This window comes from Clostridium lamae (assembly GCF_033043255.1).
In the GTDB taxonomy this organism is placed as follows: Bacteria; Bacillota; Clostridia; order Clostridiales; family Clostridiaceae; genus Clostridium; species Clostridium lamae.
The window spans coordinates 1-115,343 of record NZ_JASCQJ010000004.1; the positions used below are offsets into that span (position 1 = coordinate 1).

Genomic DNA, 115,343 nt, shown 5'->3' on the forward strand with positions numbered 1-115,343 from the left:
TCCATTATATCCACTTCCTACCAATTATTATTTCTATATAATATTAAAACCATATTTCGTTCACAATATATTACAATCGCGCCTTAATATATATTCATATTACCTATTATATATTTTACCATAATATGTTATTATCTAAAAACAATTCAAAATAATATAACTTAAATATAATTTAATTTTAATAAATAAACTTATATGAAAAAAGATACTATCTCACAAACTAAATCATGAAATACTATCTTTTAAATTTCATTTTTTCATTCCTTAATTCTTTCATTAATTATGCACTTTGCATCATTTATAAACTCCGGAGGAGTTTTTTCCCTAATTATGCATTATCCATTACGCATTATGCATTATCTACAGTTTTTCTATTTCCCTTCTCTCACCCTTGAGATTATTAACCTTACTTCTTCTTTTATTTAATTCCTCTTCTACATCTTCTAAGGATATTCCCATTTCAACCATAGCAACTAAAAGATGATAAATTAAATCCCCAATTTCTCCTACTTGTTCTTCTTTGTTATCATTTTTTGCACTAATGATAACTTCCGTACATTCTTCTCCAAGCTTTTTAAGTATCTTATCTATTCCTTTATTAAATAAATAGCTTGTATAAGATTTCTCATCTCCATTTTCCTTTCTTCCCTTTATTACCTGATAAAGTTCTGCTATAACCTTCTCCATTTTATCGCCCCTTATAATAACTTTTTATGAAAGCAGCTTCTTTCCCCAGTATGGCAAGCTACTCCCTTTTGTTCAACTAAAACTAAAATAGTATCTAAATCACAGTCTAAATATAGTTCTTTAACAATTTGAAAATTCCCAGAAGTAGCTCCCTTATTCCAAAGTTCTTGTCTACTTCTACTATAAAACCAAGTAGTTTTATCTTCTAAAGTCTTCTTTAAGCTTTCCTTTGACATATAGGCAAGCATTAAGACTTCTTTAGTTTTATAATCTTGTACTATAGCTGGAAGTAGTCCATTTCCCTTTTCAAAATCTATTAAATCAATATTAAAATCCATATCTATAACCTTACCTCTATATTATTTTCCCTAAGATATTTCTTAACTTCATTCACTTTAAGATTTCCATAGTGAAATAGTGAAGCTGCTAAAGCTGCATCAGCATTTCCATCTATAAACACCTCTTTAAAGTCTTCTATTTTACCACATCCGCCTGAAGCAATTACTGGAATATCTACTATATTACTAACTCTCTTTGTAATTTCAATATCAAAACCCTTTTTCGTTCCATCAGCATCCATTGAAGTTAATAATATTTCTCCTGCACCTAAACTATGAGCCTCTTCTATCCATTTAAATAAATCAATTCCTGTATCTACTCTTCCACCATTTATATAAACAGTCCAGTTATCTTTATATTTTTTCTTTGCATCAACAGCTAAAACCATACATTGATTTCCAAAGTAATAAGCACCTTCTTGAATTAACTTTGGATTTCTAATAGCAGCAGAATTTAAACTTATTTTATCTGCACCTGCTCTTAATATTCCTCTAATTTCTTCAATAGTAGTTATTCCTCCCCCTACAGTAAAAGGAATAAATATTTTTTCAGCTACTCTTTCAACTACATCTATTATAGTTTTTCTTTTTTCATGTGATGCAGTTATATCTAAAAATACTAATTCATCTGCTCCTTGCTTATAGTATTCTTCTGCTAAATCTACAGGGTCTCCAACTTCCTTTAATCCTACAAAATTAATTCCCTTAACTACTTTTCCATCTTTAACATCAAGACAAGGGATAATTCTTTTAGTATGCATAATATCACCTACTTACATAGATTTATAGCTTCTTTAATATCTATAGTTTTAGAATAAATAGCTTTACCAACTATACATCCATAAACATCTAGAGCTTTTAAAGCAATAATATCATTAATATCTTTTACTCCACCAGAAGCTGTTACATCAATTTTAGTAGCTTCACTTACATCCTTTATTATTCCTACATTACTTCCTGCTAAAGTTCCATCCTTACTTATATCTGTAACAATAATATTACTTACGCCTATTGCTTCCATATCCTTTATTAAGTCCATATAATGAACATCACTTTTGTCTATCCAACCTTTTGTGCAAATATAGCCATCCTTAAAGTCTACAGCAACAGCAATTTTATCTCCAAAATCTTTTACTACTTTTACTAATAAATCTCTATTTTCTATAGCAACAGTACCTAATATAACCCTTGCTACTCCCCCATCTATTAAAGCTTTAATGTCATCATAACTTCTTATGCCTCCACCAACTTCAATATCTATCTTTAAAGTTTTTACAACTTCCAATATAGTATCTTTATTAACTAATTTTCCTGCTTTAGCTCCATCTAAATCAACTAAGTGAATTAAATCCGCACCACTATCTACAAAAGACTTTGCTAACTCTATAACACCCTGTCCAATAAAATCCGTTTTATTATAATCACCTTGAAATAATCTAACTGCTTTACCACCAATAATATCAATAGCTGGAATTACCTTCACCTTATCATCTCCCCAAATTTTTTTAATAAATTAAGACCTGTTTCTCCACTCTTTTCTGGATGGAACTGCATTCCTATTACATTATCTTTTCTAACTATTCCAGGAACTTTTAATCCACCATAATTAGAATAAGCAATAAGATTTTCATCCATATATTCACAAGCCATAAAACTATGCACATAATATAGGAAATTATCCCCAGATAATCCACTTATAATATCATCATTATTGTTAATAAGTATTTTATTCCATCCCATATGTGGAATTTTAACCTTTTCCTTTGGTTCAATTTTTCTTATATTACCTTTAATTAAACCTAGCCCCTTACATCTATCTCCTTCAAAGCCTTCTTCAAATAATATCTGCATACCTAAACATATTCCAAGAAGTAATTTTCCTTCATTAGCTAAGTCTTTTATAAATATATCTAAATTATCATCCTTTAGATTATCCATAGCCTGTTTAAAGGCACCTACTCCAGGTAATATAACAGCACTTGAATTTTTAATTACCTCTTTATCCTTTGTAACAACTGATGGAATACCTAAAAAGTCTAAAGCATTTTTAACACTTTTTAAGTTTCCCATTCCATAATCAATAATAGCAATCATACTACCCCACCTTGCTAAATATTTAATGATCCCTTTGTAGAAAGTACCATTTCTCTATCTTCATTATAAGAAATTGCTTCCTTTAAACATCTTCCATAAGCTTTAAACATAGCTTCTATCTTATGATGATCATTTGAACCGTATAGAATTCTAAGATGTAATGTAGCTTTAGAATTCATAGCAACAGCTCTAAAGAATTCCTTAGTCATCTCTGTTGAAAAGTTTCCTATTTGTTCTCTTTTAAAATCTCCTTCAAAATGTAAGAAACTACGTCCACTTAAATCTATGATAGCTTGACATAAGGTTTCATCCATAGGTAAAAATGAATTTCCATATCTCTTTATTCCTTTTTTATCTCCTAAAGCCTTATTTAATGCCTTACCTAAAGAAATTCCTATATCTTCAACTAAATGATGATCACAAACATCAATATCTCCTTCTGCAAATAAATCAATATCTATATAACTATGAAATGAAAATAAAGTAAGCATATGATTTAAAAATCCAACTGGAGTTTTTATATTACTTGTCCCATTGCCATCTAAATTGATTTTCAAGGAAATACTTGTTTCTTTCGTAGTTCTATTTATACTAGCTATTCTATCCATATAGCCCTCCTTATAAGAAAATTTTTTTTATAGCTTCTGAAACTTTTGAGTTTTCTTCTTCTAAGCCAATAGTAATTCTAAATCTTTCATCTTCAAAAACTCTTATTTTTATATCTTCTTTTTCTAAAGCTTCAATTAATTTTTCTTTAAATTCAGTTTTTCCATATATAAAGTTTGCTTTAGAAGGATAAAATTTAATTTTAACTTCTTTATATTTATTTAAAGCTTCTCCTTCAATTTCTTTTAACTCCTTATAGAATCTTTCTCTTTCAGAAATAATGTAATTTACATTATTTAATAAATCTTTACTATCCTTTAAATAGTTTATTCCTATTTCTTGAGATACTGAATTCACATTATAAGGTGTCTTATACTTTAGTAATTCTTCAATACTTTCTTCATTTCCTATTAAAAATCCAACTCTTAAAGCAGCTAGTCCCCATGCTTTTGATAAAGTTCTTGTTACAAGTAAATTCTTATATTCATTTATAAGTGGAATAACTGATACTCCATAAAACTCGTAATAAGCTTCATCTACTAAAACAACCTTATCTTTAAATGCATCAAGAATCTTTCTTATATCTTCAAGAGTAAATCCATATCCTGTTGGATTATTAGGATTGGAAAATAATATCAATTTAACATCATTACTTTCTCCTAACTTAATAAAATCATCTACATTAAAGCCCTTATCTAAATCAATATTATACTTAACAGTTCCACCTTCATTTATATTTGTATAAAAATCATACATTACAAAATCAGTACTTAGTGTTAACATCTTATCTCCCTTAGAAATAATTTTACTAATAACTAAATTAAGCATTTCATCTGATCCATTACCAGCAATAACATTTTCCTTTTTTACTTCTGCATATTTACTATATGCTTCCCTTAGTGCATCACTATCACTATCTGGATATCTATTTAATTCAACATTTTTTAAAGCTTCTACTACTCTAGAAAGCTTATTTTCATTTATTTCAATGGGACTTTCATTTCCATTTAATCTTATTTTTGTACTATTATTATTTGAATAAACCCCTATATCATTAATCATTTTCTAACCTCACCTTTATAGAATTTCCATGAGCTGTTAACCCTTCTTTTTCTGCTAAAAGTATTATCTTATCTCCTACACTATTTAAAGCTTCCTTTGAATAGTGTAAATATGAGCTTCTCTTAATAAAGCTATCTACACCTAATGGTGATGAAAATCTAGCTGTTCCATTAGTAGGTAAAACATGGTTTGGACCAGCAAAATAATCTCCTAACGGTTCTGGTGAATAATACCCTAAAAATATTGAGCCTGCATTTTTAACTTGTCCAAGATAAGCAGCAGCATCCTGAACCATTAACTCTAAATGCTCTGGTGCAATTTTATTTGATATTTCTATACACTCATTAATATCCTTACATATAACGCACATACCATAGTTATTTAATGAAGATTCTATTATTTCTCTTCTTTTTAATGAAATAATTTGTTTATTTAGTTCCTCTACTACCTCTTTATATTTTTCATAAGAAGTTGTTAATAATATAGATGATGCTAACCTATCGTGCTCAGCTTGTGACATTAAATCTGCTGCAATATACTTGGCATTAGCATTTTCATCTGCTACTATTAATATTTCACTAGGTCCTGCAACCATATCTATATCAACATCACCAAAAACTAACTTCTTAGCTGTAGCTACATATATATTTCCTGGACCTACTATCTTATCTACCTTTTTTATACTTTCCGTTCCATATGCTAAAGCGGCTATACCTTGAGCACCACCAGCCTTGTATATTTCACTAACACCTGCTAATTTTGCTGTTACTAAAATATATGGATTAATTCCTCCATCTGCTGAAGGTGGTGTAATCATTACAATTTCTTCAACTCCAGCTACCTTTGCTGGTATTACATTCATGGCAACTGAAGATGGGTATGATGCAGTTCCCCCTGGTACATATACCCCTATTCTTTGTAATGGTAATATTATTTGCCCCATAAATATTCCATTTTCTTTTTCTATTAAATATCCACTTTTAACTTGCTTTTTGTGATATTCTTCAATATTATTAATTGCTAATTTCATAGCATTAATGAAATCTTCTTCTACCTTATCAAATGCTTTTTCTATTTCTTCATTAGAAACTCTTAATTTATCTATATCAACCTTATCAAATAGCTTTGTATAATAATTTAATGACTTGTCCCCATTTTTTCTTACATCCTTTAAAATATTTTTAACTACATTTAAAACATCCGTACCTTCTTCTTCTCTATTTTGTATGATTTTTAAAATATCACTTTCTCCATCCTTAGATAAATCAAATATCTTCAACATAGCCCCACCTCTTTATTTATTGCTTATTGATTGTCTTACACTTTCTAAAATAAAGTCAATTTCCTTTTTCTTAAGCTTAAAGCTTGCTTTATTGACTATTAATCTAGCACTTATATCTTTTATTTCTCTTGATACTACTAATCCATTTTCCTTTAACGTAGTTCCAGTCTCCATAATATCTACAATTCCATCACATAAACCAAGAATTGGAGCTAACTCTACTGAACCTTCTATTTTTATAATTTCTACATCTATATTATTTGCTTTAAAATAATCCTTAGCCACCTTAGGATACTTTGTTCCAATTTTTATATGACCTTTCATTTTAAACAAGTCTTTATCTGGCATAGATGCTACTATAAACTTACATTTACCTACCCCTAAATCTATAAGTTCATAACAATTATTACTTTTTTCTAAAAGTGAATCTAATCCTACTATACCTACATCTGCTACCCCATGTTCTACGTAAGTTATACAGTCATTAGATTTTACTAGAAAATAATCTATGTCATATCTAGTATCATTAAAAACTAATTTACGTCCTTTATCTTTTAAATTATCTACCCCAAAACCAGCTCTTTCGAATATCTTAATAGCTTCTTCTTCTAATCTACCTTTTGTTAAAGCAATACTAACCCCCATAATATTCCTCCCTAACTATTCTTATTTCCTTTTCTTCAGTTGAAGGTATTACCTCAACTACATAGCCTTCACTTCTAAGCTTAATACTTTCTTTAATAGCTTCTATTTCTTTTTCTTTATTAAATATAATCTTAAACTTAGTTTTAAGCTCTAAATTCATTGGTAATATACTTACTAATTCATCTACGTTTATAGAAAAGCCTATAGCTTTAAAATCTTTTTTACCAGACTTTATTAAATTGTCATATCTTCCACCACTTAAAACTACATTACCTGATCCTTCAACGAAACCTCTGAAAATTATTCCAGTATAGTAATTAACATTTGGTGTCATTCCTAAATCAAAAGTTATATAATCTTTATAGCCTAAGCTTTCTAATCTATTAGCCAAACTTTCTAAAGTCTTTATGCTTTCTAACATTTTTTCATTAAAGGATATTTCCTTATAACTATTAAGAACTTCTACTCCATCACCAAATATAAAAGGTAATTTATAAAAAGTATTCTTTATATTTTCATCTAGATCTAACTTTTCTAAAAGTAAATTTAATTCTTGTATTTTCTTATTTTCAATTAACTCAGATAATAATACCTTTTCTTCCTTTGATATATTTAAGTCCTCTATTGAAGATTTAAAAAAGTTAACTTCTCCTATCTCAATCTTAAAATTCTTTGCCCCAGTTGATTTTAATGCTTCGATAGCAATTATTAAAACTTCTAAATCTGAAAAATCTTTTTCCTTTGTAATTAACTCAATTCCACAATCGGTGTACTCATTTCTTTTTCCACTAAAATCTTCGAAAACTCTAAATATATTTGATGTATATCTTAACTTTATACTTTCATTTACATTCTTAAATCTTGTAGAAACAAGCCTTACTATAGGAATTGTCATATCTGGTCTTAGAGCTAATATTCTTCCTTTAGAGTCAAAAAACTTATAAATATTCTCTTCTCTTAATCCTGAATACTCATACCTGAAGCCATCATAAAACTCTATACTAGGTGTAATTACCTCCTTATATCCCCATAAATCAAAGGTATTATTAATTAAATTTATAACTTTTTCTCTTTTTATACACTCTTCATTAGTTAAATCTCTTGTCCCATCAGGAATAATATTCTTATACATAAGCCCCCCTTTATTACTTTATCACTTTAAAGTGTTATAAAAATAATACACCCATATTTTTCCACTGTCAATTATTTATTAGAAAATTTACAAATTTAGAAAATAATATTTAGAAACTCATTATAGAAAAAGAAATTGATTTTACTAAAATGCAGGGAACACTTGATTGTGGAATGAATATAATTTATGTACTAGAAAAAAATAATTAAAGCCATATTTCATAATCTTCATATTAACGTAACTAAGGAGCCGTCCACTAATTTTTAGTGTGAAGGCCCCTTAAAATTGTTTTTTCTATTTACATTTCACTTAATTTATTTATTTCTTTTTCAGTTAACCTATATACAGTCCACTCATCCATAGGAACAGCTCCTAAGGATTTATAAAATTTAATTGATGGCTCATTCCAATCTAGACATGACCATTCCATCCTCTTGCAACCTTCTTCTTTCGCTTTTTTACCAAGGAACTTAAAAACTTCTTTTCCTATTCCTCTACCTCTAAATTCTTTTTTAATAAAAAGATCTTCTAAGTATAACCCACTTCTCCCATTAAAAGTTGAGAAGTTATAAAAATATAAAGCATATCCTATAGCTTTTCCATCTAATTCTACAATTACTACTTCAGCTCTGTTATTTCTAAAAATAGATTCTTTTAAAATCTCTTCAGTAGCAACTACTTGATCTGATAGATTTTCATACTCCGCTATTTCCTTTATAAAAGATAATATAAGACTGCAATCTTCATCAGATGTTTCTCTAATCTTTAAATTTTCTATACTTGTCCCATAATATTTCATAAATATCCCTCTCTTTAGCAATAAATATTCAGCGTTTTAACCAATATCTCTAAACATTGCTAAATTACACCTTTCGCACACTTTTTCTTTTAGCTCTTCAAACCCATATTTTTCATAAAGTTTTAGAGCCTTATATAAAACAGAATTTGTTTGCAGAGTAACTCTTTTATACCCTAGAGCTTTTGCAAGTTTAAGTGAGTTTTCCATCATTATATTTCCAAGTCCTAGACTTTGAAAATTTTTATTTAGATACATTTTTCTTAGTTCGCATGTATCTACATCAATCTTATAAACTCCATAACTACCAATTATATTACCTTTAAATTCTATAACTTCAAAATCCCCATTATTATCCATATAGTATTTTTTTATATTGGTAATATCTAAATCCTCTACTTCAGGATTTAACTCTAATCCATAATCACTTAAAACGTCTTTAACAAGCTCTAAGACTTTTTCTTCATCTCCAGGCCTAGCCTTTCTTATAATTATATTTTTCATATATAGCCCCCTTATTTTAACAATGTAAAATGAAGAATGTAAAATGTAAAATTAAAGAAGAAACTCCTAACGGAGTTTCTAAAATAGATACATTTTATTAGTTGTAATTATATCAACAATTATATTTTAATTTTAATCTTTTTACATAAACCCCTCATCGTAATTATTATATTAACATTATTATAAAGGTTTTTCTATACAATTTCATCAATTTCATCGACTTTTTTTATTAATTTTTTAAAAGCTATAAATGCTAATCCAATTGCAAGTAGGAAAATTACTAATTCTATTATATAAATATTAGTTATAACTCCTAATTGATATAGTGCTGCTGGGAAGTTTATCACTGCATGACATATTATAGCTATAAAATAGTAAATATATTTTCTTTCTTTTACTGCATAAAAAACTATAATAGACAACGAAATATGAATTAACATTGCTGTGATTCTTTCAACCCCTGCCATTAACCAAAAGAATGAACTACTATTCACAAATTGATTGTAGGTTGCGCTTATCACTTCTTCTGAAGCTAAAGCTCCTTCCATTACTGACTGAAAAGTTCCATTGTTAATAAATATTGAGTAAACAATAGCATTTAAACTACTTATTCCACCAATCAGTATAGCTTCTATTCCACCATGACCAACTCCATAGGTTATAGCTGTTATATCATTTCTATCTTTTATTAAATATTTAAATGATATTAACCTAGCTGTTTCTTCAAAAATACCTGCCATTAATCCACCATAAAGCATATATGCTACTGGATTACCTAATAAGAATTCTGCTGTACCCTTATTAATATTCAAAATGTAATTATGAATAGGTGCTTCTAAAATTTGAACTGCAATAAAAAAAGCCAACATTCCTATAAAGAAAGTTTTTAAACTAACCTTATATTTAACCTTTAAGTAGATAATTCCACCAATAGGGAAAGCTAAACATATAATTAAACTAATACTCATAAAAAATATTGATAAGTTACTGACCATTTTATTATCCCCCTTATAAATTATAAAAATATTAAATTGATGACATTAAAGTAATAAACAAAATAATAAATATAGATAATGCTAATGATTTTTTATTTGCAAAATTTATTGTATATCCAAGCCCAACTCTTTTTTCAATCATAAAAGCTGGATCATTTTTATTATAATAAAACATTCCTAATATCCATTTACTATCATCATCTTTATAAGCCTCTTCTTCATCTATCTTTTCTTCTGCATCTCTTTCTTTCATCCCTATTTTTATAAATACTAATATAAAAATAATCATAATTATAGTCACTAATATATTTATATATAGAATAAGTCTAGATGAATAGAAGTTATAAATAATACCCAACTGAATTATTGAATAAAGTATAATAACCCCAACCTCACTAGCTAATAAAAATAAAGAAATTAATCTTTTAATTTTTTTCTTATATTTTATTGTACTTTCAATATTAGTGCTATTTAAATCAACTCTTGCTCTTAAACTTATTTTTGCTAATAAATATATAAACAAACACATTATTATACCTATAATAGGAAATTTATATATCTCAAAGGTTTCATAATTAATTAAATCTTCTCTTCTTATATAAGTTAATACTAAAAGAATTATAGGTAAAATCATAGGTATTAAGAATATCCAATCATTTAAAGCCTTATATTTCTCATCCTTCTTTGGCTTTCTTAAAGTCGTATCTACAATTACAACATTATTCCCTTCGTAATTCCAATTATTTTTTTCTTTTAATTTTTTTAGTCTTATATTGTATATAAAATAAATTATACTATAAAGAACAACAGATATAATTGTAGTAACTCCTATAATTAAAGCTATAACCTCTTCACTGCTGCTTATAAATATAAATAAAACTATATTTAGTACAACTACTAATATTGAAAATGCTAATAAAACAACTCTTTTATATTCTCTCTCTAAATCTTTAAGTTCTTTTTTATCTTTAAATATTTTAGGAATACGAATTCCAAAGTATATTCCACTATTAGAAAAGCTATTTATATAATATGATAATATTCCTAGAGATATAATTGTAATATTAAATACTATAATAGATTCTATATTATTCAAGAGAACACCTCCTATAATTTATACTCCTATTAATACTAAATATATAACTAATACTATTATTAAAATAAAAGGAAGGACCATTATTATTAATCCTATTGGATTTCCTAAATTAACATCCCAACCAATTCCCACTCTTTTCTCTATAAATATACTTGGATCTTTTTTATTATAATAAAAATTGCCAAATATCCAATTTTTATCATCATCCCTATATATTTCTTTATCTTCAACATTAATTTTGATATTTTTCCCACCTTGTCCTATTTTATAACTAATAACAGAAAAAATTATTGTAGTTATTAATATAATAGGTAAGAAAACTACATTTATAGCCTTTACATTCCATGAAAAAATAGTACAGATTTGTATAAAAGCCATCATCAATGTAATTTCTATAGTAATTATAAATAATAATATAGAATTTATTCTTTTAAATACTTTTCTTTGCTTCTTAATTTCTTCTAATGTTCCACTATTAATTTCAACTTTACCATTTATAGCAAACTTATTTATTATAGCTAAGAATATTATCATTCCAGCTTGATATAATACTGGAAATAAAGCTAAATAGAAAAAACCTTTAAAGCCTTCTTTATTTACAAAACTATCTGCAATTCCTTCTGCATTGTAATGAATAGGAAAAGTATTCGGAACATCCTTATATGCTATAAGAGTTAAAATAAATGTAACTAAAGGAATTACTAATAATAACATAAAATTTCTAGTTTTTATTACTACATTATCTTCTCTTATCTTCGGCTTTCTAATTGAAGTATCCACAAGAACTACATTTTTCCCAAGGCTCTTCCATCCTTTGTCTTCTTTTAACTTCATCATTTTATTCCAATATATAAATATAGGTATATTCGTAACAATAATTAAAGCAAATGTTAATAATAAAAATATAGATATTTTTGAAATGAAAACACAAAGCAAATTGATTATGAAAATTATTGGTAATACAAAAATTAAGTAATTTCTCTTATACTCTTTTTCTAGCTTTAGTATATCTTCATCTTTTTCATATTCCTTTGGAACTCTAACTCCGAATATTATTCCATTATTTGAAAACTTATTTACACAAAATGTAGAAATAAATAAAAATATACTGACAAAAATAGTTGATCCTACTAAAAATACTTTCTCCACTATTTTTCACCTTCTCCTTTATGAAAGTCTAGGAAAACCTTATCTATATACTTTTTAATTTCATCCTTATCTATACTTCTATTAAAACATTGGGCCATATAATAATATAGATTATCATTTAATTCCTCCTTAAATCTCTCCTTAGATTGATCTAAGTTTAAAGATACTATTGCCCCTTTTCTTCTATCTATTTTTATATAACCTTCTTCTTTAAGAATAGTATATGCTTTATTTACTGTATGCATGTTGACACCAATATCTTCTGCTAAGGCTCTAACGGAAGGTAACTCTTCATCTTTTTCAATATCTCCTTTAGCTATCCCCTCAATCACCTGATTTTTTATCTGTATATATATAGGAACTTCTGAATCAAAGTCTATTCTTAAAATCATTAAAACACCTCTCTTCTGAATGTAAAATGTAAAATGTAAAATGTAAAATTAATGTGAAAACTCATTCTGAGTTTTTTAATGAAAAAATGAAAAGCTTCTTTGCTGAAGCAAATCAGCATGAAAAAATGAAATAATTTATGCATTTTTAATTTTGTAGCTATTTAACTAGTTCTTTTATTTTTTAGGAATTTATAAAAATATTACCCTGTGATTAATTTTTTATCTGTATATATAGGAGCTTCTGAATCAAAGTCTATTCTTAAAATCATTAAAACATCCCTCTTCTTAATGTAAAATGTAGAATGTAAAATGTAAAATTGATGATGAAACTCCATACGGAGTTTCTACAAATAAATTTTTGTAATTTGGAACAAATTACTTCAATAATTCTTCATTCTACATTTTTCATTTTTCATTTGGGCTGTTTACAGCCCACTATAGTTTGTTGAATAGTTTCACAGCAGTTGTATTTAAAATTACTGTTACAACTCCTAGTACTATTAACTCATAAATTACTGTGCCTAATAAAAATAGGTTTATATTTTGTATTTTTACATAAATAAATATTAAAACTGGGATTGCTACTATAGCTGCAGAAATTAGCATTTGTATAATTACGCTTGCTCCTTGTTTTACTACAGCTGTTTCTGAAACCCAATTAAACTTAGGGAAATATAAGTTGACTATTACTCCTACTATTGGTACTACTATAGAAAATATAATTGATATAATCATAAGCCAAGCTATTTGAGCTAATGATAGCTTTAATGAAACTGCAAAAATTATATCTGAAACTACTACAGCTGGTACAACTAAAATCAAATTTAATGCTATCTTTGCTTTAAATATTACTGTTGGATTTATTGGACTACATTTTAATATCCATAAATTCCTTCCTTCTAATGATATAGATGAATTAGTTGTGCAAGATAAAACTAAAGTTCCACATACAACCACTATAACAAATATAGGAATAATTTCTTTTACAAGTTCTACTTCAAGGATGCTAGCAAGTACACTTTCTCCCATAAATAAAGTAGCTATTGACATACCAAGTAATAATATTGGTCCAATAATTGTATTTATTACATATATAGGTGATGCAAAGTATCTCTTTATTTCTTTTTTTAGTAATGCCATTAGCTGTGTAGAACTTTTCATTTCTTTTATTTTATAATTAGCTTTTTTATAGCTTTCTTGAAGCTTTGAAGTTATACTCTTAAAGCTATTATTAAATATAACCACAAATAATGCGAAAACTAATACTGATAGTACTAAAAATAATAAAGTATCTATAATATTATTATTTGCTAGACCTCTTACAGCTAAAATTGCTGGAGGATAAATTTTTAAAACTCCCTCTGTAATAGATGCACTATTAGCAACAAAATAACTTATAAGATCATTTGCTTTAAAAGATGCTATAAAAATTAAAAATACAATGCCTAAAGTTCCTAATGTAATTATTAAATTTTTATGCTTAAATCTTGATGATACATAGCTTATTCCAAAGGCAATTATTGAAGAAAAAACTATTGGAATAAGTGGTAATGATAAATATACTAATATTAAATTTAAAAAGAATAATGGTGATATATTGCTATATCTAAAATAAATTATTGCTGCTGGTATCAAAACAAATAATTGAAAAAAATAATTAGTGACTAGTAATTGTGTCATTTTTGATATTAATATATCACTTTTCTTTATTGGTAAGCTCATAAGTAAATCATGATCTTTAAATGAAAATAAAGTGCCTTGAGCTTTATATATTGAAGTAAAAAATATCATTCCTGAGCTTAATATAAAACCTGTTACTAAAAGAATATCTAACATACCTATTTGTTGTAAGCCTTTAGCTAAAAGCTCAAAGTATAATATTGCCATAACGAAAAATATAATAGCACTAAATACAATTGTTCCTGCTAAAAAAATAGCTTTATTTTTTTCAACCTTTGATTTTTCTTTAGTAAGTTTATTAATACCGATAGAGGTACTTAAGTTTACTTTTAAAAGACTTCCTAGCTTACTCATTATCTATCAACTCCATAAATATATCTTCTAAGGAACTATTTCCTTTTACATCTTCCATTTTTCCTTGAGAAACTATAACTCCATCCTTAATTATAGCTACCTTATCACAAAGCTTTTCTGCTACCTCTAAAACATGTGTTGAAAAGAAAATTGCTGCTCCTTCTTTGCATAAAGCCTTCATTTCTTCCTTTAATAAATGTGAAGCCTTTGGATCTAAGCCAACAAATGGTTCATCTAAAATTAATAACTTTGGTTTATGAAGTAAAGAAGAAATAATAACTAATTTTTGTTTCATTCCATGAGAATATGATGATATTAAATCACCTAAAAAGCTTGTCATTTCAAACTTATCACTATAGTGTTTAATTAAATATTCTCTATCACTTTTTGATACATTAAAAATATCTGCAATAAAATTTAAATATTGAATTCCAGTTAATGATTCATAAATATCTGGATTATCTGGTATATAGGCAATATTACTTTTACACTTCATTGGATCTTCTTTAATAGATACGCCATCAATTAATATATCTCCATCTTCAAAGTCTAGAATTCCAACTATAGATTTTATAGTAGTAGTTTTACCTGCCCCATTATGACCAATAAAAGCAAATATTTCACCTGCATTTACTTTAAGAGAAATATTATTTACAGCTTTTTTACCATTTTTATATGCTTTTGAATAATTTATTACTTCTAACATTTTAACACCTCTTTTTATTATACCTGTTATATTAATACTATAACAGCTATAATAAAAAATCAATATTTTTTTAAAATTTTATACTTTACACCTCATTCATATATGGTAAAATTATATAAGTCGGTATTCTATGAAACCGAACTTTGCAAAAATTATTTTTTGCCGAATTATATCCTTTATAAGGAATAAGAACGGAGGAGTTAAAATGTTAAATACTAGAGGGATGGGGAAATCCCATGAAAATGTTAGGAAGATGGTAATAATAGCCATGCTATCTGGGATATGTTTATTCTTAGGATTAACAGGTCTTGGATTCATACCTTTACCACTTTTTAAACTAACAATTTTACATTTACCAGTAATAATAGGAGCTATAATTGAAGGACCAGTTGTAGGTGGTTCGATAGGCTTAATTTTTGGCTTATTCTCAATTTATCAAAACATAACAGCTCCAACACCAATGTCACCATTTTTTTATAATCCATTAGTTTCTGTTGTTCCTAGAGTTCTAATCGGTGTTATATCTTATTACATTTATAAGTTTATAAGAACTAAACTTAAAAAGGTTAAATTGTCTATTACTGTTGCTGCTATTTTTGGCTCTTTGGTAAATACAATTGGTGTTCTTGGTACTATTTATCTAATTTATTTTAAAGATTATGCTGCTATACTTATGGAAAAAGGAACAATTGCCTCAAATTCAGTAAGAGCAGTTTCTACAGCACTATTAGCTGTAATTGGTACAAATGGAATTGCAGAAGCTGTACTATCTGCTTTGATAGTAACTCCAATAGTAATTGCAATCTTTAAAATGCAAAAGAAGAGTTTTTAAAAAATATTAATAAATTGATTTTTTAAGGTTATTTGAATTTATTTCAGATAACCTTTTACAGTTTGTACTATTTTTATACTTAAAAAGAATATCATTCCTATAATGTAATAAACTTTATAGTTTATTCAAATTATTTTTACACAATATAATATTACAAAGTTATTAAAAAGCTTTGTATTAACTTTTAAGGAGGTATTTATTATGGCAAGTAGTACAAAATTAGTACCAGAAGCAAAACAAGGTTTATCAAAATTTAAAAATGAAGTAGCTAATGAAATGGGTGTTCCATTCACAGACTACAATGGAGATCTTTCTTCAAAACAATGCGGTAGCGTTGGTGGAGAAATGGTTAAGAGAATGGTAGAACAATACGAATCAAAACTTAAATAAAACTAAATAATAAAAAAGCAGTAGTTATGAGATTTTTCTCAAAACTACTGCCTTTTATTTATCATCACTTTAAGTATTCTCCTCACTTTTTTTACGAGCAGATATTACTAGAAATAATATTCCTATAGCTCCTATAGAGCTTAAAATAACCCAAAAGATTACACTAGATTCATCTCCAGTTTTAACAGGTTCAGTTTCAATTATATCAGTTATAGAGTCAACCTCTTCTTCTATCTGTATAATTGTTTTATATACATTATGAAAATTTGCTTCGTCTAGTTTTTCAGTTTCATTATTTTTATAAAGAATTGAAGCCGCCTCTAAACCATCTCCATTTTCTTTGTTAGTTACATAAACTGTAAGATTATATATATTATTATCATAAGTGCAATCTACATTATTACCTTCTTCTTGCCATATTTTATAGTTATAGATTCCTACACTTGAAAAAGTCATTTCTGGAAAAGACTTAGTATCTTCTTCACCTGATATAGTGATACTATAAATTCCATCTATAGAACCATCAGGCATTGGATTATAAATATCATCAGCTTTTAGAGAAATTGTAAATCCCTCTGCTTCCTTAGGTAATGTACCTTCTAGAGAAACTGAAGCCTTGATTTTTGTTATTGGCAATTCATCTGCCAGCACAGGTGAATTTATCATCGTAAGATACATGATCAATATGAGCAAAGTTATTGTGATATTATTTATATTTTTCCTCATCCTCAATATCCCTCCTATTCTGCTGGCATATGTGGTTCCATCACAGCCAGAATAATCGTCCTTGCATCAGTAAATTCACTTGAGCAAGTAGTTAATGCCAGAATCTGTGTATTCGCCTTTTTAGCCTCTTCAAAGGTATCTTTATGAAGATAAATCGCATTTTTCTCTACATAATTATGTAAACTATTTATATCTTCATTTCTCTGCGCTGTTTCAAATATCATATCTTCTGAGGCTCCTACCAATAAGTAAGCGTAAACTTTCAAGTCATATCCTCTATCAGGCAGAATCAAAGTTCCTGTTTTATTTTTATTAAAAAATTCTTTTTCTTTGTAAAGATCAAGATCTCCAAACATTTTATGATTAGCCATATGGTGGCCATATAACAAATTATATTTATCATGAAAATCTGCATCACAACGAGAATCTTCGTATATACTTCCAGCTAAAGAAAAATCACCATAAACATCAGTATTAATGTACGTTAGATTAGTTTCACCATGCACCACCGGATAATCTATATTAGTATTATCCATAGTGAGCCATGCACAAACATCTGGATTTATTGCTAATAACTTTTTAAATGAATCCATTCTATCAACTGAATCATCCATCTCTGGTTTGAATTCTAGCATATCATCTTGTACATTTTCTGCTTCTTCATAAATATGTTGATTATCCCAAAGGGCATAGACTGAATATGCACCTGCAGTGCAAAGTAATGATATTACTATTAAAGTTACAAGGGCATTTGACACCCTGAGAAAGATTTTCGAAAACCTCACGTGTCACACTCCTTAAGATTTATTAATAAAATTAGGTATTGAAGGGCCAAAATCCCTTCAATCCTATATTATTAAACTAATTTACTAACTTAGTTATTATTAGCAGTACGTTTCTTTGTAAAGAAAACTCCCATACCAACTACAACACCAGCTAAGATTATAATATAAGGTAGGTTGTCCACTATGATTCCTGTATCAACATCTCTTTGCTTGTTATTTGTAATTGTAACTGTATCTTGAGCTGAGTCTACTTTTTTATTGTTATCAGACCAATTATAAGTAGCAGCATCATAGTCGTAGTCATCACCAGTATAATCATCTTCAACTACTGTATAAGTAACTCCATAAGGAACATTACCTAAAGTAATTGTTTCACCATCTTTTAAATAGAAAGTAGTTGGAGTTCCAACAGTAATGCTAGTAGGATTAGTTTCTATAGTACCGTCTTCTGCAATATTTTTATAAGAGGTCGGACTAATTGAAATTGTGCTCTTAACGTCCTTATTTGTTGGAGCGTTTAAAGTAACATTTACTGCGAAATAACGATCTGTTTCACCCATATTACCAGTAACTTTTTTGCTAATTGCTAAGCTACCAGCAGAATAAGTATTATTAATACCATCTACCTTATTGTCCTTGTTATTTGTGTCTCCATGGTGTAGAGCTGTAGTTCTAATTAAACCTTCATCTCCTTTACTAACAGTAACAACTAAATAATATGATGTTTCATTATAATCAACACCTGCAGTATTTCCAACAGCTTCAGTTATCTCGTAAGTATATTTACCAACCTTATAATAAGTAGGTAAATCTATAGAGAATTCGTTAGTTACTACTCCTTCTACAGTAGTAAATGAATACTCACCCTTCTCAAAGCTAGGCATTATAGTTTCAGTCGTATCAGTCATTCCATGGTTTTTAATTTTAAAAGTAATTGTTTCAGAAGGACTACTAGTTCCACTATTAACCAAATCATATATCTTATTAAACGTTATAGTTTTTTCACCACCGTTAGTGATTGTTCCAGTTTCTCCTTCTGCAAAAACAATGGTACTCATGCTTAATACCATAACTAATGATAAAATAAATGTAAAAATTTTCCTCATAACTTCTTCCTCCCCAAAAATTGATTTTATTATTTATGTTACTCCCATTTTAATGAGAGAGAGAAACATACAATTTAATTTTTTAACTTACAATCCCCTTCTTCGTAGAATCGTAATAATTTTACTCTCAATATCATTTATAGATATTGATCCAAAATCACGACTATCTTCAGTTTGAGTACGATAGTCCCCTAACACGAAAACAGAATCATTAGGTACCCTATAAGGGTATTCTAAATTTGTCTCTTCCTTAATATATGTAGGATACATAATTCCTCCATCTTGAATTGTGCCATTTACAATTAGCTTTCCACTATCATCTATTGTTACTACATCATTTTCACAGGCTGCAATACGTCCAAGATAAGTAGAGTCATTGTATTTGTAAGTTATAACATCATTTTTTGAATATTTCTGTTGTACTCTAAACCCAATTATTAAGTCACCATCTTTTATTGCAGGAAACATTCCATTTCCAGTAACTTGCGTAATTAAAAAGAATTGTGAAAATAATATATAACCTACAATTATCAATAAAATAACTCTAGTAACTAAACTTCTATATTCAAGTTTTATATATAAATCATTTCTTCTTTTTTTAATAACTTCGTCTATGTTTGTCTCTTTATTGATTGCATTAACCATTTCTAGGCTTCCTCCACAGAGGTATATATTTCATTAGAAAAAATACTTTCTCTATGCAAAATACCATGTTCTTCAAGGAGAGCATCATACCTTTCTCTTTCTGCAACAAGAGCCATAGTGTACATATTATTTAATTCTGTAATCTTCTTCCATACATCTTCTTCACTTACTCCACCTAAGAATTTCTTTTTAAACTGTACTTTTTTAATCCATTCAATAATAATTTCTTGTTCGAAGTTAAGTGGTGTTATTGTAGAATTATTAGAAGTTTTATCTATTACTTTTTCCATCTATAAGCCTCCTAAATGTCATTTTCCTTCTTTCTCTTGTTAATAAAGAATATTCCACCACCAATAATCACAACTACTAAAATTGCTATATAAGGTAAGGAATCTAATATAACTCCAGTATCGATTTCAACATTTTTCGTATTAGTTACAGTAATATTAACGATTCCCGTATCATATTCCCCAAGTTCAATAGTGCATACCCCATTTTCCATTGTGAATTCTTCATCATTTATAGAGACAGTAACATCATAATCATAATCATCTTCGCCTTCATTTTTAATTGCATCTAATTCTGACAATATAATAATAGCATCAGCTGGAATTTCTATAAGCTCATCAAATATTCCCTTATGCCCTAATTTAAATGAAACATTCTTATATTCCTTATTGTTTTTCTTAACAATAGCATTAAAGTTAAATTCTTTTGTAGTATCACCCATATTCCCTGCTACTACCTTCTTAATAATTACATCCTTAGTTACTGTTACATCAGCTGTATCTGATTTTGGATAAAATGAATTGCTTGTCATAGTAGCTTTATTAGTAATTGTTCCCGGGATATTTTCCCCTTCTACAGTAGCAACAATTATATATGATTTTGATTTATCTTTAGATAAAGATAGTCCTTCTTCTAAAATCAATATATTATTTTCAATCTTAGGTGCTTCTATACTATCTCCTATTCTTACACTTTCTATTTTTATTCCATTTGGAATATTATCTATAACTTTAATATCATAAAGAGTTATATCACTTTCATTTAAAACCGTTACGGTATATGTGATTTTATCTCCTATTTTTGCTGATGTTACATTGGCATTTTTTATTATTTTATAGTTAATATTAACGCTTACTTCCAAACCATCTATGTCCCAGCCACCAGCTCCTGTTTTAACAGTCAAAGTAAATTTTCCATTTTCATTAATAATACCATTAAAGCTTCCTATATCAATTAATATGAAACCATTTTTGCTGTAAACTTCTTTTTTATTACCGCTTGGAAGATTAATTGTGATAGTACTTTCACCACTAATTATTTCTATAGGGGAATATTCATCTGTAACCTCTACCTTTGTATTATTAATCTTCACATAATTTATCTCTTTGATAGTGCTATTTTTTTGTACTTTAAGCACTAGAGTAGCATTTCCATTAGAATCTACAAAAATACCTTTTGCCTCATAATGCCCATTGGTACTAGGCATTGATGCTTCAAAGAAGTTTTCTGCTGTGTAAGATTCGTTAGCATAAGCCTCAATTTCATCTTCACTTAATGTAGATATAGGTGAATTTACTGTTGATTCTTCATTATAATTTGAACTATAATTATTTTTTTTATTGTCTAAATTTTCATCAGTAATAGTGCTAATATTCTGATTATTATTAATAGTATTTAAATCTAAACTTTTATTATCAGTAATATTACTATTTATATTTTTATTATCAACTGTTCTAGTCTTCTGTTTTTCATTATTTAAAGTTTTACTATTTATATTTTCATCATCAGTAATCTTAGAATCCAAATTTGCATTGTCAGCTGTGTTCCCATTCAGATCCTCTTTATCATCAGTATCAGAAGTTAGATTTTCTACTGAAGTAGTTTGTATATCTAGGTTTTCTGCTTTTGCAGAAACTCCACTTCCAGGTAACAATATGCTACTTATGGTTAAAGCTACTATAAGCAAGCCTGCTAGCCATCTTGTAGTATTTTTCTTTCTTTTCATACCACATCTTGTATTCATAAATTATACCCTCCTGACCTACTGTATTACCTCTTCATTATTAAGCATCATTAAAAAATGCCAAATTATCTGCGCGGAAAAAAATCATATTAAACGCCATTTCTTATGTCAGCAATTTTATTAGTAGTTATATGGAGATAATATGTTCATTTCCAACAGATTTACAGAGATTATTCTGATTATATAGTGATTTAATCTCAATTTTAAAAACTCAATTGACAATTATTTTCATTAAATTATATCACTGTCTTTATTGAATTATACCACCATTTTTACTAAATTATACCGCTATTATATATTGTAGTCAACGATTTGACATTATATTTTGAATATTATTTATATTATTGTTGACTATAATTTATACATTTTTTACTGTTTCTCCATGATTTTTCTACATCTTATCTAGCTTTTTCTAATAACAAAAAAGCTAGATATAGGTTATTCCTATATCTAGCTTTCACTTTTAAAATAAGTTAATTCATACTTTTTACAGATTATTAATAGCTGCTTTTACTGCTTCTACATCTTCATCTGTTCCTTGTCCATCAATTTTACGAAGACAAGTAATTCCATATTCAGCTTCAATTTTGTCAGCTGCAAAACAATATGATTCAGCATGTTTATCCATGCTACCATTTACAACAACTCCACGAACTAACTCTTTATTTTTATCTAAAAATTCTCTTGTGATCTTTGTAATTTGACCAAATCCTTCATTACGTGTAACAAGAACACATTCTTCATTTAATGCCTCACTAACACTTTGGGTTGGCATTCCTAATTTTTCGGCAAATGCTTTTCCATTGCCGAATCTGCTATCATATACTACTAGCATATCCTCATCTCCTTTTTATGTATTAATTTAACTTATTATACCATAAAAAAATGAAATTGTAAGAACTTTTAAATTATTTTGCAAAATTTAATCTTCTTAAATTCAATTTCATTCAATCATATATTAATTGTTCATTCTTATCTTATAAATTACTACTATAACTATAATACACATATTATAAATAATACTGAAAACACTAGAATTTCCTCATTTCACTTAACCTTTTTAATACATTGATATATAATTTTTTAAAATCTTCTATAAATTTTTATACACAAAAAAAATCCGTACAAATCACATTTGCACGGATATATTGGAGCGAAAGACGGGACTCGAACCCGCAACATTCACCTTGGCAAGGTGACGCTCTACCATTGAGCCACTTCCGCATACTACTTACCATTCCATGATATAATATCATAGTTATTTGGTCAATACTATTTTTTAAAAGTATTTCTCTCAAAATTCCAAAAGAATGTGGTGGCTTACCCGGGAATCGAACCCGGTACACCTTGATTAAAAGTCAAGTGCTCTACCGAATGAGCTAGTAAACCACGATGGTGCGTGTTAAGAGATTCGAACTCCTGGCCCACGCCTTAGAAGGGCGTTGCTCTATCCAGCTGAGCTAAACACGCATCTTTTCCACGAGAAATATAATAACCAATTTGTCGTATCTTGTCAACAGCTTTTTTTATTTAAATTAAAATTTCTCTAAGAAAATATTAACTATTACCAATTGTAAAGTTATGTTATTATAAACCTAAAAGATAAATAGAAATTTATGGAGGATATATAATGATAAGACACATATGTATGTTTACATTAAAAGATGATAACAAAGAAAAAAATATTAATGATTTCTTTAAAGAAATAGAAAAGCTAAGAGATTTATCTACAATAAAAAAATTCAACGTAGTTAGAAATGTTGAAAATACACCAGCTTCTAATTACGATGTAGCTTTAATTTTTGATTTTGAAAGTGTAGAAACATTAGATGAATATCAAACATGTGAAGAGCACTTAGAATTCGCAAGATTTTTAGCTACTATTAAAGTAGATAGAGCCTGTATTGATTTTGAAATCTAATTATATATTTTTAGGGAGGCGTTAAGAAATGACAAACCCACTTTTGATGGGAATGGAAGGAGTTTTTATTCCAGTAAAAGACCCTAAACTATCAGCAAATTGGTATGAAGAAATACTTGGTTTTAAACTGCTGTACATTGAAGAAGAAGCAGCTGTATTAAAAATTTCAGAACAATCTCAAACAGTAGTCTGTCTTGTAAAAACTTTAAATCATCAACCAATGAAATTCCCAAATAATAATTTTGGTGTAGGAAAATATTATAATTTTATTCCTCATAATATAGAAGAGGCTCACAAGTTCTTACTTGAAAAGAATGTTAAGGTAAATCCAATAGATGAAGAAGGAGATTCTAAATTCTTTACTTTCTATGATCCAGATGATAATCCACTAGGTGTTTGTCAGTAGAAAAATTAATTTATTCCTTTAATTAATATTATTAACCCAATACGAAGAATAAAGGTCAAGCATCAGCTAGACCTTTATTCTTTATTTCTTCATTCTTTAATTTTTTCATTCTTTCATTTTTTCATTCCTAAGCTATTAACTTTCCACTAATACTCTTACTTCTTCTCTATTAATTATTACTTATTACTTATTCCCTATTCACTCTTAATTACAATTTGCTCTTCTTCTCCATCAACTACAACATTTGAACCATATCCAATTTCACCTTTTATAATTTTTCTAGCTAAAGTATTTTCTAAGGTATTTTGAATATATCTCTTTAAAGGTCTTGCTCCATATACTGGATCATATCCTTCTCTAGCCATAATTGTTTCAGCTTCATCAGTAACTTTAAGATTTATATTTTTATCTTTTAATCTATCTGACATCTCTCTTAAGAAAATATCTATTATCTTCTTAATTCCATTTTCAGTTAATGGTTTGAACATAATTATATCATCTACTCTATTTAAGAATTCAGGTTTAAATCTTAACTTCATTTCATTCATAACTTGATTTCTAATACTTTCATCTACAGTATCTTCACTCTTATTTTCTAGAAGATAACTGCTACCAATGTTAGAAGTCATAATGATAATAGTATTTTTAAAGTCTACTGTTTTTCCTTTATTATCAGTTAATCTACCATCATCTAAGATTTGCAAGAACATATTAAATACATCTTCATGAGCTTTTTCAATCTCATCAAATAATACTACACTATATGGATTTCTTCTTACTGCTTCAGTAAGTTGACCACCTTCATCATATCCAACATATCCTGGAGGCGCTCCAACTAATCTAGAAACTGAATGTTTCTCCATATATTCTGACATATCTATTCTTATAATACTTTCTTCAGAATCAAATAAGTTTCTAGCTAATGTCTTAGCAAGTTCTGTCTTACCAACTCCTGTTGGACCTAAGAATATAAATGAACCAATTGGCTTATTAGCATCTTTTAATCCTGCTCTTGCTCTAAGAATAGCATTTGAAACAGCAGTTATAGCTTCTTCTTGGCCAATAACTCTCTTGCTCATTTCACTTTCTAGTCTTAAAAGTTTTTCTCTTTCCCCTTCTAAAAGGTTAGTAACTGGAATTCCAGTCCACTTAGAAAGAACTTTAGATACTTCCTCTTCTGTTACTTCTTCCTTTAAAAGAGCACCTTCGTAATTTTCTTTTACTTCAATTTCTTTTTGCTTTATTTCTTCTTCTAAAGCAGGAATTACGCTATATTGAATTTCAGCTGCCTTATTATAATTGTAATTTCTTTGAGCAGCTTCTAAATCTCCTCTTGCTTCATCTAGCTTAGTTTTTAAGTCTTTTAAATTAACTATTGCATCTCTTTCTTTTTCAAATTTAGCTGTCATAGCATCATTTTCAGATTTAAGTTCTGCAATATCCTTTTCCAAAGCTTCTAATTTCTTTTTAGAACCTTCATCCTTTTCCTTAGATAGAGCTTCCTTCTCAATTTCTAATTGGAATAACCTTCTTCTAATATTATCAAGCTCTGTTGGAAGAGAATCTATTTCTGTTCTTATCATTGCTCCAGCTTCATCAATTAAATCAATTGCCTTATCTGGTAAAAATCTATCTTGTATATATCTATGCGATAACTTTGCTGCTGCAACTAAAGCTGAGTCATGAATTCTCACACCATGATGTATTTCAAATCTTTCTTTTAATCCTCTAAGAATTGATATAGCATCTTCTACAGTTGGCTCTTCTACTATTACAGGTTGGAATCTTCTTTCCAAAGCCTTATCCTTTTCAATGTATTGCCTATATTCATCAAAAGTTGTAGCACCAATACAGTGTAATTCTCCTCTTGCAAGTAAAGGCTTAATTAAGTTACCTGCATCCATAGCTCCATCAGTTTTACCTGCTCCAACTATTGTGTGAATTTCATCTATAAATAATATTATTCTTCCTTCGCTACCTTGCACTTCCTTTAAGACAGCCTTTAATCTTTCTTCAAATTCTCCTCTATATTTTGCACCAGCAATTAATGCACCCATATCTAAAGAGAATATAACCTTATTTTTTAATCCTTCTGGTACATCCCCTCTAATGATTCTTTCAGCTAAACCTTCAACTATAGCAGTTTTACCAACTCCAGGTTCTCCAATTAATACAGGATTATTTTTAGTTCTTCTTGATAGAATTCTAATAGTTCTTCTTATTTCTTCATCTCTACCAATCACAGGATCTAATTTATGCTTTTTAGCAAGATCTGTTAAGTTAGTACCATACTTACCTAAAGCATCATAAGTTCCTTCTGGATCTTGAGTTTCTACTCTTTGATTTCCTCTTACTTCTTTTAATACATTCATAAATGTTTTTTTATTAATATTATATTTATCTAGTAATTTCTTTACTTCACCATTTTTATCAACTTCCATTATAGCTAGCATTACATGCTCAACACTAATATATGAATCTTCAAATTTCTTAGCTAAATCTTCAGCTTTTACTAATACTTCTTCTATTTGTCTAGTAGCATACACTCCAGATGAGTTTGCACCTTCACCTAAAACCTTTGGCATATTTCCTAAAATTCTATTTAAATCATCATTTATCGATTTAACACTAACGCCCATTTTAGTAAATATGTTTGGTATAAGTCCATCCTCTTGCTCTACTAATGATGTAAATAAGTGTATTAGTTCTACTTGTTGGTGATTAAACTTTACTGCAATCATGCTAGCATCATTTAATGCTTGTTGAACTCTTAATGTCATTTTATCAATATTCATGTGCTTCACTCCTTCATATACCACTTTATATCTTTATTTTATCTACAATATAAATAATAATACAAAAGTCAAAGAAAGTCAAAGTATATTTTAAAAATTTATAAAACTTTTCTATTTTCTAATAAATAGGATATAATTAAATTATTAATTATTACTAAGGGAGGTGATTTTTATAAGAAGGGAATATATAGTTTATCCACCAGACTCTCCTATAAAAATAACATATGCTAATATAAAGGAATATCCAATACATTGGCATAATTCTATTGAAATACTTTATGTTTTAAGAGGAAGTATAAATGTTAATGTAGATGCAGATTCCTTTGAAGTATTAGAAAGGGAAATGGAGATTATAAATGTTGATGAAGCACATAGAATTTATAGCGATGAAGATAACAGAGTATTAATCTTCAATATAGATCCTTACTTCTTTGAAAAGTATTATAAGGATATAAATAATATTTTCTTTTATACAAGTTCAACAGATGATGGTGCTCAAGATGGTGAAGAATATGATTTGCTGAGAAATTTCTTAGCTAAACTTTTATGTGAAGCTGTACAAAAACTTGATGATTATGATAAGGAAATCGAATCCATTTTAATAGACTTATTATATCATCTTATAAATAACTTCCATTACTTAACTTATGAAAAAGAAGAGTTAAAAGAAAAAACTGAACAATTAGCTAGATATCATAGAATTTCTAAATATATATTTAATAATTATGATAGTAATATTACTTTACAAGAAATTGCTAAGAAAGAATTCTTAAGTCCACATTATCTATCTCATGAGATTAAATATGCAACTGGAAATAGTTTTACTGATTTAGTTAATCAAACTAGAGTTGAAGAATCTGTTAAGCTTTTATTAGATAGTGACTTAAGTATTTCAGATATATCTGATGAAGTTGGTTTTTCTCATGTAAGATATTTAAATAAGAATTTTAAGAATTACTACGGTTGTACTCCTCTTCAATATAGGAAAAAGAATAAATTAACAGAAGAAGAATTTGAACAAATCAAAAAAGTTGAAATTTTAAAAATTGAGGATGCTTTAGAATATCTTTCATCAGAACTAGATGATTATGAAAGATTCAATTATGAAAATAAGCTATGGAAGATTCATGTGAATATGGATGAAAGTCAAGGTGAACTTAATAAAGACTTTAGAGAGATAATCAATCTTGACGATGCATTTGATTTACTATTGGAAGACAATAAGGATATATTAGAAGAAATTCAGGATGAACTTCATTTTAAATATGTTAGATTCGAAAATATGTTTAATAATGATATGGGGGTTTTCCCTAAAGCTGATTTCTATAACTGGAATAAAGCTAAAAGTGTTATTGAATTTTTAGACTATATAGATTTAAAGCCACTTATTTTAATAGATAATCCTAATTTCTCTCTTGAAAAATACAAACATATATTAACTAGTTTCTTCGAATATTTTTCTGAAATAGATTATATTGATATAACTGAATTTAAATTTCAGTTTACTCCTATAATAGATAAAGAATTAAAGAGTGCTCTATTAAAATTTTTAATTGATGAATATGACATAGATGTTATAGAAGAAGATTTTATTTGCGATAAGAGTTTAAATAAAATCTATGACACAGCATATATGTTGCCATTCATTATCCATAATACAATATTTAATAAAAAATCTTTAAATTTTTTAAGAGCCTTTGATGTCCTAGAAAAAGAAATAAGATTAACAAATGAAGTTTTCATAGGTGCTCCTGGTTTAGTAAATGATATGGGAATTAGAAAACCTTCTTATTATGCTTACTACTTACTTAGTAAATTGGGCGATGAAATTGTTACTATAGATAACGGATTAATAGTAACTAAAAAGGATGATGAGTATTGTATATTGCTTTACTCATATACTGATGAACTAGAAGAATTACAAAACTTTGAAGGTATCTTTACTAAACGTGGTAAAAGAAAGATCTATAAAAAGAAAATATCATTAAATATTGAAAACATAAAAAAATCTTCTAGAATAATAACTTATGAAATAAGCGAAAGAGTTGGGTCTTCTTATAACTATTGGTTGTCTATGGGCTCACCAGATAGATTAAATAAAGAAGAAAAGGAAATTTTACACAAAGCTTCTTTTCCTAAGATAGAATTTAGTTATTCTAAGAAAAATACAATTCTAAATATAATTACAGAACTTAAAGGTTATGATGCTAAACTTATTGTAATCAAAAACATAAAGTAGATAAATGTTATTCCTTGCGACCTCGCAAGCTCCAAGTCGCAGTCATATAACATTTATCCACTTCTACTCTGAAGGTAATAATTCCTCATTTCATTCGGAATTATAGAAAATAAAAGTTCCATAAAAATTAATAAATGTACTAAAACCTTAAATAAATATCAATAGAAGTACAAAGAAACCAAATATTTTGGTTTCTTTGTACTTTTTCAATATATCGGAAATTTTGTTAATAACTTAAATGTACCTAAAACTAAACATTTAAGTCAATGCAATCTAATTAAATTTTAAGTATACTTTAACTATAAGTTAAGCGGTTATTATTATTAGAAAGGATTGATTTTAATGAGAGGACTATTTTTTGTACCTAGCGTATTTTCAAAATATTCATTATTAAATATATTATCTTCATTTTTCCACCCTTTGAAAAAATAAAATTTATTTGTTATTATAAGGTTCCATAACGCTGTTTAAATATACTACTTATTAATATAAATAATGAAAGCTCATGAAGTTATTAATTAAAGAATTAATCTCTTCATAAGCTTTCATTTTTTTATATACGATTTACTATTTTTTTAAATTCATTGCTAATGTAAAATATTTCAGTGAGTCTTTAACATCTCCTAATTTATAATACATTTCACCCATATCTAAATATCTTTCATGCCTTTTATCTTTATTTGCAAATTTAAACAAAGAATCTAGTGAAAGGTTCATATACATCTCAGCTTGTATGTATTGTTCTTTCTTTTGAAGTATCATTCCTTTAAAATAATATGCTTCTTCAATTAACGCTATATCCGTACTATTAATTGCAGAATTTAAAGCTTTATCTGTAATTTCATATGCAATATCGTATTCTTTATTTTCATAAAGAGTTTTAATACATTTATTTAAAAATCTAACATATTTCTTTTCATCGATTGTAGGGAATAAATCTATGCCCTCCATAATTTCTTGAATTGCTTTTTCTCTATTATTAACGTAGAAATAACTTTCTCCACTCTTCCCCTTTGCAATTGCTAATACTGTTGCCTTCTCTTTTTTATAATCATAAGCTAGACTAATATACTTTTCAGCTCCATCTTTATTAAGTCTAATACCAACAGTTGCAAAACTATGATATACATCACCTTTATCTAAATCTTTCTCAATACTATCTATATATTTCAAAGCTTCTTTTAAAGAATTATATGCTTCTTCTAATCTATCTAACTTTTCAAAAGATTTACCTTCTCTATAAGAAATATATGCATAATCTGATTTATTAAAGTTCTTCTCATCTTTAATAAGGCTTCTTGCCCTATTATAGTAATCTATTGCTTCATTATAATCCTTAATACTATAGAAGAATGTGGCCATATCAACATAATAAGTTATAGTATTCTCGCGAGTATTATTCTTTTGATATAAATCATAATATTGAGATATGATTAATTGTATATTTTCAACTTTATTTTTCTTAACATAATAGTTAAACAACTTATGAATAAGTTCAAAGGCCAAATCATTATAGGAATATTCTAAGGCGTAACTCAAATTATGATTAATAACATTATCCATTTCTTCATCGGGAACTAAGTCTCTATTTATTAATTTTAGATTGCTTATTATTTGCTCTTCTACATCTCTTACTAAATACTCGTAATCAAGTCCAAGCTGCCCTGATACATATTCTAAGATATCTTTATCAGCCTTGATCTTTCCATTTTCTATGCAACTCATTTTAGATATAGAAACCTTATCTCCACACAATTCTTTTAAAGTTATCCCTTGATATACTCTTGCCCTTTTAATTTTTTCGCCAGTTGATAATATTTCCATTTTAATCCCCCGCTTGAATTAATTTTTAAGTATGCCTATCTTCCTAAAGATATTTACTCCTTCATCTAAATATTTAGCCGCTTCTAATTCTTTTTTATTATCTATATAATACTTACCTATCATTATAGCTAACTGTCCAGCCTGTTTTTGTAAATTATTATTTTTAGCTAAATCATATGTATCAAGCAATACATATTCAGCTTCCTTTAATAATTCTTTTAAAATATAAATTCTATACCATAGTAAATTTATATCAATTAAGCTTTCTACATCGCCTTCTTCTAAGTATGAATTCATTTCTACCAATATGCTTTCACATTTTGAAATATCCTTTAACTTAATGTAATTTTCACAAATATTCATTAATGTACTAACTAACTTAGAATCTTTTCTTCTAATTCTAATATCCCTTGATATTTCATAATGCTTGAAGGATTCTTCGATATTCTCAAACTCATAGAATAATTTTCCTAAATTATTTTCAATTTCAGATATATTATTTAATTCATCTAACTCTTTATATACCTCTAATGCATTTTCGGAATATTTAATAGCATTTGATAAATCACCCTTCATATTATATTCTTCTGAAATTAATAATAGTGTCTTTGCATATTCTTCCCTATTTCTTACTTGCTCAAACTTACTCTTAGCTAAAAATGAATAATCCATAGCCTTAGTTAGATCTTCTATATTAAAATAGGCTTGTGCCATATAGTAATAAATTTCTCCAAGTAAAAAATCATTCCCTATATTATTATCTAGATATACCTTTTCTGCTTGTCTTAGGTAACTACTTGAAGAATGAAATGCTTTTTGTTTTAATGTTATCTTCCCTAAGTTAAGAAATGTATTAATTATTTCTTCGTAGTTATTATTCTTAATAAAAATTACATTTGAAGATAAGAAAAATTGTTGAGCTAAAGTATATTCTCCTTTAGCGTTATATATTTTTGCTCTTAAATATATAATCTTTGCCTTTCTATACTCTAAATTATATTTTTCAACATAATATAAAGCGTTTTCAATATATTTTTCTCCAGTAATATAATCACCTGATAAAATATAAGATTCGGCAATTTGCTCATAATATATACTTATCTTTTCTGCTTGTGTCTCTTCTGACTCCATTAAATATTCAACTGAAGTTTGTAATGCTCCTGCTAGATATTCTAGTAAATCCATAGAAGGGTTAGACCTTCCAGATTCGACTAAACTAATTTGACCTGGAGTAATTCTATCACCAGCTAAATCCTTAAGAGTCATATCTAATTCTTTTCGTCTTCTTTTTATTTTTTCCCCTAATGCAAGAATTTCCATCATTACTCTTCCTTTTCATACCCAAAAATTAATATTGTTAATCTTTTCTATTATTAAAAATTGTATCATATTTTATCTAAATTTCATAGTTATTCTATATAGAATAAACTATTAATTCTCTTTTTTCGTCAAATTATCAAATAAATGAAAATATTTTTTATATTTTCTTTTTAATTATTATAACATTAAACTAAATAAAATCACTATAAATTTCAAATTTTTCCTTAACAATTTATAATTTTATAGTATAGTTTTACTATTATTAATAACTTTATATGACATTAGTCACTGTAAAAAAAGATTCTATATCAAAATGATTAATCATTTTGATATAGAATCTTTATCTCATATATCCCATCATTATGTCGCAAGCACCTTCAGCCATATTTAATGCTCTCTTGCCAGCTCTTTTTAAATTTCTTTTAGTTCTTCTATCTAATTGTGGAAAAACTACGGCACCTATAGCTACTCCTATTACAGCACCTGCTGCCATTCCTTTAATTGTATTTAACATTTATTATCACCTCATAAATATTTTCATAAGCTTATTATTTGCAAATTTTGATCTTATATTCATGAAATGAGCATTTTAATAAAATATCTAGTTATTATTATTTTTATTTTCTTTATTTAAGAGATATTCTGCATAACTTAATACATCTTTTTGTTTCTCTTTAGAAAGATTTTTAAATATATCATTTAACTTATTAATTATTTCGTTATTTTCATCATTATTAGTATTTAAAGCTTCTTCGTTATCTATAGATTGTAAAACTACATTACTTTCTTCATTAATGCTTATAATATTATCTTCTCTATCTCTTGCAATATTCTTTAACTGTTCTTTTACTAAATTATTAGAAACATAAATTTTATTATCTCTAAGATATTTATAAAATTCATAGTTAGAATCAATATTTAAAGCTTCCTTACACTTTTCATCTGCAATCTCATTATATAAGTCTCCAGTGTGGCTATCTACTTTAACGAAAATAACTTCTATACCATTATCAATTAAACTCTTCATCTTATTATGATAATCTATAGATGATTGCTCTTTTCTTTCCCAAAAACCAGTAGCATGGTGAGCTATTCCAGCATAATCATGAAAAATCACTACTTTTTTTTCATTTTGTCTTAATGCATATTCAACACCTTTAACTGTCGCCTCTAATTCTCCAGCAATTTGTCTTATGCTTTTACTAGAACTATCTTCGCTCTTTCCATTTTCCACATACTCAATTACATTATCTTTGACTGCTACTAAAGCATAGGCATATCTTTCAGTAGTAACATTATAACTACCATCTACATAAATATGTAAGCAATCCATTGGATATCTATCTACACCTTTCTTTAACATACCATCTCCTTGAGATAAAAATGCTTTGGCATCATTTATATCCTCGAAGCTTTTATACTTAGCACCTTTAACTCCTTTTATATACCTTTGACATTCTGCCCATGTATCTACTATTAAATTTTCTACCTTTTCATTAGTAGCAAAATTGAAACCTTCTTTAATCGCATAAACTTTCTTTGCCATGCATTCTACTCCTTTGATTTATTTTATAATGATACAACTTCCTCAATAAAGTTATAAATCTTTTCTACATTTTTAGCACCGGTAAAGTTTACTACATATTCTATAATGTTTCTTATTACAAAAACAATATCACTTTTACCTTCCCAATTCTCTAATATTATTTTAATTGGTACATCAGCTATTATTCTTTCTAATGCAAAAAATGCTACAGCAATTTCATCTACTCTTCCTATAAAAGGAATATTATCTGGTATTATATCCGTTGGAACGGCAATATATGCTATAGCCCCTGAAATAATAAGTTTTGTTTTTAAAGAAACTCTTTTATCTTTTAGCAACCTATATAATAAAGCTGCCATATCTGGAATTATAAAAAGATAATCACTATAAGTTTTTACCTTTTGTGGTAGTTTTTCATTAACAAAGTCTCTCCCCACACTATAGTGATCCTTTACTTTTTCTATATCATCAAAAACTTCTTCAAACTCTTCTTCTACATAAGGTTCTTCTTCAGGAACTTCTTTAATTAATGTTCCCTTTAGTGAAATATTAATATTTGCTACATCAACATTTAATAGATCTTGAGTAAAGTATATATCTGATATATTTAAATCAATATATGGAACATCCTTTAATAAATATTTAAGATCTATTTCTACTTTTCCATTATTATAACTTATGCCTTTTTCTTCTAAAGACTTTAAGGCAAACTTTAATGCTACTTTTCTTAATACAGAGAATATACTTAATTTAGCTATTTTAAAAGATGATACTTCAGCATGTATAATCCCATCTTCTATCCTACTAAACTTAACACCAGCTACAAAATTTATGGTTATTCCTTTTGTAAAACTTCCAAATAATATTATTTCCTCATCAATTAATATCTTTTCTAAGCATAACCCTTCTACGCTTACAAATTCATTTAAAATACTTAGTAAATCTTCGCCTGTTAATGCGACTTTAACACTTGAAATATTCATACTTACCTCCCATTATAAATTAACTATGCATTCTTATACATTTCTAAGTTTGATCCTATTATATAAAGAAGCTTGTCCTTTATATAGACCTCCTTAATATCTGCTTCATACTTATCTAAATCAACTATAATATCCTTACCCTTTATACTTAGATTTTCTTCTCCCATAATCTTAATTATTGATTTAAATAATACGTTAGTTATGCCCTTTAGCATTCCTAATTTCTCTATATTTATATCCTTTGTTCCAATAATAATCTTATTTCCATAAAAACTTTTAATATAAAGGCTACCACTAAATCTACTATTTATTTTATTAAAAATATTTCCTGAAAAATTTATTCCATTATCTATTTCTATATGGGTTACCTCTATACCTTTATCTTTGCCTTTTAAGTTAACTAATTCAGTAATATCCCTTGATGATAACACAGTTGAATAAAGCACTTTTATTATCTCTCCTTATTATATTACTTGTTAAATAATTAATGTAATTAGTCAGCTATTTTATTTAAAGTATACTCTATTTACATAACTTTTAAAAGATATCTTTTCATTTTAACATATCTACCAACACTTACATTGGAATAATCTAGGTTCTTAAGTGGACTAAAAATTTAAAAATGTTAATATATTAATGACAGTTAATCTTCTATTTAGGAGGTAATAATGAATAAACTAAAGAAAAATATAATTTTGATTCCAATAGCTACTGCTATTATTTCTACATTTTGTTTAATGTATTTAAGTTTCGGTAAAACTGCTAACTACAATAAACAATATTCAATATTTTTACAAGATATAACTGATAATAATATATCTAAAGTAATTATTAATAATAGCTCTAAGCTTACAGTATTTTTAAAGGATGGCAGTAAGTACTCTACTGAAAATCCTAATAGCCCAACATTAAAGGAAGATTTATTAAAAAATAATATAGAGATCTCTGATGAAAATATAAGCAGTCCTTCTAAAACTATAACTTCAATGGTTCTTATATCATCAATAATATCCATTGTATTTATATCAATAAATAAAAGAAATATGTCTACTTCAAAAATTACTAATTTAGATGTAAAAGACTTTTCAGAGGATGGAAGTGCATTAACTTTCAATTCAGTAGCTGGAAACGAAGAGGCTAAAGAAAGTCTTATGGACATTGTTGATTTTTTAAAGAATCCTGAAAAATATAAAGAATATGGTGCTAGAATGCCAAAAGGTGTTATACTTTATGGTTCCCCTGGTACTGGTAAAACACTGCTGGCTAAGGCGGTAGCTGGTGAAGCTAAGGTTCCTTTTTATGCATTAAGTGGTTCTGATTTTGTACAAGTATATGTAGGGGTTGGTGCTGCTAGGATAAGAAACTTATTTAAGAAAGCAAAAGCACAGGGTAAAGCTGTTATATTTATTGACGAGATAGATGCAATAGGTAAAAAAAGAGGTGGCTCTGCTGCTTCTAGTGGAAATGATGAAAGAGATCAAACTTTAAATGCTCTTTTAACAGAAATGTCTGGCTTTGGTGAAAAAGAAGGCATAGTTGTAATTGCTGCTACCAATAGATTAGATACATTAGATTCTGCCTTACTTAGACCTGGAAGATTTGATAGACATATAGAGGTTTCATTACCTGATTTATGTGCAAGAGAAAAAATTATATCTCTTCATTTAGAAAATAAACCTCATAATGAAATAAATATTAAAGATATTGCTAGAAAAACCGCTTATTTCTCAGGTGCAAAATTAGAAAGTTTAATTAATGAAGCTGCAATTATGGCAGCTAAAGAAAATTCATCTTCATTAACAGATGAGCATATTAATAAGGCTTATTCAATTGTTCTTGCAGGATATGAAAAGAAAGAAAGAGGTCATTATCTAGAAGAAGATAGACTTTTAACTTCCTATCACGAAGCTGGACATGCTCTGGTTTCACTTATTAAAACCCCAGAGGATAAGGTATCAAAAATTACTATTATCCCTACAACTAATGGTGCTGGTGGATATACTCTAACCATACCTAAAGATAAGTCTTATCAAAGACTAGATTACTTAAAAAATAGAATTATGGTCTTACTAGGCGGTAGAGCGGCTGAAGAAATTATCTTCGGAAAAGAAAAAATTTCAACAGGTGCTGAAGGTGATTTAAGTCAAACAACTGACATTGCTATGTCTATGATTTCAGAATATGGAATGGGAAATACATTAGGTCTATTAAAGCTTTCAAAGCTAGGTAATCTTTCAACAGCTTATGGAAATCCAATAGTTGAAGAATGTAGAGAATTAGTTAACTCACTCTATGAAGAAGCATTAAGAGTATTAAAAGAAAATAAAAATATATTGGATAAATTAGCTATGGAGCTTTTAGATAAAGAAACACTTGAGGAAGAATTTATATACCATTTATTAGGTAAGAGTGAAGAATTAATAAGTAATAAATAGATTTAAGAAATGAAAGAATGAAAAAGTTAAGAAAACAAGAATAAAAGTATGTTTAATGAAAAAGGAATAAACATCATATTCGTTGCTCCGTCGTAAACTCCAAGTCGCTCTCATATGATATTTATTCCTTATAAACTGAAGGAAGGAATTTATAAAAAATTATTCACAGGGTAATCCTTTTATAAATTCCTAGAAAATGAAAAAGTCCAAGGATTTATATTCCTTGGACTTTAATTCATAGTATATTAAAACCATTTATCTAATAAAAGCAATTAAACATATAGTTAATATAGTTATTTTTATCCTGTTTTAGTAAAATATATTGATTTTTTTTTATTTAGATAGTATAATTGAAAAAATTAAATTTTGTATAATTTTTGTTAAATAAGGAGGTAAAATAATATGCTTAATAATATTATTATGACAAAAAGTAAATTAGCTAAAGTAATGCACACTATTTTATTTATTCTTACAGGATTATACCTATTAGAAACTATACTTTTCACAGGATATTTTGGTGTTGTATTAGCTTGTATTAATATTATATTAGGTGTTGTTGCTCTTGTAATAGCAATAATAAAGAATGAAAGAAAATTAGCTCTTATTGATTTAGCTATTATATTAGGAACATTAGCTATATTTATGTTCTTAATGCAATTATAGAATATAATAATTTAAAAATATTTATAAATAAAATACCGTATTATTCTAAAATGATATGTTCCCTTTCAAATAGCAGATTTTTATTTATTTAATCTGTCTACCTTAAAGGTAGCATATCAAAATGAATATACGGTATTTTTTATGAAGAAACACTAAAAGTAATAAAAGAAAATAAAAATATATTGTATAAATTAAAATTTATCGCTGAATAAAGAGTAAACATTACGGTATACTATTATAAAAGATGGAACAAATATCCCACCATATAAAAAACTAGTTGTATATGGTGAAAGAGATGGATAGATGACACATATAAAAGCTAGGATATATTTAATCACTATCAAGTCATAAAAGTTATTAACGGAGGAAGAATATATGAAAAAGATTTTCATAGCTGGAATTTTAGGAATTATGATAATATTAGGAGGCTGTGCAAGTAAAAAAGCAGAAGCAATAACTAGTTCAATCTCAAATAGCGGTGTAAACGCAGAAGCTGTTCCTTCAAACAAGGAATTTAATATAGAGGAATTGAGCAAATACAATGGACAAAATGGTAACCCAGCTTATATTGCTGTAGATGGAGTCGTTTATGATGTAACTAACGCAAAGGGTTGGAGTAATGGAAGACATAACTGTGGAGTGACTGCGGGGAAGGACTTGTCTGAATTAATAAATCAATCACCCCATGGCAAGGAAGTTCTAAAGAACTTGCCAGTAGTTGGTACTCTAAAATAAAAATGGTGTTATTTGTTTTACAAAAAAATTATAAAATTGCAATTTAGCAGTTATATTTATGAACAATCTTAAACTATAACAGATTATTTTTTATGGAATAAGTGCTATATTAAACTACTATCAGTTTTTAAAATGCTACGTATTTTTGCTGCTCCTTTAATCCTATGACGGAACAAACAACACTTCCAAAATTAAGAATGTAAAATGAATGATGTAGAATTAATGAAAAAACTCCTTTCGGAGTTTATAATTTTCACAACTTATCTCGATGAGTTGTTTCCTTTAGTTTTTAAGAGGATACATCTAGTGTTGTTTCGACTTTGAGCTTACGACTGAGCAGACAATACAGATGTATCCTCTTTCTTAGTAATCTAGTTGTTTTAGTTTTATGCTTACTTCTTCTTCTGAAGCATTTTCTAATTTGTATGATACTATTTTTCTTTCAATTTCTTTGGTAACCTTGTCTGAATTACTGAATAAATCTCTTGCTGCATTTATAGCATAAGCAAGTACTGAAGCAACTCCACCACTTCCTAATTCAAATCCCATGCTTTCAGTTTCAGATAATTGACTTTTCATCAATTTATATATTTCCTTACAATAAGCTCCCTTAATGATAATTCTATCGTATTTAAACTCTAAAGCTGTTAATAATTCTGTTGGATTATAAGCTTCAAAAGCTGGATTTTCCTTTTCTAAAGCTAAAAGTTCATCTAGTACAGTTCCTGGAGTTTTTTCTAAAGCTTCTGATAATGCAACTATCACCTTATTAGAATAATTCTCTATCTTCTTATTTGTATGAGCTGATAATAATTGTTGACTTACCCCAGTCTTTTTATAAACCTCATATCTCTTACTATTGTTTCTTTGTAAATATAAGTCCAAAATATTCATTATATACCCTCCGATTATTTAGTAATCATAATTTTTTTATTACTAAAATATATTTTACTATTTATTTTAATATATTCTCTTACATGTAATTTGTCTACACTTTTTTTTGAAATTTTCAGAATATTTTATTAGATATATAAATAATAAAAATAGAGCTGCCATAGCAGCTCAAATTTATTAATATAGAAACTTATCAAGTGGTTCCATCTTTAATTTTACATATTTACAATATACTCTTCACATTTATCAATAATTTCTGATAATATTTTTAAATCTTCTTTTATAATTCCACTTTCAATAGAATGATTGCATTTCTCATATAGATATAGTGGAATTTCATTATTGTCACATTTAGACACTAATAACGAAGTAGTAATCATGGGATCTGCTGTTCCTGAGAATACAATTCCATCACCACTCATAAATGGTAGAGTTTCATTAACTGGCGTTAAATATATATGCCTTATTGGTAATTTTAATTCAGATGCTATTTTCCCACCTAATACAGTACCTATACTTTTAGATACAAATAAAATCTCATCATAATCAGCCCATAAAATATCCTTTATTCTTTCATTTGCTTTAGTAATTGCAATTTCAAAAGCTCTCATCTTATCATTAGGTAATTTACCATATTCAATTTCTACTATATCAAATTCTTCTTTTATTAAAATCTTTTTTATATAGTATAAAAGTGGTTTATTAGAGTTATAATTCATCCCCGGAAATAGTACAGCTAATTTTTTCATTTTTATCTCCTTCTATAATTTCTTTATTTTATAATAATTATACATAATAATCATTTAATAAATCCATTACTATCTATATTAATTTTACTAAATCTATCTATAATTTTTATTTTTTATTGTTAATTTTATTTCTCTAGAATCATTAATTTCTTCTCTAACTTCTTCATTATCTTTAGTGTAATTTATTTTTTTAGGAGAAATGTACACAGTCAATTCTTCTTTCTTATCCATACCTTTTTCGAAATTCAATTGTCTTACTGAATATCCATAGTATATGCCATCTTCATCTGGCCCCCCTGTATCTAACCCCATTCTTTCTTCAACAGTAAAATCCTCTCCTCTTATCTCTATAGTAAAACCATATATAGTTGGTTTATTAAGCTTAATTTTACTTTGAATCTTATACACCACTAATAGGTACTCTCCATCAAAATCTACAGCTTCAATATTAATAGTATGATTTTCTGTATGAAATTCTTCTTTAACAGATAAGCCATTTTCTGTGTACTTAATTCCAAGCCCCCATTTGTTATTTAATACTTTAAGAACCGGCCCAACTATTGGTAATTCTTCAGCTAAAGAAGGTTTAACAAAATTAATTCCTATTAATAATGCAATGAATAATCCAGCAACTTTCAATACATTGTTTCTAGCATTCTTCTTACCCTTTGATTCTATATCTTCATATATTTTATTAACTTTTTCTCTTAAGGAATCTGGTATCTTAATATCATCCTCATTATAAAGATTCTTTAAACTATTATCTAAATCCTTCATTACATTATCTCCTTTCCATTTATACTTTTAGCAATCTTATCTTTTGCTCTAGATAATCTTGATTTAACTGTACCTTCTGGAATTCCCACAACCTCTGCTATCTGACTCATCTTTAAATCTTCAAAATAAAATAATGTTATAACTAGCCTTAATTCCTCTGGTAATGAATCAACAGCAATTTTCAAGTCTAAATTTTCATATTTATCATTGTATTGTTCTTCAATAACCGTCTCTAAATATATACACTTTTTATTAAAGTTATAAATTTTATTACATTCATTTATAAGAATTTTTATAAGCCAAGTTTTAAATAATTCTTCTTTTCTTAAAGTTTTAATATTAGAAAATGCATTTAGTATTGTATTTTGTATTGCATCTTCGATGTCTTCTTCGTTCTTCAAAATTCCTTTTGCTACCCTATATATACTTTTAAGATTTACTTCTATTAATTTAGTAAAGGCCCTTCCATTTCCCCTTTTGGCCTTATACACTAAATCTACTTTATTTTCCCCAAACATTTATTTACCTCCTTATATATTCTTATCTATTAGATATAATTTCACGGTAAAAAGTTCATAAACTTGAAAATAATAAAAATAACTCCTTGCGGAGTTATTAGATTACTTACTTGTTAATGCAGTTTACTAAAATCATGATTTATTATTTCTACTAATTTAAATTCTTCATTTTCAAATTCAAATTTTAGGATACAACAATTTCCTAATGGTTCTTTTTGATCAACATCACTAGTATGAGCCCAGTATCTCATAAAATTACGACAAGAAGCTCCATGAGAAACAGCTAGTACAGTATTATGCCCATCATTTTTCATAATTGAATAAAGAGTATCTGCAATTCTATTCATTAATTCAATTTGATCTTCACCACCATACTTAACAAAAAAATCTCCATAAGGTAATGGCGGATTCAAGTCTTCACTTTCTCCTTCAAAAGTACCAAAGTTCCACTCTTTAAGCCCCTTTACTCTTTTATATGGCATATTACAAACATATTCTAAGGTATCACAAGCTCTTTCTGATGGTGATGAATATGCGTGGTCAAAAATTATATTATTTTTTTTAAAATATTCTTCAGCAATTATCGCTTGTCCTATTCCTATCTTTGTTAATGGAGAATCACACCATCCCTGAATTTTTCTTCTAGCATTAAATAGTGTTTGCCCATGTCTCATTAAGTATAGTATCTTTTTCATAAATCCCTCACCTCTATAAATGTATTTTTACTAAATCCCAATATATTATTTTCTCATTAGCCCCTTCTACTTTAATATATCTTTAAACTTTTTTATTTTTCAAGAAGATTTGATAATTGAATATATAGTTCCGCTTTATCTTCTGACTGTATCTTATAAACTTTATAGTTTGGTCTTCTTATATATCCCTTTTCCCAAATTTCAATAAACCCTAATTCTCCATCGGTACTTTCTAATGAAATAAATAATCCTTCTCCACCAGTTACATCAGCAAAATTAAAAGTTCTTTTATACTTATATTTTTCTAGTAAAGCAAATATTGCTTTTCCTTTTTCTGATTCTAATTTACTAGTACTATTACTTCCATATTTACTAATAGTTTCATAATTTATATTTTCACCTATTTCTATGGCTTTATATATATCTATAGGTCTTGAAAAATAAATTATAAATCCTATACAAATTGCTAATATAACTACAAAAGTTATTATGTTATTTTTTATTACTTTTAATATATTTTGTTTTTTATCCTCGTCTCTATGATCAGCTTTTTTTCTTTTTACTAGTAAAGTGTAATTATATATTATAAATATAATTGTTAAAATTGCTACTCCTATAGAAATCAAATATAAATAATTAATTATCAAGTTTATTCCTCCAATTTTAAATCTATTAATAGTTACTAAGAATATACTCATTCCATTTCTCTATAATTTCTTCTTTTGTAGAACCTATAACATTTTCTATATCCTCAGGCTTTTTAATTAAATCAATAATCTTATCATATCCATATTTATTAACAATGAATTCTGCAAATCCTCCTGATAGGAAATATGGTTGCTCCAATTTGCCATAGTTATTTTTCATTTCATCAATGGATGGAAGCTTATTTGCTTTTGCAACTTCCTTTAAATAATATTTAGTATTATTATCTATCTGATTTGCTTCAACTACTGCAATTCCTTCATTTAAATAAATATCTGTATTTGAATTTATATCTCCTACTAATATATGTGTATATTCATGAACAATAACTTTCATTAAAGTCTCATAAGTATGAATACCCCCTGGATTTAAAGGTGATACCATTAATATTTCATTCTTTCTTGCCACCCCTACTAACCAATCCTCAGCAGCCATCATTCCAATTGCTTTATGAAAGTCGCTAATATTTGGATAAATAGTTACTTTAATCTTTTCATCTAAAGTAACTTGTAAGTTCTTAGATATTCTTTCATAATTATTTTCTAAATTCTCTTCTAAATCATCTAAAGATTCTTTATCATCTTTAATTGAATAATAATTAAAATGATCACTTTCTTGTCTTAATTTTATGCTCTTTGGATCATCATCTGAACAACCAAAGAGTGATAAACCTAGAATAATCATAATAAGCCCCCTCTTAACCCTCATATATACACCCCATTATATAAATATAATTCTCACTATTTAATACTGAATTTTTTATTTAAGAATATAAATTTATTTATACTCTTTCGCTGAAAAATTAGTAACTTCTACTTTAAAAACAGTTACTGCCTTAGCATGCTTGTCCTCAAAAACAAAATCCTTCCCTGCTTGGTGCTTCATAAGTAATGAAAGAGCAATCTTCTTTTCCTCCATATCTTCAACTATTGAGGCAACGCCATTTCCTATAATGCTTTTGAAATAAAAACCATATAAACAAGCAAGCTGAGCCTCAATTAATTTATGTTCGCAATCCATTTCAAAGGCAACCTCTGAATTTTCGGCTATAGCATCTAACTTTCTTCCTTCTTTAGCAGAATGACAGTATAAAGTTAGCTTATCATCTAAATATAAATATCCAAAATTAAGTGGTACAACATATAAGCCTTCCTTATCCTGCATTGCTAGCCTAACAATCTTACAATTATTTATTATTTCTATCTTCTCCTTAATATCTACTACTTCTCTATCTTTTCTTCTCATGCTTCTCATAGTCATCCACCTTTCAATTCTTTAAAATATTATACTCTTATTTACTCTTTTTAACAATAAAGATAATATTTACTCCTGCAATTCATAAGTGCGATTTTAAAAATGGACTTATTTTATTCTCATCTCTTATAGAATTTTAAATTATTGCAAATTAAAAGTGGATAAATTCAATTATCCACTTCTACACAATCCATTATCTGACTTATCTACTAACTCTTACTTCTTAGCTATTACTTACTTCTTCCCTATCTCTTACTTCTCCATATTTCATTTTTTCATTTTTTCATTCTTTCTTAATTATATTTTCTTCAGGATATGGAACAACGTAGGCATCTTTAAATCCTTCATTTTGTAACCTAATCACTTCTTCTTCAGCTGTTTCATAATCTCTATAGTATCCTATACAAATTCTCCATCCTTCTCTTGTAGGAGTTTTTGGTTTTTTAATTGGAATATCTATTAAAACTTTATTAACCATAGTTAAACAAGCTTTTGCTACCATATGTCCATACTTTTTAGCACTAAAGTTTTTTTCTATGTCCTCATTCGATATGAACTCGGCTTCAATAATAACTGCTGGCATCTTAGTTTCTCTTAAAATAATATAACTTGCTTCCTTTATTCCTCTATCCTTAGATTTCAAATTAGCCAGTAATTCATCCTTTAAAAATCTAGCTAATTCTTCTGATTTATGCCCCTTTTCAAATATTACAATTTCAGTTCCAGTAACAGAATTATCTACAAAGGAGTTCATATGGAAGCTAACAAAATAATCTGCATCCCAGTTATTTGCTATTTCTACCCTGTCCCTAACATCTAAGTATATATCAGATGCTCTTGTCAATAATACTATTTCACCATTTCTTTCTAATAATCTTTTAGTTTCATAAGCAGCTTCCAGCACTATATCAGCTTCTCGCCTCCCATGCTGTCCTACTGCTCCTGAATCTTTTCCACCATGTCCAGCATCTAATACCCATTTTGCCAACTCTTTCCCTCCCATTATTTACATAATAATTATATAAATATTGTATTGCTTTATAATTCAGTATACTTTGGATTTCGATAGTTGGTTACAAATTTAATTTTTATCATTAATATTTCAACAAGAAAAAAGATATAAATGTTATATTCCTCGCTCCGTCGTAAACTCCAAGTCGCAGTAATATAACATTTATATCTTTCTACACTAAAGGTAATAATTCTTCATTCTTCAGAATTATGAAACTTACCTACTTACTTTACTCTATTAATCTATCTTTTTATATATACTATTAAAAAATTCTTCTATTTTATCTACTTCTCCAACACCCTGTGCTAAAGTCTTGCTACCTCCGCCTTTTCCATTCACTATATGAATATGTTCTCTAAATAGCTGCCCCATATTAATATTCTCTATATTTTTTGATGCTGCAATAATTATATTAGCTTTTTCTTTAGATTTTATAGCAAATAAACAAATAGTGTTATCTACTTCTGTTAATTTATTAGCAAGTCTTGTTACATAGTCTGTAGATTTATCTATAAATACCTTTTTTACAACTGTGTATTTTTCTAAGATATTTCCTTCTCTTAAAAGACTTTCTTCTTCATATTTTAGAAGTTCTTCTTCTAATCTCTTCTTTTCGCCTTTTATTTCTTCTAAAGAATTCTTTAAATTTTTTATTCCATTTAAAGCTTCCTCTTCATTGCTATTTAAATAAATACATATATCTCTTAATGCTTTATCTCTAATCAATGAATCATTAATAGCTCTTTGGCCTGCTAAAAACTCTATCCTAGTATTTCCTTTATTTTTTTCAAACCTTTTAATCTTTATCATTTTTAAATCTGATGTTTTACTAGGATGTACACCACAACAAGCATTAATATCTAAATCCCCTATTTTTACAACTCTAATTTCCTCTTGTGTATTAGGTAAATCTCTTCTTAAATTCATAGTTTTTAGCTCTTCTTCATTTGGGATTAAAAAACTAACTTCTATTCCATTATTAATAATTTCATTAGCAAAAGCTTCTGCTTCTCTTACTTGTTCTTCATTTAATATACCTATAATATCTACTGTACTTATTTCTTTACCTAAATGAATACTAACTGTATTAGCATTAAATAATTTAAAAAAGCAGCCTGATAAAACATGTTGACCTAAATGCTGATGCATTCCATCTTGTCTTCTATCCCAATCTATTATACAAGATACAATATCACCAACTTCAAAAGAGGCTTTAACTACATGATAAATTGACTTATCTTTTTCATAAACCTCTAAGACTTCATTACCATTTATGTATCCTAAATCAGATTGTTGTCCTCCTCCCCCTGGGAAAAAGGCAGTTTTATCTAAAACTATATGATAAATATCATCAACTTTATTCACTTCTATTACTTTTGCATCAAATTCCTTTAAATATTGATTTTTATAGTATAATTTCTCCATTACTTCACCTATATCTTATTTTCTTCTACTATTGTATATATTTCTTTAGATAGCTTAGCTATTAATTCACAAGCTTCCTCTCCCAAATCAAGCAGATATCGTTCATCTTCTTCACCATCTTCAAAGGATTCACTGCTTAACTCTCCAATATCCTTAGTTAATACAACTAATATGTAGGGATCTTCTCCATAAATTATTCCTATATCATGATAATACCTGTAGTAATTTCCTATCTTATGAGCAACTTTATCATAAGGTAAATATTTATCCAATCTATCATGATAAATAGTCTTAGTCATATACTCTATAAGTGTATCATAATAAGGATTATTATTTGGATTTTCATATAAATTATTTAATAAAATACCAAGTTGCTTTGCTGTTGCATAATTACCATAAGGTATATTACTATCTCCTGTAATATATCTCATATAATCAGTAACACTAGTTTTTGAAGCTCTAGTTAACATATTTTTAGCTATATTATCAGAATCTACAATAGATAAATAAATAGCATCATCTATTGTAAGGTTAGGAATATTATCTAAATAATACAGTCTACCACTGCCTTCTTCTCTATCTTCTTCACTAAAATATAATAAATCATCTAATGACTTTTCACCATCATTAACTTCATCTAATATCATCATAGATAATGGCACTTTATTAGTACTGGCAGCCATATAATAAGTGTTTTCATTTAAGATATATTCTTCATTTGTATTTAAATTTTTAAAATAAATAGATACATTATTCCTATACTCACCTAAGACTTCATTTATTTTTTCATCAATTAATTCTATAAGGCTTTTGTTTTCACTTTTAATCACTTCTTCATTATTTATTTTATCTAATGTACCTTCCTTAAATATATTTTCTTCCATAATAAATTTATCTTTACTAGCACATCCCCCTAAAATAGTTATAGAAATTGCTAATAATAATATTTTTATTTTTTTCATTTGCCCCATCCCTATCTTAATAATTCCTTATTATACATATGTTTCAAATTAAACTTTATTTCTATAAATTTAATAGAAGATGAAATATTATAAGTAAATTCTTATCTTAATATCTCATCTTCTATATAAAATTTTATATTAACTTTTAGAATGCTGGAATTACTGTTCCATCACTATATTTTTCTTCTATGAAACTCTTAACTTTTTCAGAAGTTAAAGCCTTAGTTAAAGCCTTAATCTTTTCACTTTCTTCATTTCCTTTTTTAACAGCTAAAATATTTCTATAATCTTTAGCAGCTTCTGCATTAGCATCTTCTACTGCTAGCCCTTGTTCAGATGGTTTTAATCCTGCTTCAAGAGCATAGTTTCCATTAATAACTGCTATATCTACTTCATCTAAAACTCTTGGTAATTGAGCTGCTTCTAATTCTTCAAACTTTAAGTTTTTAGTATTTTCAGTAACATCCTTTGGAGTTACTAATTCTCCATCACCTAACTTAATTAAACCTGCTTTTTCTAATAATCTTAAAGCTCTTGCTTCATTTGATGGGTCATTTGGTATTGCAACAGTTGCTCCATCTTTAAGATCCTTTAAATCAGTAAGAGTTTTTGAATATGCTGCCAATGGTTCTAAATGAATAGCTGCTGTATAAGTTAAGTCTAATCCCTTACTTTCATTAGTTTCATTTAAATATGCTATATGTTGGAAATAGTTAGCATCTAATTCTCCTTCAGCTAATGCAGTGTTAGGTGTTACATAATCAGTGAACTCTACTATCTTAACTGTGTATCCTTCCGCTTCAAGATCTGGTTTAATTTGTTCCACTATTTCCTTATGAGGAACTGGACTAACCCCAATTGTTATTGTTTTATCTTCAGCTGCTGAACCAGCATCATCTGCCTTTGTTCCACATCCTACTAAGCCTATTACTAAAGCCCCTGCTAATAAAATTGATAAAATTGATTTTCTTTTCATATATAATGCCCCCTTAATTTAATGTAAAATGTAGAATGTAAAATGTAGAATTGTTGATGTAATTTGTTCCAAATTACTATAAATATTTTTTCAAAACTCATTAGGAAATTTTATCTTGATTTTACATTTTCACTTTACTTTTTTTATTTATTTTTTATTTATATCTAAAAGTTTAAAACTTATAAACCTTACTAAAGTCTAAAATGTAGAATTTAAAATGTAACTTGTTCCAAATTACTACAATATATTTTATTTCAGAAACTCCTTAAGGAGTTTCTTCATTAATTTTACATTCTTCATTTTTCATTTTACATTTTTTTATTGTGATAATTTTTTATATAAGTAATTTCCTAGTGATTGTAAAACTTGTACAATTACTACTAAAATTATTACTGTTACTATCATTACATCTGTTTGGTATCTTTGATAACCGTATCTTACTGCTAAGTCACCAAGTCCTCCTGCTCCTACTGTTCCTGCCATAGCTGAATATCCAATTATGCTTATTATAGTTAGTGTTAATCCTGAAATTATTGATGGCACTGCTTCTTTAAGCATAACTTTGAATATTATTTGTGTATTAGATGCTCCAAAGGATTTTGCTGCTTCTACTACTCCTGAATCAACTTCTTTTAAAGCTGATTCTATAATTCTTGCTACAAAAGGTGCTGCTGCTATAGTAAGTGGTACTATTGCTGCTGTAGTTCCTATAGATTTTCCTACTATTAATTTTGTAAGTGGCATTATTGCTACCATTAAAATTAAAAATGGAAATCCCCTAAGTATGTTTATTATTGTATCTAGAGTCTTATAAACTCCTTTATTAGGCTTTAAACCATTTGGTGCTGTTACTATTAATGCAATTGCTGGAATAAATCCCAATATTACTGAAAATAGTGTTGAGAAAAAGACCATTATTATTGTTTTATTAAATCCTTCTATTAATATTTCTGACATTAATTAAGCACCTCCAATACTACTTCCTTTCTCTCAAGATAAGCTATAACCTTGTTCTTATCTTTCTCATCAACATTAATTACTAAATTACCTAATATATCTTCTCTAAACTTTTCAAGTTTACCCCAAACTATTGAAAAGTCCATATCTAAATCTCTTGCCATCTTTGTTATAAGAGCATTTTCTGAAGATGTACTTGGGAAATATAATTTAATATTTATGCCCTTGCTAGGTAAAATATCTTCCTCTTCTTCTCCAAGGAATTTCTTTAAAGATACTCCTGGTCTTAAGAATAATTCTTCTGAATTTCCTTCTGCCTTTAAAATTCCACCTTCAATCAATGCAACCTTTTCACAAACCTCTTTTACTACTTCCATTTGGTGAGTTACTATTACTATAGTAATTCCTAATTCTTTATTTATTTTAGATAAAAGTGATAATATATCCTTTGTAATTTTAGGATCTAAGGCAGATGTTGCTTCATCACAAAGTAATATTTTTGGCTCTAATGCCAAAGCTCTAGCTATTGCTACTCTTTGCTTTTGGCCTCCACTTAAACTAGCTGGCTTTACTTTTGCCTTTTCAGAAAGACCTACTAAATCTAAAAGTTCATTTCCTCTTTCATTTATTCTTTTTTTTCTATAGTTTCTATAACTAATTGCTTTTTTATCTCCTATTTTTTCTTTATATTCTTTGTATTCTTCTTCAAATCCCCAAACCTCTAATGGTAATGCTATATTATCAAATACAGTTTTTCTATTTAATAAGTTAAAGCCCTGAAATATCATTCCTAGTTTTTTTCTAAACTCTCTTAACTCATATCCCTTTAGCTCATTAACTTCTTTTCCCATAACATTTATTGAACCCTCTTCATAACTTTCAAGTCCATTTATGCATCTAAGTAAAGTTGATTTTCCGGCTCCACTATGACCTATTATTCCATATATCTTCCCTTCTTCTATTGATAATGAAACATTTTTAATAACTTCTACGTCATTAAATTTTTTAGTTAAATTTCTAATTTCAATCATTTATGTCCCCCCTAAGAACTTAAATAAACAGCAGCTAGATATTATAAATTTCTAAATAATAAAAAACGCACTGGAGAATAAATTCTCTAGTGCGCGAAAATACGACCTATTAATTTATTCTCTCATCTATCAGCTTAAAAGCTGCAGGATTTAGCACCAAACTTAATATGAGTAATTTAGGCTAAAATAATTAAGCCTATCACACCTATTAAAGGTTGCTGGGTTTCACAGGGCCAGTCCCTCCACCACTCTTGATAAGAAACATTGAAATGTTTATTAAATTTTCTATTGATATTAATATACCTTTATTAAAGAAGCTTGTCAATAACAATTGTAGAAAAATTTAAAATATTACAACGTCCTTTTTTATATTAATCAGCTCTGCATCAGTATTATCTTCAACAAAATTTATTATATTTTCTGCTGTTGAATCCACTTGTGCATTAGTAGCACATATTCCTGATATCCCAATCGTAATATAATTATGTAAATCTTGATTATCTACTTCATTTACTGATATATTAAATTTATTTTTAAGTTTTTGGCTTATACTTCTAACAATCATTCTTTTTTCTTTTAATGAATGAGCCCACTCAGCTCTTAAATTTATAGTCATTACTAGCACTTTCATAATTATCACCCTTTTACTATATTATACCCCAAACTTAAAATTAATGCACAATGCATAATGCGTAATGCTTAATTAAAATGCATAATGCGTAATGCACAATGCATAATTAATGAGAAAACTCCTACGGAGTTTTAGAAAATGAAAGAATGAAATTTCTATTTTGCATTCGCAAAATCGAAATGAAAAAATGAAATAGTTATGGATTAATTCCAAAGGAATTTATAATTCAGCCTGCCTGAATTATTTCAACAATTATGCATTATCAATTATGAATTATGCATTGATAAAAGTCCGTAGTAGGATGGCTACGGGGGTTTTGAACATTTTATCTCCCTAGGACTATTGGTGATATCTCATCATAGTTAGGGGGTGGTATTGGATATGCTAGAATTGATTATAAAAAGCTTTGTTATTATTTATATAATTTCATTAGTTTTAAAACATAATCTTTTTATTCATTATTTAAAGATTTCAGTAAAATTTATTGGTCTTGATATTGAAATTAGAAGCAAACAAAAAGATGCTCCGTCCTGCAAAGAGTAGCATCCATTTTGTTGATATTATCTAAATCCAATAGCCCTAAAACAAAATAAACGTTCTAAGGATTGCTTAGTGTTGACGCACTAAGCTTTTCTTATTTATATTATATCAAAATTTTATAAAAATAAACATATAATTTTTTTATATTTAAAACAAACAACCCTTAAAATACGTATGCCAAATCTGCATTTTATTTTAAAAATTGAAAAACTTTAAAAATTTATAACTCAGCTTGCCTGAGTTATTTCACTAATTATGCATTATTCATTACTTAAGTGCATTACTTAAACTTCCATTCCTTATAAAACTCTTCTAAAAAGTCTTCCATAAATTTATGTCTTTTTTCTGCTATTTCCTTTGCTGTATCTGTATTCATCAAATCTTTTAATTTTAGTAGTTTTTCATAAAAATGATTTATTGTATGGTTCTCTGCATTTTTAACTTCATTTAAATTTTTAAAGTCCATAGGCTTTATTGATGGATCATAAATTGGTCTATTTTTATGTCCTCCATATGCAAAGGTTCTAGCTATACCTATAGCACCTATAGCATCTAATCTATCTGCATCTTGAACAATTTTACCTTCAAGAGTATGCTGGGTTGAATCAACAACTCCACCCTTATAAGACATAGTTTGTATTATTTTTATTATTGATTCAATAGATTCCTGATCTACCTCTATAGAATTAAGAAAATCCTCTGTAACTGTGGTATTACTATCATTGGACTTTGAAAATTTCCAGTCATCAATATCATGTAATAACGCTGTCATTTCAACAATAAAAAAGTCTGCATTTTCTTTTTCTGCTATATATTTAGCTAAGTTATGTACTCTTTCTATATGGAACCAATCATGGCCACTTCCTTCTCCATATAATTTATTTTTAACAAATTCTTTAGTTTTTTCTATAATTAAATTCTTATCCATTTTTTTTATCCTTTCAAATCACAATATATATTTATTGTAAATTAATTAATTCATATATAACTCAACTAATTCATAGCATCTTTCTTTAGTAGTTGTTTTTAAGCTTAAAATTTTATTTACAGGAGCAAAAGTTCCCCCTTCAAATTCCTTATCTGCTTCTTCTGCTTTTTTATCTCTTAAAGCAATCCAATTAAGCTGTTCTTCTGTAAGTTTATCCATTTCTTCCGAAGTTAGTATTTCTCTTAAATATGAATATATATCATTAAGCATATAATCCCATTGCTCATATTCCTTTGACGCCGCTTCAGTCATTTCTAAAGTTATTCCACTATCATATTTTTTCTTTAATGAAGAATCTAGCTCAGCTTCTAATTGGTTTAGTCGTTCTAAATATTCATTTTTCTTAGAACTTACGTTTTCGCTTGAAGAATTCTCTTTTATCCCCTCTTCTGAGTTATGTAAATTTTCATTCACTTTCAACTTATCCTCTGTACCATTATCTTTCTCTACATTAGTCTCATTTATAGTTCCATTGACTTTATTATCTGAAAGTATTTCAGAATTCGTGTCCTCTTTTACTGAACACGCAGTAAAAAGCATTGTAGAAAATAATAAACAAACTATAAGTTTTTTCATCATAACACTCCTTGATATTTATATTCATTAAACTTCTTTTTTTCTAAACCCTATAACAATAAGTATTAACCCTACTATAATTAATAGAATTGATAAATTATATATAAAATTACGTTGATAAAATCCATTAGTAATAGTCCAATACAATGTTTTTTCTAATGTTGCTATAACCTCGATTAATATTCCACAAAACATTGCTCCAGTACCAACAATTACTTCTTTTATTCCTCTGATAGAATTCATCCCTCCCTTTTTATATGAAATATATTAAAATTACTTGCTTAATTCGTAATAGTTTAATTATAGTAATTCCATTACAAACCATTTGATTTAATGTTATTTACCTTCCACCTTTTTCTTATGTGCTATAGCCATTAACATCATACCAATAAAAAACAAAATATTGTAAATGAGTTTTAGAAGCATATTAGAAGCTATTTCGTAGGTAATACTTATGACCAGATAAAATATAATATCTACTAATAATATTGTTATACCTAACAACATTATTTTTTTATGTGGTAAAGCTTTTATTTTACTTATCAAAAAATTCACCAACTCCTTAATTTAATACGTATTAAAATACAATTGAATAATAATATATACTCTTATTATATATTTATTTGGAATATAATTCCTTAAGAATAATATACCATAGTTGAAAAAATAAATAAGTATCAACATTCAACCAAAACATATCCTTATAAAAAACAAATTTTAAGATTAAACCTATCATAAAATTTAATTAATTAATCATTATTGAAATCACAGCCACAATCTCCACTATCGAAGTCATTGCTACTATCACTACTATCGTATTCATAGTTATAATCTACATTATCATTATTATAATTCTCTTCATAATTGTCATAATCACAATCTTCATTCTGGCAATTACATTCTTCATTATCATAGATATTATGATCATAATCGTTATTATAATTGTCATCATTATAATAATTGTTATATAGGTTATTAGCAAAAAACATAGTATTTAAGCTATCATCATAATTTATTTTATTTTTATTAGCTTTAGATTTTGATGAATTATAAACATTATGTGGCTTGTACTTACTATATCTATGCTCTCTTCTGCCTAGACTAGCTTCCTCTGCCTCTTTCTTAATCTTAGCCATTCGCTCTGCTGCAGTTAGTGTTTTCTTTTCTTTATTTCCAACTATGAAATTAAAAATCTTTTTAATAGTATTTAGCATTTTAATCCCCCTTAATTAACCATTATAATATTATATTTTTTTATTTAGCTCTGTTTTAAACTAATGTTGATATTGGACAATAAAGAAATGAACAATTGACTATCTATTTTTAATTCGCAATAGTTTAAAATTATACATTAACGAATGACTTTTTATATTATTTTTTCTCCTCACCATATAATAAATTGGCTTCACAGTATGGGCATAATACCTCATCAACATTATTTTTTGCATCAAACCTCATTGGCAATCTTTTTTTACAGAATGGACATCTCCAAAAAATAATTGAAACTATAAAGTAAATAAATAATGCCACCAAACTGATAATTAATGTATAGTTACTTATAGTCTCACCTCCGACATTCGCAATAATCGCACCTAAGAAACTAACTACAATAGATAGATATAAACAAAATATAGAAAATCGCCTATATCTCAATACATCCCTTTTCCTATTTAACATAACTTCCTCCATTTTACCTTAATCTATTTTTATATTTATCATATACTACTTTAAATAATGGTTTATAGAATAAATTAATCTTTCAATATTATATTGTACAATTTATATATTGAGAAGTTTAGAATAATTATAGTCGTTGTATAATACAATTAGGTAATACTATATACTCTTATTATATACCCTTTTGGAATATATTTCCTCAAGAAATAGAAATAATATACCCTAATTAAAAAATCAATAATTCTAACATTCAAATAAAACAAAGCCAAATAAAAAAGCGTCCACTTAGTGAACACTTCTTATTAACAGATTGTACTATAATCTATAATTTTTGTAGCTTTAATTCCTAGTATATCTTTCATTCCTTCATTTTTTCATTCTTTCATTATTCCTATTATCTATTATAAAGCTTAGTTAAATCATAAATTTCTTTTGCTAATTTATCGTTAATATCGCTTTCTTTTGCTCTCCACACCCAATTTCCTCCTAGTGTAGATGGAAAGTTCATTCTTGCTTCTTTTCCAAGTCCTAAGAAGTCTTGCATAGTAGTAATTGCTAAATATGCAGCACTAGACCATACCCCTCTTATTAATCCTCTAGCTATACCTTCTTCATAAGTTAAATTTAGGTATTTCTTTGCTTTTTCAATTTCAGCCTTGCTTCCAGTTGAATTATACCAACCACATACAGTATCATTGTCGTGAGTTCCTGTATAAGCTACACAATTTACAGGATAGTTATGTGGCAAATATCCACTATCTTCCCCACCAAAAGCAAATTCTAATATTTTCATACCTGGAAAACCAGTGGAGTCTCTAAGTTCAATTACCTCCTCAGTCATCATTCCTAGATCTTCGGCAATTATTTCTACATCTCCAAGCTTTTCTTTTATAGCTTTAAATAGTTCGATTCCTGGTCCTTTTATCCATTTACCATTTTTCGCTGTTTTATCTCCATATGGAACTTCCCAGTAAGATTCAAAACCTCTAAAATGATCAATTCTAACTACATCATATAATTTAAAGCTTTCTCTAACTCTATCTATCCACCATTTATATCCATCTTTCTCTAAGGCTTCCCAATTATAAATAGGGTTTCCCCATAATTGTCCTGTTTCTGAAAATATGTCTGGTGGACATCCTGCCACTGTTATTGGCTTCATATCATCATCTACATTAAAATATTTAGGATTACTCCAAATATCAGCACTATCTTCTGCAACATATATCGGTATATCTCCTATTATCTTTATATTATTTTTATTAGCATACCTCTTTAAGTTATTCCATTGTTCAAAGAAAATATATTGAATAAATATCCAATAATTAATCTCATCTTTAAGTAAATTTTTATAATGCCTTATCGCATCTTTTTTTCTAAGTCTTATGTCATCATCCCAATTATACCAACTAACTAAATTAAAATGTTGTTTAACTGACATATATAAAGCATAGTCTTCAATCCATATATCATTTTTATCTATAAAGTCTTTTAATTCCTTATCATACTTTCCTATTGAGTTATTATAAGCAATCCTAAGAACTTTATTTTTATTAATAAATAACTTTGAATAATCTACAGTATCCTCTTTAGAACCATAGTCTAAACTCTCATAATCGCTTTTCTTTAGTAAGCCTTCTTTTTCTAACATTTCGAAATCTATAAAATATGGATTACCAGCAAAGGCTGAAAAACATTGATATGGTGAATCTCCATATCCAGTCTGCCCAAGAGGTAGTATTTGCCAGTATTTTTGTCCACTTTTCTTCAAGAAATCTACAAAGGCAAAGGCTTGCTTTCCAAAAGTGCCTATTCCATACTTTCCAGGTAATGATGAAATATGCATTAAAATCCCGCTACTTCTTACCATAAACTTTACCTCATTTCTACTAAAGCTAAATATATTTTGTATATTATTAGTATAACATTTTTTATAAAAGTTTTACAAAATTTTGTTTTAAGGTTATAATTTATCAAAATTAAAATTAATTAACTTAATTAATTAAATTTACTATCCTATATTAGAATTAGTTGATTCTCTTGTTACTAACTCTGTATTCAAAATTATGTGTTTATTATCTGTTTTGTTCGCCATTAAATCTAATAGTAAATCAACACTAATCTTTGCCATTTCTACTTTAGGCTGTATTACTGTTGTTATAGTAGGATTATAGAACTCACTTATATCCATACCATCAAAACCTATGACTGATATATCTTTTCCAACTATTAATCCGCCATCTTTTATCGCCTTAGCACATCCCACAGCCATTATATCTGATATTGCAAATATAGCTGTTACTTCCCTATGATCTTTAAGAAGCTTTATCGTTTCATCATATGCTCCTCTGTAATCATAATTCCCTAAAATTCTATATTCCCTATTATAAGGAATGTTATTATCATTTAAAGCCTTTAGATAGCCTGCTTCTCTTCTGTAACTAATCCCAATATCATATTCATCTCCTAGCATTAAAGCTATATTTTTATGACCACAATCTATTAAATATTTTGTAGCTGAATATGCTGACTTTTCATTATCTATTGATACAGATGAAAAATTAGAATACTCTTTTCCATATTTGTGATTAACAGATGTTAATACTACTGGAACGTTAATATCATTAAATTCATCATTTTTAACTTCAGTAAAGTTTCCTCCAAGACATATAACACCTTGTAGTCTTTTCTCCTTTATCATAGAAATTAAATTATTCATTTCATCATCACTTAGATAGTCATGATGTTCCAATATCATTGAATATCCTGCCCTTGATATTCTTTTACTTATTAAGTCTAACATTTCAGAGAAGAAAGGATTAAATACACCCTTTATTAACACTCCAATATTATTTGTATTATTCTTTTTTAAATTTCTAGCGCTATTATTGGGTATATAATTATTTTCTTTTATTACTTCTAATACTCTTTCTCTGGTCTGCTCCTTAACATCTGGATGATTATTAATTACACGTGATACTGTACTAACCCCTACTCCAGCTATTCTGGCTATATCTCTTATGTTTATCATACTTACCCCCAAAATTTCGACATATTATTCGGTAACGTTACCATTTATAAGTATATTTAAATTGAATAATTATTCTTTTACTGATCCTGAAACTAAACCTGTTGCTATATATTTTTGGAAAATCATAAATATCACTACTATTGGAAAAGCCGCCATTACTGCTGCTGCTGAATATTGAGTCCAGTTTGTTGAGAAATTATCCTTAATAAATTTTTGCAATCCCGTAGTTATTGTTTGAACATCTGCGTTTTTTAATATTGCTGAAGTGAACATAAATTCACTATAAGCTCCTATAAATGCAAATAAGAAAATTACTATTAACATATTTCTTAATAGTGGTATTATTATTGAGCAAAATACCTTCCATGTGGATGCCCCATCTATATAGGCTGCTTCTACTAATTCGTCTGGAATACCATCAACGGCACCTTTTAACAGCCATATATTATAAGCACTTCCACCAGCTAATATTAATATTAAAACCCATGGCTTATTGGTTAAATTATAAGCAAATACTATTCCCATTATTGCTGGTAATGCCATTGTCGCTGGAAACATTTGAAGTATTAATAAGCTCATTAATCCTTTTTTTCTTCCCCAGAATCTTAGCTTAGAAAAAGAAAATGCTGCTGGTACTGATAATAGTAATTGTATTAAAGCCACTATTGTACTAATCATAATTGAATTTCTAACCCATAGTAAGAATTGCGTTTTTTCAATAACTTTCTTATAGTTTTCTAACGTCCATTCCGCTGGGAAAAAAGTAGTTTGAGTAAAAGCACTACCTTTAGCCATGGATGCTGAAATTACAGCAACTATAGGAAATAAAGTTATAACTATCATTATCCATAAGAATATTCTACCAATCCATGCTGCTCTTATTTCATCAGGTCTTAACTTCTTTTTATAAGCTTTTTTATTTTCTTTTGATACTACTTTATTTAAATCCAAACCTAGTTGCATTTTATTCAACCTCCTTAAACTGACCAGATGCTTTCATTTGTACAAATGAAATTGATGCAATTATTATAAATATTATTATACTAAGTGCAGAAGCAATCTCGAATCTACCAAATTGCATTGAAAGTTTATAGTTAACTGATGCAAGTATATCTGTATAACCTGCAAATTGAGTAGTTAATCGAGGTGGATTACCTAGAGTTATCAAATATGCAGATCCAAAGTTATTAAAATTAAATGCAAAGGATGAAATAATTAATGGATAAGCAGTTTTAGCTATGGATGGTAATGTTATGCTCGTGAATTGCTTCCATTTACTAGCTCCATCTACCATTGCAGCCTCATAATAAACCTCTGGTATTGCTGATAATGAACCTAAAGATACATTCATCATATATGGGAATCCAAGCCATATATTAACTATTAATATAGTTACTCTTGCTAAGTTAGGATCTGTTAACCACTTTATAGGTTCTTGAATCAAATGTAATTCCATCAATAAATTATTTATTTGTCCATAACTTCCATTAAATAATCCTTGGAATGAGAGTATTGCAACTGTTGCTGGCAATGCCCAAGGTAAAATTAATATCCCTTTATAAAAACCTCTTTCTCTTATATTAGGATTATTTAAAACTAATGCTAAAGCTAAACCCAATAAAAAGCAGCCAAGTGTAGATACTAATGCAAAAATCATCGTCCATCCAAATACAGGTAAAAATGTCTCCTTAAATGGTCCTGTTAATACTTCTTGAAAATTCGCAAGACCTACAAAATTAATTTCACCCTTTGAGTATTGAGTATAATCTGTAAAAGCATAATATACTGTAGATATTATTGGCATTACTGTGAAAATTAAAATAGAAACAAGTGCTGGTGCTAAAAAATAATAAGCTTTATGACTTTTACTCTTCATGCCCATTCTAATCCCCCTTTCTTAAATGTAGAATGTAAAATGTAAAATGTAGAATTAAGGAAGAAACTCCCGTAGGAGTTTCTACTAATTAGTAATGCATAATTGATAATGCATAATTGTTGAAATAATTCAGGCAAGCCAAGTTAATTAATGCACAATTGATAATGCATAATGCATAATTGTGGATATAATTCAGCGAGCTGAATTATGAACATTTATAAATTCATATAGAATTTATAGCTTAATTTTTTCATGCTGCTTTGCGTTAAATAGGCTTTTCATTCTTTCATTTTCTAAAACTCCGCAGGAGTTTTTTCCTTAATTATGCATTGTGCACTTTAATCAATGCATAATTCATAATTGTTTAAATAATTCAGGCAAGCTGAATTATAAAAATTATAAATTCCTTAGAATTTATTCCTTTATTTTTTCATTCTTTCATGCTGATTTTGCTTCAGCAAAGAAGCTCTAAGCCATTTCATTTTTTCATTTCGATTTTGCGAATGCAAAAGAGAAGCTTCATTCTTTCATTAATTTTAATAAATTCCGAAGGAATTTACACCTTAATTATGCATTGTGCATTACGCATTATGCATTTTAATTACGCATTACGCATTATGCATTTTAATTACGCATTACGCATTATGCATTTTAATTACGCATTATTCATTATTTGATTTGTTTTATACCCTCTTTAACTTGTTCTACTAAATTCTTTCCTGCTGTAGCTGCATCAATTTGTCCAGAGGTTAATAGTTTTAGATTATTAGCACCTGGCTCCCACATAGCTTGTACTTCAACTATATTTGGCATTGGAGTAGCAACCTTAGCTTGTTCCATAAATACTTTAGTGTACTCATCATCAATAGTATAATCCTTAGCTACAGGAATTCTGCTACCAGTCTTATAAACTATATCTTGTCCTTTATCAACAAACTCTTCCATAAGTTCCCATGCTAAATCTTTATTTTTAGAATTTTCATTAACAAGACTAGTTTGAACACCTAAGAAAGTACTTGGATGATTGCCACCAAGTGTTGGCATTGGAATTACACCGAAGTTTAATCCTGCTTCTTTAGCGCCAGCAACATCCCATGGTCCTGAGAAATAGAAGCCTGCTTTCCCTGATGTAAATTCTCCCTTAGCTATATCACCAGTAATATCTGGTGCCATTAATTTATCTTTATTTACTAAATCAGAAATGAATTGAAGTCCTTTTACTGCTCCTTCATTTCCAAGTCCTATATCAGTTGGGTCTAATGTACCATTATTATTTTTATAAACATATCCTCCATTAGCTGAAAGGAAAGCATATGAGAAATAGAAGTCATTAATATTGTAAACAAATCCTGATTCTTTAGCTTGTGCAACTAAATCTTCCATAGTTTTTGGAACTTCTTTAACTAAATCTTTATTATAAAACATCGCTGTTGTTTCTTGAGCAAATGGAATTGCGTAAATTTTACCGTCTATAGTAACTGCATCAACTAAAGATTCGGAAGTATATTTATCAGCTGTAACCATTCCTTCTGGTACTTGTGCTGTAACTCCAGCTTTTTGGAATGTTCCTAAGTTATCATGTGGAACACCTAAGATTATATCTGGTCCATTATCACTTTGAGCAGCTTGTATCATTTCTTGGAATTTTCCTTGGTCTTCGACAACATTAACTTCTACATTATTTTCTTCTCCCCACGCCTTAGCTACTTTTTCAAATTCTTGAACTTCATTAGTAGTAAAATGAGACCAAACTGTTAATGTTTTCTTTTCTCCAGAAGTACTTCCCCCTTGATTATTACTTCCACAACCAACAAAGGCAGTTGTAGTAATTACCCCAGCAATTAAAATTGCTAATAATTTTGAACGTTTTACCATAATATATTCCTCCCATAATCTAATTTAGTCTTTATATTATAAACCCCTTAGGTTTACTAACCATTTGATAACATTTTCAGGTATCCTTACCGGTACCGTTTCCAATTAATTTTATAATTTACTTCTGTATATTGCTTCTTTCCAAAGCAAGAATAAAGCTTTAAACTCTAGAGCTTCATTAAAATTAGAAATATCATAGTTAATTATCTTTTTTATCTTATCTATTCTATAAAACAATGTGTTTCTATGAATATATAACTTGTCCGCTGATTCGCTAACTTTAAGTCCCTCTCTAAAAAATATCTCTATAGTCTTTATTAATTCATCATCTAGCTTTGAAAAAACATTATTATACTGCTTATAAGCACGAGTTATCTCTTCAATAGAAGAATTATTGACCATTTTTTCAATTAATAAAGAATTTTCAGTGTAAACCTTTGATGCTAATTCATACTTTAAACAAATTCCTATATTCCCTTTTAAATATTCATATTTTTCTTTTAGCTCTCTATATTCATCTATTTCGCAGTATGTTAAATACACTTTTTGAGCTATATTTTTACTTACTAAATTGAATAACTCATTTATTTTGTCATAACTAATATCATTCTTACTTACTATTAATATATATTCATCTTGAGCTACTACCATACTGTTTTCTTCTTTATTATTTTTCTCTATAATATCTAAAACTTTTAAATTTTTTTCATTTAAGTAAATTAAAATTAATTTAAATGGTTTGTACTTAATAACTTCTTTCAAAATATCCTCTGAATATTCTTTTCCCTTTAAAATATCTAATATAATTTCCTCCTTAGATTTAAATGCATCACTAAGCACTTGTTCTAGGTAACATTTTAATAAGTTTAAACAATTACTGTACTCTTCATAGGTTTCTAATATTAATTCTTCTGTAGGGATTTTAATTAAATCACTTATTATTTTTTCATTTGTTACCTGAAGAAAATCTACTAAGATAGCTCCATCTTTTTCAATTAACTTGAAGGGAATCTGAATTTCTTCACTAATCTTTTTAAAAGAATTTTTTAGTCCATACATGATCGCCCTCCTATATAAATATTTAATTCGGAAACAGGTAACGTTTCCAGAAACTAAGGAATGTCTTAATATTTTTTAATTTAATGCTATGTTTCAATTATATTATTGCAATCGTTTTTATTCAATAGTATTTTTGCACAATTCAGAATATTCTTTTTGTACTTATGTACAAAAGAAATTATCAATTGCAAAAATAGCTAAGATATTGATAAATATCTTAGCTATTTATTATATTTATTAAAATTTACTTCTCTAACATAAATTTATTATTTATTAATTTTATTGTAATTAGCCCACAGGTTACTCCTAATAAAATTCCTGCAATTATGTCTGATGGATAATGAACGTATAAATACAATCTTGAAAATGCTATTAATGACGCAAATATATAAAATATATATCTAAACTTTTTAAAATAATATCCTAGTATTACTGCTGCTGTAAAAGATGATGCAGTATGCCCAGATGGAAAAGAATATGATGTTGGTGGAGTTATTAGTATGCTTATATCTGGATATGTTACAAAAGCTCTCGCTCTTTGCACTATATTCTTTAATATGCCTTCTCCAATTAAGGAAGTTATAAGTAGTGCAATCAATAACATAAAACCTATTTTTCTATATTTCTTTTTTGCTACTAATATTAATCCTATTGCTATCCATATAAAGCCTTTATCTCCTAAGCTTGTGATAAATATCATAAGTTTATCCATTACTGGATTTGATAAATTATCTCTAATTAAATTTAAAGTATTAATATCTAAATTATGTATTATTTCTAACATATCTATCTCCTTAGTCATTAACTTATATATAACTGTATTTATTCTACAAGTATACTTTCTTTTTTAATTATACACAAACAACAGCAAGTTTATAACAATATTTTCCACACTATTCTATAGTTGATTCTAATTATATATCAAAAAGGCTATTATAAGGTTTGATACTTATAATAGCCTTTTATTATTTACTTTTAATTTCTTTAGCTTAATCTAACTTTTTTTCTCTATATTTTATATAGTTAAGCGTTTATATTACTTTCTTCTTCATACATTTTGCTTGCAGCTTTATTAGATGCAATTACGAATGGAGCATAAATTACTACGCTGACTGCTAAAGCTACAAATCCCATTACAAGCCCCATAATTTCTCCACCTGTTCCTACGAAAGGTATAAGTGGTCCCGGAGTAGTCCATGGCACTTGATACGCTATTGGTGGAATAATCTTTGCTACTATCGCGGCATATCCTATTAATAAGTTAACAACTGGTACTAATAAGAAAGGAATTATGAATATTGGGTTTAATACTATTGGTAAACCGAATATTACTGATTCATTAATGTTGAATAATCCAGGTCCTATAGATAACTTAGCTATATCTTTTTGATCTTTTGCTTTAGAGAATATAAGAATAGCTATAATTAATCCAAGTGTACAACCTGATCCACCGTAGTTAGAGAATCCATCTACTAAAGCCCAAGTTGTTGGGAAAGGTGCTCCCCATGCTGTTCCATTAGCTTGTGCGAAAGCTAAGTTAGCTGCATTTGGTTCTGCAAACATAGTATCTCTTACTGCTGCAATTGTATTAGGTCCATGAATACCCATGATCCATAATAAGTTTGATACTAAAGCCATAATTACTACAGATATAATACTATCTCCAAGTGTAGTTAATGGAGCTTGTAATATATTATAAACTATAGTGTGAATTCCACCACCATTAGTAACTTTACCTAATATAAAGTTAAGAACTGAGAAACCAACTGTTACTATTATTATTGGTAATAATATCTTAAATGTTCTAGCAACTGCTGGAGGTACTTGTTCTGGCATTCTAATTTCAAGTTTAGGTGTCTTAGAAAGTCTTGATAAAACTTCCCCTACTACTAAACCTATTATTAAAGAAACGAATAAACCTTGTGGTCCCATATATTGAGTTGTAAGGTTTCCATCAACTGCTGCTGGATACATTATAAAGTATACTGATACTGCAGTTAAACCAGTTAATAAATCGTCTGCACCTAAGCCTTTTGCAAGATTCCTTGCTATTAAAAATACTATTAAGATTGCTAAAATGTTCAAAGAACCATTTAAAACAGGTGCAAAAATTGCTTGATAGTCTGCCAAGTTAGGTATTAAATCACCTAGATGTAAAAGTTTTGCTACGAATCCATCTGGATGAAGTAAAACGTTGTTTATTAATACCATTAATGACCCTGCCATTGTTAATGGGAAGGTTAAGATAAATGCGTCCCTAATTGCTACAATATGTCTTTGTGCATTTAACTTTGTTGCAATTGGAACAAGTATTCTTTCCATGCTGTTTTCTAATTTTGTCATAAAGCTCATTGTTTTTCCCCCTTATTTTTTTTATTTATTAAACCTCTTGTTAAATTCCAAGAGTTTTTAATACGTTTTCTAATATAACTTTTCCATTCATAGTTCCATATAATCTCATATCTATAACTTCTACTGGAACTCTTCCTTTAACTAATGCATCTACTTGTGGTTTTTGGAATCTTACTTGAGGTCCAAGTAATACTATATCTACAGTATCAACAACGCTTGAACATTCTGAAACTGGTAAAGCATCAATTTCTATTTCCATTCCCTTTTCTTTAGCTGCTGCCTTCATCTTATTTACTAAAAGACTAGTTGACATACCTGCTGCACATACTAATAATATTTTTTTCATAATAATACCTCCTAAATTTATATAACAACTAAAGCTCTTCGCCATTAGTCTTGATAACATTTTTGTACCAATAAAAACTTTTCTTTTTTATACGTCTTAAATCCTTTTCATTTTGCTCATCTCTATTTACATAAACAAATCCATATCTCTTTTGATAGCCGTTTAGCCAACTAAGTAGATCTGTAAATGACCATGTACAATATCCTAATAATTCAACGCCATCAGTAATAGCTTGTCTACATGCCAATACATGATCTCTTATAAAATTAATTCTATAATCATCATTTATTACATCACCATCTTCTAGATTATCAAATTCACCTAGACCGTTTTCTGTAACTAATATTGGTAATCTATATCTACTATTTATCCTTCTAATACCTACCCTTAAACCTGTTGGATCTATTTCCCAGTCCCAATTTGTTCTTTCTAAATAAGGATTTTTAATTGATTTAAAATTCCCTGGAATGCCATATCCTTTTGATGTTCCCTTTTTACCGGATGTATTAATTTCTTCAAAATTACTTATCCCATCTAAGGCATTTTGTTCTACGGTTTCACTTCTATAATAATTAATCCCTATAAAATCTGGCTTTCCTCTTTCCAATAATTCCAAATCACCATCTTCAATTTCAGGAGCTATTCCTTGCTTTTCGTAACAATTTAATGCGAATGCAGGATAATTTCCAAAGCAATATACATCTAACCACCAATGACAATTCATATCTTCTGCATTTTCTCTAGCTAAAACATCCTCTGGTTTACATGTGTACGCATAATTAGGTGTAAATGCAAAGCTTGGACCAACCATACCATTGGTAACGTATTCTCTAAAGGATATTATAGCCTTTGCATTAGCTAAACTAGCTATATGATTTGCTTTTAGCATCCTTTTTTCATCTTTTACTCCTGGTGGATGAATTCCTAGTTTATAACCTAAAAGCATAAACACATTTTGTTCATTAAGGGTTACCCAGTATTTAACCTTCTCCCCATATCTTTTATATAATGTTATACAATAATTATTGAAATCATCTATTATTTCTCTTGATTCCCAACCACCATAAAGATCTTGAAGATATTGTGGTAAATCCCAATGATATATAGTAATAATAGGTTTAATATCATTTTTAATAAGTTCATCTATTAATGCATCATAAAATTCTAGACCTTTTTCATTCACTTCGCCTCTACCATTAGGGTAGATTCTACTCCATGATATTGAAAATCTATAGGCCTTAAGTCCCATTTCTTTCATCAAAGCTACATCTTCTTTAAACATTTCATAATGATTAACTGCAACCTTACCGTTAGTACCTTTAAAAGTAGTTCCAGGTATATCTGAAAACTTATCCCAAATGCTTGGACCTTTACCATCTATATCATATGCACCCTCAACTTGATATGCTGCAGAAGCACTTCCCCATAAGAATCCTTCTTTAAATTTATCAAGTTTATCGTAAATCAACTTTCCCCTCCTCCAATTCTTAATGATGTATTAATTATAACTCATTTTTTTATTTCCGTAATCATTTTCATGCTTAAAAAAACAAGCTTTCCATTTATAAAATTTGTTCCATAAAAATAACAATTTGTTCCTTTTATACTTGAATAAATTAAAATAATATTTAAAAAGAGATAGAATTATATTCTACCTCTTTTGGTTCTTATATATTTTTCTTCCTACAGCTTCTATAATATATAATACAGGTATTTGAGTTGTAATATCATACTCTTCAATTTTTTCCTGTTGCACATAATATGCAATATTTATATCAGATATCTTAGACAATGTTGAATCTTCATTATTTGTAATACTTATTATCCTACTTCCCTTTCGCTTAAGTCTATTTATATTATCTATTACTGTTGGTGTCTCACCTGAAACAGAAAAAGCAATAGTAAGATAGCTTTCACTATATTTGAAATTTAAAGGATAAAAAGGATCATCTATATATATTGCATTTTTTCCTATAGCAGATATATATCTAGCTGCATATTTAGAAAGTATTCCAGAAAATCCTATCCCTATAAAAATAACAGTACTAGCCTTATTTATCTCATCACATAATAAATCAATCTTTTCCTTGTACTCATTTCCTTGTGCCTTTTTTAAGAAATCTATTATCATAGATGTATTATCAGTAAGATTTTTGCCTCTAGCTTGTTCTAGAAACATTTTAAATTTTACTTTAAATTCTGAAAATCCTTCACAATCTAGTTTTTTGCAAAATCTTAAAATTGTTGTAGTAGAAACATGAGCCTCATTCGCTAACTCTCTTATTCTCATATAAATAACTTTTTCACTATTTTTCATAATATAGTTATATAATGAAAGCTCCAATTCATTTAAATTTTGTATTTTATTATAACTAAACATATCCTATCTCCTTTAATTATAGTAATGAATAGTTACTTAAAAATATTCATTGCTTTTTTTTAAAAGTTTCGCTATATGCATCTCTTAATATAATTATAATCCAAAAAATGGCTGAAATCTATAGTATAAAGATTTCAGCCTAATTAATTGTTCTATTTAAATATCTTCTCCTCTAGTTAGTATTATGTTTTTATACCAATAAAAAGAGGCTTTTTTCTTTCTATTTAAGTTATCATTATGATCAACATATATAAAACCATATTGTTTTTTATATCCATTAAGCCAGCTTAATAAATCTATTACAGACCATGCATAATATCCCTTAATATTAATTCCTTCTTTAATTGCATTTTTAACTGCACTTAAATGAGTTTCAATAAACTTTATTCTAGGAATATCAACAATTTCACCTTCAATAATTGGATCTTCATCTCCTAGTCCATTTTCTGTTATATATATTTTCACATCACCATATCTATCTCTTAACATTTTAAGTCCATCTAAAAATGCTTCAGGTGATATTTCCCATCCCCATTTAGTATATTTCTTATCTTCCATTTTTACAGTTTTATAATATCCATCAAATGAAGGATTTCCTGGTGCACCTGTAGAGTTTTCTCTACTTCTTTCAACATTTTCTTCTATGTTATTTTTCATAACTCTTTGAGGTTGATAGTAGTTTAGTCCAATAAAGTCATTTTTATCTGCAGCATTTTTTATTATTTCTAATTCACTGTCTGTCCAATCTATTTTTACATTGTTCTTATCAAGATGGTCAACAACATATTTAGGATATTCACCCTTTAATATTGGATCATAGAACCAATGAAAATCTAATGCATTTGCATGATTAGCAGCTAAAATATTTTCTTCTTTATCATCTACACTAAATGCTGGTGAAAATACATGAGTAATTCCAATTTCTCCATATTGCTTTAATGATTTATATAACTCAATAGATTTTGCATGAGCTACAAATACATTATGGATTGCATTGAAATATTTATTTACATCCCCAACTATTGCTGGTGGGTGAGCTCCTGCTAAATATCCTAATCCAGTAAATACTACGGTTTCATTAAAAGTAATCCAATGCTTAACTCTATCGCCAAAAGCCTTGTAACATACTTCTGCATAATTTACAAAAGCATCTACAGTATCTTTATTTAACCAGCCACCTTTGTCTTCTAAAACTTGAGGTAAATCCCAGTGATAAAGTGTTACAAAAGGAACTATTCCATATTTTAAACACTCATCAATAATATTGTTATAGAATTCTAATCCTTTTGGATTTACTTCCCCAGTTCCATTTGGAATAATTCTTGGCCAAGAAACAGAAAATCTATAAGATTCAAGTCCCATTTCAGCCATTAATTTTATATCTTCCTTATATCTATGATAATGATCTACTGCTACGTCTCCATTAGTACCTTCAAAAGTTTTTCCAGGTATCTTAGAGAATACATCCCAGTTAGATACTCCTTTTCCATCTTCATTCCATGCACCTTCAACTTGATATGATGCAGATGCTGCTCCAAATAAGAAATCCTTTGCAAATTTCATTAATTTATCCTCCCATTTATAAAAATAAGTCTTTTTTAAATTTTAATTTTATTTTACATGTACAGTATAATAAAGGCTTGCCCCATATGCTGATTTAGTTTTAAATTCTGATTTTAAATGCTTCTCTAATTCTTCTGGTGATAAATCGGTTTCAGCTGAGTATATTATTTTTATTCTATTTTTGTCATCTAATACTGTTAGCTTAACTTTATCATCTTGGAAGTTATCAAAAAACTCCCTTATAAATTTCATTTGAACTCCATTTATTTCTACTTTATGCATACAATACTCCTCCTAATTATTCATTTACCATTTAATTAATTTCATTTTACAATATTTTTTGTATAAAGACTCATTTTTATAAACTAATAAAACAAATATCATTTTTTATAATTTGTTTTATTTTTGTAACGTATTGTTACCTATATTATGCTTAATATTGTAATTAATATTCTGAAACCTATAAATATTCTAACACTAAAATGCATATAAATACATATTTAATTTTTAAATATATTTCCACCTAACCTCCATAGAGCTATATCATATCCTTCTTCTGCTATTACTTTAGCTAAATATTCTAAAGTTTCTTTATCTGCATACCATACTTCATGTTTTATATTATCTTTATCAACATAATTAAAATATAAATAATTACTATCACTGTCTCTTTGTATCTCTACGTTATATTGCTGTATTGTTTCATTAGCCTCTAATTCAGTAATTGCTTTAGTATTTCCGTTTTCTCCCCAGTCATATCCTCCTGTAGCTATAGCAAAGATTTTATCACTATTTATTTTTTTCATTTTTTCTATTAAATCTTTTATGAATTCTTCATTAGCCTTTTCACCAGCTTCACTATAATCTCCATGCAAGTTGTAGCACATAATTACGTATGTTGGGCCTTCTATAAACTTTAAATTTTCTATAGGTATATTTGGTTCAAGTAGTACTCTTAATTCTAACTCCTTTGAACTTGTCTCATTATAAAGTTCTTCTATAAACAATAAAAAATTATTCCATAAAGCTAAATCCCCTTTGATTTGTTCATAATCAATTTCTACTCCATCAAACTCATATTTATTAGCTAAACCTATAATTTCATCTATATGATTTCTTCTTGATACCTCATCATTTAATACTGCACTTAATACATTTGTATCTTTTGCAACAGCTTCTCCATTATCATAAACTACATCATTTACTATAGTAATATACTTTTCAAAACTATATGTCTTTGCTTCATTGTGGTATTCAATTAGATTTGCTGGAACTGTAAGATTATTATTTTCATCAAAATTTGCTGCAAAATATGAAATACTTTTAAGCTTATTATCTAATTTGTCTATCTCCTTATCTACCTTCAAATCCCAATATACAACCCATGAAGATAAATTATTTAAACCTGTAGCTTCCTCATCACTTTTAAAATTTGTGGATACAGTATCTTGCTCTTCAGATATTTTATCTTTTTTAACATTATTATCATTGTTTATTAATTTAATTATGCCTATTGATAATAATACTAAAGCTACAATTATAATATAAATATTTGTATATTTTTTTCTCATCTTACCCCTTCTTATAAATTGGTTACAAACCAATCTATAACTTTTTCAAAATAATTTTTTACGTTATATTTTATAAGTTCAGCTCCCTTTAATGATGAATCGTATAGTACTACATCATTTATTTCAGTTACCTTTAGCTTTTTAAATACTCCATCATAAACATCATCTGCTATATTTCTTTGGCTATATCCATATTCTCCCCAAGCCGACTCTAGGAAAATGCTTCCCTCTTCTGTGTTTTTTACAATTAATCCTTCAACTATTATTTCTCCATCTAAAATAACATCAAGTTTATTTTCATTTAATGTAATATTCACATCTTTATTTCCTTGTTCATTTATATCTATATCATTAGTATCTATACCATTATTTAAATCCTTTGAATATAGCAATTCTTCCTTACCATTTATAGTTTCAGTTATTTCAATATTATTATTAATGATTTCAAATCTTAAGCCATTTTTCAAATCATCACTTGCTCTAAGATAAATTGATTGAGAACCTATTATGTTACCATTAAGCTCTACTGACAATTTAATATTTTTATAATTTTCACTATCAATCAATTTGATAGTTCCCTGCTTCTTAGACAATGATGTAAGTATTATAGTATCAGCTTTAAATTCTACTTCCCCATTAATTTTTTTAAATTTTTTTGCTTTTTCCTCATCTCCAATAATAAAATTGACCTTTTCTTTCGTATCATCCCATATTCTCATTAATAAATGATTAGTTGACCAATATGCTTGTGGTTGCATCCTAGTTAAATCATAAATAGAGCTATCTCTTGCATTTAAGGAGAACCCCTCTCTATTAAAGTTTATACTAAAGAGTTTAGTAATCCATCTCTCATTAATTTCACTAACTTTATCATTTGTTCCAAACTGGCCGGTGTTAGAATGCATAAGTGTATAAAGTATAGGTAGCTTCCCCATCTCTTTATTGTATATTTCATATAGTTTCTTATAATCGTAATCTATACGTTCTTTCATTTCATTATAATTCTCTTTAGGCAAATAATACTCATCTCTAATATAATCCATTAAATAGTGATTATAGTTTCTTCTGATCTTATTTGATAATTCCGAAAACTTAACTGAGTTTAATTCTCCTAAGTAATTTTCATCCTCATCAAAAACATTTATATACTCCAATCTATATCCATTTGTCCCAAGTTCCCAATAAGAGCTATCAACAAGTTCTTTTAAATCCTTTGGAACTAAAAACTTAGGATCATTTTTAGAAAATTTATCAGCATAAGTTAGCATTGTCGCCTTAAAATTATATTTTTCCATTATTTTTTGAGCAAATATTGCAGTATCTCTTCTACCATCTTCAAATAACAACAGTAAAGCTTTATCTGGTAATACTTTTCCCTCATTATAATAATCTAAAATATCTTCTTGAGTTATAGTTACATACCCATTATCTCTTAATGAAGCTAATTGATTTTCTAATGACTCTGTACTTATAAGATTATTAGTACCCATTCTATCTACACCAAAATAAGATATAACAATAAAACCGTTATCCTTATTATTATAAGTATAACTAAAATCATAAGGACTATACTTAGAAAATGTAAAAATTTCCTTTACAGCTAATATTAATAGAATTATTAATATCAATCCTTGAATAGTTCCTCTAATTACTTTTTTTCTATCTTTTTTTTCAGGAGAAAATTCTATATTCTTCAATGATATGTTCCTCCTTATCTTTAATTATTCATGCTTGTTTTTTTCTTTCTGATTCAATATCACTTGGAGTCATCCTTGTTCCCCATGTTGATTTCCAGAAAGTTATCCAAGCAAATGGCATTTGCCAAAGCAATACTACTTCATAGAATATACAAAATACAATTCCAAATATCCATGTTGTACTTTTTCTAAAAAACATTTGTGCAAAACTCATTAATAACATCATCATTAATAAACCAATAAGAAAGGTAGTTGGAAAGATATTGTGCACTATAGGGACATACATAAGATTATACAGAACTATAATTGGGGCTAATATAGGAATTAATAAACCACTATAGAAAAATACGCACATGAAAGGTTCTTTTTTCCACATAAATTTCCCTGCAATAATTGATTCTCTAAGCCATGACCGCTTCCATCTCATCTGTTGTTTCAAAAATACTTTGTACTTATTTGGAACTATAGTATAACAAATAGCAGTATCTTGATAAGTTGTTCTATGCTTTTTCAAAACAAAATTAGTCATAGCTCTATCATCACCAAAGGTTGCTCTTTGTCCTAAAAACTTTTGATTTCTCCAAGCTTCCATATTATCTATCACTATTTGTTTCTTATAACATGAAAGTGGTCCAGATAAACATGTAACAGCATCAAAATACCCCTCAGCCGCCTTCATTACTCTAAAAGCTATATAATATCTAACTGACTGCATTTTTGTAAGTATATTAGTATAGGTATTAGCTACATCTGTTCTACCAGATACCCCTCCCATTTTAGGATCTTTAAAGGGCTGTACTAAATTAATAATGGCAAATGGATCTAAAAAGCTATCTGAATCAACAAAAACTACCAGGTCATGTTTTGCATTTAGTACTCCTTTACTAAGTGCTTCTCTTTTTCCCATATTCTTCTCTTGTACGAAATACTTTAATCTTTTATGGACCTCAAATCTTTCTTCTTTTTTTAACTCTTCTATAATTTCAATAATTTTTTCTACAGACTTATCATTAGAGCAGTCATCTACAACTATTACCTCTAATTTATCAATAGGATAATCTTGATTTATACATCCTTTAATCGTCCTTTGAATCCATTTTTCCTCATTAAAACATGGGATTACTATAGTTACTCCTGGAGTATAGCTAGTATCAATTGGTACTGGCTTATATAATGCACCAAATAAATATCTACTTAACAAAAATATAGCTGCTACTATACTGTACAAATACATCCATTTATTAAATTTAAAATATATTATACTTTCTGCTTTCATCAATACTATAAAACAGCTTATGAAAATTAATAATATACATGCCATACATAAAAAATATCTATCTTTTTTTCTTTTCGAATATTCAGATAAAGTCTCTAAAAATTCAATTCCACATAGTATATTCCCATCTTTATCAATTATATATCTTACATTCTTCCCCTTTATTTTAACTTTCATCTCGTAGCCTTCAGGCATTGAACCTGGTAATATTTTAAATTCTAATAATAAATTTTCAGCATTATTAATTGCTTCTAATTGATCTTTATTTTCTAATCTTATTCGTATTCCAATTGCAGATATACCATTAGATTTTGCTATAAATTCATTTACTTCATTAGAATTTTCACATCTTACTTTTACATCTATTTCTGTTATATACCTTATACCTGCTTTATTTCCCTCAATAAAAGCATTGTCTCTATCTTTATGCTTTTCTAATACCTTTCTTCCTCTGCGATCTATACCTTTTCTCATCCCATCTTTATCTCTAACGTTAGATAAAACTCTTCTATCCTTTTCTTGTACTGCTAAAATATCCTCATACCTTTTCTTATTTTTATTGTCCACTCCTTGTTTATTTTTCAAGCCTATCACCCCCTTTTCTGCAAGCTATTTCTTCAATAAATAATCACTAAGTTTTGCTATTTTGTACTTCTCTTCATAAACTCCATTTTCATTATTAATAAGGAACTTATCTAAGGCTTCTGCTGTATAATAGCTATTATTATTCATATGCATAATTATTACATTTCCTACTCCTTCTACTAGTTGAGCTTCAATGGTTTTAACTATTTCATCTGAAGATCCTTTTTCGTAATCATGAGTAGATATATTACCACTTATTGAATATTTATATCCAACTTCAAATACAGAGGATAATCCTGGTTTATCTACATATAATGTTGGTGGCCTAAAATATTGCTTTAAAGAATCCAAATCTCCTATTACCTTGGCCATAGAATTATATGACTCTATTAATGACCATTCTAATTTTTCCTTATTAGTACTTAGTATTTCATGACTATAACTATGACTACCTATATCATGCCCTTTTAAAGCAATCGTTCTAAGTAAATTTGGATTAATATTTGATACACCACTATCCACATCAAAGTATTTTGCTATCGTAAAAAATGAAGCCTTTACACCATGCTTGTCTAACACATCTAATATTCCATTAACAATAGGATCACCACCCCAATCATCAAATGTGAAAAATATTACATTTTCGCCGTTAGTATCTATAGTTCCACTAGTATCGATACCTAGCATTTCATCATCACTAAAACCATATAGTGGTACATTCTTATTACCTATATAGTTACTTCTTATCAAGTCGCTCACTTTATCATTACTAACTTTTTCAAGCCTTTGAAAATCAGATATAAAACTATATCTTCCATAGCCCCCTTTACCTTCAATAGTATTTTGAATGTTTTGTATAGGAACTATATTATAATTTAATGGAATCTGACCTAAATCGTAGTTACCTGTCTCTTCATTGTATTTATAAGCATATCCATTTTTAACATAATTCTCTGTAAGTCTTTCTATTATATTTGATACTACATTTTCATTATTAAATATATCTGAATCTAATCTAAAATATACAATTTCACCCTTACTTAATGAAAGATAAGAATTTATATCAAAGTAGTCACTAACAATTTCTATAGCATCCATCCCTCTATATTTTTCTAAAATCGGAGCTTTTGTATAAGTTATTAGCTCATATCCCCCAAGACCATTTATTTGTTTTATTGTTGAGACTGCTTCCTGAATATTTGGATTTGAGTACCCATATCCAGCCATATATGCATTCGTTGAAATTCCTTTTTCCTTCAATAATTTATCAACTTCATAAATTTCCTTACATATTTCATCAGTACTCTTATCTAGAATTTTAGAACTAGTAGTCACACCCCCGTTAGCAATCTCATGCCCACCTTTAATAATTTTTTCTATTCTGTCTGGATAATCTTTTATTTCTTGCTTTGTAACAAAGAAAGTTCCTTTAGAATTGTACTTTTTAAGACTTTCTAAAACCTTATTTAACACTTTTTCATTGCTTAGCCCTCTAAAGGAATATGTTAAAGAATCTTGAGTGGTAAAAATTCTTGAAACTATTGGTGAAAGTTTTTTTTTGTTATTATTAATTAACTCACTAAAATCAAATTCTTCATTTTCTTCATTATCATCTTCCTCTTCCTTTTCACCCTCATTATTTTCTTCTTCTCTATTGCCTACAGTATAAATATTATTTATAACGTAAGTAATATTATTTTCTATTACCTCTTTATCATCCTTAGTATCTATTCTCTTATCTATAATAGGTAATTTTTTAACTGGAACTGCTGTTATTCCTTTCTCTGTAATTGATTCTAGAAGCCACTCTACTATATCCACTATAGTTACTTCATATCCATAATCATCTATTGCTGTTTCATCTATACCAGATTGTTTATCTATTGCCGGTTTTTCTTCTATCTTTGATTTGTTATATTCAAAATCATCTAGAACTCCATCTAATTTTATTGATATAATATCACCCTTTGATAATTTTTTAGTGTACATATTTACTTGCTCATAATCTTTAAAGCTTTGATAACTTAAATAGTGATCAGGACTTATAACATATTTATTTCCTACTGCATATGCTGAAGCTAATAGTTCATTACTATATACCGTAGAGCTGCATTTTAATAGTCTAGTGTTATTTTTAGTTATTTCTCTTATTACCATATTTGCACTAGTTAGATCTGATATTATCTCTTCTTTAGGTAAGTTTTGCATATCATTTCTTCCTGAAAGACTTCCACTTCCAATATCATGTCCATCATCTTTTATCATCTCAACTATACTTGAATCTTCAGCTGCTTCTATTCCTGTAATAAAAAAAGTTGCTTTAGCATCATATAAGTCTAATAAATCCAGTATTTCCTCTGTAACTTCTTTATTTTTTATTCCATCAAAGGTTAAAGCAATAATATTAGAATTTGCATCAACATCTTTGATTACTTTAGCTTTCTTATTGATATCATATTTTTCTATTGCCTTATTTATCTCATATGATGAATCATACTTATCATTCTTAATTAGATCTACAACTTCCGAACTGCTATATTCCACATTACTTCTATAGGCATAAAAACATATAGCTAAGATTATAAAGAATATAATTATGATTATAGGTACAACTTTTCTCTTCATTCTATCTCCTCCAACTTATAAATTAAAAATTATAATTTATATAGATATAAGCTTTAATATGAAACCTTATATTCCTCATAAAACTATAATTTTTACCCCATATAATATATAGCAATTATTATGGTGATTATTACCTATTTAACAATATTTTTTAATTGTTATGTTTTTGTATATTAAATATCTTATCTATCCTATGTAATGAAGTTATGGTCTAAAAAATATATAAAATCTAAATACCCAAGGGAATAGTATTTATTTACTATTTCTCTTGGGTATCTATAAATTAAATATTTAATTTAATATGAAAATCATCATTTATATTTAGCTCCATTTATTATGGAAGACACCATCAACATCTATTCTTTCATATGTGTGTGCTCCGAAATAATCCCTCTGTCCTTGAACTAAGTTAGCTGCTGACCTTTCAGTTCTATATCCATCAAAATATCCAATTGACTCCATAAGTGCTGGAACTGATATTCCTTCTTCTACTGCAATTTTGACTACTCTTCTAAGTCCTTTAGTTCTTTCATTAAGAATCTTAGAAAAATTATCAGAAATCATTAAATTATTTAAGTCATTATTCTTTTCAAATTCATCCATAATAGCGTATAGAAGCTGAGATCTAATTATACAACCAGCACGGAATATTGAAGCAATTTCCTTATTGTCAAAGTCCCAATTATATACTTTTGCTGCTTCTTTAAGCAATGTAAACCCTTGAGCATATGACATAATTTTACTTGCTAAAAGTGCGTCTTCAATATCTTTTAGAACCTCTTCCTTATTGTAATTATTAATTGAAGGCTCATAACTTAATATTTTTGATGCTACCTTTCTTTCATCCTTTTGAGATGATATTATACGACTATTAAGTCCTGCTAATAAAATAGATGTATTAACACCTAAATCAATAGCTTCAAGATTTGTCCATTTCCCTGTTCCCTTTTGCTTGGCTGTATCTAAAATCTTATCTACGAGATATCCTTCTCCCATATGGTCTTTTTCTCTTAATATATCTCTAGTAATTTCTATAAGATATGAATCTAGAGGTCCTAAATTATATCTTTCAAATGTATCTGCCATTTCTTCATTACTCATTTTAAGAACATTTTTCATAATGCTATATCCCTCTGCTATTATTTGCATATCAGCATATTCAATACCATTATGAACCATCTTCACATAATGTCCTGCACCATCTCTTGACGTATATTTACAACATGGGTCTCCATCACTTGCCTTTGCAGAAATGGCTTCTAAAACATCTTTTACTCTTTCATATGCGGCTTTATCTCCACCTGGCATAATAGCTGGTCCACGTCTAGCCCCTTCTTCTCCTCCAGATACTCCCATGCCAAAGAAATGTATCTCTTTATTTTCAAGCTCTTTAGCACGACGAATTGTATCTTTAAAATAGGAATTACCTCCATCTATTATTAGATCTCCCTTATCTAAAAGAGGAAGAAGCATGGCAATTATTTTATCAACAGGGTCTCCAGACTTTATCATAAGAAGAATATTTCTAGGTTTCTCCAAAGTGTCAATTAACTCTTCAAGACTATAAGTTGCCTTTAGATTTCCTGTTTCATCTTCCATAATAGCTTCATCAGTAAGCTCTTTTGATCTATTATACACCGAAACTTTAAATCCATGATCAGCCATATTTAGAGCAATGCTCCTTCCCATTACCGCCATCCCTATAACACCAATTTTTGACTTGTTCATCATATTTTCACCTCAATATTTAATTACTTATATAGTTAAAGCCTCCAGACAGCTAACAGTTTTCTCTAAATTCTCCATATTAAAATAATTATCTACACCTTTGTCTTTACTTATTAAAAAGTCATTTCCTTTCTTAGATGCTGATGCAATATAAATTTCTCCTTCTTGATAGAAATTTAATTCTTTATCTAACTTATTCATGTCAAATAGTTTCAAGTCATTTAGCTCTTCTAACTTCTTCTTATCTCTCACTTCTTTAACTAACTTATGTGGATAAAATAAATAAAGCTCTTCACTATTCCCTATACAATCAAGATGTATAACAATACTTTCAGCTGATTTTCTTTCCGATAAAAGTTTATCTCCTATATTATTTATACATCCGAAATCTGTAAGCACAAAAGCTACATTCTTTCTTTGATTCTTAGGAAGCTTAGATGCAAAACTTAACATAGCGACTATACTAGATGTATTTCTAAGAAAATTAGTCTGGCTTCCTATTCCAGACCTTATGTTATACATAACTGCTAAAATCAAAAGTAAGATAAGAGTATATAATACATCTAGAAATCCAAATGTACCGTCAGACCACTTAGGTGCTGATAATTTATATATAAATAAAACTCCAATAGCTATAAGTATAACCATAGGCAATATACTTGAAATAAGAATTGCTAAAGTTCTATTTTTTTCATTAAAAAGCTTATAAGGTAGGATACCAAAAGTTGATGGAGGAGTATCATAATTAGCTGCAATAATATACTTAGCTGTTTCTATATTTCCAGCATATAAATTATAATTAGTATCCTTCCCAACATTTGCTGCCTTTACATCAACCTTATAATCCATATCTAAAAACTCTTGGCTAATCCCAGTTAAAAATCTTAATTTTTCACTTTTTTTAAATCTTTTTCTTGCTACTGCTCCATATCTCATTATCCAATCTTCATATTTCATATTATCACTACCTCAAATATTTTTTTATAATCTCAATCCCCTGAGAAAAATCTTTTATCTTTGCAAATGTATCTAAGTCTATATCACTATTTTCTACTGCTGAATCTGGTATATGAATAATTCTTTCAATCCCTGATGCTTTTGCAGCATTAACTCCGCTGATAGAGTCCTCAAAGACAATAATATCAGATATATTCTCATTACTTCTTTTTATTGCTTCATTATATATATCTGGAGCTGGCTTAACATTTTTCACATCATCTCCAAAAACCATAAAATCAAAGTAATCTATTAGTTTAAAACTTTTTAAGACCTTAGTAGCTTTAATTCTAAATGTTGAACTTGCAAGGCCTAACTTTAAATTTCTATCTTTAATGAAGTCTAATATCTCTCTTGTAAAAGGCTTTAGTTCTACTTCACCAGCGTTTAAAAATTCAAAGAATAAATCTTCTCTCATTTGTCTTATTTTTATTGTTCTTTCATAATCTTTTGTTAAATCATTTATTTCAGCTATTATTAAAGAGATACCTTTTCCAGCCCATGAATTAACGATAGCATCCTCAATAGGGATACCTTCTTTTATGAAAGCTTTTTTCCAACATTTTATATAAACTGATTCTGTATCAATAAGACATCCATCCATATCAAAAATAATACATTTCACAGCACTGTTTTCTTTCATTTAAATTATTCCCCGTTCTTTCAATACCTTAATTACATTTTCTGTTGCCATCATACTCATATTATCAACAGCACCTATACTAGATGCTGAACAATGTGAGCCAACTATTACATTATCTAATTCTAAAAGCTTTGAATCTGCTGCTGGTTCATTTTCGAAAACATCAATTCCAGCTCCATATATTTCGCCAGATTTTAATGCTTCATATAAATCATTTTCATTAATTATTCCACCTCTAGCTGTATTGACTATAATTAGATTCTCCTTAGCTTCTTTAAGGATTTTACTATCAATTATATGATGTGTTTCTTTTGTAAGAGGTAAATGAATACTTACAAAATCACATTCTCTCATTATTTCTTCTATAGTTGTAAAATGAATATTGTGATTATTTATAAACTCCTCATCCTTATAAATATCATAAGCATAGATATCCATTTTAAACCCTTTAGCTCTTTCAGCCACTCCCTTTCCTATTGCACCAAGACCTAGTATTCCAATTTTCTTACCATAAACATCAAGGCTTACTTTCTTAGACCAATCATGAGAGTGACATCCCTTATCTATTTCTGCAACTCTTCTTGCTACTGCTAATAATAATGCAAACGCATAATCTGCAACAGCGCTACTATTAGCGCCTCTAGTAATAGTTACTTCAATATTATTTTTTTTACAATAATCTATATCTATATTATCTGTACCTACACCATATTTTGATATCACTTTAAGTTTATCAGCCTCTTTCAATACTTCTTCATTTAAAGGGTCAATTCCAACTATAATAGCATCTACATCTTTAATTAACTCTTTCATTTCTTCTTCGTTTAAAATTCCACCTGTAGGATTAGTAACAACTTCTACACCATTTTCTTTTAATACCTCGTAAGGTTTACTACTATACTTTCCAAAAGATCTTGGTGTTAACAATACTTTTGCCATATCATTATCCTCCTTACAATCCTAACTCTTCTAGTGCTTCCTTAATTCCATCTTTTCCTGCACTTAACGCGATTGGGTATAATTCATTAGGTGTATTAGCACTTTCTCTTGCCAAAAGTACTTCTATCATCATAGGTAAATTTACTCCAGATACTATCCGAATAGGAATATCCCTTTCATTAAATTTCATTATATTGTAAGCAACTGAATTGTATGGTGATGCTCCAAACAGATCAACTAAAGCTATTACACCATTTCCATTATTAACATTTTCAATTGCTTCTCCTACTTTTTCTTTAAATACTTCAAAATCTGCTCCTTCATATAATCCAATAGCTTTAAATTGTTCTTGTTCGCCAAGAATCAAATCTACTGCGGTCTTAATTCCCTCTGCCATATCACCATGTGTGATAAGTATAACTCCTACCATACTATGAACCCCCAAATCTCTTATATTTAGAATTTCTTTTCAGCATCTTTTAAATCCACAGATTTACTTGATGGGATACTTTGGAAATAAATCTTTTTAACTCCATAGCCATCTCTCATTTCAACTAACTTTTTACAATCATCTGCAGTTATAGCAACTGCACTAACTATAGCCGTAGTTCCAGGTTTCTTAGCTATTCCCCCTAAATTTAGTTCTTCTATAATACATCCACCTTTAACCAATTGATGCATTATACTAATAGTCTTAGTTAATAAAATGCAACTAAAGTTTCCAAACTGATTTTCATTCCATTCTTTAATTGCATCGTCTACTGTAAGGATTCTAACCTTAAGACCTGTACGGCCACCTGCACTATTAAATATACTTGTCATAAATGGATCTTTAGCTACAAGATCATCAATTATAAAAATTGAATTTGCTCCTGACTTCTTTGATAAATTGGTCATCACTTGTCCATGTATTAATCTTTCATCTACTCTCGCCAATGCTATTTTTCCCATATGTCTATACCCCTTTCAATAAACTTATCTTCTAAAATTCATATTATATTTGCACATTATTTTTAATTGATTCTCCTCTGATTGACTTTCCACTAGAAATAATAATCAGAGGAGAAATTAATATTATTTTCCGATTATAAAATTCCTACAGCTGCAAGAATAGCTAAAATTACTGTTAAGCCTATTAAAGCTTTTGTAACATTCATACCCTTCTTTACAAAATAGAAATATACGCCTGAAACTACACATAGTGGTAGTATTCCTGGTAAAACTTTATCCAAAACCTCTTGTACAACAAACGCCTTACCAGAAAGTGTGAATTGTAGTGAAGATGTAACCTTAACATAGCTAGCTGCTAAAACACCCATCATAAATAAACCTAAGATTGATAGTGTTTCAATAGCTGATTGTACAACGGAACCAGTTAATAACTCAGATGCTTTAAGCCCCATTTTGAAACCTTGTCTTGTAAAGAATAATCCTATAAGTACTTGGTATAAAGCAAAACCTATAAATGGGAAGATAGCCCCTATTGCTAATCCTTGTTGAGCCCATGGAATTGCAATTGCTACGAATATATATTGTATTGTACCAGAATCAATTGAGTCTCCTATTCCTGCTAATGCTCCCATTAATCCAGCCTTCATATTATATATAAGATCATCAGTAACAGTGATTTCTTCCTTATTATATACTTGCATAGCCCTTTCTTTTTCCATAGATAGCATTAATCCAGTTATAATACCACCACCCCAAGAAAGTTGAGTATTAAAGAATAAAAGGTGACGTTGATAAGCAGCTCTTAGCTCATCTTTATCCTTATATAATTTCTTTAAAACTGGAATTAGCCCCCATAATAATGCTGGTGCAATATAACGGTCAAAGGAATGTGGAATTTCATTTGCAAAATAAAAACGTAACCACGCCACAAGTACATCATGTTTTGTTATTTCTTCAGGTTTTAATTTAATAGATTTCTCCTGAATCTCTTTGACATTACTCATATTTATCACTTCTCTCCCTTCCCTATATCGCTTCTCTTGACTCATTTTTACTAAGAACATAAATTGCAGCAATTAATAATCCTAAAATTGCATACGTTACATTTGTAATAGCTAAGTCCTTTAAAATTGTTGTTAAGAAATATGCTAATAAAAAGAATACAATATAATTTTTCTTACCAATAACATATACTGTTACCGCAATACCTATAGCTGCAAGTCCGCCACCTATAACTGTTAATACGTGGAATAATACACTTCCTGAAGCAGATTCAACTACACTTGCAATAATCGGTGCTCCATAATATAGAGCTATAAACATAAAAGGTATAAAAATAGCAAATGAAACTAATGTTGGTAAAACTATAATTGATAAAGTAAGCTTTTTACTATTAACTTCTTCCGCATATTTATCTGTTAATTTAATAATAAAAGTATTAATAAAGAATCTAAATTGATATAAATAACTTCCAAGTAATCCTGCTGGTACAGCAACAGCAACAGCTGCTTCTGGTTCTAATCCGCTCATTAGTGCTACTGGAACTGCAATACCTGCTGCAATAGCAGGCTCAGATGGCATTTGTCCACCTGGGGAGAATACTCCCATGTAAATTAATTGAATTGCTGCAGATACTTCCATAGCAGTTTTAACATCATTCATAACTATTCCGCATACAAGTCCTGTCATTAAAGGTGTAAATCTAAGTGTCAAAGTTGCTCCGCCTAATAAAAACCTTGACATTACTAAAGCAATCCATATTGCAATAATAAGCGCTTGTCCTATAGATAACGTATTCATAAAGCCCCTCCTATTTAATAATTTTTACATAAATAAAATTTCTAATTAATTACTTCTGAATTATTATTTTTCTACCCTCCTTCCAAATTTTTATACGGACGTTCATTAATGCCTTCATTTTTAGTCAACGTTAATTAGTTATCTGGAAATTTTTGTATATTATAATAGTAAAATATTTCCACTTTATTTGCAATATTTATTTTTTTTTTATTTTGTGAAAATTTTTTCATATTTTTCCCATATGAACTTATTAAAACAAATCTTTTATCTTCTGCTTTTATTTCCTTTTATTTACTTTTGTTTTTATATTTGTTTTAATTGTAATATTTTGTTAATATAGAGTAAGATATTTTATGTTTTTATGGGGAGGATTTTATGGATAAATATGATGTATTAAAAAGAATTTCTGACGTCGGTGTAGTTTCAGTTGTAAGAGCTAAAGATTTTGAAGAAGCTAAGAAAATTTCATTAGCTTGTATGGAAGGTGGAATAGATGCTATAGAAATCACTTTCACAGTTCCTGGAGCACAAAAAGTTATAGAATCATTAACTGAAGAATTTGGTGATAAACTATTAGTAGGTGCAGGTACAGTGCTTGATTCTGAGACTGCTAGAATAGCAATTTTAGCAGGTGCAAATTATATAGTTAGCCCTTCTTTTGATTTGAATACAGCTAAACTTTGTAACAGATATCAAATCCCTTATATTGCTGGCTGTATGACATTAACAGAAATTAAAACTGCCTTAGAAGCTGGAACTGATGTAATTAAAGTTTTTCCTGGAAGTGTGTTCGGACCATCATATATTTCAGCGATAAAAGGACCAATGCCTCAAGCTAAACTTATGCCTACTGGTGGAGTAGATATTAACAATGCAGAGCAATGGATTAAAAACGGTTGCATAGCTATAGGAGTTGGTGGCAACTTAACAAAAGGCACTAGCGAAGAAATTAAAGAAAAAGCAAAAGCTTTTGTTGATAAGGTTCAAGAAGCAAAAGCATCATTAAAAAAATAATAAGAGCTATCGTGATAACTCTTATTGAAAATATAATCTATAGAATTAAAGAAGAAATTCATTCCGAAGTTTCTTCTTTAATTCTACATTTTTCCTTATTCATTTTACCTTGTGTGATAACACCTATTATAATCTCTTATAAGCTATTGCATTTCTTACTTTTCCGAGACTTTCATAATATTTATCCCTATCTTTTAGACAAAGTTGAACAAAAAGACAATCTAATAATACTAAAGTTGATATGCGAGTATCTGAAGCTTCACTTCTATAATACTGCTCTCTACCATATGCTATTAATGTAACATCAGCATATCTAGTTAGTGGCGATTTAGTCTTAGAAGAAAGCAATATAATCTTAGCACCATTTCCCTTTGCTATTTTCACATTTTCTATAAGTTCCTTATTACTCCCAGAATTAGATATAGCTACTACAACTTCATCTTTTTTAATTGTTGAAGCTATCATAGCTTGAATATGAGAATCGCTTTGATAAGATAATCTTTTACCAGTCCTTATAAATTTCACATATGAATCTAGAGCAACTGCACCTGAAATTCCCATCCCCCAAAAATTAATTTCATTAGCTTTCTCTAATATATCTGCTGCTTCTTCTAATGACTTTACATTATTAATTTTCATTGTTTCTTGTAAAGATGCTATAGTAGATTTAAAAATCTTATCCATTACTGTAATAAAATTATCGTCACCTTCTATATCTTCATGGATGTTTTCAATAGGATCAATAAGCTCATGAGCAATTCGTATTTTAAACTCCTGATAACCCTTACATCCAATTTTTTGACAGACTCTAAAGACCGTAGCTTCTGAACAATCACATCTTTCTGCTAGCTCTGTTATAGATAACCCTATAATATCTTTTCCGTTCTTCAATATATACTCTGCTGTTCTTTTTTCCGAACCTTTTAACTGAGTATAAACCTCTTTCAATTTGTTTATAATCCCAATCTTATCCACTATAGATTACACCCCTTTGTATTATAGAAATCGTATCTACTTATGATACTGATATAAAATGTAAATTATATATACATTTTATTTTAACATAATAAGATTTACATTAATATGAAAAGGAAATATATTCTATTTATCAATAAAAGCTCCTATATTTATCAAATTATCTGGCTTCTCATTAGCTAATACTCTCTCTACATCTGATATAACCTTATCTCCCATACCCTTCAAACACTCATATGTATATGCTGATGTATGAGGTGTAATAACTACATTTTCATATTTAAAAAGTGGATGTTCTTCATTAATAGGCTCCCCTTCTATTACATCTAATCCCATTCCACCAATTATTCCATCATCTAATGCACGTAGCAATTCCTTTTCATCCATTAATTCTCCTCGAGCAGTATTCACTATAAAGACACCTTTTTTCATCATAGAGAATTCTTCCCCTGATATTAAATGATAACTTTCTTTTGTAATGCATGCATTTAAGGAAATGATATCTGATTCTTTTAATAGTCTTTCTAAGGTAACAGGCTCTGCTCCCTTATTAATAATTTCTTCATTTGATAAATTAGGATCATAAGCAATCAATTTACAATTAAATCCGTTTTTTAATATTTCTCCAACTCTGCTACCTATATTTCCAAGTCCAATTACTCCCACTGTTTTATCCTTTATTTCATATCCAATAAACTTTGCTCTTTCACTCCATTTTCCTTCTCTAGCCTTTTTGGCAGCCTTACTAGTTTGTCTAATCGTATCCATAAGAAGAGCAATTGCATTTTCAGCTACAGCCTCCCTTTCAACCTCTGCTTCTACTTTGGTTACTAGAGTTCCTTTTTCTGTGGCGGCTTTTATATCGATGTTGTTATAACCAATTCCATGACGAGATATTAACAATGTATTGTCCTTATAATCAAAAAACTCTTTGTCATACTGAGCAGTTACACTCGCTATTATAATAGAAAAACCCATTAACTTCTCAGCTAATTCTTTTCCTTTTATATCCTTTGGCAAGTCAAATCTCTCTACTTGTCCAATTTTTCTCAGCTTTTCTATATGCTCTGGAAATATTCTCCCAAAACTACTCGAATTAACGATTGCTATTTTTGAAGCCATCTGTACTTCCCCCTTTTTTATAGTTTTATAAATTCATTCAAGAATACTCCATTTAAATACGGATATTTTTTCCATATAATTATTTTACTCTTACAGGTTTAGATTTTCAATATATTGCTGAAATTTTTTTCACTTTCATGATAATTTCTGCATTTTCTTTAAGATAGGAATATTTTTTTCACTTTTTTCTTATTCTAAAACTTATAAACATTAATATAATTATCTATAAAAAATAAAAGGTACCGAAAATTGTTTTCGGTACCTAAGGACACATGTAATTTAATCTATTTACTATACTAGGATTAGAAAATAAATATAATTATGAAGAAGGCATACAAGACATTAATTATACCTGATATCAATCCAACAATAGCAAAAACTTTTCCTTTTTGTTTTGTCTTTGATATTTGTGATAATCCAATTGCAGAAAATACTATTGCTAATACTCCAACAATACCCCAAAAATTTAAAAACCATGAAACAAGCCCTAAAACAAAACCAACTATCGTCATTGCATTTGTAGAATCATTTCTATTCATTAAGTCATTATTATTTTCTTGGCTCAAAATAGCTCCTCCTCTTAATTATTATTAATAAACTATATATTTATATTATTAAAATATATTATAAGAGGTACTAATATATGCAAATTTATTAGTTATTCTCTGAATTAAACCAATTGCTTATTACTTCTATAGTTTCTTCACTTGGATAATACATTTTATCATCTTCTTTGTTTCCTACTGCAAAAATAGAAAATCCTAAAAACCACGGCTCAGATTCATAAACTCTTCTATATGCTTCAAAACAATTAGCTTGCTCCTGAGTATTTATATCCTTTGATAGATACGGGTTCCATGGCTCAACAGATGCTTTAGTTGTCCTTGGAAAACCTAGCTCACCAAAGAAAATTGGCTTTTCCCATTTATAGTGGAAATTTTCAACTTGTTCCTTTATGTTTTGCTCTCTGTTATATCTTTGCGATGAACTTAATGAACTCACAAGATTTTCTATAGTATTTGTATCATTATCAGTTAATTCAAAATATGAGGCAATAGATATAAAATCTACCTTAGAAAATATTTTATTATTTAATTTTTTATTATACTTTTCATTCAATTCCTCTACTTGATTTTTTGTAACTTCATCCTTCCAATTAGCGGTTGTCCAAAAACTAGTTCTGTAAGTAATTAAACCTTTATAATATTTTCTAGCAAAATCAATTATTTCACAAAACTCATCTTCCATATCTTCTAAGTGGGTAAACCCTGTTGCTATATTTAATGCATCTACTCTATACGGAATAGCAATTTCATCTATTAAAGGTTTAATAACATTATCTTGCCAATTTAATAAGAAATCTGATTTATTTATTGGATTGAAATCAGTTTCATATTTACTGCCATTTGCAATCCATGGATATGGCTCTAATATTACATTTATCTTATTTCCTTTAAGCTCTTTCAAAAGAATTTTTGCTCTTTGTAAACTATTATTATCTATACTCACATCACTTGAAGTTATATCTTCTATGTTAATAACAACTGGTAGGTTTATTGTATTTAACTCTAAAGTTTCTATATCCTGTATGGCTTGCTCAACACTATAATCTGTTGATAGATTTGCAGATTTTATTTTGCTACTAAATTCACTATTCAATGTTTTTCCCTCTATCTTATTTAAAACTTTATTTATAATTCCTCTACTATTATAGTTTATTCTGTAAAAATAGTATCCAACTGCAATAAATACAATAATTAATCCAGCAATTGTTCTAACCCTTAAGTCGTCCTTTTTTTCATCATTGAGCCCTTTATTACTCGACATATCACACCTCAAATTCAATGTAAATATATTACAATTATAGTAATTTCATAGTATCATATCCATAGATCTATCTCAAGTTATTTCAACTTCACTGCAATAATATGTTGTATATTACTCCTCCCCCTAAAGTGAATCTATCATTTTCATAAAGAACTTTTCTGCCTTTTTTGAATCCTTATGATTTGGATGTCCTTTTGATAATTTACCCATAAAATCAAAAATTTTATTATCTGAAAATTCCTTACCTATAAAGCTACCTTTACATGCAAAGCTCCCTCTGTTTATAGCTCCTTTTGAAGTCAGTACCTTAATTAACTTATTATTATAATATTTCATTCCAACGCCACTAGTTGAAAATACAAAAACATTTTTACCTTTTAAATCTAGATTATTAACTAATTTAAATAATTTGGGTGATAAATCCTCCATATATACTCCTGAACCAAATCCAATTAAATCATAGTTTTCTAAATTAATATTTCTAAAGTTTTTAATATTAATTAGATCACAATTAGTTTTTTCTTTAAATATGTTTGCAATCTTCTCCGTATGTTTTTTATACTCAGAACAATAAATAATTAAGGTTTTCATAGATATCTTCCTCTCTATAATTTCTACAACAATATTTATTTATATATTTATTATACCCTATATATTCTTTGTGTTAATATTTTATTTATTACTATCTGTTCTATGCTCAAATCTTTTTGCTATATCTGTAAAAAGGATTTTACTAAAACAGGAATGAAAAAACATTTATCAAGCTGTAAAAATCTTGGTACTGGAAAAACAAAATACTATTTGATTAAAGTTGAAGAATTTTAGACTTATTAAAGTTATAAACAAAGATAGTACTTTTATTCATGATTATGATTATTCAGACTATAGACCATTGTGTGATACTTGCATAGAAAATATTTCTGATGATGAAGATGATATAATTTTTATAAAGATAAACAACTCTCCACGTATGGGAGTATGTGCTTACGAAGGCGATAATGATGTTTACGAATTAGAATACTATTTACTTGATAAAATTAATGGATACTTCATTAATTTTATCAAGTACTTCCACCTTAAGTTTTACATTTTCGCACTACGCTTTTTATAGTCCTTATCTATTTTATCTTTCCATTTTCTATTTATGGATTTATTAGCTCTTAGTGAGCTTACAGTTTCACTTATTACCTCATAATTAAGCATAGTTCCTTCACTATCACAGTTATAGTTAGCTGCCATGTCTTCAGATATTCCTATACTTTCTGCTGCATTTACAGCATCAATATTGGCTCCTAGAAAAATAAACTCCCATCCAAATTCCTTTTTCTTATCTTCTATCATCATCTTAATTTTTTCATAATTATATCTTGTACTTGAATTTTCCATGCCATCTGTTGTTATTACAAATAATACTTTACTTGGCCTTTCACTTTCTAAAGTGTGTTTATGAGCATTTTCTATCTTTCTTATAGTTCTTCCAACAGCATCTAATAGTGCAGTAGTCCCTCTGACAAAATATTCTTTATCACTTATAGGTGATATTCCTTTAATATTAATTCTATCATGCAATATTTCGTAATGATTATCAAATAGAACTGTTGTTATTATAGCTTCTCCCTCTTCTTCTTTTTGTTTTTTAAGCATTGAATTAAAGCCTCCGATAGTATCCTTTTCAAGTCCAGCCATTGATCCACTTCTGTCTAAAATAAACACTAATTCTGTTAAATTATTTTTCATACCCTTTTCCTCCAATCACTTTTTTTATGATTTAAGGATACCATGTTCAAATAGTTAAATGGTCGCCCAAAAAGCGACAACTGGGGGATAAATATTATATTCGGCACTCCGTCGTAAACTCCAAGTCGTCCTCATATAATATTTATCCCCTTCAAAACTAAAGGTAATAATTCTTCTCTTCGTTCAGAATTATGAAAGTGTAGGTGTTATTTTATTTTTATCTTATAACTTATAATCCGTATTAAGTAATCCGTCGCAAGCTCCAAGTCGCACTCATATAATATCTATCTCCTTTTTTATACCCTATACTAAATGTAATAATTCCTCTCTTCGTTCGGAATTATGACAGTGTCGGTATTATTTTATTTTTATCTTAGCTATGTTTTATTATATTGTTAATAATTAAGTAGTTTGTTGAAATTAAGGTATAATATCCTTATTTATTAGTAGAATTATATACCAAAATAAGGTATAATAGGAATATATTATTGTGTATTTGTATTTTTATGCGAATTAGTTAATTACTAAACTGCTCGATAAATAAGAATTTTGTGTACTGCTATCTTTTGGGTAAAAAGTGACAATGTTTTAGGTATACAAACGGAATCGCTTTGATGCCAATATAGGGAATTGGGAGGTTACAAGGGATGATTAAGAAATTATATGAAAAGAGTGAGATTTGGTTTGCAGTAACTTGGATTATTGCATATTGTGTGCTTACATCAATAGGAGATAATATGTCCGCAAGTGTTGGTGTTTTAAAGATTATCACATTGCCGATATTGATAGTGCTTACTGTAATATTATATCTTTTTGTAAAGAAGAATGGGTTGTCTGAAAAATATGGTCTTTGCAAACCACAAATATCTGCTTCAAAGATGTTGTTTTATATTCCACTTATAGTTCTCTTGACAGCAAATCTTTGGTATGGTGTTATGATGAACGCTTCACCATTAGAAACGTTATTATATGTCTTATCTATGCTTTGTGTTGGTTTTCTTGAAGAAATGATATTCCGTGGATTTTTATTTAATGCTATGGTCAAAGATAGTGTTAAATCAGCTATCATTATTTCAAGTGTGACTTTTGGAATCGGGCATATTATGAATCTGTTTAATGGTTCTGGAGCCGAATTGCTACCCAATTTTCTACAGGTAATATACGCAGTAGCTATTGGCTTTGCATTTGTGATGATTTATTACAAGACAAAGAGTTTACTTCCTTGTATTGTTACTCATAGCCTGTTTAATGCGGCAAGTGCTTTTGCTAACAAAGCAGAAATTACATCTCAAAGAAGAATTGTTTCCTGTACTTTGATTGCAATTATCGCTGGTGCATATGCATTATATATTACTTTAGTGGTTAAGAACAAAGAAACAAAATAAACAGAAGTTATTTACAACTTTCAGTTCATCTGAGTGACAAGTTCCAATTTAGAAGTTAGATTTGATGAACAATTTTAAACTATTAATAATAAAAGCAGATAAATTAACTTTATCTGCTTTTATTATTATCTAATATCAACATTAGTTTAAAACATATCCTTATCTTACAAAGTTATAATACGTATTAAGCGATCAGAAGCAAGCTCCAAGTCACTGTCATGCAATATTTATATCATTTCTATTCTCTATGCTAAAGGTAATAATTCTTCTCTTCGTTCGGAATTATTAAGAGTATTATATATATTTATTTATTTTCTCAATTAAGTATGTTATTTTATTTATCATATCTTATATTTTAAAATTAATTATGATTAGAATATATATTATTACAAATCAAAGATTGTTTTAACATTGGATAAATATGAATTTAAGGGAGTAACAATATGAATATTTATTTTGAAATAGTTAAAGAAAAAGATTATCGTAAATTTAGACAGGATGTAAAAGATGTTTTTTCTATTGCTGTTATTGAAGAGTTTGGTGATAGCTGTGATGGTGATGTTATTCCTGACGAAGATATTAACCAGTCATTATTTAATCCAAATGCAGAAGCTTATTATGTTTATGTAGATAATAAGAAGGTTGGTGGGGTTGTATTAAACATAAACACTAAAACTCATCATAATTCAATAGACTTATTATATGTTTACCCAGATTGCCATAGTAAAGGAATAGGACTTGAAATTTGGAAACATATAGAACAAAAATATCCTGAAACTAAGGTATGGGAATTAGTAACACCTTATTTTGAAAAAAGAAATATAAATTTCTATGTTAATAAATGTGGTTTCCATATTGTTGAATTCTATAATAAATATCATAAGGATAAAAAATCAGGAGATTCAGATACTGGATTTAAAGAAGAATTTTTTAGATTTGAAAAGGTAATGAAATAATAATATCTAAGTTATTAGATTTCAATTCATATAAATTGTTTTATAGCTATTTTAAACTAGTCAAGCAAAAAAGGTGGTATGCTCCACCTTTTTTATTGTGATTTTTAATATACTAATTCATCTTCTATTTGAAATTATATAATCTTATGATCCTAAGGTGCTTTGATTAAAAGCAAATAGTGCTTCATTTATTTCAAATATATTGTATTTTTTATTTTCAATAAAGTATTCAATAATAATATCGAACTTATTGCTATGGGATAGTGCAAAGCCTGCTTTTAAAAGTAAATCCTTTGTTTCGTCTAGATTTAATTTTAAAGCAATAGCAAAGGCAATTACTGTTGACTTACTAGGATTGTAATTTATATCATTTCTAATTTTAGAAAAAAGTCTCCTATCAATATTTGCTCTTTTATATGTTTCTACATCTGTCATACCTTTTTCATCTATTAGCCTTAATAGCATTTGTGAGAAAGATTCATCTACGTTGTTTAATAATTCTTCAAGTCTTCTAGGACTTGCTTCTTTAAAAACTATAGATTCTTCTATTAAACAGCTTTCCATATATCTTTCTCTATTATATGGATGCTCTTCTATATAGTTATCATCTATATATTGTTTAATTGATGAATGTAATTTACTAGATATCTTAAAGCTATCAGTATCATATATAACTAAATAAATATTAATATCATTATGTAATAGAAAATCCTGAATAACAGATAGGGCAACTCCTAAGGCTTTATCTCTAGGATATCCATAAGCACCTGTAGATATTAATGGAAAGGCTATACTTTCTAGATTATACTCTTTAACTAATTCTAGAGAATTTTTATAACAATTAGTTAATAATTCTTCCTCATTACTATTGCCACCTCTCCATATTGGACCAACAGTATGAATTATATATTTAGCAGGTAAGTTATATCCCTTAGTTATTTTTGCTTTTCCAACTTCACAACCTCCAAGAGTTCTACATTCTTCAAGAAGTTCTGGGCCTGCTGCAGCATGAATTGCTCCATCAACTCCTCCCCCTCCAAGTAATGATGTATTGGCTGCATTTACAATTGCATCTGCATGAACTTTAGTTATATCATTACGAATTATTTCTAATGGCATATTGATTTCCCCCTTTTCATAAATTCCTAAATAATAAAAAATCCATAGTGTTACTTCCTATACAAAGATAATTTTATCATAAAATATCTATATAAAGGATAATCACTATGGACTAAATATTATTAAAATCTTTTTATCTATACATGATTAAAGAGCGTAAAACCAATATAATTGATAGCAAAATTTGCAAACATATGTATCAGCCAAGTAACATATATATTTTTATATTTTTCATTGAAATAATTAAAAATCAATCCCCCAACAAATAATCCAACTATAGTTAAAAGAAATAAGCTTATATCAAACCAACCTATCATCATAGCAACATGATAAAAAGCAAATGCTAAGGAACTAAAAATATATGCAAATTTCCTAGTTGATACTTCTTTTAACTTTAGAAATGTAAATCCTCTGAAAAAGAATTCTTCTAATAGTGAGTTAATAAAAGATATGTATATTGCAACCAATAAAAAATTATTGTTGTTAACCCCTACATTTTCTGATAATGCTGCCACAATATTTGAGAAATCAAAAAAACTACCTATTATAAAATAAGCTCCCAAAATAAAAATAAATATTGCTATTCCTGATAAAACAGCAATAATTATTTCTTTTTTACTCTTTATCTTAAATAATGATGATAAATTTAACTCTCTATTATATCTTGAATATAGAAGAGGCATTATTGAAAAAAGTATAATTTTTATAAAGGACTTTATAAGATATTGCGGTCTAATAACCGCATCTATAAATCCCATTATTAAGCAACCTAGTAAAACAATTAAAATAATAGTATTCTTCTTCTTTAACATATGAAACCACCAACTCTTTTTTATTATTATACCATTTAATGTAAATATATTATAGTGATTCTTATCTTCGATATATTTTAGAGTTTCTAATAATCCATATAATCTCAAAATTTTTAAGAATAAGTACTAGCTTTATAATGTTTTACTTTCATTTATCTATATGGTGCTAATAAATTTCTAACTTAGTAATCATTCCCTCTGATACAGTGAAATGAAAATCTAATAATAGCGGATCAGGAAGACCTGTTTTATCAAAATCACCATCCACTTTAGCTGTAACAATAGTCATGTCATTTTTTTCAATAACATTTGTAGCTTCTAATCTAATTTTAGCGGCAAATTGGTGTTTTTCACTCCACTTTTGGATTTTATCTAATCCAACATATTCTTGACCTTCATCAATTACAACTGCATCCTCAGCAAAAATTGATATAAAATTTTTTTGATCTGAATTATTTGTTGTACTGAAATAAGTTTCAATAGGTTCTTGCAATTTTATTTTCATTATATATCTCCTTTATAATTGTATTTTTGATAGTATTATTCTCATCTACCTTTTTAAATATAACAATCATAACTTGACTACATCCTGTCAAGTTATAATAGCTAATAAAAAATTATATAGATTTATTATTTAATAATAGACCTCAATACATAATAATTAAATTAATTCACATAATATGACATAGTGTTGTCAAGTTATATGCTGTATATATTATATGAGGTGAAATTATGCAAATTAGTAGATTGTTTCAAATTATATATATTCTACTCGAAAAAAAATCCATAACAGCTAAAGAATTAGCAGAACATTTTGAGGTATCTGTAAGAACAATCTATAGAGATATAGATGCTCTAGCCCAAGCTGGAATTCCTATTTATTCAAGTCAAGGAAAAGGTGGAGGTATCTCTCTAATAGATAAGTTTGTACTTAATAAATCGTTAATTTCAGAAATAGAGCAAAATAAAATTCTACTTGCCCTTCAAAGTTTATCAGTAGCAGGATACCTAGAACTTGATGAAGTATTATCAAAATTAAGCATAATATTTCAAAAAAGTAATGTTAACTGGATTGAAGTAGATTTTTCTAACTGGGGAAGTAATAAAAAAGAAAATTTTAATCTTTTAAAGAATTCCATACTCCAGCAAAAAGCAATTACTTTTTCTTATTTTAGTAGCAATGGTGAAAAAAGCAATCGCCACGTTGAACCTTTTAAGCTGCTGTTTAAAGATAAAGCCTGGTATTTACAGGGATATTGCCTTCATAAAATGGAATTTAGAACGTTCAAAATAACCCGCATGATAAACATCAATATTACAGAGGAATCTTGTATTCATCTAAATTCACAAGAGTTTATATATAACTCACTTTCTGCTACACCTAAAAAACAAATTCAGTTAATACTAAGAATATCCTCCAAAGGGGCTTACCGTGTATATGATGATTTTAGTGAAGATAATATTACAGTAAATGAAGATGAGTCTTATACTGTAGTTGTCTCAATGCCTGAAGGTGAATGGCTCTATAACTATCTCCTTTCCTATGGAACAATGCTTGAAGTTATAGAACCTAAAAACATACGTAAGGAAATTGCTAGTCGTTTGGATAATATGTTGAATAAATATAATACCAAAACCTGACGTGACGTAGTCAAGTTTAATCTATTATTCTTAATATATAAAGCAAATTAACTTATAGGAGGTTATTAACTATGGAAAATTTTTTACATCTTGATATTAAGAAAGAACTTGTTGGTAAACGTGTGCTTGTAACAGGTGGAACTAAAGGTATTGGTAGAGCAATTGTCGATCGCTTACTTAATTCTGGTGCAACAATTATAACTACTGCACGAACAATGCCTGATGACTTACCTGATTCTGTTAGCTTTATTCAAGCAAATGTAAGTACAACAGAAGGCACTGAAAAAATTATAAAGGAAACGCTTGAAAGGTTTGGTGAATTGGATATTTTAATCAACAATGTGGGTGGTTCTTCATCTTCCACTGCTGGCGCATTAAATTTGAGTGACGACGACTGGCTAGAAACTTTTAATCAAAATCTTTTTTCTGCTGTACGTTTAGACCGTGGATTTCTTCCATCTATGATTAAGCAGAAAAAAGGTGTAATAATTCATATATCATCTATTCAACGAAAACTTCCTGGAATAATGACTATGCCATACTCTGCCGCTAAAGCAGCCTTAACAAATTATAGTAAAAATTTAGCTACACAGTTTGGTGGAGATGGAATAAGAATAAATACAATTGCTCCAGGATTTACAGAGACAAAAGCTGCCGAACGCCTTATTGAAAGAATGGCACAAAACTCTGGAACTGATTATAACGGTGCACGCCAAGAATTAATGGATAGCCTCGGAGGGATACCACTAGGTCGTCCAGGAAAACCTGAAGAAATTGCTGAACTAGCTGCTTTCCTTGTGTCAGACAGAGCTTCGTATATTACTGGTAGTGAACACATTATTGATGGTGGAATTATTAGAACAATCTAATGCTATCCTTATGGAGGATTTATGAGTGATTTATTAAAAGATATTTATACAATGAATTTTTTGAATGACTTTGGAGGTAAAGTACACACTGTTTATGAAAACTTTGATACGAAACAATTTGTAAATTCAGTTTTATCTGATCCATGGGATGATTTGCCACTAAAAGCACGAACACATAAAATTGCAGAAGTATTAGGAGAATATCTTCCTAAAGATTTTGAAGCTGCGCTAGAAATTTTACTTTCAATCAACGCCAGCTGCACTGGATTCCCTTACTTGTTCCTACCAAACTTTGTAGAAATATTTGGGCAACAAGAAAAATACTTCGATATTTCAATGAATGCATTAGAGCAGTTTACCCAGCAATCATCATCTGAATTTGCAATTCGTCCTTTTTTAATAAGGGAACCTGATCGTGTAATGGAATATATGATGAGATGGTCTTTACATCCAAATGAGCATGTTCGACGTTTTTCTAGTGAAGGTTGCCGTCCTCGTCTGCCTTGGGGGATTTCACTTCCAATGTTTAAAAATGACCCATCACTAGTTTTAAAAATATTAGAAAACTTGAAGTTTGATAATTCTCTTTATGTTCGAAAGAGTGTTGCTAACAACCTAAATGATATTTCAAAAGATAATCCTGATATAGTCTTAGAAACTATAAAGAAATGGATTGGCATAAATCCAAATACTGATTGGATTGTTCGCCAAGGTTGTCGTACTCTTATAAAAAAGGCTAATCCAAAAGCAATGGAACTCTTTGGCTATACAAATTTTTCAACTGATAAATCCTTGTTTAAGAATGCAACCATATCTGTTGACAAAAGAAATCTTAATATTGGTGATAGTTGTAAACTAAATTATTCCCTAGATATAGATTGGGCTACTTCCCCATATATACGGTTAGAATATGCCATAGACTTTATAAAATCAAATGGTAAATCTTCACGAAAGATATTCTTTTTGTCTGATAAAATTGTATCTAAAACTGCGCATTTACATGGAACTAAAATGCATAGCTTTGCAGACCTTACTACTCGCAGACACTACCCGGGAATTCATAAAATTGCACTTCTTATCAATGGGCAAGAGGCTGCACAAACTACATTAAATATTATAGAGGTGAAGCATGATTATAAATAATTTATTATTAAAATTAAAAATTAGAAATGATGAAAGTATTAAAAAAACACAAAATGTTCTTCTTAGTATGAAAGGAAAAATAGAAGTTTTACAAGATATACAAGTAGAAATCAACATTCGTTCAGGAGAAAGCAACTACGATATACTTCTTATTACAAAGTTTGCATCTATAGCAGACTTAGAAAAATATATCATTCATCCTGTGCACTTAGAAGTTGCTAAATTCATTGGAACTATATTAGATACTCAAGCATCTGTTTGCTACAAAGTATAAATGGTAATAAAACTACTTAAGTCATTACACATGAACAATCACTCTTAATCTTTAAAAATACAAATTAAGATATTTAGAATTAAAGCAAAGCCTCTCTGTATTAATCTTCAAAAGAATTAATACAGAGAGGTTCGATTAATTTATTTCAAAATAATAGTAGCTTAATTACATTTAATATTCTTTTTACTATAACGAAGATTCCAATCCAAATTTAATTTTTCAAGGCTAGAAAGAAATTTCTCTTTTTCATTAATATCCAAACAAGAAAACATATCACTATATAAACCTTCCATTTGAGTGCTTGCTATTACTGCTTCCTTCTTACCTTCTTTAGTTAACTTTATATCCATAGTTCTTTTGTCTTTTTTACTATCATTACGCTTAATTAAACCACTATCCTCCATCTTACTAAGGATTTCGCTAGAAATTTCTGATTTAACACCAAGCTTCTTTGTTAATTTCTTTTGAGTAATTTTCCCAACCTCATTAAGTAAAATTAGTATTTTCTTTCGGTTTACTATTTCCTTACAAATATTTCCAATTGTATATTCTGTATGTCTTAAATTTATTAATATTTTTTCATCAATATTTGATTTTTGATGATCCTCTAATTTATCAATATCTTCAGATTTTTTCTCATTATCATTAGACTTACTTGGTAATTCTATTGTTTCTGCATATTTTTTACCACGTCCACATTTTGGTTTAGCTAAACTACAATGATTTTTACAAATAGGACATACTTTTTCATCCTGCATTAATATTTCCTCCTAAGTCATTTACTCCTATATATTATAGCATGAATGTATGTAATCGATAATGAAAATCAGTGATTTTATAATAAATATATTTTAATAACTCTGTTTTAAATAATTTCAATTTATATAATAAAAAAAATGGACAATTGGTTGTCCATTTTTCAGCAATATTTTAAGATAGTCATCTAATGCGTACTCTAAATTTTCCTTTTATGCTCATTTCAAATCTTGAATAGCTTTCATTATTTTATCTGGTTTACGCCTTAATTTCCATAACTCATTATTATGGTTTATCTTTATAGCTGCATCTTTCATGTGGGAAAATGAATTATGAAGTTATAGAAGGTATTAAATAATATTGGATAAGCTATAAGAATATTAAAGATGAGCTTCATTTCTTAGGATTAGGTAAGATATCTATTATGATGAGAATACTTAAGCTAAGCGATTTAGGTATTCTCATCATACTTAAAAAGAAGGTGGCACCTTTTCTTATTATTCCCTAGAATCTTATATACTTCTTATATTAAAACTATATGTGCATTTTTATTATCAAAAGATACAACTAAAACTTCACTACCTTCAGATACTAAATTATAAAACTTTTTAGTACAATTTACCCTCCTAATTATAGTATTATCCATTGGAAATATAACATTTGTATAATAGGCTCTAGTACTTTTGCTACTTGTAGATTTATTTTCATAGAATTTAATTTTCACAACCCCATATTGAGCCTTTTTAGGTAATCCATTTCTCATTAAATATAGCTTACTACTTATATCAAATGTAGGAAATAAAAATAGTATAAATGTAATAATTACCAAAAGAGACTCTTTAGTAAAAATATTATCTCCACTTTTTATTAATTCATATACAAAAATAGCTGTAAATAAATTAATAATTAAAGCAATAAAAAGAGCAGATATATGCTTTACTCTTAATTCGCGCAATAAACTTTTAATTATTAATTTATGATCAGTATTAATAATATCATTTTTAAGATTATTCACCTTAATCTCATTATAACTACTATTCTCGCCATAAATTTCTTTTAAACTAGGTCTTTTCATCTATTCTCTCCCATTATATAAATTTACTTAAATTAAAACATCCGATATTTATTTTGTCAATTCTGCAAAAACAATATAAATATTGTAAAGTTTTAGTGTATTTTTTAGTTATCGTATGCTAATATATTCCTTGGAATATTTTTCACAAAGGAGGGTTCTTTAATGAAGAACATAATAAAACGTTTATTTATTATGCTTAGCCTAATGCTAATAATGTTCAGAGCAATCCCAGCATATGCTGAAATTTCTGAACAAGATAATTTAAAGGTTAAGTTACAAGTAGAAAATCTTGCTAATACTGACGGCGATATTAAAGCAGTATTAAAAATTACTAATGTAGGCATAAGACCTATAGATAATATTAATATTAATAGTGTCATTCCAGAAGGAATATCTATTAAAGATAAAAGTACTTTATCTAAAGAAATAGGTACAATAAATGCTGGAGAAACTATAACTCATGAATTTTATTGTAAAATTGATAAAGCAATAATAAATGATGAAGACTTTGATAATAATATCGGTAATGAAAACGATGAAAACAACACTAATAATGAAAATGTTGGCAACAATGATAATCAAGAAAATAATCCACCTGTACTAGATAGTAATACTGATGATGAAGTTCAAACAGGCGATAGCAATACTATTATAATTTCAACAATAGCACTTGTTATTTCTGCAAGTTTAATTATTGTTCTATTAAAGAAAAAAAATACTAGAAGTAAAAAATTTATATCAATGTTACTTTGTTTATCATTACTAACATCATTATTTCAAGGTGTTGTAGTACAAGCTGATGAAAATAATAAAAAAGATATATCTATAAAAGAAACTATAACAATAGATAATAAAGACTATACTTTTGAAATAATAGTTAATTATGAAACATCATCAAATAAAGTTGCTCCATCAGGTGCAATAATAACAAGAGGTCAATGGATTTCTAACCTTGTTGAGATATTAGATTTAAAAAATCAACATGAAATAAATTGGGATGCTAATATAGCTTATCCATTTAATGATATTGAAGGAACCCAATACGAAGAAGATATTTTATATGCTTATGTTAATTCTATTTTAGTTGATCAAGATGAATCCTTTAATCCTGATGCTCCTGCAACACGTGAATTTGCAACTGTTACATCTGTAAAAGCTTTAGGATTCGCAGGAGATACAGATATTGTATGTAATGATATAAGTGATATAACTTATTCAAAGGAAATAGAAGTAGCTGTTTCACTTGGTTTAATACCTCTAGAAAAAAATAATTTTTATCCACTTAGAAATTTAACTGAATCAGAAGCTCAGTATATTACTGAAGGAATACAAGCTGTATTAAAAAGCTCTGAAATAGATGAAAATTATGATAATACTTTTGAATACAAAGAAGGTGTTATTGAATTAGATGATACTACTGTATATGAAGTAAATGGTGAAACTATCACATTTAACACAGATGATACAGTTAGCAATTTAAATATTGGAGATATAATAGTTCTTCCAAACGAAACACCTTATAAGATTACAAAAGTAACTGTTAATGATGGTAAAGTAGTAGTTGAAACAGAAGAACCTAAAATTGAAGAAACTCTAGAATATATTGATGTACAAGGTTATGCTACAGGTGATTTCTCTAACTTTATTCCTGAAGAAGGTGTTGAAGTTATTGAAAATACTACACAAGATTCTAGAATCAACTTAGATATGGAAGGTTCTAGCCCAAATCTAGGTTCTTATACTTTAAAAATTAAAAAAGAAATAGGTAATGGCGAAATTTCAGGAGAAGTTAAACTAGTCCTTCCTAAAATTGAATATAAAGTAGATATGGATATAAATTTCCTAGATATTGATATTAATAATGTATATTTCAAAATTTCAGATGAAACAGAAACTGCATTATCAGTACGTTTAGGTGTTGACGATGATAGTTTTCCGACTGGACCTAGACTAATTGATTTAGGTAAGCTACCTGTATACGGTATACCTGGTGCTGCTGCAGTGGTAAAAATAGCATTATATTATGATATTAGCGGCTCTGTTCAATTAGTCTTCTCTACTGAGAAAACAAACGGTATTCAAGTTCTAAACAATAAAGTGAGAGGAATTAATACAGCAAAATTTAATATTAGTGATATTAATGAATTAAATATTGAAGGAAAAATAGGTCCTAAGCTTTCAGGATTATTAGAAATTTGTTCTACATGGAATTTAATTGATTTTTCAGTTAGCGGTGGTTTAGGTGCTAATGTAATAATAACACCTCATCCAAGTATGATTTGTTCGGATGCTACCATTTTTGGATTTTTAGAATTAACAGCATTAGATGAATGTAAACTAAAAGATTGGTTAGAACTATCATATACTTTAAATGCATGGGATTCTGATACTAGTCCATTTAAGAAAAATCTTCATTTTGAAAATCTAAATAAAGTTCCTAATTGTACCTACGGTGAAGGAACTATAAAAGGAACAATAGCTCAAGCTGGAAATAGAAATGTATTCTTAAAAGATGCTTTAATACAAGTTTACAATAACAATAGCAGTAACAATGCTCCAATATTAGAAACTACAAGCGATATTAATGGTCAATATGAACTATCACTTAATGCAGGTACTTATAAAGTTAAGATATCTAAAAATGGTTATATTTCATTTGAAAGTATAGAAGTTGTTGTAAATGGAGAAGAAACTTATCTTGAAACCTATTTAATGGTAGGACAAGGTGCTGATGGAGAAGTAGGAACTGCTGGTGGTATAATCACTAATGCTGTAACTGGAGAAAGTATTTCAGATACTATTATTAATGTACGTGCTGGATGGAATAATTTATCTGGAGACCCATTATTAAAAACAGTAACAAATTATGAAGGTAGATATGAAATAATACTACCACTTGGAAATTATACTGTAGAAATGATTAAAGACGGATACATTACTAAACATTTTAATATCTATGTTATGTCTGGTAATTCATTAAATCAAAATAATACACTTGTTCCAAATTCAAGTGACATTCAACCTAGTGATTTAAGAGTAGTATTAACCTGGGGAGAAACACCTGAAGATTTAGATTCACATCTTGTTGGACCAACTGTAGATGGTACTGATACTTTCCATATTTATTATAACAATAAAAAATATTTTGAAAACGGAACTCTTTATGCAGATTTAGATTTAGATGATAGAGATTCTTACGGACCAGAAACAACAACAGTATATAAAATGAATGATGAAGGTACTTATAGCTTCTATGTTCATGATTATAGTAATAGAAATTCTTCATCTAGTGTTGATATGTCTAATTCAGGAGCTAAAGTAGATGTTTATATCGGTGAAACTTTACATGCTACTTATAATATACCAACTAATACTGCTGGCACATACTGGCACGTTTTTGATTTTGATGCTTCAACAAAAGTAATTAAACCTATAAATAACTTTGTTGATAAAATAAACTTAAATTCATCCATGTATAACCTTAATGAAAGAGCTAATATAAACGAAGATTCTTTACAAGATTTTGATATGCCTGTAAAAACTGAAGAAATAGAAGAAAAGTTAGCAAGCTAATATTTTTATTTCTTATTATTTGATAAAACACATTAAATTATATTAATTTTATAATTGGGTTATATATATTTTCATTTTGAATTTATATATAACCCATTATTAATATAAAAATAACTCCAAGTAGTTGTAGTATTACTTCTGCTTGGAGTTTAACTTTAATATACTTAAAATTTAAATTACACTATCAAATAGTAACTATATTCATTTTATCATTTTTATAAATATTTAAATTATTTTTCTCAATTTTTCTTAAAACTGGGTACTTATTTTATGACAGGGTAATTAAGAAATATTTTTTGGAGGTAATTAATATGAAATACTCATTTTTAGGTTATAATGTGAAAAAAATTATGGAGTTTGATTTAGATGTGAAGGATTTAGCTATCCTTAGGTATTTTGATGATTTTATGGAAAGTGGGAAGATGAATTATGAAATTATAGAAGGTATTAAATATTATTGGATAAGCTATAAGAATATTGAAGATGAACTTCCTTTCTTAGGGTTAGGTAAGAGATCTATTATGATGAGAATGCTTAAGCTAAGAGATTTAGGTATTTTATCTCATTATACTAAAAAGGAAGGTGGCACCTTTTCTTATTATGCTTTAGGGGAAAAGTACAAGGAGTTATTATATGTTAATAAAAGTAATGATAAGCATAATGATGATAATACAAATAGCAATACAGTTAAGAAACAAACAGATAACTATAATAATAAGTCTGTTACTAATAATGAAGAGGCTGTACAAAATCATCAACAAAACTATGATAATTTTAGTGATTTAGAACACATAGAACATAAAAATGAAGAGCCTGTGTATAAAAATATGAATAGAGGTTGTTCAGAGAAATGTTCAACAAATATCCATCTATTAAATAATTCATCTACTAAATTAAACAATCTATATAATAATATAAAAGAAAAAATAAATAGTATTATAAATTATTTAAATATAAAGGCTGGCTCTATGTACAAGTCTACTAATTCTAAAACTATAAATTTAGTTAAGTCTAGACTAAAAGAAGGCTTTACTGTAGATGATTTTAAAACTGTTATAGATAAAAAAATAAAAGCTTGGAAGGGAACTCTATTTGAGCAATACTTAACTCCTTTTACTCTCTTTGGTGATAAGTTTGAAATTTATTTAAATCAAAATGTCCCTACTACTTCAAGTACTAATAGCAATAATTCCTATGAGCCTAAAAATAATTATAAAAACAATAAAAGTCTTAGATTCCATAACTTTAAGGGAAGAGACTATGATTATGATGCCCTAGAAAAGAAACTTTTAGGATGGGACTAATAGCTAGTATTTTTAATTATATAAATAATAACTTTCTTAAGTTATCATATAAATATAAATATGATTAAAAGGGGAGAATTTTATGATACTTGAAGAATTTGATGAAAATAAAATTGCTGTAATTAATGCAACTGATATTATTAAGCCCATTGATTTTTTTCCTAAGGTTGCAGTTTCATGTTTTGCACGAACTACCTTTAATAGATTGGTAAAGGAGCTTAAAGGTGTTAAAATAACTTCAACTTATATAGCAAATATGGAAATTCCTATTTACAAAGTAAATTACCATGGACTTGAAGTAGCTTTGTTTATGTCTTATGTTGGTGCTCCAGGTTGTGTTGCAGTAATAGAAGATATTTTTGCAATGGGTACTGAAAAATTGATTCTTTTCGGAACTTGTGGTGTTTTGGACTCATCTATAGAGGATTGTTCAATAATTATTCCTAATATGGCAATGAGAGATGAAGGAACTAGTTTTCATTACTCCCCACCTTCAGATGAGATAGCTGTAAATCCTAAGTATATAGATATATTTACAAATATATTGGACAACTACAAACTAAAATACCGTATAGGAAAAGTATGGACTACAGATGCAATGTATAGAGAAACTCGTAATAAGGTTAATTTAAGAAAAGCTCAAGGATGTATCTGTGTAGATATGGAATGTTCAGCAATTGCTGCTCTTGCACAATTTAGAGGAAAAGATATATTTCACTTTTTCTACGCAGCAGATAATTTGGATTCTGAAGAGTGGGATGAAAGAAGTTTATCGAATGATTCTAACCCATTACAAAAAGACAGGATTGCTACACTTGCTATGGAATTAGCCTTATGTATTGGTGATAAATAACTAATCTATGATTATATAAATAGTTTGAAATTAAAAATTTAATATATTTATAAAAAACGTGTATTTTACTTATATGGATAAACTTGGAGGAGTTTGATATTATTATATATATTAAATTTTTGGAGGACAACTATAGTGTTAGCATATCAGATAGGGATTTTTCTTATAATAATTATTTCTTCTTTCTTTGGGTTTAGAGCTTTATTAACTGCTGTAGCTTTTATAATATTATTCAGTTTATCAAATATTTTTACAGCAGCCTTATTAGTGATTCAATTAACAACTATAGCAGTTTCAACCTGTATTGGAGCTGTAATTAGTTCTATAATTCTTATAAAAGAAATACCCAATTACCTTGTACAGGGAAGACTGTATATTGAAAATTCATCTTTTGACTTTATGCCTAGCTTTATTTTGGTAAATTGCATAAGAGGATTCATAGCTATAGGGTTATTTTCATTACAAATCATTTTTGATAATTTATATATAAGTAGTGATTTTATTAATACAATTTTAATATTATTTATATTAGGAGTTATATTCTTTATATTTATTATAGGTAAAAAAATTAAATATAAGCCAAATTCTTTTATACAAAAGGCAAGTTTTACTAGCTTTATTATAGCTTGTGGAAGTGTGTATCTTGGCTATAGGGTTGTAATTAATTTAGCACCTTATATTATTAGGTTATAATATAAAAAAGTTAGATAAGTAAGAGTATCCAGATTAATTGGATACTTTTTTTATTTTATAAATAATTTTCAAAAACTTTTAAAATCATTTTTCTCCTTCGTATATAAGATATGAGGAGGTGATAATATGGCAGCAAGTTCAGTATTAGTTGGAAATGCTTTAGGAGTAAGCTATCAAATTGGAGTTGATTCTAAAGGAAATGATGTTTTTAAGGGCCAAAGCTTTAAGAACATTTCAGCTACTGCAACAGATGACGATCTAGTTGCATTATCTGATTCTATAGAAGGAATATTAGAGTATACTATTTCTACTATAAAAAAAGAGCAAACTTATATAGTAACTAGAGGTTAACATTAATTAATTAATTAATCAATCTATCTATTACTTTTTACCTATTAGTTATTCCCTATTATCTATTACCTATAAAGAATGGAGGTTATTGAATGATTGCAAGAACTGCAAGTATGAGTTTTAAGGATGCAGCTGGTAAAAAACATACCGTTGCTGTTAGAGATATAAAAGAAAATGTTGATAATTTAGCTATAGTAGCTCTTATGGATACTATTATAAATAAAAAGCTTATTAAAACTGAAGCTGGAGATTTAGTTGAAAAGCAAGCCGCTCAAATAGTTGTTAAAGATACAACTGAAGTTAAATTTTAATATACAAACCTAGGGAGCTGTAAATGCAGCACCTTAGGTTATTTGTTTATATTTATTATATATTTTAATTTTAGTTTTAATCTTCCTTTTATTAAATTATATTATTTATTATCAAATCTATCTACCTTAAATAGTTCCAAGTCCTTATCTACTTCACCTAAATATAATTTACTTAACATCATTCCACCTAAAATAGCAAATAAAATACCATTTGCTCCATAGCCTAAGCAATACCATAGCTTTTTATTATTAGGGTCCTTACCTAAAAAACCTAAGTTATCTGGTGTAGAGGCAAAGGCACCACAGTATCTATATTCTATTTCTATATTTAATTTAGGAAATAAGTTTTTTAGTCTTTGTTCTAATTTTTCATAGCTTTTATTGCATAGCTCTTCATTAAATATATCTGGTAAAAAATTTATATCTTCTCCTCCAATTATTAACCTATTATCCTCTGTTGTTCTAAAATAATTGTAAGGATCTTCATTATCTCTAATAACAGTATTTTTATAAATATCCTCTATATTGTTTATTGGTTTTGTTGCAATATTAAAAGCTGTAGTTTTAACTCCAAAATTTCTTTTTGTAAAAAGAGTTGTATTATAGCCAGTAGCTACAATAAGTATTTTCCCTTTAACTTTATGACCATAAACTGTTTCAGCTACTACATTTTCATCATTATATTCAATTCTTACAACTTCGGTATTTTCAAATACTTTTAATCCCTTTTTACAGCTTACATCTAATAAGGCATGAGTATATCTAAATGGATCAAATTGTGCTCCTCCATTTTTACTTAATACACCTGCTTCTATATCTAATGAAAAAGGATTATTATCTTTATAAATAAATTCTACATCTAACCCTCCTGATTTTCTTATCTTATATTCTTCCTCCATTTCTTTTATTTCTAATTTTTTTGCTGTATATAAAAAGCTATCTACTCTCTTAAAATCACAGGTATTACCATATTCCTTTATAAATTCTTCAATTTCATCTATTGCCTTTAATCCTAATTTATAAGATTTTATAATATTATCTATAGAGGTGTACTCTTCTACCACTAAAGCATTACTATCAAGTTCATATTGAAGAAGAGATGTTGTTATACTAGTGCTGCCATGAGCTATTCTTGATTTTTCTAAAATAACAGCATCTATATTATTTTTAGTAAAATAATATCCTATAATTGCTCCTGTTACTCCTCCACCTACTATTATTACTTCTGTATCTATATCTTTTGTTAAATATTTATATTGTTTATCTAAGTTATTAATTTTAGTGAAAATGCAGTCACCTTGCACATATTGAGTATTAATAATAATCCCCTACCTTCTTGTAATATCTAATTTCTATATTTGCTTATAGTTGATATTTTTATTTCGGACATTATTATTTTTTTAAAATTTCTTTTTATTTATACTCTCAAATCTTTTAAATATATTTGCAGTTCCTTGATACATAGCTTATCCCTTTCTATTTACCTCCTATAAAAAAATTGAAAATGTATAAAAGAGCAGACAAAAATTTTATCTGCTCTTTTATTATGTAAGTAAAAATATATTTTTAGTTTATAGGAACTATTATCTTTGCTACCTTTTGAGAACCCCTTTTAAAAGTAATATTTAAGTTTTTACTATCACTATTAACTGCAAATGTTGCACTAGCTTTACACTTGCCTCCTACAGGAGTATCCTTTGGCATTCTATTATCATCATATACAGGATATGTACTAAGCACATTGCCTTCATCATCTAAAACCTGAAAAGCATATTCGTCAATATAAAGATCATCTCCACTACTTTCACCAAAGCTTATATTTTCGTAACTATAATCTAAAATTACTACATGCTTAACTTCTATTTCGGAAAACTCATTTCTTTCCTCTGTTGCTCTTGCACCCTCAATAGTTATTGTATAATTTCCATTTTCAGTTTCTACTGTGAATGGAGTATTCAAAGTCATTTCTTGAGTAGCTACTGCTTTTTCTTGATTTTCATCTGTATTGCCACCAAAAGTATTTTCATCAACTCCTAATAACAATTTTAATAGAACATTATCATCCTTTATCTTCCATTCACCGTCAACCTTAGTTAATTCAACATCTAATGTTCTTTCGCTATAAGTTACTTCATCTAAATATTTATTAAGTAAACTATCATAGTAAGCATTACTTTCCTCTTCAGTCATTTCAACTCCTGAAAATGCTTGTGCTAAAGAATAACTAAAAGCTTCTTGAATAACCTTTCCTAAAACAGTGTTAAAATCTATGCCCTTTACAGTAGCATTTACCTTTGCACTATCTCCGTCAATGGTTTCTCCATTTATTTTATAAGTTATTCCTTTAACTTTTTCTAATAGTTTATTTTGTGTTTCTTCTGACATGTTGCTATCATCTATGTTATCTTCTGTTCCATTTTCTGATTCTTCTGCTTTAACAACTAAGTTTCCAATATCAGCTTGTCCTTTTTGAACATTTTGAAAATACTCATTTACTACATCTGTTGGGCTTTGTTTCCCACATCCATATAGTGATACTGTTGATAGTATTAAAACTAATACTAATGATAATTTTTTTATAATTTTCATTAAACATGCCCCTTTCCATAAAATATTATCTAGGCACTTTAATTGTAGTCCTGCTAATTTATATAGTCAATATTCTGAAAAATAAACCTACAAATACTTTGGATTTAAGTCCGATATTGGTGTACTCATATAAAAATTATAAGAAACTTACAAAAAAAGAGCTAAGCAATTATTCTGCTTAACTCTTTTAAGTAGTTATATTTTTATTAATTATTAAATTGTTTAATTATTTTTCTATTGAAAATTGTCTTCTTGGATTATATATAAGCATCTTGTCAATATCCTCTTGAGATATACCATTTTCAAGTAGTCTAGGTACAAAGATATCTAAAATGTAATTATGTCCATATCCACCACCATATTGAGGCCACATTGAAGCTCTTCCATTATCTCCACCTAACATGATATTATCTGCAAACCCAGCATCACACATTCCTTTTATCAATTCAATTAAAACTGAATCTGGCCAATATTTTGCTCTTGATGGTCCATCATATCCTAAAGTTACACCTTGGCTAGCCATCTTTTTATGATATTGAAGATCTGGATTTCTATCTACATGTCCTAATGTAACCCTAGTAGGATTAACACCAAACTTCTTAACTAGTTCTATCACCTCTAAACCCATAGTTCCTCTTTCAGTATGAGTTGATATTGGTGCTCCAGTTTCTCTTGATGCTATACACGCTGCTTCTAAAACCTTAAGTTCCATTGGTCTTATGCAATTATAATGAGTTGCAGCTTTAATAACTCCTGCCTTAGATTTACTTCTTGTTATAATAGGTCCACTATAATTATTAATTTCTATTCCCTCTTCTATTTCTTCAATTATCAATCTTGCTACATCCTTTAAGTCATATTTATTAACCCAATGTTCAGCATCATAATATATTGCTCTTTGGAAGCCTGTACAGGAAATTAAATTAATCTTTGATTTTTCGGAAATCTCTCTTAGCATTTCAATTTGCCTTCCACAATCAATTGGATTCATATCTACAAGCATGTCCCATCCAGCCTTCTTAGCAGATATCATAGCATAAATAGCATAATCAACTCTATCTAACCTTAAGTCTCTATCTGCTTTTTCTTCTCCGCCTCCAATAGTTATTAAGTGATCATGATAGTTTGTAATACCAATCTCTTCAGGATTTTTTCGCCCTAGTATAGTTTCAATATATTTCATATGTTATTCCCCCTAACAATTTTCATCAATGTTCTAATTCTTTCTTCATCCATTGAATTAGAAGAATTTCCATCAACCTTTATACAGGTTGCAATACAACAGCCATCTGCAATATCTAATATATCTCTAACATTATCAAAGTTTACTCCAGTATTTGCTATAATAGGAAAGTCTCCAACAGTATTTTTTATATTTTTAATCTCTTCATAAGGTGCTTGCACACCTGCCATCACTCCTGATACACATAAAGCATCAACTAATGAGCTTTTTGTAACAGTTTTTGCTCTAAGATTTATATCTCGCTTATCAAGAGAAAATGAAAATTCTGGTGATAAATTAGTTAATATTTTTATATTGTCAGCTTTTATCTTTTTCTTATAATTAATTATTTCTTCTATGTTAGGGCAATACATTCCATAGTCTCCACAAAAAGTTCCACATGCTACTCCTCTTATAAAAGACGCTCCTGTAGATAAGGCAATAGCTAAGGCAGCTTTAGGATCCCATTGAACATCGATTCCAAATGGAATAACTTCATTATCTCTTAAACACTCATTTACTATTGAAGTCATGCAAGATATTATATGGGGTTCAACTTGCTTTGAATATGGCTTATCATATTCGTTACAAAAAATCACACCTGATATGCCTCCTTTTACAAGACTAATGTAGTCATCTCTAGCAAGCTTCATAATTCCTTCTAGCCCCATTTCACTATCATAAAGTGCTGTACCTGGCAATGCTCTAATATGAAGGATTCCTATTACAGGTTTTTCTTCTCCAAATATTTCTTTAAGCCACATTTTATCCTCCTTTCTTACAAAATAAAATTATTTATATCATTCTATATTTAAAGCAACTTTAATCTTTTCTTTTAATGCTTTTACATCAGTAAAATTTGTAGTTTTTATTAATATCATCCCTTCTCTTTCTCCTATAGTTTTAGCTAAAGAAGGTGTAGTGATGCAAACATCTGGGTGACATCCCTTAAATTGACCTGCATCAACACACTTAATATCAGCCTCAATACCAAGTTCCTTGAAAGCTTTTTCTACTGTAATTTTCAATATTAAACTTGAGCCCATTCCATTTATACATACTGTGGTTACCTTTAACATCAATACTAACCCCCTAATATTTATCCTCATTATTTTTTATAATTTCTTTGATTTTTTCTAAGCTATCCGCTTTTTTTATTTCATTAACAAAATTTTTGTTCATTAACATATAAGCAATTTTTTGTATAGATTGAATATGATTGTCAGATGAAATAGCAGAAAATGTTATACATACATGTACTGGATTATTAATATGATCTCCAAAAGTTATTGGATTAGATAATTTCATAAAATGAAAAGCATTTTTAATAGCTCCATGTGCAGGAGAACTATGAAGTAAAACTAGTCCTGGCACTATCAACATATAAAACTCATTTTCTATTAAATCAGTTTTTATATATTGAAAATAATCTTTAGTAGCATATCCATTAGATACAAAAACAGCTTGTAAATAATCTATTACCTCTTCCCAATTTTTATATTTTGTATCATTGACTTCGATAATATCAAATAAATCGCTTCTTTCAGTTAATAAATTACTACTCATTGGCTATAATCACCTCTATTCCTCTACTTTCAAATTGGTTTCTATCTTCGGACGTAATAGTATCATCAGTTATAATCTTACTAATAACATCAATATCTGCTAAAAATGCATGTTTTGCTTCTCCAATTTTAGTAGAGTCAGCTAGTAATATTACTTCTTTAGCTCTGTCAATAAGGACTCTTTTCACTAAAGCATCATTGATATTATATAAAGTTAATCCACACTTAAAAGAAATACCAGCAACCCCTATAAACACTTTATCTAAAATATATTCGTTTATAGTTCTAATTGCATTGTGTCCTATTAAAGACTTATCTTTTCTTGATAGTTCCCCTCCAGTACAAATTACGTTAATATTTTCTGCATCTATTAATTCAGTAACAACAGGTATAGAAGCTGTAACCACATTTAGATTTGGAATATGCTTAATATATTTTGAAAGTTGATAGGAAGTTGTTCCAATATCTATACCGATAGAATCTCCAGATGTTATATAAGAAGCGGCTTTTTTAGCAATTAATTTTTTTATTTCTGTTTCTCTCTCATTTCTAATGTCAAATTTAAATTCTAAGCCTACCTTATCATCATATAAAATAGCCCCTCCATGAGAGCGTTTTATAAGCCCCTCTTCACTAAGAAGGTCTAAGTCTCTTCTTATAGTTACAACGCTAGTTTTTAATTCTTGTGATAGACTCTGTACTGAAACAGCTTTTTTATTTTTAATTATTTCTAATATCACCCTTCTTCTTTCATCTGCAATCATATTCCACTCCTCTATTCTTGATAAATACTATTTACTACGTAATTCCTTTACTTTTTCCATGAAATTTCTAACTCTTTCTTCACTTACTTCATTATAAAATTGACCATCTCTCTTAAAGTGCGTACCTATTACGCATCCATCTGCTATTTTTAATTGCTCTTCTACGTTATTGATATTTACTCCAGTATTAACAAAGACTGGAGTACTTACAACTTCATCTTTTACTCTTTTTAAAACTTGAGTATCCGTAGCTGATCCTGCAGTAAGTCCAGATACACATAAAGCATCTGGTTTATTATTAAAAACAGTAGTTTTTGCTATTGCTTCTATGTCTCTATCTGCTAAGTATTTAGCAGCCTCAGGTACAATATTAAATAATGCTCTTACTTTATTAGCCCCAATACTATGCTTATGCCTAATAACTTCTCCATAATTGGTGTTCCATAAACCAAAATCACTTGCATAGACCCCAGTAAATATCTCTCTAACGAACTTTGCATCCACACTTACTGCTAAATCAAATGTCTTATACGGATCCCAAAGTACATCTACCCCATATGGAATACTTATGTCTTTTTTTAATTCTCCAATTACTCTTCCCATAGCTGCTATTGTAACAGGCTTTACTTCTGTTAAATAAGGTAAACTAAATTCATTTGAAAACATTACTGCATCTACACCACCATTTTGTAATGCAAGCAAATCTTTTCTAGCACACTCAACTACATATTCCATCCCCTTATCAGCATCATATTCAGGATCTCCTGGTAATGGTTTTAAGTGACACATTGCGATAATAGGTTTTTCAACATTGAAAACTTCTTTAATCCACATATATTAAACCTCCATAAA

General features: G+C 28.1%; 119 protein-coding genes, 3 tRNA genes and 1 riboswitch. Of the genes, 22 read left to right on the forward strand and 100 right to left on the reverse strand.

The genetic code is table 11. The features are described from left to right. Window positions 1-360: 360 nt before the first annotated feature. The 18 genes from hisE to QK892_RS03175 form a co-directional block, all read right to left on the reverse strand. A complete protein-coding gene (hisE, locus tag QK892_RS03090) occupies window positions 361-687 on the reverse strand; it encodes a phosphoribosyl-ATP diphosphatase (RefSeq protein WP_317272063.1) in 327 nt (108 codons plus the stop codon). An 11-nt stretch (window positions 688-698) separates the two neighbouring features. After that, window positions 699-1,025 (reverse strand): phosphoribosyl-AMP cyclohydrolase, encoded by a 327-nt coding sequence (gene hisI / locus QK892_RS03095; protein ID WP_394855000.1) that lies wholly within the window; start codon window positions 1,023-1,025, stop codon window positions 699-701. Between the two features lie 2 nt (window positions 1,026-1,027). Continuing rightward, window positions 1,028-1,786 carry an imidazole glycerol phosphate synthase subunit HisF gene (gene hisF / locus QK892_RS03100; RefSeq protein ID WP_317272064.1) on the reverse strand — a complete coding sequence of 253 codons (759 nt, stop codon included), beginning with the start codon at window positions 1,784-1,786 and terminating at the stop codon, window positions 1,028-1,030. Between the two features lie 8 nt (window positions 1,787-1,794). Then, on the reverse strand, window positions 1,795-2,508 hold the full coding sequence (hisA, locus tag QK892_RS03105) for a 1-(5-phosphoribosyl)-5-[(5-phosphoribosylamino)methylideneamino]imidazole-4-carboxamide isomerase (RefSeq protein WP_317272065.1): 714 nt from the start codon (window positions 2,506-2,508) through the stop codon (window positions 1,795-1,797). Continuing rightward, on the reverse strand, window positions 2,505-3,119 hold the full coding sequence (gene hisH, locus QK892_RS03110) for an imidazole glycerol phosphate synthase subunit HisH (protein WP_317272066.1): 615 nt from the start codon (window positions 3,117-3,119) through the stop codon (window positions 2,505-2,507). Before hisH ends, hisA begins: the two co-directional genes overlap by 4 nt. A 14-nt stretch (window positions 3,120-3,133) precedes the next feature. Further along, window positions 3,134-3,727: an imidazoleglycerol-phosphate dehydratase HisB gene (hisB, locus tag QK892_RS03115; RefSeq protein WP_317272067.1), complete on the reverse strand. Its 594-nt coding sequence runs from the start codon at window positions 3,725-3,727 to the stop codon at window positions 3,134-3,136. Window positions 3,728-3,737: 10 nt separating this feature from the next. After that, on the reverse strand, window positions 3,738-4,787 hold the full coding sequence (gene hisC / locus QK892_RS03120; RefSeq protein ID WP_317272068.1) for a histidinol-phosphate transaminase: 1,050 nt from the start codon (window positions 4,785-4,787) through the stop codon (window positions 3,738-3,740). Continuing rightward, window positions 4,780-6,069, reverse strand: coding sequence for a histidinol dehydrogenase (gene hisD / locus QK892_RS03125; RefSeq protein WP_317272069.1), 1,290 nt, complete (start codon window positions 6,067-6,069; stop codon window positions 4,780-4,782). Before hisD ends, hisC begins: the two co-directional genes overlap by 8 nt. A 12-nt stretch (window positions 6,070-6,081) precedes the next feature. Beyond that, a complete protein-coding gene (gene hisG / locus QK892_RS03130; RefSeq protein ID WP_317272070.1) occupies window positions 6,082-6,714 on the reverse strand; it encodes an ATP phosphoribosyltransferase in 633 nt (210 codons plus the stop codon). Next, entirely contained in the window at window positions 6,704-7,846 is a 1,143-nt protein-coding gene (gene hisZ / locus QK892_RS03135) for an ATP phosphoribosyltransferase regulatory subunit (protein WP_317272071.1), read from the reverse strand. Before hisZ ends, hisG begins: the two co-directional genes overlap by 11 nt. A gap of 298 nt (window positions 7,847-8,144) precedes the next feature. Further along, window positions 8,145-8,645 (reverse strand): GNAT family N-acetyltransferase, encoded by a 501-nt coding sequence (locus tag QK892_RS03140; RefSeq protein WP_317272072.1) that lies wholly within the window; start codon window positions 8,643-8,645, stop codon window positions 8,145-8,147. Between the two features lie 36 nt (window positions 8,646-8,681). Beyond that, on the reverse strand, window positions 8,682-9,146 hold the full coding sequence (locus QK892_RS03145; RefSeq protein WP_317272073.1) for a GNAT family N-acetyltransferase: 465 nt from the start codon (window positions 9,144-9,146) through the stop codon (window positions 8,682-8,684). Between the two features lie 194 nt (window positions 9,147-9,340). After that, window positions 9,341-10,141: a YhfC family intramembrane metalloprotease gene (locus QK892_RS03150; protein WP_317272074.1), complete on the reverse strand. Its 801-nt coding sequence runs from the start codon at window positions 10,139-10,141 to the stop codon at window positions 9,341-9,343. A 31-nt stretch (window positions 10,142-10,172) separates the two neighbouring features. Further along, window positions 10,173-11,237 carry a DUF5808 domain-containing protein gene (locus QK892_RS03155; protein ID WP_317272075.1) on the reverse strand — a complete coding sequence of 355 codons (1,065 nt, stop codon included), beginning with the start codon at window positions 11,235-11,237 and terminating at the stop codon, window positions 10,173-10,175. Between the two features lie 18 nt (window positions 11,238-11,255). Beyond that, window positions 11,256-12,386 (reverse strand): DUF1648 domain-containing protein, encoded by a 1,131-nt coding sequence (locus QK892_RS03160; protein ID WP_317272076.1) that lies wholly within the window; start codon window positions 12,384-12,386, stop codon window positions 11,256-11,258. Continuing rightward, complete coding sequence (locus tag QK892_RS03165; protein ID WP_317272077.1) at window positions 12,386-12,778, reverse strand: GntR family transcriptional regulator; 393 nt, start codon at window positions 12,776-12,778, stop codon at window positions 12,386-12,388. The genes QK892_RS03160 and QK892_RS03165 overlap by 1 nt, the downstream gene beginning before the upstream one ends. A gap of 435 nt (window positions 12,779-13,213) precedes the next feature. Beyond that, complete coding sequence (locus tag QK892_RS03170) at window positions 13,214-14,812, reverse strand: ABC transporter permease (RefSeq protein WP_317272078.1); 1,599 nt, start codon at window positions 14,810-14,812, stop codon at window positions 13,214-13,216. Next, entirely contained in the window at window positions 14,805-15,518 is a 714-nt protein-coding gene (locus QK892_RS03175; RefSeq protein ID WP_317272079.1) for an ABC transporter ATP-binding protein, read from the reverse strand. The genes QK892_RS03170 and QK892_RS03175 overlap by 8 nt, the downstream gene beginning before the upstream one ends. Window positions 15,519-15,723: 205 nt before the next feature. Here QK892_RS03175 and QK892_RS03180 point away from each other — a divergent pair, with 205 nt between their 5' ends. Next, entirely contained in the window at window positions 15,724-16,350 is a 627-nt protein-coding gene (locus tag QK892_RS03180) for an ECF transporter S component (protein WP_317272080.1), read from the forward strand. Between the two features lie 201 nt (window positions 16,351-16,551). Beyond that, window positions 16,552-16,740, forward strand: coding sequence for an alpha/beta-type small acid-soluble spore protein (locus QK892_RS03185; protein WP_317272081.1), 189 nt, complete (start codon window positions 16,552-16,554; stop codon window positions 16,738-16,740). A 69-nt stretch (window positions 16,741-16,809) separates the two neighbouring features. On the opposite strand, the gene QK892_RS03190 is transcribed toward QK892_RS03185, so the two are convergent. From QK892_RS03190 to QK892_RS03235, 10 genes are all read right to left on the reverse strand, one after another. Continuing rightward, window positions 16,810-17,466 carry a Spy0128 family protein gene (locus tag QK892_RS03190; protein ID WP_317272082.1) on the reverse strand — a complete coding sequence of 219 codons (657 nt, stop codon included), beginning with the start codon at window positions 17,464-17,466 and terminating at the stop codon, window positions 16,810-16,812. Between the two features lie 14 nt (window positions 17,467-17,480). Further along, entirely contained in the window at window positions 17,481-18,251 is a 771-nt protein-coding gene (gene srtB / locus QK892_RS03195) for a class B sortase (protein ID WP_317272083.1), read from the reverse strand. 89 nt (window positions 18,252-18,340) lie between these two features. Next, window positions 18,341-19,357 (reverse strand): DUF7601 domain-containing protein, encoded by a 1,017-nt coding sequence (locus tag QK892_RS03200; protein ID WP_317272084.1) that lies wholly within the window; start codon window positions 19,355-19,357, stop codon window positions 18,341-18,343. Window positions 19,358-19,444: 87 nt separating this feature from the next. After that, window positions 19,445-20,002, reverse strand: a complete 558-nt coding sequence (gene lepB, locus QK892_RS03205; RefSeq protein ID WP_317272085.1) for a signal peptidase I — start codon at window positions 20,000-20,002, stop codon at window positions 19,445-19,447. A 2-nt stretch (window positions 20,003-20,004) separates the two neighbouring features. Beyond that, entirely contained in the window at window positions 20,005-20,292 is a 288-nt protein-coding gene (locus tag QK892_RS03210) for a hypothetical protein (protein ID WP_317272086.1), read from the reverse strand. A gap of 11 nt (window positions 20,293-20,303) precedes the next feature. Further along, the gene (locus QK892_RS03215; RefSeq protein WP_317272087.1) at window positions 20,304-22,034 is read right to left on the reverse strand and encodes a hypothetical protein; all 1,731 of its coding nucleotides are present in this window, start codon (window positions 22,032-22,034) and stop codon (window positions 20,304-20,306) included. 487 nt (window positions 22,035-22,521) lie between these two features. Continuing rightward, window positions 22,522-22,869 carry a class Ib ribonucleoside-diphosphate reductase assembly flavoprotein NrdI gene (locus QK892_RS03220; protein WP_317272088.1) on the reverse strand — a complete coding sequence of 116 codons (348 nt, stop codon included), beginning with the start codon at window positions 22,867-22,869 and terminating at the stop codon, window positions 22,522-22,524. A 314-nt stretch (window positions 22,870-23,183) separates the two neighbouring features. Continuing rightward, window positions 23,184-23,258, reverse strand: a tRNA-Gly gene (locus tag QK892_RS03225). An 89-nt stretch (window positions 23,259-23,347) separates the two neighbouring features. After that, window positions 23,348-23,423 (reverse strand) — tRNA-Lys (locus tag QK892_RS03230). 4 nt (window positions 23,424-23,427) lie between these two features. Next, a tRNA-Arg gene (locus QK892_RS03235) sits at window positions 23,428-23,504 on the reverse strand. Between the two features lie 160 nt (window positions 23,505-23,664). Between QK892_RS03235 and QK892_RS03240 the strand changes: the two genes are divergently transcribed. Next, window positions 23,665-23,955, forward strand: coding sequence for a Dabb family protein (locus QK892_RS03240; RefSeq protein ID WP_317272089.1), 291 nt, complete (start codon window positions 23,665-23,667; stop codon window positions 23,953-23,955). Window positions 23,956-23,983: 28 nt separating this feature from the next. Then, window positions 23,984-24,361 carry a VOC family protein gene (locus tag QK892_RS03245; protein ID WP_317272090.1) on the forward strand — a complete coding sequence of 126 codons (378 nt, stop codon included), beginning with the start codon at window positions 23,984-23,986 and terminating at the stop codon, window positions 24,359-24,361. 194 nt (window positions 24,362-24,555) lie between these two features. Here the strand turns inward: QK892_RS03245 and clpB are convergent, their stop codons facing one another. Next, a complete protein-coding gene (gene clpB, locus QK892_RS03250; RefSeq protein ID WP_317272091.1) occupies window positions 24,556-27,156 on the reverse strand; it encodes an ATP-dependent chaperone ClpB in 2,601 nt (866 codons plus the stop codon). A gap of 172 nt (window positions 27,157-27,328) precedes the next feature. Between clpB and QK892_RS03255 the strand changes: the two genes are divergently transcribed. Further along, window positions 27,329-29,395 (forward strand): helix-turn-helix domain-containing protein, encoded by a 2,067-nt coding sequence (locus QK892_RS03255; protein WP_317272239.1) that lies wholly within the window; start codon window positions 27,329-27,331, stop codon window positions 29,393-29,395. Between the two features lie 567 nt (window positions 29,396-29,962). Here the strand turns inward: QK892_RS03255 and QK892_RS03260 are convergent. The 6 genes from QK892_RS03260 to QK892_RS03285 all read right to left on the reverse strand — a co-directional run bounded on the left by QK892_RS03260 (window position 29,963) and on the right by QK892_RS03285 (window position 35,514). Beyond that, on the reverse strand, window positions 29,963-31,219 hold the full coding sequence (locus tag QK892_RS03260; RefSeq protein WP_317272092.1) for a transcriptional regulator: 1,257 nt from the start codon (window positions 31,217-31,219) through the stop codon (window positions 29,963-29,965). An 18-nt stretch (window positions 31,220-31,237) separates the two neighbouring features. Next, the gene (locus QK892_RS03265) at window positions 31,238-32,539 is read right to left on the reverse strand and encodes a helix-turn-helix domain-containing protein (RefSeq protein ID WP_317272240.1); all 1,302 of its coding nucleotides are present in this window, start codon (window positions 32,537-32,539) and stop codon (window positions 31,238-31,240) included. Window positions 32,540-32,879: 340 nt separating this feature from the next. Next, window positions 32,880-33,053 carry a YtxH domain-containing protein gene (locus QK892_RS03270; RefSeq protein WP_317272093.1) on the reverse strand — a complete coding sequence of 58 codons (174 nt, stop codon included), beginning with the start codon at window positions 33,051-33,053 and terminating at the stop codon, window positions 32,880-32,882. Between the two features lie 87 nt (window positions 33,054-33,140). Next, window positions 33,141-34,085: a ribonuclease H family protein gene (locus tag QK892_RS03275; RefSeq protein WP_317272094.1), complete on the reverse strand. Its 945-nt coding sequence runs from the start codon at window positions 34,083-34,085 to the stop codon at window positions 33,141-33,143. Window positions 34,086-34,108: 23 nt separating this feature from the next. Further along, window positions 34,109-35,068 (reverse strand): YkvA family protein, encoded by a 960-nt coding sequence (locus QK892_RS03280; RefSeq protein WP_317272095.1) that lies wholly within the window; start codon window positions 35,066-35,068, stop codon window positions 34,109-34,111. 23 nt (window positions 35,069-35,091) lie between these two features. Next, on the reverse strand, window positions 35,092-35,514 hold the full coding sequence (locus QK892_RS03285) for a hypothetical protein (RefSeq protein ID WP_317272096.1): 423 nt from the start codon (window positions 35,512-35,514) through the stop codon (window positions 35,092-35,094). 222 nt (window positions 35,515-35,736) lie between these two features. Here QK892_RS03285 and QK892_RS03290 point away from each other — a divergent pair, with 222 nt between their 5' ends. The 3 genes from QK892_RS03290 (at window position 35,737) to QK892_RS03300 (ending at window position 38,901) form a co-directional block, all read left to right on the forward strand. Continuing rightward, complete coding sequence (locus tag QK892_RS03290; protein ID WP_317272097.1) at window positions 35,737-37,503, forward strand: ATP-dependent metallopeptidase FtsH/Yme1/Tma family protein; 1,767 nt, start codon at window positions 35,737-35,739, stop codon at window positions 37,501-37,503. A gap of 402 nt (window positions 37,504-37,905) precedes the next feature. Then, on the forward strand, window positions 37,906-38,166 hold the full coding sequence (locus tag QK892_RS03295) for a hypothetical protein (protein ID WP_317272098.1): 261 nt from the start codon (window positions 37,906-37,908) through the stop codon (window positions 38,164-38,166). A 375-nt stretch (window positions 38,167-38,541) separates the two neighbouring features. After that, window positions 38,542-38,901, forward strand: coding sequence for a cytochrome b5 domain-containing protein (locus QK892_RS03300; protein ID WP_317272099.1), 360 nt, complete (start codon window positions 38,542-38,544; stop codon window positions 38,899-38,901). 363 nt (window positions 38,902-39,264) lie between these two features. Here the strand turns inward: QK892_RS03300 and QK892_RS03305 are convergent, their stop codons facing one another. The 15 genes from QK892_RS03305 to QK892_RS03375 all read right to left on the reverse strand — a co-directional run bounded on the left by QK892_RS03305 (window position 39,265) and on the right by QK892_RS03375 (window position 51,487). Then, window positions 39,265-39,795: a helix-turn-helix domain-containing protein gene (locus QK892_RS03305; protein WP_317272100.1), complete on the reverse strand. Its 531-nt coding sequence runs from the start codon at window positions 39,793-39,795 to the stop codon at window positions 39,265-39,267. Between the two features lie 215 nt (window positions 39,796-40,010). After that, window positions 40,011-40,544 (reverse strand): hypothetical protein, encoded by a 534-nt coding sequence (locus QK892_RS03310; protein ID WP_317272101.1) that lies wholly within the window; start codon window positions 40,542-40,544, stop codon window positions 40,011-40,013. Between the two features lie 93 nt (window positions 40,545-40,637). Beyond that, window positions 40,638-41,321, reverse strand: coding sequence for a DUF4179 domain-containing protein (locus tag QK892_RS03315; protein ID WP_317272102.1), 684 nt, complete (start codon window positions 41,319-41,321; stop codon window positions 40,638-40,640). Further along, window positions 41,321-41,839, reverse strand: a complete 519-nt coding sequence (locus tag QK892_RS03320; RefSeq protein WP_317272103.1) for an RNA polymerase sigma factor — start codon at window positions 41,837-41,839, stop codon at window positions 41,321-41,323. The genes QK892_RS03315 and QK892_RS03320 overlap by 1 nt, the downstream gene beginning before the upstream one ends. Window positions 41,840-41,952: 113 nt before the next feature. Next, window positions 41,953-42,534 carry a histidine phosphatase family protein gene (locus QK892_RS03325; protein ID WP_317272104.1) on the reverse strand — a complete coding sequence of 194 codons (582 nt, stop codon included), beginning with the start codon at window positions 42,532-42,534 and terminating at the stop codon, window positions 41,953-41,955. A gap of 92 nt (window positions 42,535-42,626) precedes the next feature. Further along, on the reverse strand, window positions 42,627-43,181 hold the full coding sequence (locus tag QK892_RS03330) for a hypothetical protein (RefSeq protein ID WP_317272105.1): 555 nt from the start codon (window positions 43,179-43,181) through the stop codon (window positions 42,627-42,629). Window positions 43,182-43,206: 25 nt separating this feature from the next. After that, a complete protein-coding gene (locus tag QK892_RS03335; protein ID WP_317272106.1) occupies window positions 43,207-43,923 on the reverse strand; it encodes a peptidase MA family metallohydrolase in 717 nt (238 codons plus the stop codon). 93 nt (window positions 43,924-44,016) lie between these two features. Next, on the reverse strand, window positions 44,017-44,493 hold the full coding sequence (locus QK892_RS03340) for a pyridoxamine 5'-phosphate oxidase family protein (RefSeq protein WP_317272107.1): 477 nt from the start codon (window positions 44,491-44,493) through the stop codon (window positions 44,017-44,019). A gap of 283 nt (window positions 44,494-44,776) precedes the next feature. After that, on the reverse strand, window positions 44,777-45,481 hold the full coding sequence (locus QK892_RS03345) for an N-acetylmuramoyl-L-alanine amidase family protein (protein ID WP_317272108.1): 705 nt from the start codon (window positions 45,479-45,481) through the stop codon (window positions 44,777-44,779). Window positions 45,482-45,742: 261 nt separating this feature from the next. Further along, entirely contained in the window at window positions 45,743-46,930 is a 1,188-nt protein-coding gene (locus QK892_RS03350) for an alanyl-tRNA editing protein (protein WP_317272109.1), read from the reverse strand. Between the two features lie 8 nt (window positions 46,931-46,938). Further along, window positions 46,939-47,892, reverse strand: a complete 954-nt coding sequence (locus QK892_RS03355) for a serine hydrolase (protein WP_317272110.1) — start codon at window positions 47,890-47,892, stop codon at window positions 46,939-46,941. Window positions 47,893-48,037: 145 nt separating this feature from the next. After that, window positions 48,038-48,868 (reverse strand): MetQ/NlpA family ABC transporter substrate-binding protein, encoded by an 831-nt coding sequence (locus QK892_RS03360; protein WP_317272111.1) that lies wholly within the window; start codon window positions 48,866-48,868, stop codon window positions 48,038-48,040. A gap of 318 nt (window positions 48,869-49,186) precedes the next feature. Continuing rightward, window positions 49,187-49,825: a methionine ABC transporter permease gene (locus QK892_RS03365; protein WP_317272112.1), complete on the reverse strand. Its 639-nt coding sequence runs from the start codon at window positions 49,823-49,825 to the stop codon at window positions 49,187-49,189. Beyond that, window positions 49,825-50,856: a methionine ABC transporter ATP-binding protein gene (locus QK892_RS03370; RefSeq protein WP_317272113.1), complete on the reverse strand. Its 1,032-nt coding sequence runs from the start codon at window positions 50,854-50,856 to the stop codon at window positions 49,825-49,827. The genes QK892_RS03365 and QK892_RS03370 overlap by 1 nt, the downstream gene beginning before the upstream one ends. Window positions 50,857-50,975: 119 nt before the next feature. Next, window positions 50,976-51,117, reverse strand: a riboswitch (SAM riboswitch). Window positions 51,118-51,199: 82 nt separating this feature from the next. Beyond that, window positions 51,200-51,487: a DUF503 domain-containing protein gene (locus QK892_RS03375; protein WP_317272114.1), complete on the reverse strand. Its 288-nt coding sequence runs from the start codon at window positions 51,485-51,487 to the stop codon at window positions 51,200-51,202. 375 nt (window positions 51,488-51,862) lie between these two features. Here QK892_RS03375 and QK892_RS03380 point away from each other — a divergent pair, with 375 nt between their 5' ends. After that, window positions 51,863-52,030, forward strand: coding sequence for a hypothetical protein (locus QK892_RS03380; protein ID WP_317272115.1), 168 nt, complete (start codon window positions 51,863-51,865; stop codon window positions 52,028-52,030). Window positions 52,031-52,307: 277 nt separating this feature from the next. Here the strand turns inward: QK892_RS03380 and QK892_RS03385 are convergent, their stop codons facing one another. The 31 genes from QK892_RS03385 to QK892_RS03535 form a co-directional block, all read right to left on the reverse strand. Further along, window positions 52,308-52,955, reverse strand: a complete 648-nt coding sequence (locus tag QK892_RS03385; RefSeq protein WP_317272116.1) for an HD domain-containing protein — start codon at window positions 52,953-52,955, stop codon at window positions 52,308-52,310. A 45-nt stretch (window positions 52,956-53,000) separates the two neighbouring features. Continuing rightward, a complete protein-coding gene (locus QK892_RS03390; RefSeq protein ID WP_317272117.1) occupies window positions 53,001-53,591 on the reverse strand; it encodes a lysozyme inhibitor LprI family protein in 591 nt (196 codons plus the stop codon). Window positions 53,592-53,618: 27 nt separating this feature from the next. Next, window positions 53,619-53,834 (reverse strand): hypothetical protein, encoded by a 216-nt coding sequence (locus QK892_RS03395; RefSeq protein ID WP_317272118.1) that lies wholly within the window; start codon window positions 53,832-53,834, stop codon window positions 53,619-53,621. Between the two features lie 93 nt (window positions 53,835-53,927). Further along, window positions 53,928-54,137: a hypothetical protein gene (locus QK892_RS03400; RefSeq protein ID WP_317272119.1), complete on the reverse strand. Its 210-nt coding sequence runs from the start codon at window positions 54,135-54,137 to the stop codon at window positions 53,928-53,930. 203 nt (window positions 54,138-54,340) lie between these two features. Further along, complete coding sequence (locus QK892_RS03405; RefSeq protein WP_317272120.1) at window positions 54,341-54,805, reverse strand: hypothetical protein; 465 nt, start codon at window positions 54,803-54,805, stop codon at window positions 54,341-54,343. A 157-nt stretch (window positions 54,806-54,962) separates the two neighbouring features. Then, entirely contained in the window at window positions 54,963-55,268 is a 306-nt protein-coding gene (locus QK892_RS03410; RefSeq protein WP_317272121.1) for a hypothetical protein, read from the reverse strand. Window positions 55,269-55,662: 394 nt separating this feature from the next. Further along, window positions 55,663-57,138 (reverse strand): 4-alpha-glucanotransferase, encoded by a 1,476-nt coding sequence (gene malQ, locus QK892_RS03415; RefSeq protein WP_317272122.1) that lies wholly within the window; start codon window positions 57,136-57,138, stop codon window positions 55,663-55,665. Between the two features lie 141 nt (window positions 57,139-57,279). Further along, window positions 57,280-58,296: a LacI family DNA-binding transcriptional regulator gene (locus tag QK892_RS03420; RefSeq protein ID WP_317272241.1), complete on the reverse strand. Its 1,017-nt coding sequence runs from the start codon at window positions 58,294-58,296 to the stop codon at window positions 57,280-57,282. Window positions 58,297-58,368: 72 nt separating this feature from the next. Further along, a complete protein-coding gene (locus QK892_RS03425) occupies window positions 58,369-59,262 on the reverse strand; it encodes a sugar ABC transporter permease (protein ID WP_317272123.1) in 894 nt (297 codons plus the stop codon). A 1-nt stretch (window position 59,263) separates the two neighbouring features. Continuing rightward, window positions 59,264-60,181: a sugar ABC transporter permease gene (locus QK892_RS03430; protein ID WP_317272124.1), complete on the reverse strand. Its 918-nt coding sequence runs from the start codon at window positions 60,179-60,181 to the stop codon at window positions 59,264-59,266. A gap of 663 nt (window positions 60,182-60,844) precedes the next feature. Next, on the reverse strand, window positions 60,845-62,050 hold the full coding sequence (locus QK892_RS03435) for a sugar ABC transporter substrate-binding protein (protein ID WP_317272125.1): 1,206 nt from the start codon (window positions 62,048-62,050) through the stop codon (window positions 60,845-60,847). A gap of 111 nt (window positions 62,051-62,161) precedes the next feature. Beyond that, a complete protein-coding gene (locus QK892_RS03440; protein ID WP_317272126.1) occupies window positions 62,162-63,109 on the reverse strand; it encodes a PucR family transcriptional regulator in 948 nt (315 codons plus the stop codon). 244 nt (window positions 63,110-63,353) lie between these two features. After that, the gene (locus tag QK892_RS03445; protein ID WP_317272127.1) at window positions 63,354-63,893 is read right to left on the reverse strand and encodes a phosphatase PAP2 family protein; all 540 of its coding nucleotides are present in this window, start codon (window positions 63,891-63,893) and stop codon (window positions 63,354-63,356) included. Between the two features lie 239 nt (window positions 63,894-64,132). Beyond that, window positions 64,133-65,461, reverse strand: a complete 1,329-nt coding sequence (locus tag QK892_RS03450) for a PTS sugar transporter subunit IIC (protein WP_317272128.1) — start codon at window positions 65,459-65,461, stop codon at window positions 64,133-64,135. 40 nt (window positions 65,462-65,501) lie between these two features. After that, window positions 65,502-65,807, reverse strand: a complete 306-nt coding sequence (locus tag QK892_RS03455) for a PTS sugar transporter subunit IIB (protein WP_317272129.1) — start codon at window positions 65,805-65,807, stop codon at window positions 65,502-65,504. Window positions 65,808-65,835: 28 nt separating this feature from the next. Then, the gene (locus QK892_RS03460; RefSeq protein WP_317272130.1) at window positions 65,836-67,275 is read right to left on the reverse strand and encodes a glycoside hydrolase family 1 protein; all 1,440 of its coding nucleotides are present in this window, start codon (window positions 67,273-67,275) and stop codon (window positions 65,836-65,838) included. Window positions 67,276-67,458: 183 nt separating this feature from the next. Further along, window positions 67,459-68,187 (reverse strand): MurR/RpiR family transcriptional regulator, encoded by a 729-nt coding sequence (locus QK892_RS03465; RefSeq protein WP_317272131.1) that lies wholly within the window; start codon window positions 68,185-68,187, stop codon window positions 67,459-67,461. A 156-nt stretch (window positions 68,188-68,343) separates the two neighbouring features. Beyond that, window positions 68,344-69,750, reverse strand: a complete 1,407-nt coding sequence (locus QK892_RS03470) for a GH1 family beta-glucosidase (RefSeq protein WP_317272132.1) — start codon at window positions 69,748-69,750, stop codon at window positions 68,344-68,346. Window positions 69,751-69,798: 48 nt separating this feature from the next. Then, on the reverse strand, window positions 69,799-70,032 hold the full coding sequence (locus QK892_RS03475) for a hypothetical protein (RefSeq protein WP_317272133.1): 234 nt from the start codon (window positions 70,030-70,032) through the stop codon (window positions 69,799-69,801). Between the two features lie 218 nt (window positions 70,033-70,250). After that, complete coding sequence (locus QK892_RS03480) at window positions 70,251-71,321, reverse strand: glycosyl hydrolase family 18 protein (protein ID WP_317272134.1); 1,071 nt, start codon at window positions 71,319-71,321, stop codon at window positions 70,251-70,253. Between the two features lie 11 nt (window positions 71,322-71,332). Next, complete coding sequence (locus QK892_RS03485) at window positions 71,333-73,018, reverse strand: polysaccharide deacetylase family protein (protein WP_317272135.1); 1,686 nt, start codon at window positions 73,016-73,018, stop codon at window positions 71,333-71,335. A 28-nt stretch (window positions 73,019-73,046) separates the two neighbouring features. Further along, complete coding sequence (locus QK892_RS03490; RefSeq protein ID WP_317272136.1) at window positions 73,047-74,879, reverse strand: glycosyltransferase; 1,833 nt, start codon at window positions 74,877-74,879, stop codon at window positions 73,047-73,049. 24 nt (window positions 74,880-74,903) lie between these two features. After that, window positions 74,904-77,504 carry a polysaccharide deacetylase family protein gene (locus tag QK892_RS03495; protein WP_317272137.1) on the reverse strand — a complete coding sequence of 867 codons (2,601 nt, stop codon included), beginning with the start codon at window positions 77,502-77,504 and terminating at the stop codon, window positions 74,904-74,906. A gap of 321 nt (window positions 77,505-77,825) precedes the next feature. Next, the gene (gene gndA, locus QK892_RS03500) at window positions 77,826-79,235 is read right to left on the reverse strand and encodes an NADP-dependent phosphogluconate dehydrogenase (protein WP_394855001.1); all 1,410 of its coding nucleotides are present in this window, start codon (window positions 79,233-79,235) and stop codon (window positions 77,826-77,828) included. A gap of 24 nt (window positions 79,236-79,259) precedes the next feature. Then, window positions 79,260-80,189 (reverse strand): hypothetical protein, encoded by a 930-nt coding sequence (locus QK892_RS03505; RefSeq protein WP_317272138.1) that lies wholly within the window; start codon window positions 80,187-80,189, stop codon window positions 79,260-79,262. Window positions 80,190-80,196: 7 nt separating this feature from the next. Then, window positions 80,197-80,871: an HAD family hydrolase gene (locus QK892_RS03510; RefSeq protein ID WP_317272139.1), complete on the reverse strand. Its 675-nt coding sequence runs from the start codon at window positions 80,869-80,871 to the stop codon at window positions 80,197-80,199. Beyond that, complete coding sequence (locus tag QK892_RS03515; protein WP_317272140.1) at window positions 80,872-81,810, reverse strand: phosphoglycerate dehydrogenase; 939 nt, start codon at window positions 81,808-81,810, stop codon at window positions 80,872-80,874. It lies immediately after the preceding gene. A 13-nt stretch (window positions 81,811-81,823) separates the two neighbouring features. Beyond that, complete coding sequence (locus QK892_RS03520) at window positions 81,824-82,240, reverse strand: PTS sugar transporter subunit IIA (protein WP_317272141.1); 417 nt, start codon at window positions 82,238-82,240, stop codon at window positions 81,824-81,826. 26 nt (window positions 82,241-82,266) lie between these two features. After that, the gene (locus QK892_RS03525; RefSeq protein WP_317272142.1) at window positions 82,267-82,761 is read right to left on the reverse strand and encodes a PTS system mannose/fructose/N-acetylgalactosamine-transporter subunit IIB; all 495 of its coding nucleotides are present in this window, start codon (window positions 82,759-82,761) and stop codon (window positions 82,267-82,269) included. A gap of 134 nt (window positions 82,762-82,895) precedes the next feature. Continuing rightward, a complete protein-coding gene (locus QK892_RS03530) occupies window positions 82,896-83,765 on the reverse strand; it encodes a PTS system mannose/fructose/sorbose family transporter subunit IID (protein WP_317272143.1) in 870 nt (289 codons plus the stop codon). Between the two features lie 22 nt (window positions 83,766-83,787). Next, complete coding sequence (locus QK892_RS03535; protein WP_317272144.1) at window positions 83,788-84,561, reverse strand: PTS mannose/fructose/sorbose/N-acetylgalactosamine transporter subunit IIC; 774 nt, start codon at window positions 84,559-84,561, stop codon at window positions 83,788-83,790. Window positions 84,562-84,936: 375 nt separating this feature from the next. On the opposite strand from QK892_RS03535, the gene QK892_RS03540 reads away from it, so the two are divergent. Beyond that, complete coding sequence (locus QK892_RS03540; protein WP_317272145.1) at window positions 84,937-85,575, forward strand: bifunctional 2-keto-4-hydroxyglutarate aldolase/2-keto-3-deoxy-6-phosphogluconate aldolase; 639 nt, start codon at window positions 84,937-84,939, stop codon at window positions 85,573-85,575. Between the two features lie 126 nt (window positions 85,576-85,701). On the opposite strand, the gene QK892_RS03545 is transcribed toward QK892_RS03540, so the two are convergent. From QK892_RS03545 to QK892_RS03570, 6 genes are all read right to left on the reverse strand, one after another. Beyond that, window positions 85,702-86,550, reverse strand: coding sequence for a MurR/RpiR family transcriptional regulator (locus tag QK892_RS03545; protein ID WP_317272146.1), 849 nt, complete (start codon window positions 86,548-86,550; stop codon window positions 85,702-85,704). Window positions 86,551-86,676: 126 nt separating this feature from the next. Next, window positions 86,677-87,672: a D-isomer specific 2-hydroxyacid dehydrogenase family protein gene (locus QK892_RS03550; protein ID WP_317272147.1), complete on the reverse strand. Its 996-nt coding sequence runs from the start codon at window positions 87,670-87,672 to the stop codon at window positions 86,677-86,679. A gap of 302 nt (window positions 87,673-87,974) precedes the next feature. After that, window positions 87,975-88,238 carry a DUF4190 domain-containing protein gene (locus QK892_RS03555; protein WP_317272148.1) on the reverse strand — a complete coding sequence of 88 codons (264 nt, stop codon included), beginning with the start codon at window positions 88,236-88,238 and terminating at the stop codon, window positions 87,975-87,977. An 88-nt stretch (window positions 88,239-88,326) separates the two neighbouring features. Further along, window positions 88,327-89,499 carry a glycoside hydrolase family 113 gene (locus QK892_RS03560; protein ID WP_317272149.1) on the reverse strand — a complete coding sequence of 391 codons (1,173 nt, stop codon included), beginning with the start codon at window positions 89,497-89,499 and terminating at the stop codon, window positions 88,327-88,329. A gap of 123 nt (window positions 89,500-89,622) precedes the next feature. Further along, on the reverse strand, window positions 89,623-90,090 hold the full coding sequence (locus QK892_RS03565; protein ID WP_317272150.1) for a flavodoxin domain-containing protein: 468 nt from the start codon (window positions 90,088-90,090) through the stop codon (window positions 89,623-89,625). Between the two features lie 492 nt (window positions 90,091-90,582). Next, entirely contained in the window at window positions 90,583-91,236 is a 654-nt protein-coding gene (locus tag QK892_RS03570) for a vWA domain-containing protein (RefSeq protein WP_317272151.1), read from the reverse strand. Window positions 91,237-91,883: 647 nt separating this feature from the next. Between QK892_RS03570 and QK892_RS03575 the strand changes: the two genes are divergently transcribed. Together QK892_RS03575 and QK892_RS03580 are read left to right on the forward strand one after the other, a co-directional pair. Beyond that, window positions 91,884-92,621, forward strand: coding sequence for a CPBP family intramembrane glutamic endopeptidase (locus QK892_RS03575; protein ID WP_317272152.1), 738 nt, complete (start codon window positions 91,884-91,886; stop codon window positions 92,619-92,621). Between the two features lie 443 nt (window positions 92,622-93,064). Beyond that, complete coding sequence (locus QK892_RS03580) at window positions 93,065-93,577, forward strand: GNAT family N-acetyltransferase (protein WP_317272153.1); 513 nt, start codon at window positions 93,065-93,067, stop codon at window positions 93,575-93,577. Window positions 93,578-93,721: 144 nt separating this feature from the next. Here the strand turns inward: QK892_RS03580 and QK892_RS03585 are convergent, their stop codons facing one another. The 3 genes from QK892_RS03585 to QK892_RS03595 all read right to left on the reverse strand — a co-directional run bounded on the left by QK892_RS03585 (window position 93,722) and on the right by QK892_RS03595 (window position 96,013). Next, window positions 93,722-94,696: an O-acetyl-ADP-ribose deacetylase gene (locus QK892_RS03585; protein ID WP_317272154.1), complete on the reverse strand. Its 975-nt coding sequence runs from the start codon at window positions 94,694-94,696 to the stop codon at window positions 93,722-93,724. A 137-nt stretch (window positions 94,697-94,833) separates the two neighbouring features. Then, window positions 94,834-95,508 carry a CPBP family intramembrane glutamic endopeptidase gene (locus QK892_RS03590; protein WP_317272155.1) on the reverse strand — a complete coding sequence of 225 codons (675 nt, stop codon included), beginning with the start codon at window positions 95,506-95,508 and terminating at the stop codon, window positions 94,834-94,836. 166 nt (window positions 95,509-95,674) lie between these two features. Further along, window positions 95,675-96,013, reverse strand: coding sequence for a nuclear transport factor 2 family protein (locus QK892_RS03595; RefSeq protein WP_317272156.1), 339 nt, complete (start codon window positions 96,011-96,013; stop codon window positions 95,675-95,677). 227 nt (window positions 96,014-96,240) lie between these two features. Here QK892_RS03595 and QK892_RS03600 point away from each other — a divergent pair, with 227 nt between their 5' ends. From QK892_RS03600 to QK892_RS03615, 4 genes are all read left to right on the forward strand, one after another. After that, window positions 96,241-97,149 carry a helix-turn-helix transcriptional regulator gene (locus tag QK892_RS03600; protein WP_317272157.1) on the forward strand — a complete coding sequence of 303 codons (909 nt, stop codon included), beginning with the start codon at window positions 96,241-96,243 and terminating at the stop codon, window positions 97,147-97,149. 71 nt (window positions 97,150-97,220) lie between these two features. Further along, on the forward strand, window positions 97,221-98,018 hold the full coding sequence (locus tag QK892_RS03605) for an SDR family oxidoreductase (RefSeq protein ID WP_317272158.1): 798 nt from the start codon (window positions 97,221-97,223) through the stop codon (window positions 98,016-98,018). A 21-nt stretch (window positions 98,019-98,039) separates the two neighbouring features. After that, window positions 98,040-99,161 (forward strand): DNA alkylation repair protein, encoded by a 1,122-nt coding sequence (locus QK892_RS03610; RefSeq protein WP_317272159.1) that lies wholly within the window; start codon window positions 98,040-98,042, stop codon window positions 99,159-99,161. Continuing rightward, window positions 99,148-99,435 carry a Dabb family protein gene (locus QK892_RS03615; protein ID WP_317272160.1) on the forward strand — a complete coding sequence of 96 codons (288 nt, stop codon included), beginning with the start codon at window positions 99,148-99,150 and terminating at the stop codon, window positions 99,433-99,435. Before QK892_RS03610 ends, QK892_RS03615 begins: the two co-directional genes overlap by 14 nt. A gap of 161 nt (window positions 99,436-99,596) precedes the next feature. Here the strand turns inward: QK892_RS03615 and QK892_RS03620 are convergent, their stop codons facing one another. Beyond that, a complete protein-coding gene (locus QK892_RS03620; RefSeq protein WP_317272161.1) occupies window positions 99,597-100,193 on the reverse strand; it encodes a MarR family winged helix-turn-helix transcriptional regulator in 597 nt (198 codons plus the stop codon). Window positions 100,194-100,714: 521 nt separating this feature from the next. Next, on the reverse strand, window positions 100,715-101,266 hold the full coding sequence (locus tag QK892_RS03625) for a hypothetical protein (protein WP_317272162.1): 552 nt from the start codon (window positions 101,264-101,266) through the stop codon (window positions 100,715-100,717). Between the two features lie 162 nt (window positions 101,267-101,428). Here QK892_RS03625 and QK892_RS03630 point away from each other — a divergent pair, with 162 nt between their 5' ends. From QK892_RS03630 to QK892_RS03655, 6 genes are all read left to right on the forward strand, one after another. After that, on the forward strand, window positions 101,429-104,839 hold the full coding sequence (locus tag QK892_RS03630) for an LPXTG cell wall anchor domain-containing protein (protein WP_317272163.1): 3,411 nt from the start codon (window positions 101,429-101,431) through the stop codon (window positions 104,837-104,839). 311 nt (window positions 104,840-105,150) lie between these two features. Beyond that, complete coding sequence (locus tag QK892_RS03635) at window positions 105,151-106,143, forward strand: conserved phage C-terminal domain-containing protein (RefSeq protein WP_317272164.1); 993 nt, start codon at window positions 105,151-105,153, stop codon at window positions 106,141-106,143. Window positions 106,144-106,225: 82 nt separating this feature from the next. Beyond that, on the forward strand, window positions 106,226-106,996 hold the full coding sequence (locus QK892_RS03640) for a nucleoside phosphorylase (RefSeq protein WP_317272165.1): 771 nt from the start codon (window positions 106,226-106,228) through the stop codon (window positions 106,994-106,996). 135 nt (window positions 106,997-107,131) lie between these two features. Further along, the gene (locus QK892_RS03645) at window positions 107,132-107,689 is read left to right on the forward strand and encodes a hypothetical protein (protein WP_317272166.1); all 558 of its coding nucleotides are present in this window, start codon (window positions 107,132-107,134) and stop codon (window positions 107,687-107,689) included. 126 nt (window positions 107,690-107,815) lie between these two features. Then, complete coding sequence (locus QK892_RS03650; RefSeq protein WP_317272167.1) at window positions 107,816-108,040, forward strand: DUF1659 domain-containing protein; 225 nt, start codon at window positions 107,816-107,818, stop codon at window positions 108,038-108,040. Between the two features lie 92 nt (window positions 108,041-108,132). Continuing rightward, on the forward strand, window positions 108,133-108,351 hold the full coding sequence (locus QK892_RS03655) for a DUF2922 domain-containing protein (protein ID WP_317272168.1): 219 nt from the start codon (window positions 108,133-108,135) through the stop codon (window positions 108,349-108,351). Window positions 108,352-108,452: 101 nt separating this feature from the next. Here the strand turns inward: QK892_RS03655 and QK892_RS03660 are convergent, their stop codons facing one another. The 8 genes from QK892_RS03660 to QK892_RS03695 form a co-directional block, all read right to left on the reverse strand. Next, window positions 108,453-109,670 (reverse strand): NAD(P)/FAD-dependent oxidoreductase, encoded by a 1,218-nt coding sequence (locus tag QK892_RS03660; protein ID WP_317272243.1) that lies wholly within the window; start codon window positions 109,668-109,670, stop codon window positions 108,453-108,455. 247 nt (window positions 109,671-109,917) lie between these two features. Next, window positions 109,918-110,940, reverse strand: a complete 1,023-nt coding sequence (locus QK892_RS03665; protein ID WP_317272169.1) for a DUF5105 domain-containing protein — start codon at window positions 110,938-110,940, stop codon at window positions 109,918-109,920. Between the two features lie 226 nt (window positions 110,941-111,166). Next, window positions 111,167-112,123, reverse strand: coding sequence for a phosphotriesterase family protein (locus tag QK892_RS03670; protein ID WP_317272170.1), 957 nt, complete (start codon window positions 112,121-112,123; stop codon window positions 111,167-111,169). Next, window positions 112,120-112,926 carry a BtpA/SgcQ family protein gene (locus QK892_RS03675; protein ID WP_317272171.1) on the reverse strand — a complete coding sequence of 269 codons (807 nt, stop codon included), beginning with the start codon at window positions 112,924-112,926 and terminating at the stop codon, window positions 112,120-112,122. Before QK892_RS03675 ends, QK892_RS03670 begins: the two co-directional genes overlap by 4 nt. Window positions 112,927-112,962: 36 nt before the next feature. Beyond that, window positions 112,963-113,241: a PTS sugar transporter subunit IIB gene (locus QK892_RS03680; protein ID WP_317272244.1), complete on the reverse strand. Its 279-nt coding sequence runs from the start codon at window positions 113,239-113,241 to the stop codon at window positions 112,963-112,965. 13 nt (window positions 113,242-113,254) lie between these two features. After that, entirely contained in the window at window positions 113,255-113,728 is a 474-nt protein-coding gene (locus tag QK892_RS03685) for a PTS sugar transporter subunit IIA (protein WP_317272172.1), read from the reverse strand. Next, window positions 113,721-114,491: a DeoR/GlpR family DNA-binding transcription regulator gene (locus QK892_RS03690; RefSeq protein ID WP_317272173.1), complete on the reverse strand. Its 771-nt coding sequence runs from the start codon at window positions 114,489-114,491 to the stop codon at window positions 113,721-113,723. The genes QK892_RS03685 and QK892_RS03690 overlap by 8 nt, the downstream gene beginning before the upstream one ends. A gap of 27 nt (window positions 114,492-114,518) precedes the next feature. Further along, a complete protein-coding gene (locus QK892_RS03695) occupies window positions 114,519-115,325 on the reverse strand; it encodes a BtpA/SgcQ family protein (protein ID WP_317272174.1) in 807 nt (268 codons plus the stop codon). Window positions 115,326-115,343: the final 18 nt, after the last annotated feature.

Coding starts and splice junctions, on each gene's coding strand:
- QK892_RS03435 (WP_317272125.1), bottom strand. CDS start 62,050: ATGGTAAAACGTTCAAAATTATTAGCAATTTTAATTGCTGGGGTAATT.
- QK892_RS03305 (WP_317272100.1), bottom strand. CDS start 39,795: ATGAATATTTTGGACTTATATTTACAAAGAAACAATAGTAAGAGATAT.
- QK892_RS03325 (WP_317272104.1), bottom strand. CDS start 42,534: ATGAAAAAGATACTATACTTAATGAGACATGGGCAAACACTATTTAAT.
- QK892_RS03145 (WP_317272073.1), bottom strand. CDS start 9,146: ATGAAAAATATAATTATAAGAAAGGCTAGGCCTGGAGATGAAGAAAAA.
- hisC (WP_317272068.1), bottom strand. CDS start 4,787: ATGATTAATGATATAGGGGTTTATTCAAATAATAATAGTACAAAAATA.
- QK892_RS03190 (WP_317272082.1), bottom strand. CDS start 17,466: ATGAGGAAAAATATAAATAATATCACAATAACTTTGCTCATATTGATC.
- QK892_RS03690 (WP_317272173.1), bottom strand. CDS start 114,491: ATGATTGCAGATGAAAGAAGAAGGGTGATATTAGAAATAATTAAAAAT.
- QK892_RS03165 (WP_317272077.1), bottom strand. CDS start 12,778: ATGATTTTAAGAATAGACTTTGATTCAGAAGTTCCTATATATATACAG.
- QK892_RS03405 (WP_317272120.1), bottom strand. CDS start 54,805: ATGCTAAATACTATTAAAAAGATTTTTAATTTCATAGTTGGAAATAAA.
- QK892_RS03475 (WP_317272133.1), bottom strand. CDS start 70,032: ATGCATAAAGTAGAAATAAATGGAGTTCAAATGAAATTTATAAGGGAG.
- QK892_RS03200 (WP_317272084.1), bottom strand. CDS start 19,357: ATGAGGAAAATTTTTACATTTATTTTATCATTAGTTATGGTATTAAGC.
- QK892_RS03175 (WP_317272079.1), bottom strand. CDS start 15,518: ATGTTAGAAGTAATAAATTATTCAAAAGCATATAAAAATGGTAAAAAA.
- QK892_RS03530 (WP_317272143.1), bottom strand. CDS start 83,765: ATGAGTAATGTCAAAGAGATTCAGGAGAAATCTATTAAATTAAAACCT.
- QK892_RS03560 (WP_317272149.1), bottom strand. CDS start 89,499: ATGTCGAGTAATAAAGGGCTCAATGATGAAAAAAAGGACGACTTAAGG.
- QK892_RS03185 (WP_317272081.1), top strand. CDS start 16,552: ATGGCAAGTAGTACAAAATTAGTACCAGAAGCAAAACAAGGTTTATCA.
- QK892_RS03335 (WP_317272106.1), bottom strand. CDS start 43,923: ATGATTATTCTAGGTTTATCACTCTTTGGTTGTTCAGATGATGATCCA.
- QK892_RS03320 (WP_317272103.1), bottom strand. CDS start 41,839: ATGTTTGGGGAAAATAAAGTAGATTTAGTGTATAAGGCCAAAAGGGGA.
- QK892_RS03355 (WP_317272110.1), bottom strand. CDS start 47,892: ATGAAAAAAATAAAAATATTATTATTAGCAATTTCTATAACTATTTTA.
- QK892_RS03275 (WP_317272094.1), bottom strand. CDS start 34,085: ATGGCAAAGAAAGTTTATGCGATTAAAGAAGGTTTCAATTTTGCTACT.
- QK892_RS03575 (WP_317272152.1), top strand. CDS start 91,884: ATGATTAAGAAATTATATGAAAAGAGTGAGATTTGGTTTGCAGTAACT.
- QK892_RS03450 (WP_317272128.1), bottom strand. CDS start 65,461: ATGAGCTTTATGACAAAATTAGAAAACAGCATGGAAAGAATACTTGTT.
- QK892_RS03570 (WP_317272151.1), bottom strand. CDS start 91,236: ATGAAAAATAATTTAACAGAATTAGTGTTTATTTTAGACAGAAGTGGA.
- QK892_RS03480 (WP_317272134.1), bottom strand. CDS start 71,321: ATGAGAAAAAAATATACAAATATTTATATTATAATTGTAGCTTTAGTA.
- QK892_RS03140 (WP_317272072.1), bottom strand. CDS start 8,645: ATGAAATATTATGGGACAAGTATAGAAAATTTAAAGATTAGAGAAACA.
- QK892_RS03150 (WP_317272074.1), bottom strand. CDS start 10,141: ATGGTCAGTAACTTATCAATATTTTTTATGAGTATTAGTTTAATTATA.
- QK892_RS03510 (WP_317272139.1), bottom strand. CDS start 80,871: ATGAAAGAAAACAGTGCTGTGAAATGTATTATTTTTGATATGGATGGA.
- QK892_RS03170 (WP_317272078.1), bottom strand. CDS start 14,812: ATGAGTAAGCTAGGAAGTCTTTTAAAAGTAAACTTAAGTACCTCTATC.
- QK892_RS03470 (WP_317272132.1), bottom strand. CDS start 69,750: ATGAAATTTGCAAAGGATTTCTTATTTGGAGCAGCATCTGCATCATAT.
- QK892_RS03675 (WP_317272171.1), bottom strand. CDS start 112,926: ATGTGGCTTAAAGAAATATTTGGAGAAGAAAAACCTGTAATAGGAATC.
- QK892_RS03550 (WP_317272147.1), bottom strand. CDS start 87,672: ATGGCTTCAAAAATAGCAATCGTTAATTCGAGTAGTTTTGGGAGAATA.
- QK892_RS03350 (WP_317272109.1), bottom strand. CDS start 46,930: ATGGAGAAATTATACTATAAAAATCAATATTTAAAGGAATTTGATGCA.
- QK892_RS03595 (WP_317272156.1), bottom strand. CDS start 96,013: ATGAAAATAAAATTGCAAGAACCTATTGAAACTTATTTCAGTACAACA.
- malQ (WP_317272122.1), bottom strand. CDS start 57,138: ATGGTAAGAAGTAGCGGGATTTTAATGCATATTTCATCATTACCTGGA.
- QK892_RS03610 (WP_317272159.1), top strand. CDS start 98,040: ATGAGTGATTTATTAAAAGATATTTATACAATGAATTTTTTGAATGAC.
- QK892_RS03655 (WP_317272168.1), top strand. CDS start 108,133: ATGATTGCAAGAACTGCAAGTATGAGTTTTAAGGATGCAGCTGGTAAA.
- QK892_RS03395 (WP_317272118.1), bottom strand. CDS start 53,834: ATGAATTCTATCAGAGGAATAAAAGAAGTAATTGTTGGTACTGGAGCA.
- QK892_RS03315 (WP_317272102.1), bottom strand. CDS start 41,321: ATGAAGGATTTAGATAATAGTTTAAAGAATCTTTATAATGAGGATGAT.
- QK892_RS03670 (WP_317272170.1), bottom strand. CDS start 112,123: ATGAAATATATTGAAACTATACTAGGGCGAAAAAATCCTGAAGAGATT.
- QK892_RS03295 (WP_317272098.1), top strand. CDS start 37,906: ATGCTTAATAATATTATTATGACAAAAAGTAAATTAGCTAAAGTAATG.
- QK892_RS03625 (WP_317272162.1), bottom strand. CDS start 101,266: ATGAAAAGACCTAGTTTAAAAGAAATTTATGGCGAGAATAGTAGTTAT.
- hisD (WP_317272069.1), bottom strand. CDS start 6,069: ATGTTGAAGATATTTGATTTATCTAAGGATGGAGAAAGTGATATTTTA.
- QK892_RS03215 (WP_317272087.1), bottom strand. CDS start 22,034: ATGAATACAAGATGTGGTATGAAAAGAAAGAAAAATACTACAAGATGG.
- QK892_RS03605 (WP_317272158.1), top strand. CDS start 97,221: ATGGAAAATTTTTTACATCTTGATATTAAGAAAGAACTTGTTGGTAAA.
- QK892_RS03300 (WP_317272099.1), top strand. CDS start 38,542: ATGAAAAAGATTTTCATAGCTGGAATTTTAGGAATTATGATAATATTA.
- QK892_RS03265 (WP_317272240.1), bottom strand. CDS start 32,539: ATGGAAATTCTTGCATTAGGGGAAAAAATAAAAAGAAGACGAAAAGAA.
- QK892_RS03565 (WP_317272150.1), bottom strand. CDS start 90,090: ATGAAAACCTTAATTATTTATTGTTCTGAGTATAAAAAACATACGGAG.
- QK892_RS03455 (WP_317272129.1), bottom strand. CDS start 65,807: ATGAAAAAAATATTATTAGTATGTGCAGCAGGTATGTCAACTAGTCTT.
- QK892_RS03600 (WP_317272157.1), top strand. CDS start 96,241: ATGCAAATTAGTAGATTGTTTCAAATTATATATATTCTACTCGAAAAA.
- QK892_RS03425 (WP_317272123.1), bottom strand. CDS start 59,262: ATGCAACTAGGTTTGGATTTAAATAAAGTAGTATCAAAAGAAAATAAA.
- QK892_RS03695 (WP_317272174.1), bottom strand. CDS start 115,325: ATGTGGATTAAAGAAGTTTTCAATGTTGAAAAACCTATTATCGCAATG.
- QK892_RS03640 (WP_317272165.1), top strand. CDS start 106,226: ATGATACTTGAAGAATTTGATGAAAATAAAATTGCTGTAATTAATGCA.
- QK892_RS03590 (WP_317272155.1), bottom strand. CDS start 95,508: ATGTTAAAGAAGAAGAATACTATTATTTTAATTGTTTTACTAGGTTGC.
- QK892_RS03365 (WP_317272112.1), bottom strand. CDS start 49,825: ATGTCAGAAATATTAATAGAAGGATTTAATAAAACAATAATAATGGTC.
- QK892_RS03465 (WP_317272131.1), bottom strand. CDS start 68,187: ATGTTTAGTTATAATAAAATACAAAATTTAAATGAATTGGAGCTTTCA.
- QK892_RS03210 (WP_317272086.1), bottom strand. CDS start 20,292: ATGGAAAAAGTAATAGATAAAACTTCTAATAATTCTACAATAACACCA.
- QK892_RS03520 (WP_317272141.1), bottom strand. CDS start 82,240: ATGGTAGGAGTTATACTTATCACACATGGTGATATGGCAGAGGGAATT.
- QK892_RS03585 (WP_317272154.1), bottom strand. CDS start 94,696: ATGCCATTAGAAATAATTCGTAATGATATAACTAAAGTTCATGCAGAT.
- QK892_RS03310 (WP_317272101.1), bottom strand. CDS start 40,544: ATGAAAAAATTAGCTGTACTATTTCCGGGGATGAATTATAACTCTAAT.
- QK892_RS03245 (WP_317272090.1), top strand. CDS start 23,984: ATGACAAACCCACTTTTGATGGGAATGGAAGGAGTTTTTATTCCAGTA.
- QK892_RS03390 (WP_317272117.1), bottom strand. CDS start 53,591: ATGAAAAAACTTATAGTTTGTTTATTATTTTCTACAATGCTTTTTACT.
- QK892_RS03515 (WP_317272140.1), bottom strand. CDS start 81,810: ATGGCAAAAGTATTGTTAACACCAAGATCTTTTGGAAAGTATAGTAGT.
- lepB (WP_317272085.1), bottom strand. CDS start 20,002: ATGGTTAATGCAATCAATAAAGAGACAAACATAGACGAAGTTATTAAA.
- hisF (WP_317272064.1), bottom strand. CDS start 1,786: ATGCATACTAAAAGAATTATCCCTTGTCTTGATGTTAAAGATGGAAAA.
- QK892_RS03440 (WP_317272126.1), bottom strand. CDS start 63,109: ATGTATGGACTAAAAAATTCTTTTAAAAAGATTAGTGAAGAAATTCAG.
- QK892_RS03220 (WP_317272088.1), bottom strand. CDS start 22,869: ATGCTAGTAGTATATGATAGCAGATTCGGCAATGGAAAAGCATTTGCC.
- clpB (WP_317272091.1), bottom strand. CDS start 27,156: ATGAATATTGATAAAATGACATTAAGAGTTCAACAAGCATTAAATGAT.
- QK892_RS03430 (WP_317272124.1), bottom strand. CDS start 60,181: ATGGGCATGAAGAGTAAAAGTCATAAAGCTTATTATTTTTTAGCACCA.
- QK892_RS03375 (WP_317272114.1), bottom strand. CDS start 51,487: ATGAAAGTGCTAGTAATGACTATAAATTTAAGAGCTGAGTGGGCTCAT.
- QK892_RS03385 (WP_317272116.1), bottom strand. CDS start 52,955: ATGGATAAGAATTTAATTATAGAAAAAACTAAAGAATTTGTTAAAAAT.
- QK892_RS03290 (WP_317272097.1), top strand. CDS start 35,737: ATGAATAAACTAAAGAAAAATATAATTTTGATTCCAATAGCTACTGCT.
- QK892_RS03260 (WP_317272092.1), bottom strand. CDS start 31,219: ATGGAAATATTATCAACTGGCGAAAAAATTAAAAGGGCAAGAGTATAT.
- QK892_RS03650 (WP_317272167.1), top strand. CDS start 107,816: ATGGCAGCAAGTTCAGTATTAGTTGGAAATGCTTTAGGAGTAAGCTAT.
- QK892_RS03240 (WP_317272089.1), top strand. CDS start 23,665: ATGATAAGACACATATGTATGTTTACATTAAAAGATGATAACAAAGAA.
- QK892_RS03535 (WP_317272144.1), bottom strand. CDS start 84,561: ATGAATACGTTATCTATAGGACAAGCGCTTATTATTGCAATATGGATT.
- hisG (WP_317272070.1), bottom strand. CDS start 6,714: ATGGGGGTTAGTATTGCTTTAACAAAAGGTAGATTAGAAGAAGAAGCT.
- QK892_RS03495 (WP_317272137.1), bottom strand. CDS start 77,504: ATGAAGAGAAAAGTTGTACCTATAATCATAATTATATTCTTTATAATC.
- QK892_RS03635 (WP_317272164.1), top strand. CDS start 105,151: ATGAAATACTCATTTTTAGGTTATAATGTGAAAAAAATTATGGAGTTT.
- QK892_RS03410 (WP_317272121.1), bottom strand. CDS start 55,268: ATGTTAAATAGGAAAAGGGATGTATTGAGATATAGGCGATTTTCTATA.
- QK892_RS03665 (WP_317272169.1), bottom strand. CDS start 110,940: ATGAAAATTATAAAAAAATTATCATTAGTATTAGTTTTAATACTATCA.
- QK892_RS03340 (WP_317272107.1), bottom strand. CDS start 44,493: ATGAGAAGCATGAGAAGAAAAGATAGAGAAGTAGTAGATATTAAGGAG.
- QK892_RS03270 (WP_317272093.1), bottom strand. CDS start 33,053: ATGTTAAATACAATTAAAGGAATGGCAGCAGGTGCTGTAATAGGAGTA.
- QK892_RS03180 (WP_317272080.1), top strand. CDS start 15,724: ATGTTAAATACTAGAGGGATGGGGAAATCCCATGAAAATGTTAGGAAG.
- hisB (WP_317272067.1), bottom strand. CDS start 3,727: ATGGATAGAATAGCTAGTATAAATAGAACTACGAAAGAAACAAGTATT.
- hisZ (WP_317272071.1), bottom strand. CDS start 7,846: ATGTATAAGAATATTATTCCTGATGGGACAAGAGATTTAACTAATGAA.
- QK892_RS03445 (WP_317272127.1), bottom strand. CDS start 63,893: ATGTTAGAAATAATACATAATTTAGATATTAATACTTTAAATTTAATT.
- QK892_RS03680 (WP_317272244.1), bottom strand. CDS start 113,241: ATGTTAAAGGTAACCACAGTATGTATAAATGGAATGGGCTCAAGTTTA.
- QK892_RS03630 (WP_317272163.1), top strand. CDS start 101,429: ATGAAGAACATAATAAAACGTTTATTTATTATGCTTAGCCTAATGCTA.
- QK892_RS03620 (WP_317272161.1), bottom strand. CDS start 100,193: ATGCAGGATGAAAAAGTATGTCCTATTTGTAAAAATCATTGTAGTTTA.
- QK892_RS03580 (WP_317272153.1), top strand. CDS start 93,065: ATGAATATTTATTTTGAAATAGTTAAAGAAAAAGATTATCGTAAATTT.
- QK892_RS03370 (WP_317272113.1), bottom strand. CDS start 50,856: ATGATTGAAATTAGAAATTTAACTAAAAAATTTAATGACGTAGAAGTT.
- hisI (WP_394855000.1), bottom strand. CDS start 1,025: ATGGATTTTAATATTGATTTAATAGATTTTGAAAAGGGAAATGGACTA.
- QK892_RS03540 (WP_317272145.1), top strand. CDS start 84,937: ATGGATAAATATGATGTATTAAAAAGAATTTCTGACGTCGGTGTAGTT.
- QK892_RS03280 (WP_317272095.1), bottom strand. CDS start 35,068: ATGAATATTTCAAGTGTTAAAGTCGCATTAACAGGCGAAGATTTACTA.
- hisE (WP_317272063.1), bottom strand. CDS start 687: ATGGAGAAGGTTATAGCAGAACTTTATCAGGTAATAAAGGGAAGAAAG.
- gndA (WP_394855001.1), bottom strand. CDS start 79,235: ATGATGAACAAGTCAAAAATTGGTGTTATAGGGATGGCGGTAATGGGA.
- QK892_RS03525 (WP_317272142.1), bottom strand. CDS start 82,761: ATGGGAAAAATAGCATTGGCGAGAGTAGATGAAAGATTAATACATGGA.
- QK892_RS03685 (WP_317272172.1), bottom strand. CDS start 113,728: ATGAGTAGTAATTTATTAACTGAAAGAAGCGATTTATTTGATATTATC.
- hisH (WP_317272066.1), bottom strand. CDS start 3,119: ATGATTGCTATTATTGATTATGGAATGGGAAACTTAAAAAGTGTTAAA.
- QK892_RS03505 (WP_317272138.1), bottom strand. CDS start 80,189: ATGAAATATGAAGATTGGATAATGAGATATGGAGCAGTAGCAAGAAAA.
- QK892_RS03615 (WP_317272160.1), top strand. CDS start 99,148: ATGATTATAAATAATTTATTATTAAAATTAAAAATTAGAAATGATGAA.
- QK892_RS03360 (WP_317272111.1), bottom strand. CDS start 48,868: ATGAAAAGAAAATCAATTTTATCAATTTTATTAGCAGGGGCTTTAGTA.